This is a genomic window from Gracilibacillus orientalis, from assembly GCF_900114645.1.
GTDB lineage: Bacteria > Bacillota > Bacilli > Bacillales > Amphibacillaceae > Gracilibacillus > Gracilibacillus orientalis.
The window spans coordinates 403,698-519,040 of the sequence record NZ_FOTR01000002.1; the positions used below are offsets into that span (position 1 = coordinate 403,698).

Consider the following 115,343-nt stretch of genomic DNA (forward strand, 5'->3'; position numbering starts at 1 on the left):
GAAACAGGCTTTGCTCCCCCTTTTCTATTCTCTCTGGGACAAAGAGCGTACATAGTTAATTTTAACAAAAGAAATATACCTAAATAACCCGCAGCGACTACTACGGGTTATGGATAAGCGGTTCCCCAGAGGGATCGGCATCATCGCGATATACAAAGATAAATCTCTATAATCGATATTTTCTTATAAGGTAGGTTGGTGTACAACTCCATGCATGGCAATAACTATTGATTAGATGGCTTCCATATGGCGAATAATTTTTGTCACTAAGATTATACAGTTCCCAGAATGTATCTGCACCATCTTTAATCATACCTCCCCAATATTGTTTGATAACAGATACTGCTTTTTGTTTGTTTCCTACTTGTAGTAAAGCTTCTACTAAATGGTGGTACATATATGGAGTATTCATCACAATATTAGGTTTTTTCTCAAATAGTTTATCCATGATTTCGCGGTTCTTTTCTGAATCAAAGACTCCTGCAATGACCATCCATACTTGGCTTGCCCATGAAACTTGACGATTTGCTCCACTGACAAAAAACTCTAGCTCTTCATCCCATAAATGTTGGGTCGTTGCGTGTGTGACTGCTTGAATTTTTAGTTCTAAATTATGGACCTTGTCTTTATCTTCTAAAATTCTTGCAAGATGCTGAGCTTTTTTCATCGCATATATTAATACAGCTTGAGATGGTGCTTGTTTATTTAAATCATCATTCCAATCAATAAACGACCACCAAGATTCATCATCTTTAACGATCCCCTTTTCATCTAACCTGGCAAGGGCTAGCTCAATTTGTTTATGTGCCATTGGCCAAAGGTCTTCTAATGTTTCGTTATCCTTCGTAGCTTGATAATAATCATGTAAAGTAGTTGTAAAAAATAATGAGTAATCAAATAAATAAGTGTCATCTGGAATAAGTTTAGGTTCTATAAACAAATTAGCAGCAATTTGACCTTTTTCATTTGGTAAAGCAGCAAACAAATATAAGCAACGTTTGACCAAATCATTATTTTGAAATGTTTCGTAATTCGCTAAAGCTTGCAATCTCAGATCACCTAACCATAAACGACGATCTCGTTTCGGCCCATCCTCAAAAACATCCTGCATACAATCTTGTAAAGTTTTAATACTAACCTCATCAATCTTCTCTATTTCTTTATCATCCGTACTAGTTAACGAAACAAGCTTACTAGAATCAGCCGAAGTTACTGTATTACAAATTACATTTTTAAATGAAACATTATATTTAGGAGAAGTATCAAGAATTTCGACCTTGACATACCGAAAACTATACCTTCTCGGCAAATCCACCCTGCTAGGCAATATATCAACATGAAACGTTTCTTCTTGTAGCCATGAACTGCTAATCCAGCCATCATATTCCGAAAACGGCTCGGAAACTTCAATCGGCATTTCTCCTAATGTTAAACGCATATGTAGCGGTGCATCAGGTGGACTGCCAACCGGTTCAATGTCTAAAGAAAGATAACCTACATGATGAGTACCAAAATCAAGGATAAATGACTCACCTTTCTCAAAGCTTTTTGACTTTAATTCTTCAGCTTTTTCATGAAACACACTTTTCCACCCATGAATAGAAGCATTATCCCGAACTGTTTCTATACTGGAAATAGGGTGACTTAATTTTTTATTTAGTTCGGGCTTTAAAGCTTTTGCCTTATGTTTGAAAAATTCATTTTCTATCACAAGTCTATTTTCTGCTTTTTGTATATTCATACTTTCACTCCTACAGAAAAAGAATAAGTGCCAGATCCTATTTCTAGAAATGTACGGTCATTTTCATGTGTATACCCAACAACACCTTCTATCTCTGAAAGTTGCTTCTGTTGTTCACTAATTTGAGCAGGTGACACTCCATGCAAAATGACAGTAGCAGACGTATTGACTGGAATACTCAGATGATATTCAAATGTTGCTTGGTTATCATTCCATGCAGAAGTGATCTTACCATACATCGAATCCACACTAGCAGTTACCCATTCCATTTCAGCGCCTGGACGTGGCTCCAATATAATATGTTTATAACCAGGTTGATTGATAGCGGAGTCAATCCCTCCTAAAGCTTTATATAACCATTCTCCAATTGAACCATAAGCATAATGGTTAAACGAATTCATATCATCACTCCAGAACGAACCATCCTCTTTAATACTATCCCAATGTTCCCAAACAGTCGTTGCACCTTTCGTTACTTGGTAAAGCCATGAGGGATAATCTGTCTGTAGTAATAATTTGCAAGCAATATCGTGATAACCATATTCACTTAAAACAATATTTAAATATGGTGCTCCAATGAACCCAGTCGTTAAGTGATAATTCTCTTTTTCTATTAATTTAGCCAAATCAGTAGCAATTTGTTTGCTCTTTTGTTCATCTGCAAGTTCAAACATTAATGTTAAAACATGAGCAGTTTGTGTTTGGACCGTTAATTTCCCTGTAGCATCTAAAAATAATTGTTGATACGTTTTTTTTATTTTTTTAAGTAAAAGCTGATATGCTCTCATATCTTCCTCATTATTTAGAACTTCTGCAGTTTTCATCAATAACTCAGTAGAATAAGCAAAGTACGCGGTCGCAATTAATGTTTTATCAGTTGCTCCTGTATATGTGTCAGGTTCAGAATCTAACCCTAACCAATCTCCCAATTGAAAACCAGTATCCCATAATGCTTCCTTTGTTCCTTGATTGCGAAGATATTCTACCCATTTTTTCATACTTTCATATTGCTCTTCCAAAATTCGTTTATCACCGTAACAGACATACATCGACCATGGAATAATGACAGAAGCATCTCCCCATGCTGCTACAGAATGCGTCACACCACCTAAATTCCCACTCGTTTTTTGAATAATATTTGGTATGACATAAGGTACCCCACCATTATCTAATTGATCTGCTTCTAAGTCTTTTAGCCATTTTGTGAAAAATGGTGCAACATTCTTTAAATATGCTGCTGTTCTAAAGAACATCTGTGCATCACCTGTCCACCCAAGCCTCTCATCGCGTTGTGGACAGTCGGTTGGAACATCTAGAAAATTACCCTTTAACCCCCAGTTAATATTATGATGTAATTGATTAACTAAAGGATTGGAGCATTCGAATTCACCTGTCGACTCCATGTCTGAATGTAACACTACACCTGTAAAATCTTCTAGTACAACCTCATTCAATAAGCCTGATAATTTTACATAGCGAAAGCCTTGAAAAGTGAAATGAGGTTCAAAATATTCTCCTAAAGGATCACCTTTTAGTATGTAAGTAGTTTTTTGTGTAGCTTTTCTTAAATTACCTACATAGAAATTGCCATCTTTATCTAATATTTCCGCATGTTCTAATGACACTTCTTGACCTTTATTACCATTCACACGAAAATGCATCCAGCCAACCATATTTTGTCCCATATCCAAGACAGTGTCACCTTCTGGGGTATGAATGATTTTTTCTGGTTTTATATATTCTATTTTTCTGACTGCTTCATTTTGCTGATAGGTGATGTTTTCCTTGGGGTAATCCACTCGCTCTGTTTCTTTCCATTGTTGATCATCAAACCCCTTCTTCGACCAACCTGCTAATTCTGCACGTGCGTCATATACTTCACCAAAGTATATTTCAGACATCTTGATTGGTCCCTTCGATGCTTTCCAGCTATGATCAGTTACAATAATTTCTGTCTCATTATTTTCGTATGTTACATGTATTTCAGCAATGCCTGCTTTTCGGTCTCCATAAATATTCGTTCTACCTTCAAAACCAAAATACCCTTTATACCAACCGTTACCTAAAATCATTCCAACTGCATTTTCACCTTTTGTTACTAACTCTGTGATATCGTATGTTTGGTATTGAACTCGCTCTTGATAACTAGTCCAACCAGGAGTGAAGTAACTGTCCCCCACACGATCACCATTAACATGAAGCTCGTATATTCCTAACGAGCTCGCATAAGCTCTTGCAGATTTGACATTCTTTGATAAGTGAAATGGTTTTCTTATATAGTCACAAGCTTCTGATTCACTCTCGTTAGAAGCAGTTATCCAGTCCGCACTCCAATTGTTTGAATGTAACATTCCTGTTTCCCAAGTTGCGACCTCTGACCAATCAGATACATTCTCAAAGTTATCCCATACTTTGACCCGATAGAAATACGTTGTAAAAGGTTCTATCTTAACTTGATTCAATTGAATATGCACACTTTGGTCAGATACAACTTTATGTGAGTCCCATAATAGATTACTAAATTGTCCATTTAGTGCTACTTGAATTTGATACGCCATTTGCTTTGCAGCTCTATGTGTCGATGATAATCTCCAATTAATTCTTGGTTTTTCCACATCTAAACCCAAAGGATTATTTAAATACTCGCATCTTAAAGAATGTACCTGTATCATTATGTCACTCCTATTTCGATTTAAAGATTATATTTTCGTTTTACATTAATAATTACACTGTAGCAATTCTGCTATTTTCTTATCCTTTGACAGCTCCACTTGTCATACCTTTCATTACAGCTCGATTTAAGAATAGATATAGGAACAATGTTGGTAATACAGCCATGGAGATCGAAGCAAATGTTGGCCCCCATGCTCTTTGACCATACTGTCCTGCAAAACTCATTAAACCTGTTTGGATTGTTCTTAAATCAGAATCACTTACAAATGTCATGGCGAATATTAAATCGTTCCATACAAAGAAGAACTGAACAAGTGCGACTGTAACGACAGCGTTTAATATCATAGGAAGTCCTATTGAAAAGAAAATACGATAAATACTTGCTCCATCCATAACTGCGGATTCTATCAATTCATTTGGTACAGCTTTAAAATAACTCGTAAATAAAAAGATGGTTAACGGTAAACCAAAAGCAATATATACTAAGATTAAGCCAAATAAATTATTCAATAAACCTGTATGGAAGTACATCGTAAAGATAGGAAGTAAAACAATTGGAATCGGAACCATAATACCTGAGATAAAAAGTAACAAGATCACTTTTTTCATTTTCCATTGCATCTTTTCAATCGCAAATGCTGATGCTGCTCCAATTAATATAATAAAAAGCAATGCTGGAAACGTAGCAATAATACTATTTTTAAAATATGTTCCCATATTGCCAGTGTTCCAAGCTTCTACATAATTTTGAAAGTAGAATCCTTCTGGTAGTGCGTACATTGGTGATGCACTGAATTCTCCTGGTGCTTTTAATGAAGACATTAACAACCAAAATACCGGATAGACAGCGATCACCACTATGGTAAAAATCAGTAATTTTCCTAGCAAATTAAAGATCGTATGTTTAAAATTAAACGGTTTCTTCTGTTTAGCTGTTGCTAATCCCATAGAAAATCCCCTCCTTATTTAGTTGCATCCTTCCATGAAACTCTATATACAACTAGCGTAATAACTAAAGTAAGGAATAGTAAAACTAATGCAATCGTACTACCATATCCATAGTTACCACTTGTAAATGCTTGCTGATACATATAAACAGATAATGTGGTTGTCGACTTACCTGGCCCTCCATTTGTAAGTGCGACAACTTGCTCAAAGACTTTTAACGTCCCACTCAAACTAAAAATAACAGAAGAGATAAGAATAGGCTTGATTAATGGTAAAACAATAAACTGTGTTAATTTCCAGCCTTTCGCTCCATCGATTTTAGCAGCTTCTAAGACATCTTCTGGCACATCCATAAGACCCGCATATAAAATAACGGCATAAAAACCCATTGCTTTCCAAATCTCCATAATACACAAAATCCAAAATGCTGTACTTGTCTGTCCCAACCATGGTTCAATATATTGTTCCATATTAAGAACTTCCAATAAACTATTGATTAAACCGTAATTTGGTGCAATCTCAAATAGTTTAGAGAATAGTTGCGCAATAGCTACTGTAGGTAAAACAACCGGAAAAAATACTAGTGTTCGAATTAAAAATGAAGCTTTTTTAATATAAAAAACGAACAATAAAGAAAGCATTAAACCTAAAAATACTTGTCCTGTTGTCACTACTAACGTAAATTTAATGGTAGTCCATAGACTATTATAAAAATCTGGATCACTAAATATCGCAAAATAATTACTAAGCCCAGCAAAATCAAAACCTTTAATTAATGATCCTTCAAAAAACGTATATACACTTGACCAAATGATGGGAACAAGCAACAATACCAAAAATATCAACAACGCCGGAGCAATAAATAGAAAAATTGCTTTTCGATCACCTAATACCTTATGCATCTTTATCACCTCAAATATCCGATTGGATCTTTTACTTAGAAAGGAAGATTGGTATATCCACGCAGGCGCCATAAACTAGGCAATTACCCAATCAGCGCTCTGCGCTTTTCTATTATTTTTTAAGTTCTTCGTCTAGTAATTCTAAGTATTCTTCAGGAGAAATATCTCCATTCACTAATAATTGTGCATTTTGCTCTGCTACTAGTTTCTGGTCTGCATTAAACCTACCTTCAAACCATAGGGCGGCATTTTCAGCACTATCGATCGTATCTAATGTTAGCTCTGTTAATGGACTAACATCTTCTGGCATATTTTCGACAGTGAATCCTGAAACCATCCCCATTTCTTTCATCGCTTTATCTCCATATCCAGTAAATGCTTCTTTCACCCAATCTGCCATTTGTTCATCATATTTATCCGCTGATAGACTTAAAGTTAAACCGGCATTCATGGACCAATCTGAAAGTTTACCTTCTCCACCTTCTACTAATGGAGTATTGAATAATCCAATATTATCTATGCCTATTTGATTTCTATCCTCATTATTGAAATTGGCTACATCCCAACTACCACTGTAATACATTGCTGCTTGACCTTGTAAAAATGTATCTAATGCCGTGTCAGAATCTATTGTATTCACACCTTGACCGAAATAACCATCCTGACCCATATTTTGAACAGTTGTTGCCGCTTCCACAAATCCTTGATCCGTAATACTTAAATCGCCATTACTTACATCTTCCATCGCATTTGCTCCATAGTATCGGATAACATAACCATTGATTAACCTAGTGATTGGCCATCTTTCCTTACCTGCTACTGCAAATGGTTGAACCCCCGCTTCCAATAACTTATCACTCGCTGTTAATAAATCAGCCCATGTTTCTGGAACTTCTAATCCATTCTCATCAAAAATTTCTTTGTTATACCAAAATCCTTCAATATTCAATTCTACTGGTAACGCATATAAACCACGACCACTACTTAATTGTTCTAGTAAATCAACAGCAGCCGGATTTAGCTCTTCATAGATTCCTAAATCGTTAAATGCTTCCTCAATATTTAATACAGAACCATTATCAATCAAGTCACCCAGTTGATTTGATTCATATTTAAATAATTCTGGTAAATCATTACTTGCAGCAAGAAGCGATATTTGTTGTAGTATATTATTTTGTTCAATCGTTTCTATTTGCAAATCTGTATCTGATTGTTCTGCATCAAAATCTGATAAAATTTTTGCCTCTTGCACTTCTGGTGTGTCCTCTGAAATAAAGTTGATTTCTCTTTGATCACTAGAACTTCTTTCACTTTCATTATTCTCATTTGCTTCATCGTTTGAACTACATCCAACAATAATTAATAACATAAGTGCAAATGTAAGCGTAAGAACAGCCTTTAATTTCATTGCCAAAACCCCTTTTTTATATAAATTTTGATTACAATTTAATTGTAAGCGCAAACATTTTTAAATGTAATCGCTTTATTTTTCAGTAAAATGTCTGTTTTCTTAAGGTTCTTTTTCAAAAAAAGAAGATATATCCACTATTTAGATATACCTTCCTTATATTTTCCAGGGGAGACATCTGTATGTTTTTTAAAAGTATCTGAAAAATGCCTATATGTTGCGTATCCTATATTTTGGCTTACTTCCGCTACTGTATCACCATGTCTTAACATAAGCTTAGCCATTTCGATACGCAAATGAGTCAAATATTTTATATATGTCATACCCATGACCTCTTTAAACAATGCACTAAAATAATTTGGGTTTAAACCGACTTCTTCCGCAATTTCTTGCAAGGATATATTCTGGTTATAATGACGATGAATGTATTTGCATGCTCTTTCCACTAAATAATGCTGTTTAGAACGTTGATATTCTTGAGATGAACTAATAATCCAATTAATATTGGAAGAAATCCATTTTTTTAATTCATCTTTTGACTTTACATTTTGTAATTCCGTTTGCGACAGAAATGTATTCGTATTGTTTATAGTGTATTGAAACTCCTCCACTGTTTCAAAACAGAGATAAAATAACTTTAATAGTTTTTCCTCCTGTAAACTTCTATCAGAGGTTTCTTGTTCTAATTTTTGGAAATAATTATTTAGTGATTCATAAACTAAATCTTGATCACCTAAAATAATATGATATAAAATCTCTTTCTCTTCTATTGAAATAAATTTTGATATTTTTGAACTTCTATTTATTTCTTCGAATACTATCATTCCTTTTAATTGTCGAAATATTGCATGTTTATAGGCTTTTAATGCTTCTTCATAGCTGTTTCGTAATTCAGCTGCGTCCGTTCGCATATTTCCTATACCAACAATCTGATTCTCGTTCGTGACACCCGCTAGATCTTTTAAAATGATGGATGTATCAGATGTATACATGTAAATAACAACAATATTATTTAATCCTGTACTTATAGCGATGGGAAAATAATGCTCTGAACGTTGTTGTAATGGAAGTGATGTAGCATCATGGATAATTACCATAAAACCAACTATGTTCTTCTCACTCTCATCGGCCATTTCGGTTTGCCAATTTTCAAAACTGTTAGGGTTATGAAGCAATAGGTCCATCGTTATTTTTTCGATTTTTATTTGTTCTGTTTGATTTGCATTCTCTTTCAATGCCACTAATTCTTGTTGTTTTTTCACATGCTCCAAAATCTTTTCAATTGTTTCCTTTATTGTTGGAATAGTTATCGGCTTCTCTAAGTAATCTATTACGCCCAATTTAAGTGCACTACGAACGTATTCAAACTCATTGAATCCGCTGAACACGACACACAATGTATCTGGCGATTTTTGTAATATTTCTTTTACTAACGTTAGTCCATCTTTACCTGGCATACGAATATCGGTAAAGACAATATTCGGTTTATGTTCATTAAATAATCTTATCCCATCTTCCCCATTATCTGCTGTTCCAACTATCTCGATCCCATAACTAGACCAATCAATCATTTTTTTCATACCTTCTAGTACAATAAATTCATCATCTATTATAATCGCTTTCATTTATATAAACTCCTTTAGCATTAGGATTGTAGCTAATCTTAACTACCGTTCCTTTACCTATCATGCTTTTCATTTTGAAAGAGCTAGATCTACCATAATATAATTCCAATCTTTCTTTTATATTATTTAAACCATATCCCTGATTAGTGGCTTTTTTATCTTTCATACCCACACCATTATCAGCTATCACAAATTCGATCATTTCATTATACTGTCTGCCTTTAATTATAATCTTACCAGGCCCTATTTTCTTTTCTAATCCGTGATAAATAGAGTTTTCTACTATTGGTTGTAACATCAATTTTAATATGAGTATTTCGTTTATATTAGGATCAATTTCTGTGATATATTCAAATCGATTGTTATAGCGAATGTTTTGAATCGTCATATAATGATCAATATGTTTTATTTCTTCTAGTATTGGAATTTCTGTTTTTCCTTTACTCAACGTAATTTTAAAACTCTCGGATAATGCAACAGACATTTTTTCTATTTCACTTTGCTGATTCATGACCGCCATCCAATAGATAGAATCTAATGTATTATATAAAAAATGCGGATTAATATGTGCCTGTAATACTCTAAGTTCAGCTTCACGTTCTTTTACTTCATGTTGTTTCACATTTTCCATCAGTTCTTTATTATCAATCGCCATTTTTTTAAAAGTTTCACCAATTTGGCCTACCTCATCATTTTTAAATTTTTCTGTGAAACCAAACTCACCTTTTGACCACCTGATCATCATCACTTTTAATTTCTCAAGTGGATTTGTAATCGTTTTCGATAACATAATCGATAACATAATGGCAATAACAGATATAATAGAAGCGATTACCAATGTGATATTGCGAATAGAATGTAATTCTTTTAGTAATGCATCTTCAGGGATAATATGCACAAAATTCCATCCTGTGGTCTTATTTTGAAATTGACTCTGTATAAACCCATCTTCTTCTATCACTTTAGTAACATCACTCATATCATCGTTTTCTCTAAAAATTTGCTCCATCTTATCATCACTAGAATAGACAATATCCTTTTCATCATCTATCTCATTTGTTACCATGAAATCCTGTTCATTTTCCACAGCTTTATTTTGTTGAAACAAGGATTTATTAATATTAATTATTAAGAAACCCATCTCTTCAAATTCCATATCTCTAGGATCTAACAACCATTTAACGGTAGATATAGAATGATCATCATTAGGATTTAATACATTATAGGTAAAAAAAACTTCTCTTCCTCTCGCAGAAACAGCTCTTTCAAACCACTCAGATTGTTGTACTACTAAAGCTTTATCATCTCCTTCGTATACACCTAGATTATCTGATTTACCATTACAAATTGCACGGTATTGATTATCAACCAAACATACGGAATCTATATATTCTCGCTCTACTATGTAATTTGAAATAATGGTTTGAAGTTGAAATGCTGCAACTTGCTCATTTTCGTCTAATCCGATGCTTGTTAATTGGTTTTGCAGCTCTGAATTTGAAAGAATATAGCGATTCATCTTAATAATACTGTTAAAAACATAATCGATCCGATCATTAAATGTTTTTAACTGTTCATGATAATAATTCGTATAGTTTTCCTTAATCGAATTAGCTGAGATATTATATGCAATAATGCCTACTAAAAAAATAGGTGGTATAGATAATATAATTAACACCAAAAGAAAACGCTCTCTTAATTTCCGAATCTGTAATTTTTCTATTAGCATACGTTTTAATTTTTTCATGTCAATTAAGCTCCTATAGCTGGAAGATTTTATAATGGGTTAGTTGCAGTGGATATATTGGAAGTATGGTATTTATTTCGTTTGTTGTCAATTCCTTTTGGTGGACTGATAGGTATAAAGTTTTATTTGTACAGCTAAAGCAATATCCTTTACTGTGGTTGTGTTTCTTTTTCTCTTTTATGGAGATTTTGAGGATAAGGAGGTTATGCTCATGATTGTTAGGGCACAATTTGTGGAACTCTAGATTATTGCCAATGAAATGTACCATCCTTGACATAGTTTTCTCCACGGAATGACAGACTATCTACCACTTTATACCTTCCGGATGATCAAAGTTAAAAACCTTAGTTTTTGGAATCAGCAATGTTATACTTGTTGTATAAATTTGAGTGATTCTCAATAAGAGCATTCTTCTGTAAACGGGCCCTATCGTGGAACAAAGAGATGCTATATTGTTGATGATTAGGAGGCGCGAATCATGACAAAGCTATATCCTGTACATAATTTTAGTGAATTATATCCAATTACATTAGAGAAAATGTCATATAGTGATGTACTGCCCTATGATTCTGGAATGTTAGATGTCGGAGATGGACATCACATTTATTGGGAGACTTGTGGAAATCCGAACGGAAAGCCTGTTTTGGTTGTGCATGGTGGACCAGGATCCGGAGCAACTCCCTATTGGAGACAATTTTTTAATCCGAATTTGTATCATATTATTTTATTTGATCAAAGAGGATGTGGCAGAAGTTACCCAAATGCTGGGGATACAGGGTCTGCTCTGATTGCTAATACCACAGAACATCTTATTTCAGATATGGAAAAAATTAGAACAAAGATGAAAGTCGATAAATGGATGTTGTTTGCTGGTTCGTGGGGCACAACTCTTTCTTTGGCGTATGCAGTAACTTATCCAAACCGTGTTACAGAATTAATACTCTGGGGTGTTGGTACCACACAAAAACAAGAGATTGACTGGCTAACATGGGAAATGAGGCACATCTTTCCAAAAGAATTTGATGATTTGTTATATCCCATAAAAGACATAATGGGAGATCGAAATATTCCGCTGGCATACAATGAACTTCTAATATCTTCTGACCCTGCAATATGTATGCCTGCTTCGTGGGCTTGGTGTACATGGGAAGACCGTATTGTAAGTTTAGGAAATCATGTAAGTCCAAGTGAAAGATATTTTGATGATCGTTTCAGACTTTGTTTTGCAAGGCTTGTAACACATTATTTTGGGAATTATGCATTTTTAGATAATAATTATATCGTAGGTAATATTCAAAACATTAAAGACATCCCTCTAATTATGGTGAAAGGTCGATTGGATATAAGTTCACAGTTAAGTATTACCTGGGCGATGCATAAACAACATCCATTATCTGATCTGTATTTAATTGATAACTCAGGTCACGGCGGTTCTGAATATATGCATCGAGTATTGATTGGTGCAACTGAATATTTTGTAACACAATAATCTTGATCCTGACTTTTATTTGATCTTTTTTATGATAAAAGCTCCCATCCACAGTTGCATTACACATATTAAAAAAGGGGGAATTTCGGCTTCTAGTTCTTTTGGTTTCTAGATATTTATGTGTTTTGGATTTGTTAAGTACATATTCTTAAGTAAAATACCATGAAATATTACAACAATATGGCGCATTTATGGAACATCAAAAACCTAATTTCTCACTAAAGGTACGGAGAAATTAGGCTTTTAAATTTTTTGAAATTGTCAATAAGTAGACCGGTTTATCTTCAAATCCCATTATATATGCTTTCCATAAATCATTTTGTTGTGCGGCGTTGGCATTAAAGCCAATTTGCCCATCCTCAATATTTAGTGTTACTCCATCTGCACTTGGAGTACAATTCGTATAATTTACCGGATCCTGGCTTCCGAAGTTTCATAAGGCTCAGGGTAAGCACTATTCGGTGCAGGTCCTAAATCTGTAATAGAAGTAGGAACGATATATGGAGTTTCATCTCTTGTTCCTTCCAGTAAATCAGCTAATACTTTTGCTTGTGGTGTTGCTGGATCATCATTAACTACAGCTTTCGCACCATCAATGAACATTTTAGCAAAATGATCAACACCAGCATCATTTGGATGAGTTCCATCTACTTTTCCACCTCGTACTCCCCTAAAATAGTAATCTGTACTCGTAGCATCTCTACCCAAAATTTCACAAAGCTCTGAATACCATGCAAGTGAAGGTGCATTAAGATCTACAAAGGCAATATCTGTGGCACCTGCCGTAACTTTTTCTTCAACATATTGTTTTCCTATCTCAGGAAAACCTTCTAAAGTGGAAGACCATGTGTTTGTTGCTGCATCGTATTGATAAGCCCTATGCCGATCTATTGGGCCTACAATAATGAAATTAGCTCCCTTTTGATGAACATAATCATAATAATTGGAAATACCCTCATAGTAACCTTCTGGACCGTCCGTTTTATGATTATGTCCAAACTCAAAGAATACAGTATCACCAGGCTTAATCCGTTCTTTAAACTGATCAAAATGAGGTATACTGCTGTAGGCATTCAGTCCGCTCTCAGCATGATTAGATACCGCTACTTCTTGGCCTATATATTTGGATAGCGCTTGCCCAACGCCGGAATAGTTTTGAAGCCTAAAATAAGGAAGTGGCGCTAATTGATCATTAACTGTTGAGTCACCAAGTACCCAAAGCGTTTTACCTTGTTTCTTCTGTTGAATCTTGGCAGAAGAAATTGCTGCATTTTCACCACTTACTGCGATATTTAGCATAGTATCTTCGTATGTCCCTGTTACTTTGGAGTAAACGTCTTGTATATTGACATTAAATTCATAAGTCATACTAGTGCCAGCAGGAATGGCCTTTTCTGTTAAATGAAAATGTCTTTTTTCAGAAAATAAATTGACGATTGCATCTTTGCTTTGATCTGCACCTGTTAAAGTAACTTTTACTTTGTAATAAGTATTTGGAGTAACATTTAATGCAAAACGGATTGGCATACCTGGATCCGTTACAGCTACAGCATCATGTTTCGCATTTTTGGGCTTAGGCTTGGAAACATTTTGTAGTTTAATTTCCTGCCCTTCCTGCATGACAAAACCATCACTTCTATTATCTTCTTTATAACCATCAGGACCCAATCCCAAAAAACCGTACCCTTTTTCCTTTGTGTATGCTAAATCGGAGGGTACGCTTGAATAACCATTTGCCACATCTTCAGAGGAACCAAAGTCGAACTTCCACATTTTGGATTCCTTGTTGAGCTGGTCAGCATGGTAACCTTGACCCTCCTTGTAACTTTTAGTTTCTGTAGCTCCTTCTACACGAATAGCGTTTGTCATACACGTCGCTGTAAGTATACAACCAAACATAAACAAAATTCCTAACTTTTTCACAAAACATTTCTCCCTTCGTCAATTGATAGATTCAAACTGATATGCCCCTGTTTTATACGTTTCATCGATTCCACTGCTAACAAGCTGAATAGGCAGCAATCGAATATGGATAAATTCACCTCCTCTAAGAATCTGTCATTCTTCCAACCCTTCTCGTATTCATGCAGTGTCTTATTCCAATAACATTGGTTTTCTTACTTAATCGTCTGATCAAGATCTGTAATCTTCATCCGGGCCATTGATGTGAATATAATGGATACATCCCTACGCCCTATAAGTTGTTCATGTCTTTTATGAAATGGAATTCCGAAAATACAAATAAATGTTAGCGGTTACATTACTATTCATTATAATGCGAACATTAAGTTATTTCATTGACTGGTAATGTCATATTTTTTTAAAAATTTATCTGAGAGATCTTTGTGGTCAGGTTCCTTTCCCATCGATTTATTATTGGGGATTTTCAGATTTTTCAGCCCTTAAGCCACAAACTTAGTGAATGTGAGTTTTCTACCTTTTGAAAAGCAGGACCACTTTTAACTTCTGTTACATCACCATCCCCCTTAAAGACTTCCTTCACATGCCAATAGTTAGATCCCTCTTTCTTATTAATTTACTTATCTTCTACTTCAATCAAATAATATTTTTGATCAAATCCCCCTCTATCTAAAAACTTCCTTTGTCTTACAGCTAATAATTCCTCTTTCGTTGTTCCGTGTATTTCTGCCATAGCGAAGATCACTTCCAATAAATCTGCTAACTCCTCAACAGCTTCCTCATTATTCGCTGTCTGTTGATATTCCCTCCATTCTTCTTGAAATTTTTCATGTAACGCTGTATTGAATTGACTTTTGTCTAAATGTTTCAATCGATATGCTAAGTTTTTCTTCTCTAGAATTTCTGGTATTTTATCACGTACTAACTTATTATAAGTTGGCATGGTATCATCCTTTATTTAATTAAGTATTGGAATCACTTCTTATGAAACGCTCCAGATTACAATTCACAAATTCTCGGAGATTATGCTAAAAACGAGAAATGCATATACTAATAACCCACAGCTACTACTGCGGGTTATAGATCAGCGGTTCCTCCAGAGGAATTGGCTATCGTTGTTTTGACAGACCTCTCCTAGTTACTTGTTGGGCAAATAGGTACTATTGGTTAAAGAAACTATCAATGCGAGCACTGCAACCAAGAAGGTACCCGAATAAAACAGTATCATAAAACTCTCATACATACTCATGGGCATCACACCCTTTCTATAAGGAGATTAACCGACCTAACCCTAAAAGAACGTTATCCACCTGAATTACATCACATGTCAAACAAAACATTTGATAGTTTTATTGCAGCTGTTTTTCCTTTTTAAAGTTTCTGTTTGAATGATCTAGTCATTTCTCCCATCACCCAATTAGTTCGCGCACCATTCAGTCCCGTACTTGGACTTACGGCGCTTTCGTCTGTTAATTCTGCCATGATTGTCTCAATAAGAGGCTGATGTGCATGTTGAGGTGGTTCAAAACTCCATTGCTCTTCTCCACTTGCCTTTGTCAAAACAACCGGGGCATTACCAAAAGTTGAGAATGTAATCTTCCCTTTACTTCCGATGATTTCATTTACATCAACCTCATCATATGCCGAAAAACACCAACTTCCAACACCATGAATACCTGATTCAAATCGATAGCTACCCGTCACAATATCTTCCACATGATAATTACCTGCCTGATTGGAAGCAAAACCATGCACTTCCTTAATTGGCCCTAGTAAAAAATCTAATATATCCAGGGTATGACTGGCTAAGTCAAAAAACAGCCCTCCTCCTGATATTTCGGGCTGAAGACGCCAAGGAAGATTCACTGAACTTTTGTGACCTCATCCGCTACTTGTTGATACTGTGTGGTGGATACAAAACGAATATCGCCAATTTCGTTATTTTCCAATAACTTTTTGATTTTAACAAATTTAGACTGTGCTCTGCGGTAGTACGCAATAAATAAAGGCACATAAGCTTGATGACAAGCTTTAATCATTTCGGTGCATTCTGCCCAATTGAGTGCCATAGGCTTTTCCACATAAACAGGTTTGCCTGCCTTCGCTACTTTCAATGTATATTCCATATGTAATCCAGGAGGTGTAGCAATATATACTGCATCGACATCCGGATCATTGATAAGTGCATCTGCATTATCATACCATTTTGGAACTCCGTGTCTTTCCGCATAGTCTTTCGCCAATGCACCAGTTCTTCGCATAACCGCAACTAACTCTGCGTTTTCTACCTTTTGAAAAGCAGGACCACTTTTAACTTCTGTTACATCACCACAGCCAATAATGCCCCAGCGGACTTTTTTGAAGTTCATGGGAATTTTCCTCCTCTATTTTCACAAGAATTTTAGTCTTTTATTGATTTTATTATCTCTAGTTTAGCATTAGTTGCAGCTGATGTTGAAAGTTAACCTATCACATTATGAAAATCTTAATCTAATCATTAAAAAAGTCCTGTCACTACCCCAAAATCCATCTTAGAAGTAGTAACAGGACCTTATTCCAAAATTTAGATATTAATGTTCTTTTTCTGCCCACTCAAACTGATTTTATTCTCATCAAAATTACCAATAATGGACTTCCTTTCATGAGCAGACTAGTAAATCGCTATAATTATTTCCAAGGTTTGTTCCTCCACCATTACACCTATAACAAGCTTTATCTATATTAAGTCTCCGTATCATCTACATGATCATCATCCAATTTACGAATTCCAAACCCACCAGTAATTGGAGCAAGGAATCCATATAATGCTGAGAATACAAATCCACCAAGGTTGAAAATTGCCCATGGTAAGAATTCGAAGTTATCGACCCCTAAAGTAGTTGCCATAAAAACCCCTGAAACAGTCCAAGGCATCAATGCCTCCGTAATAGTAATTGAATCCTCCATGTTTCGAGATAAGTTTACAGGGTGCAAATTCTTTTTCTTGTATACCTTTCCATAAATATCTTGAATAAGGAAATACGAAACAAGGGCATTGGACGTACAGTTGATCACAGCAAAACCAGTAACTAGTGCAGATAATGTGATACTTCCGATTGTTTTCATATGCGCCATAATACTTTCCAAAATAGTGTTTAATGCCTGGGATACTTCTAATGCTGATGCAAAGAAAAAAGCTACAAAAACAAAGAATGTTGCGTTGTACATAGAATAAAGACCGCCACGATTTAACAATGACTGTAAATCTTCACTAATGACGTTTGCTTCCGTTCCCAGCATTTCCACATTAAACCCAGAAACAGCAGATGCAAATATATTAGCAAAAGAAGAACCCTGGAATACTAATCCAATAATCATTGCAATAACAGATGAAGTGAATAACACAATTAGTGGTGGTTTTTTCATCAATGAGCCACCAATGACAACAACTGCAGGTAATAAAAGTACTACGTTCAGGTTAAATAGTTGGTCAAGTCCTGCGGTCATTTCCTGAATACTCGCCAATTGTGTTGAGTCCGTTTCAATACCAAAACCTACAACCGTGAAAACGATGATTGCAAGTATAGAAGATGGAATCGCCGAATAGAGCATATGTCTAATGTGTTCATACAAATTCGATCCTGCCGCAATGGAACTCATATTGGTCGTATCCGATAGAGGAGATAATTTATCACCAAAATAAGCACCTGATACAACGGCACCAGCTGTTATCGCCAACGATAAATCCATTGTTTGGGCGATACTCATAATTGCTACACCAATAGTTCCCGCTGCTCCCCATGAAGTACCAACACAGGTTGATACGATAGCCGTTACTAAGAAAGCAATTAAATATAGATAATTCGGATTAATCATCTCTAGTCCATAATAAACAAAAAGAGGAATGGTACCTGCAATCATCCATGTTCCAATTAATAAGCCAATAGAAAATAAAATTAAAATGGCTGGAAGTGCCTTTTTGATTTTAGACCCCATTGTTTCAATGATCCTTTCCCAATTATGACCATGCAACACGGCAAAAATCGTAAACACAATCCCACCAAATAATAGCATCAGTTCAGCTGGATATTCTAATATACCAATACCTACAATAAAAATGGCTAATGAAATAACTATTGGAATTAATGCGGTACCAATAGAAGGACTTTTAATGTTTTTTGCACTCATAAATAAGCTCTCCCTTAAAAACAAATTTTTTATAACTGTCGATATGCTTTTTCTAAATCGTTGATCTGCAATTCTGCACCTTCTAGCCCGATCGATAAACGAATTAGTCCTGGAGATATACCTTCTTCTATTAGCTGCTGTTCGTTATTATCTTTCACTGGAGATGTTACTAAGCTTTCAAACCCTCCCCAGCTGACACCGATTTTAAATATTGATAAGGCATCAATAAATTTAGAAACACTAGCAAAGTTAGCGTCTTTGAGCTCAAAACTTAGTAAACCTGAAAACCCCTTCATTTGTTTTTCTAAGAAAGGAAATTGACTCTTTTCTAGACTTGGGTGATGAATTTTAACAATTTCATGTTTCGTACGTAAATAATCGATAACCTTTAAAGCATTCTCTTGGTGTTGTTTGAGACGGATTGGTAAGGTACGTAATCCTCGATTAATTAAATACGCATCATGTGCTCCAAGTACAGCACCATTCAGCTGATATCCATACTGAAAAATATCGTCAACTAAAGCCTGATCACCTATAACAGCTCCACCAACTACATCACTATGACCACCTATATACTTCGTAAGCGAATGGATCGACAAATTGAATCCTAGGGTTAACGGTTTTTGAAAAATTGGGGTAGACCATGTATTATCAATCGCTGTAATTATTCCCTTAGATTTGGCCAATTGTGCTATCGCTTGAAGATCAACCACTTTCATTAACATTGTTCCTGGGCTTTCTACGTAAATCAATTTGGTATTGTCTTGGATCGCTTCATGAATATTGGTTAACTGATGATCTACAAAACTATACGATATGTTGAACTTTGATAGATACTTAATCAACTGTGTAGTTGCCCCATAAATATTATTGATCAATACAACATGATCTCCGCTTTTTAGAAGCGTAAAAAACATTGCACTGATTGCTCCCATTCCTGAACTAAAGCATTTACATTGCTCCCCCTTTTCAAGAGCTGCTAATTTCCTCTCTAGAATATTAACAGTAGGATTAACCCCTCTAGAATACACATAGTTTTCTCTTTCTAGTTTTTGTGCTTCTGTAAACTCCTTAAAACTTCTAAAGGCAAAAAGACTCGTCTGATAGATAGGAGGTGTAACTGCACCATTATGTTTATGGGGATCCTCCCCAAACTGAGTGCAGATTTCTTCATCAGTGTACGTCATAAATTACTCAACCTTCTTTCTAAAGATATGCTTGAACATTAAATTGATTTTTGAATATTCTATCATACTTTCAACCTGTATGATAGGTCAGAATATTCTGATGTTTATCTTTTTGTATAATTGGATAAATAAGCGATGATATTATACACTTAAAACATGATCTTTTAGAGGTGAATAGCATGAAAATATTAAAAAAACAACGACTTTCGGAAATAGTCGCGGATGAAATAAAAAATTATATAAAAACGCAAAAACTCAATGAAGGAGACAAACTCCCGCCCATTACTTCACTCATCGAGACCTTGGGCATTGGCAGATCTTCACTAAGAGAGGCGCTGCAGTTGTTAGAAACACAAGGATATGTAGAAATCTTAAACGGAAAAGGTACCTACGTGAAACATAATAAACCTTTTCATATTCAGACTGCCTTCGAAATTGAAAATGAACGGCAATTTTTATTAGAAGTTTTAGAAGTCAGGGTTGCTTTAGAAGGGAAAGCTGTAGATTTAGCCGCAAGAAAAGCGACGCAAGCTGATATTGAGAAGATGGAATACCACTTAAAGGAATATATTAGGTGTATCAACAATAATGAAAGAGAAAAAGCAAATCTTTCTGACTCGTTATTCCATCAAACTATTTACGAAGCGGCAAAAAACGGGATGTTGAAAAGTATTATTGATTCTGTTTGGGATACCTTTCATCAATTTTGGAACGAACCATTTGGCATTGAAGATATATTTGATAAAAGCTATCCTTATCATGAAGATATGCTACAAGCTATAAAAGATCAGGATCCTGAAAAGGCTAATGATGCTTTTTTGAAAATCATGGATTCGGTTAGAACTTCGATTAAAGATATTTAAATAAGACCATACTGAGAAAAAACGGAAGAAAGCAACCCTTATGGTGATAAAGGTTGCTTTCTTTCTGTTAATAATTTGAAGTTCATGATATAATATTGTTTACATTAGTTGGAACAGTTTTGATTTTTCGATCACGATATCTTTTATTCTATTATTGGCAGGTAATAGAAGTTTTCTTAAAGAAGTTAATGGCGTTGCTGAAGAGAATGTTTTATTAACTTCTTCAATATAAGATTTGTTCAATTCTGTTCCAACATTTACTTTTTTCATTCCTTGAGAAACACATTTTCTCATGTCTTCATCCGATACACCGGTACCTCCATGAAGTACTAATCCAACAGCTTCCATGTTGGTAGAAAGCTCAGCTAATAATTCAAAATTAATTTTTGCTTTTGATTTATACTGACCATGTGTCGTTCCTATCGCCACAGCTATTGCATCTACTCCCGTTTCTCTGACAAATTTATAAGCATCTTCAGGGTGAGTATAAATGGCGTCTTCTTCGGATACCACCATACCATCTTCAGCTCCGCCGATTGTTCCGACTTCACCTTCTACTGAAGCATTTCTAGATTTGGCATAATCTGTCACTATTTTTGTGTTTTTAATATTTTCATCAATGTCTAAACTGGAACCGTCATACATAACGGAAGTGTATCCTGCATCCATCGCTTTTTTTAGAAAATCAATAGATTTACAATGATCCATGTGTAGGCAAACATTTATCTCTAATCTGTTCGATAACGTTTCAATACTAGATACCAATAAATCCAGTCCTATATATTCAGCTGTTCCGGGAGATGTTTGAATAATAATCGGTGCGTTGAGTTCCTTTGCACCTTCTAACATGGCAGGTAACATTTCCAGACAGTGAACATTAAAGGAGCCTATAGCCCGCTTTCCTTCGTTCTCTTCAAATAATTGATCCAAACTTTTCAACATATTTTATCCCCTCTCTACATGTTTCCCCTTATGGTGTCTTTCGTTAGTTTCATAAGGTCATCAGATTTTTGTAAATATACTTGTACTGCTTCACGATCTCCTTCTTTTGTAGCTTCTTTTCTTTTAATATTGTAGAGCTTAATCAAATCCGTAAATACTTTTCCTAAAGTCTTGTTTTGATCAATACTTTTCTCATAATACTTAATAGCATTATCATGATCTTCCATTTCAAAATATAAACTGCCTAACATATTGAAAATGTGTATTTGATCTTCACTTTCGGTACTTTCCAATTTTGTTAAATATTCTTCAATTTGTTCTGAGAGATGTTCTTTTTTTACCTCCTGCTGCTGTACTGTTTTTGTCTCGTTTTCTTTCTTTTTCTTTTTAAAAAATGGCATCGTCTCCCTCCTTTATGCAAATAAATTCATTATCGGCTGGATAAACCATTCAAATAATAAACCAGCAGTTACTGTATCAACATCTGTTGCTGTTGTATTAACAAATCCGAGACTATTCAAATGTGGTACTAGTAGAGCTGGAAGTAAGGTAATAAAGAATCCATGTGCTATACCGCCGATTAGTACGCCTCTTTTTCCTCCGACTGCATTCATAAATATACCTGCTGTTCCTCCTGCAAAGAAGTTAGTTAGCATACCAGGCAAAATCATAGCTAATCCAAACCATGGAAGCACAAACATTGCGATAACTGTACCAATCGTTGTCGTAATGAATCCTGCTGTCACTGCATTCGGTGCATATGGGAATAATACTGGACAATCTAATGCTGGCTTTGCATCAGGTACAACTTTTAGTGCAATACCTCTAAATGCTGGCACAATTTCAGCTAATAATAATCGAACACCAGAAAGTAGAACATATACACCTACAACGAATTGAACAGCTTGTAAGAAAGCATAGACGATATAATTCACATCGCCGGATAGCTCTGATCCAAATTCACCTCCTGCAAAGATGGAGGTAATGACATATAGCGGTACCATCACCATAGCTACGGACAGGTACGTATCAGATAGAAATCCTAACCCTTTTGGAAATTTAATATTTTCGGTAGAGTCTGAATTTTTACCAACGACTTTGGAAATTCCAGCTGCAAACATATAGCCAATAGTACAAAAATGCCCTAACGCTATATCATCTGTTCCCGTAATTTTCTTTACAATCGGTTGTGCAATGGCAGGCATTGCTACGGCAAAAACACCACCGACTAAACCACCGACAAGAATTAATCCTATACCGGATAAGCCCGCCGCACTGCCAAATACAGTTGTCATTGTAGCCATCCATAATATTGCCTGACCTGTTAAGAAAATATATTTCCATCTGGTGAATCTAGCCAAAATAATGTTAAAGATAAATATAGCCAGAAATGTTAATGCTATTTGATTTGCTAATCCTAAGTCATTCATTGCTTGCCCATTAATGGCCTCAATAGATGGTACGATACCTTCCATTCCAAAGCCTTCTGAGAAAATATCGCCAAAATATAGTAGTGAACCAACAATGATCGAAGAACCCGCAGATAGAACCAAAAATCCTAACATTGTCTTAAAACTGCCAGACATTACTTCACCAAAGGGCTTTCGCTGCAGTAATAGTCCAGCAAACGCAATTAATGCGATGGTGATAGAAGCCTGTGTTAAGATACTATTTATAATAAAGTCAATGACTACCATCATGATAACCCCCTTTATTTATAACGCTCCTTTTGACTTTAAAACGGGAACTAGTTTTTCTTCAATTTCCTTCTTGTCTACTAGACGATCCAAAAAAATTAGATCCATTGATAAATCGTATCTTCTAAATTGCGATTCGAAATTTTTACCTGAAATAATAATGTCAGCTCTTGTCCCTGCGGCAGATGAAATATCTGAATGATCTACAGATGCTTTCACTCCAATATCTTGCAGGACACTTTCCACACTCATTTGGCAAGCAAAGCTACTACCTAAACCCGCTCCACATACGACTAATATTTGTAACATGTTCTCACCTCCTTTTAATAGATTATCTTTTGATATTGTTTAGCAATTTCAACTGTTTGAGGGTGAAGACCACTAAATTGTTTCCTTATTTGATTAAATGGAAATGTTTGTATTTGATCATTGCTTACACCAACCATCACACCGAAATGATTATCGATAATGCATTGTGCCACTTTTGCACCTATCTTCGCGGCAAACGATGCATCCTTAAATGAGGGTCTACCAGCTCTAATATAATAGCCTACTATTGATTTTCTTACTCTTATCCCGGTACCTTCTTTGATAGATGCAGCAATCTCAAAAGAAACGCCTTGATTTCCGGATTGATAATTGTTATCTTCGTAAGCAGATTCTGAGCAAATTATAATTAAAGATTTCTTTTGTTGTAATTTTTTCTTTATCATCATTGTTATCGCACTCTTTTTTGTAGAGTATTCTGGAACAATTGCTAGATCGCCAGCACCGGCGATAGCACTTTCTAATGCTAGATTTCCAGAATTACCTCCTAAAACTTCAACCATAAATATCCTTCCTGGCATATTGGCAGCCGTATCATGAAGTCCGTATAAAAGATCGATCAATTTATTTAAAGCCGTATCGAAGCCTATGCTGTAATCGCTACCAATTATATCGTTATCTACTGTCATTGGTACGAATATGGTGTTAGTCCCTTCATCATGAAGTAATTGTGCTGCTTTTTGTGAACCATTGCCACCACATACGATTAGGCAGTCAAAACCATCTGACTTCAGTTTTCTGTGCAATTTGTCCCTACCCACTTGCGTATAAGGTAGATCGCTTCTACCTGTTTGAACATAGTGAATCCCATCAAGTACTTTATTTTCCCCGTACTGCGGTGTTAAATGAATTGGATCGTTTGTGAGAATACCGTTGTATCCACCATGAAAACCATATAGATCAATATTATGATTGTTCGAAATCATGTCAATCGTGGAATTAATACCCGCTCCATCTCCACCACTTGTAATAAGAGCGACTTTTTTCATGAAATACCATCCCCTATCAAATTATTTAAATCGGCTAATGAAGTCATAGTGGATATTTTATCTATTAAGCCGTTTTCCACGATTTTCACAATCATTTTAATAATTTCTAAATGCTGCTCATTGTCTGTCGCTGAAAAGCTAATCATAATTTTGACTGGTGATGACGTATCTTTAAAATATACTGGCGTTTTTAACGTTACTAAACTCACCCCTACCTTTAATGCTCCGTTTTCTGGTCTGGTATGCGGGATTGCAATACCAGGATATATAACTATATATGGTCCATATTTCTTTACATTGTTGATTACTTCTGTTGCATAATCATCTGTAACAAATCCATTTTTTCTTAACAAAGCAACACTTTTATATATTGCATCCTTCCAATCATTTACCTCAACATTAAATTGAACATTATCTTTGGTGAAATAAGTTTCTGTCATAAGCTTTTCTCCTTGTACTTACTTAAATTTCTTATAAAATCATCATAGTCATAAGTGGATATTAATTTGGTGATTCCAAATTCTTCTATTAAGAAAAAGTAAAGTTGTTTAAATATAACTTCCCAAGTCTTTTGTTTATCCTTAGGAACGCTTAATATGATGATTACCTGCACCTTCTCTCTATCCCAAATAATCGGTTTATTCAGAATACAAACAGCGATAGTTGTTTCTTGCATGTTATTGTCTAGTGGGTGTGGAATAGCTAGTAAATTACTGAGTTCTGTCGATGCCATTCTTTCTCTTTCGTATATCGATTGTTTTGTATACTGATCAATGTACTGCTTCGAATGCATTAGGTTTGTGATGAAATGCAGGACTTCTTCTTTAGATGGCAGATCTATATTTTTGATAAATAGGTCACTTTTGAATATATTACTAAAATGTATTACATCTGTTTCATGCCTATCTTCCATGACTTTGCGCTTAATCAGTGATAAGTCATTATTACTTAAAATAGGATTAACTGTGAAGATTTTATCGGATTCTATATCAATCGGAACGGTTGAGACCACTATATCTACCTGTTCAAGCAAGGACTCATTAAATTCTATTAAGCTTATCGTTTCTACCACACTTACCTGATGGCCATAATAATTTAATATTTTTTCCCTGATTAATGAAGCGGTAGCAAGACCTGAACCACAAACTATCATAATTTTTTTGACATCCTGATTATTCAATCCTTTTTTCTCAAGAGCTACCCCGAAGTGGATAGCTAAAAATCCTATTTCGTTTTCATCAATGTGTAAATTAGTAAGCTCATAGATTTTGTTACTTGCAATAGCAGCAAGCTGAAATGCCAGCGGATAATTATTCTTGATGCTGTTAAGCACTTCATTTCTAATATTCATTTGATATTCAATTCTTTTTAAAGCAACACTAAGGTGAATGATTAATCCATCAACCAACTTCCGATCACCACTGAAATTAATCGATGTTTTCTCTTTAATTTCATGGAGTACCTTATCTAACATGTCTTCCATTTTTTTGTATTCTTTAAAATCGATATCTTTTCTATATAACCTGCTACTTGCAAGAAGATGCTGTGTGATATAAAAAATCTCAGGTTCGATATTAATTTTTAATTTCGTATTTATTTCTTGAATAATTTCATTGGCAACCTTGTATTCTTTTGTAGCTTTTAAAGTTTCCGTGATGTTCACTTGATAATCTAATAGTCTATTGTTTAGGTAACGCCTGATAGTTATTTCGATATGGATAATTAAGTTTTCAAGAGCGACATCTGTTAATTTCAAATGGTTACTTAACAATACTTGCAAAGTAATATCTTTTAATCGCTTAATTTCGTTATCAGGAAATAGATCATTATATACACCAATACTTTGATGATTGAATAAATGTTGGGAAATACAAAACCTTATTTTATCTTCATTTCCCTTCACTTTAATCCCATTAAATCTATCTGTTATTAGCTCTAATCCATATTTTGAGATTTTCGTTTTGACTAATGAAATATAGCTTTTTAAAGCGGAAAGACTAATAAACAATTCTTCAGCTAATTCTTCTTGATAAACACTCGTGTTTGTAAGGCAATTCATTAATATTTTTCTAATAATTTGTTCTTCTAAATCATCCCCTTCTGACCTGTGAATGTTTATAGTTGAATTGTTCTGGATTATGGTGATGTAATCTGAATATAACTTTTGAAAAGCATCATCCTCTCTAATTTCAAGTTCATACCCTTTTCCTTTGTGTGACACAATCTCCGCACCATGTTTCGACATGGTTTCATTCAATTTTTTAATATCATTTCTGATTGTTCTTGTTGTAACCTCTAACAGCAAGGAAAGACTTTTACCCGTCTGAACCCCCTTACTGTTACGTAACAAATGAAGAATTTCTACCTCTCTTTTATTTAGTAGCTTCATTTTCATTTGCCCCTTTCTGCTTTCAGTATAAGTAAGTGCTTACATTTTATTAAGTTATACTTTTTCCTCTTTAGCGGAAAACTTCCTATATAATATTATACGCTATTCAAGTATCGTTTTTTAACCACGCAAAAAGGAGCATTTCCCAAACGAGAATGCCCTAGCCCTATGTTTACGACCAATGATTTAGAAAATCCACTAACTGTAACCGAATCCAACCTTTAGTAGAGCTTGCTGTTAATCCTTCTATGATGAGTTCTTGCAAGTATACGAATTCCAGACAACAAGAACCACAATAGCAACTGATGTAGCATTAAACGAATAACGATGGAATGAGACCACGCATTTGTATGTTAAGGGTCAGTTTAGCACGACTTGCTAAAACTGACCCTTTATTTAATTAGAATCGTTACGATTTTGATGAAGCTGTTGTTGCCCCATCTTGACTAATTCCTGGACCATATTACCGCCTATATTCCCACCTATTTTTCCAGCATCTTTAGCTTTAATATTCCCATTATACCCTTGTTCAAGTGATACATGCTGTTCTGCTGCTACTTCGTATTTTGCTTTTTGAGGATCATTTGTATTAGTGATTTTTGCTTTTAATTTATCCAATCCTTCTCTAGCTTCTGGAACAAGTATTTTATTCTTATTTGCCATTTTATTTACGTCCTTTTCTTGGAATGTTTTCACCATCATGATTTGTTCATTCATCATTTTTAATAATACTATTCACTTAATCCTGAACATCATACATTCTTAAAACTAATTTCATTGGTTTTACGTTACTCTTTGCACACCTCCTCTTATTATTATGTTTTACGTTCAACTAGAATTTATAAGCAATAATTGGCTGAAACGAATAAACGACTTGATGAAATGAATCACCAAGTCGAACTACAACCATTTGATTGAAAAACATGTTATAGACAAAGGCCCACTCTAATAGGGAAATTTATGATTACATGACTAAAGGATACCAATCATCCGGTAGCCTTTCCATTATACTAATTTAACGAGCATTCTCCCTCTCACTTGCCCTTTCAATAACGTAGGAAGAACCTCAGGAAGCTGTTCCAAACTAACCTCTTGCGAAACAAACTCCTCCAAATTAGCCGGTTTAATATCTGTTGCTAAACGCTCCCATGTTTTCACCCTTGTTTTCATCGGACAATACACCGAATCAATTCCAAGCAAATTAACACCTCTCAAGATGAATGGAAAAACAGTAGATGGCAAGTTTGTTCCCGCTGTTAATCCACTAACTGCAACCGAACCTCCGTATTGAATTTGGCTTAAGACAGAGGCAAGAGGTTCACCACCTACTGGATCCACAGCAGCTGCCCACTTTTGTTTCCCTATTACTCTGATTTTTCCATCATATACCTCATCACGAGAAATAATGGTATCGGCTCCAAGCCCTCGCAAATAATCATGCTCAGATTCTTTACCTGTACTTGCTTCCACCTGATAACCGAGAGAAGCAAGGATGGATACAGCAAAACTACCTACACCACCAGTTGCACCTGTGATTAGCACCTTTCCATTTTCAGGAGACAGATTATTTTCTTCTAGACGTTGAACGGATAATGCTGCAGTAAAGCCAGCTGTTCCGATAATCATTGCTTCTTTTAGTGAAAGTCCTTTTGGAAGTGGAACAAGCCACTCGGCCTTAATACGTGCAAGCTCACTGTATCCTCCAAAACGGGAAACACCGATCTCATAGCTAGTCGCAATGACCTCGTCTCCCTCCTTAAAGCTTGGATCATCAGATGAAACAACAACACCCGCTAGATCTATTCCAGGTACAAACGGATACTCTTGGACAATATTGCCATTCGGAATAGCAGCGAGACTATCTTTATAGTTTATCCCGGAATAGTGGACACGAATTAACACTTCTCCTTCTGGTAAATCTTGAATGGTTAGTTCCTTAACTCCAACAGAAAATTCTTCGTTTTGTTTATTTACTACTAGTGCATTAAATTTATCTGACATTATTAGTCCTCCTTCATAATAAACGAACATCCATATTAACCAAAGCATATCATTCGTTGTTAATACCATCAATCATACGGTTCGTTAGTACTGCAGTCCATATAATATCTGCTTGTCACACTTTTGCACAATGGTCGATAGCCACAACTTCAACTTTATAAACCTCGAGATTACATTTTTAAGTTAAGTATTATTTAATTTTTATTAAATGATGTCGAATTTCAAAAAAATATGTTAAAGTATAATATGATATAACAAATAAGGTAATATATGGATACTGGAGAACCGGAAGAATTTAGAGGGGGAGAATGTATTATGGTACATATTTTATGGCGCGAATTTACTGATTCATTTAAAAGTATAAGATCGATTCTAATCATCTTATTTTTAACGTTCATTTCCTATCAATCTGCTAGTTTCTTTGAAAATAATCCAGGTTTAGTGGAGGAATTTTTTTCTACTGGAGGGGCAGAAAGTTCTATCTATACTGCTGCCATTTCACTTATTGTTTTAATGTTTGGCTTTTTGTTTGTTTTCGCTATTTCACATGATATCATCAATAAAGAAATTGAAATGCGAACCATACGATTACTCGTTACCAAGATCCCGCGTTGGCAAATTGTCATCGGAAAATTTATTGGAATATTGCTGTTTTGGGTTGTAACGATTTTAATTTCTTATGTTATCTTAACAGTTATTTCAGGTACTTGGCATTTCCTAGATTACCTACAAACTATACTATTTTTATTTTATGCGATCAGCTTTGTCCTCTTCATTTCAACGATTGTACTGAAATCAAAGTTAACCATGTTCCTAGGAATTATACTAGGTATTTCGCTTCCTATTGTCGGACTAGTTAGCGTTTTCTCTGATAAATGGTATATGATCCCATTTAAATATCTTTTGCCATATAATTATATGGAAAATGCATCGTTTAGTATGCTGATACTACTGATTATTGGAATTGCCTATCTATTAATAAGTGTCGTAATAATGAGACGGAGGGATTTGTAAATGAAGAACATTATTAACGTAGCACAACTGGCAAAACGTTTCGGTACAACAGATGTCTTAAATGGGATAGATTTAACAATTCAAGAGGGTGAAGTATTTGGCTTTATCGGACATAACGGAGCTGGTAAATCAACTTTTATCAATATGTTAACAGGCATTATCAATAAAAGTAGCGGGTCATTTGAGATAATAGGAACTTCTGATCAGCAGCTTGATGACGTAAAGGCTAAAATTGGCGTAATGCCGGATATTTCGAACTTATATGATCACATGAAGGGTATTCAATTCTTAAGATATATGGGTAAACTGGCTGGTGATACACGTACCAAACAGGATTATATAGCATTGATGAAAGACATTGGTCTAGAAGGTGCCGAAAAGAAAAAGATAAAAGCCTATTCATTTGGTATGAAAAAGAAAATTAGTATTGCACAAGCGTTATTAGGTAATCCAAGTTTAATTATCCTTGATGAACCAACATCAGGATTAGACCCTGAGTCAGCGATTAACATTAGAAAATTAATTGTTGATTTACAACAACAAGGTAAAACGATTCTATTAACATCTCACAATTTAGACGAAATTGATAAAATCAGTGATCGTGTTGGTATTCTAAGTGACGGGAAAGTTAAAAAACTTGGTACACCTGATGAGTTAAAAAATAATACATCAAGTGAATTAAGTGTAGCGATACGAACAAATCCTACGTTAACATCGCAAAAATTAGCTGAGTTATCAGCAAATTGGGATTTCAATGTTCAATTTGTTACAACGAAAAAGAAATATGTTGTTGTCAATGTTCCTCATGATAATGATATTGCAAAATTATCAAAAGAATTAATTCATTCTGGTTTTCAATTATTTGAATTAAGAATGGAACAACAGTCATTAGAAGATGTTTTTATTAATAGTAAATAGTAATAAGGAGTGCCAGATACCGGGTTCAAACCGGCACTGGCAATCCTTACTGAATATATTTGAGACAAAAAAAGACTTATCCAAGAATCGAATAAGCCCTTACAATAGTAATAACATTATTTATCTTCTATCATCTGCCGCACACTATCATAAATAATTTGGTGTGCAACTTCAGAAATTTCCCCTTTCTCTTTCTGCTTATCTAAATGCTTAAGCATATCTCCTAAATGTTTTGTCGACTGTTCAACTTTCCCTTTCTCTTGATGGTGTTGTGCTTGCTTTAGTTTATTTTGAAGCAACTCATAGAAAGAATCCTCGATGTCACCATCATCATGGTACTTCTCCACTAATTTTTTTGTTGAGTCATAGTCTGGGTATGGTCTGACCAGGAAGTTATCATACTTTGTATCACTATAGAAAGTACGAACTCCTACTTTTCCATGGGTGAATGCAGTTACACTATGGTCAGTGTAATCAATTTTAGGTTCATCCATGTCGCCCACGTAAACCTTGATGTTGGTTCCATTGACATCAACTTTGATATGCTGCCATTCATCAATCGGTTCATCCAAACTGGCACCCTCTAAATAGTTCCAATCATAATTAAGCTTGCCTAGATGCACGCCATCATTATTGATATATGCTACATAGCCCTGCAGCATATCAGGACTGTTATGGTTGAGCTCTGTACCATGTCCTGGATTATTAGTCCTAAACAAGATGCCACCATCACCTTCACCATTTACAACTTGCATATCTGCTTCGACAATATAGTTACTCCAATTACTATCACCAGTTACAGATTTACCAAAGGTACCTGCTCCTGAACGATAAACACCTTCTTTTTCCACCATTTCAAACTCATCACTATGGTGAAAAGTGAAACTGTGAAAATCAAATTCACCATTGACTGTTTCTACTTTAATCGTATGTTGACCCGCAGGTAACGAAATATTCTCTTGTATAACGCTTGTCCAGTTATCCATTCCACCAGTTTGTGGAATATCGATGATACCCGTGAGATCTACTTCATCATCTAACCAAACTCTTACTTGACTACCTTGGACAACATTAGTAACACTTAAATCTAATACGTATTCACCAGCTTCTGCGATATCTACATTGTACTTATACCATTCCTCTGCTTGATTCCAACTAATATTAAACGTACCATCCGGATGGTTACGTATATCTACACCATCATATCGGTATTCTCCACCTATATTTTCAGGATTGCTATCATGATAGGATTCACCTTCTCCCCCTGTCATATAATCAACAGCCATTACTTTTCCTGGTAATGTGTGAGGTTGATCAAATGTATGGAAGATCATTTTTGATAAGGAAAGCTCTCCAGAAACAACCTCTATTTTCAAAGTGTGTTTTCCTTCAGGTAATGCAAGGTCTGTAATAGGTACTTGCGTCCATGTATCTGTTTCCGTAACAGGAATTTCAACCTCACCGGTTAAATCTGTTTGATCATTTAATAGCACTTTTATTTGTGTATTTTCACTCGCATTATTGGCAATCAAGTCAAGATTATATTCACCTGCTTCACCAACGTTGACATCGTAATTAATCCATTCACCTTCCTCAAAGCTGTCGACAGCAAATTCACCTGCAGAATCTTGTTTGATATCTACCCCATCATCTCTAAATTCTCCGCCAGTATTTGTTTCTGTCTTATCATGATAGGCAACTCCTTCGCCACCTAAATTATAATCGACCGCTTCGATCATTCCTGGTAAGGCTTTGTGTACATCAAACGATCTGAAGTTAAGTGTGGACATGTCAAATTCTCCAGTAACAATTTCTAATTTCAAGGTATGCTCACCCTTTGGAAGCTCTATGTCTTCGATCGTTAGTGTCTCCCAATTATTCCAATCACCCGTACTAGGGACGTCTACAACACCTGTTAGGTCAGTGTCATCGTCCAACCATAGTCTAACTTCTGCATCGGTAAATGTTGTTGCCAATTCGATTTCAAGATTGTATAGTCCACTTTCTTGGACATCTACATTATACTTCAACCATTCATCGGTTTGATTCCAGCCGACAGCATAACCACCATTTGGCTTTTTTCTAATATCGACTGAATCTGTTCTTAGTTCTCCACCAATATTTTCTGTCGTTCGATCATGATATCCTACTCCTTCACCACCAGTAATATAATGACCTGCTTCGATTGATCCAGGAATTGGTTTATGTTCATCAAACGTGCTAGTCGCCTCTGTATTGGTATCCACTTTCCATTGACCTTCATACCGGTCCCATCCTGTATCTAAACCATCATTAAAATCATCGAACAAAACAGATACAGGTTGATGTTTGTTTACATCAAAGCTGGCAAAATTTACTTCTCCTTCGATGACTTCTACCTTAATGGTATGTTCTCCTTGAGGTAGTGAGGCTTTATCAATCGAAATATTCTGCCACTGATCCCAACCACCTGTATTTGGCATATCAACAATACCAGTTAAATCAACTTCACCGTCTAACCATAACCTCACTTTTGTATTATCTTCAGGTGTCGCCATTCTCATATTAAAGTCGTAGGTAGCCTCTTCTTCGATATTGACATTATAGTTTAGCCATTCTTCTTGTTGGAGGGAATTCACACTTAATCCACCTTCAGGATTAGGACCGATGTTAACGTGATCTTTGCGGTAGGTATCCATTACTTCATCTTTTGTGGAATGGTATCCTTTTCCTTCTCCATCGGAATTATAATGAACAGCCTCGATGGTACCTGGTAAAGGCTTGTACTCATCAAATATGTTACTTCCATTCACTTGATTACTAGTTGCGATATAACCAAACGAAGCATGAACATCCATGGTGGTGTATCCAATTTTTCCACCCGCTATGTCCTCAATCTTCCTTGTTTGTTTATGCATGCCATCAACATAAAACTTGAACTCTGTATTTTCTTTTTCCACCCTGATTTGGTGCAATGCTGTATAATCAAAGTCTTCTGGTAGTGATGATGTTTCCCATTCTAAATCTTCACCATCAACACGGAAAAAGGTTTCCAGTTTATTGTTTTCAGGGCTTAATACAGCTAATCCATAATTATCTTCATCTTGATAGGAAAATACGGCGCCCAAACGAGGGTTAGAGCTATCTCCTTTTTCAATCATATCGGCATTGAATTCTGCTGTATAATTCGCATCTGTCTCATGTGCAGTTACCTGTCGATACCATGAATCGTCAGCTATTGTAGCTTGTTCCATTGCATAGGAGTCATCATGGCTTACAATCGACCATTCTCCACCATTAACAGTAGACCATTCTGAACCAACTTCCTCTCGTTTGAAACGGTCACTAAAATCCGGTAATAGTGGATCAGGCTGTTCAGATGTAGTTGGTCCGAGTACGACCATTTTGTCACCATTCCAGCCAATCCGATCGATATTCATAAACCTCCCCGGTTTTGCATGACTATGATAGACCATAAACTCTGAATCAAGATCAGGACCTCTTATTATTGAATTATGGCCTAACCCAACATTTGATCCTTCCGAGTTAATTAAGATCGGATTTTGCGTGCTCCCTTCAAAATTACCGGTTGGTGAGTCACTTGTAGCATAGTCAATTCGATAGGCATTGCTCCAAACATGATTACCAGTATACGTCATATAATACTGTCCATGCCTTTTAAATACAGTCGCACCTTCTGTCCAACCATTCATTTCCGCACCAGTGTTTATTTCTGGGCCGAATGTGTAAGGGTCTTCCATTTCGAATGCACTGATATAATCCTGACCGGTACCATAAAAGTACCACTTGCCGTCATCATCAATAAATATATGCCCATCAATTCCCATGCCGAGGTTTTCTGTCTGCAACTCAAAAGGCCCTAGTGGACTGGTACTTTTATAAACATAATGTCCATTACCACCAGGTGAAGTATACATATAAAATGCTCCATTCCAATAGGTGACTTCAGGAGCATAGGCCGCTAATGTACTTGGTTCTTCTGTTACAAGACCAGCATACTCCCAATTGACCAGATCTTCTGAGGTCCACGCCTTTACACCGCTTTTATCGTCCACTGTACTTGCATACAAATAATACGTCCCATTGTGGTTTAAAATATAGGGATCACCTTCCCCATAAAATTCACCACTATCCCATTCCCACGATTTAGGTAAATCATCAAATGGATTACTATAGGCAAACGACATACTTGGTAACGCCAAAATTCCAACAAAGAAAAGAAGTATTCGCAATAACTTCAAAGTAATATGCTCCTTTTTATATTATTTGATAGTACTGCCAACTAACCCTAAAGGCTAGATGGCAAATAAATTATTGTGTTAATTGCATATAATCTAAAGTTAATTCTCCTGTGGTTTGTGATAAATGAATAGTCTGTACCCCCGCTTCTAACTCTACTGGGATCGAAACACTATCCAATTTATCACCAGTTGGTGGAAACACTATTTCGCCCATTTCATTGTTGTTAATAACTACTTTCTGTCTACTCATACCATTGGTTTCGTTACTATAGGTTAGATCTAAGTTGTATGTTCCTGCTTCTTCTACATTTATTCGATACTCTAAAACACTTTCATTGCTAGTAAAGTTCACTTTTTGCTTATTGGATGCAGCAAACGTGTTGATGATCGTTGCGTTAGTTAATTGTGCGTGTTCTGCTTCATATTTAAATTCTGACTGACTTGGAACTAGTTCAATAAAATCGAGCTCTGCAAATTGATTTCCTTTTGTTAATCTGATTTTATTTTCTTGGTCATCCAGGCTGATCTCTTTCTCAGTGAAATACCAGCTATCCCAGCCATAACTATTATAATTAACCTCACCGATTGAAGTATCGTTAACAGATACATGATGGGAGGCCGGCTCTCCCATGCCATTTGCATACCTAACTTTCAACGTATAATCTCCTGCTGGAAGATCCACATCAAATTCTACAAAACTATCATCAAAATCAATATGGCCTACCTTTGCTTGATTAGAAGCCGATGTATTGGATACTATGCTGGCACGGTTAATAGTAGCATCCTCTGCTTCAAACTTGTAACCTACCGGAAGTTTAGGGGTTAACGTCCCTGCCTGCTCTCCCGACGGAACTTCTAGTAAAGTTCCAGTTGCGACAGGTTTGCCAAAGTTTGGTGTTCCATCTTCATTCCATGTGAATTTTTGCATCCTGATATTCCGGTCCCAACCTGATCCCTGAAATTTAGCTCCATGGTAAATGATCCAATCCTCAGTTCCATCTGGTGACTTAAAGAAACCATTATGTCCAGGACCATACACACCAACTTCTGGGTCCTTTTCAAATACTGGTTCCGAACTCTTTTCCCATGCATCAGGATCAAGTGGATCTGATCCAGTAAAAGTTAACATCCCTAATTTATAATCATCTGTCCAACTACCACTAGCTGAATAAATCAGAAAAAGCTCTCCATCATCATTTCTTAAAAATTGTGGACCTTCATTGATAAGTGGTTCCCCAATTTTTTCCCAATCATATTCTGGCCTTGATAATTCTACCCTGTCTCCGCTTATCGTCCAGGGATTGGTCATTGGTGCAATATAAATATCCTGACGCACATTGACGTCACCTTCCCAACCAGACCATGCAAAGTAGTACTCGCCATCCATTTCTAAAATCGTTCCATCAATGGCCCATTTGTCAGAAGGTGTCGTTATCTTGCCATAGGTAGTTCCTTCCGGATAAGAATAATCACCAAATGGATCAGATGTTTCTGATTCAAGTACATGCATACGTTGTTTTTCCATGTCACCACCAGATGCGGCAAAGTAGATATACCATTTTCCATCAATGAAATGAATTTCTGGTGCCCAGATGTGTGCACTATTAGGGGCGCCTTGTTCTGGTGTCCAAACGACTTTACTTTCTGCATTTTGTAAGCCTGAAATTGTTTTCGATTTCCAAATGGTTACGTTATTCCCTGTTGTATTTGTATAGTAATAATAGCCATCTGTATGTCTAACAATCCACGGGTCTGCTCCATCTCCAATCACAGGATTTTCAAAAAGTTGTGCTGGTTCTTCCTCGTAGTAAAATGTGACATGACCTATGTCTGCTTGTTGTCCACCGTTATTTTTTGGAGCATTTAATTCATTATCCATGGTATCCTCCTGATTATAACTATAAAGATTACCTGCATTACCACCTTTAACAAATACATACTTGATGCCAATATCTGACTGCCAATCTAACGTTTTATTATCCTGAAAGTCGATATGAATGGTTCCATCATGATATGACCCGCTTTCTTGCGAGTTATCATCCAGTTCCAACTTAAATTGCTTTAGTTCCTTTAATTCCTCTGGTAATTGCTCATTTTTGGAATTGTCATTCCCGTCTATTCGGATAGGATCCGCTGAAGCTAGAATACTAGAATCTTTACTTACAACAATCAGAGGTACCACTAAAACAGCAATAAACAACAAACCTAACATTCGTTTCAATTAAGCCACTCCTTTTCCATTAAATATTCGTTTAGCGATTTTTAACTTGAGCTTTGCCGAATCAATCACCCCCTTTAGTTAGAGGCATACTAGTAATATTGTTAGATTTTCGTCATCTTTTTGTCAGACTGATCTGGTTCAGCCTTTATTCTCATCATCTTTAATGGTGCATTGTTTCTTGGAACTCTACTCGTTAACTTAATGAAATACGTAATCACTAATAGGAGCATGAGACTAAAGAAAAATCCCTGCCAAGGCCCGACAAAAATTAAATTTAATGCGTTATCCAACGAGAAAATAAAAATATTACTGAATAGTAAATAAACAAGTACGTTTTCACCCATCAACCTTAATAATCCTAATCCCTTTTGCCAGTGATCTAATACTATTGAAAAAAGGTAATAGATATAAAGAATCAAAGTTGGTCCAATAATCCAATATATACTTGGCGGAAATCTATCAGGTAACTGCATATCCCTTGTTAGGAGATAAATAGAATCGTACCAACTAAAGAAATCAAGAAATATTTCCATTGGAAATCGATTCGGTATTTCGCAAAATAGATACCAATTAAATAAAATGGCAAATACTGTACAACCGGAAAGGTTACTACGTCTGTTGACCCTACCAATAAGCCTAGTTGTGCTATAGTGATCGAACTATAATCAATCCAAGTCGTTACTAAAAGTAGAGAGCATAACATCCAAAATAGCGTCGGTCGATTAGAAATCCATATAAAACTATGAAATAATACTAGTCCCAAAAAGATGATCAAAGAAAAGGAAACTAAAAATTCAGACCAACCCGGAATAACTTGCAAGACCAAGATTGGCATAATCGTATCGATAGTTAGCGGTTGATTGCCTACATATATTTGAAATGCTATACCAGATAGATAAAATGCCAACAGTGTCTTTATTCCTGTTATAAGCATTTTCATATAAACAGATCGAAAGGGCTTACAAAAATAAGCTAGTTGACAGACATATCCAAAACAAAATACAAAACCTGAAAAGGTAATTAAATTAAAAAATTGTGTAATATAGGGAATCGATATAAAAATAGATTCATCACTGAAAAATTGAAGCACGTGCGTATAGACCATACCAATAACTAAAAGACCTTTAAAATAATCAACAGAGTGGTCGCGACCATTTATGACAATCACTTCCCGCAAATTTAATATTTTTAAAATAGGGATTGTTCTGTTGCTTAGAACAATCCCTAGAGTTTTAATCATTGATTTTTTTTATTTTCTCTAGTGCAATTTTTGGAGTTCGGTCTTCTTTTAATAAACCATTAATTTCTTGTTGAACATCTGTTATTTGTGTATAACAATAACCTGATATATATGGAATTTCTTTAATGGCATTCGTGATACTTTGGTAGCGGCTTAAAAATTGTTCCTCTGTTTCGACTTGATTACCATAACCCCAACCACTTCCTTCATCAAAAGCAATACCACCATATTCAGAAATTATGATCGGTTGGCCTTTATACTCATAACCATTAGCAAATGGATACTTATCATTATTATGGGCTATTTCATTATTTACAATGGCGTCTTTATCTTGATAACGCTCTGAAAATCTCTCACCAAACTCCTCATAATCATGCAGGCAAATAATATCTGAAATGGTATGTTCCCAACCATCATTGACAATAACAGGTCGCTCAGAATCAATGGATTTCGTTAAATAGTATATCGATTCTGTGAAAGCTTGTTCTTTTTTATTGGTTGCGATATGAGGTACGCCCCAAGATTCATTAAACGGTACCCAAGTGATGATCGATGGATGATTATAATGTTGTTGGATAATGTCTAACCACTCTTTGGTAAAGTTCTCAACAGCTTGATCGGAATACTCATATGTTGCAGCCATCTCAGACCAAACCAATAACCCTTTGCGATCACACCAATACAAAAAGCGTTCATCTTCTAATTTTTGGTGTTTTCGCACACCATTAAAGCCCATTTCTAGTGTTTTCTCGATGTCTTCTATCATCGCTTCATCAGACGGTGGTGTCAGCATCGTGTCTAGCCAATATCCTTGGTCTAATAAAAACTTTTGATAGATAGGCTGATTGTTCAGCAATACTTTTCCATCTTTTATCGATACTTTTCGCATACCAAAGTAGGAATGAACTTCATCTAGCAATCTATCATTTTCATATAAACCAAATGTCACGTCATATAAATTGGGATGTTCAGGTGTCCAGTGCATCACCTTCCATTCATGTATTTCAGCTAATAGATCTACTTCAAAATGCATCGAAGAACGATTTGGCGTGAAAGCAAATTGTTTCACTTTTTCCCCTTTAAAATGAATCGTTGTTTCAACTCTAAGCTGTTCATCCATGTTTCCTGCTAGTGAATAATCAAAAGCTACTGAATTTGTATCGATATTCGGTGTCATCTTTACATGTTCGATACTTCTATTTTCAAGAAATTCTAACCAAACCGTTTGCCAAATCCCAGTTGTCTGTACATACCAACAACCGAAATTCTCCTCTACCCATCTTTGTTTGCCTCTTGGTTGATAACAACTGTTGCTATCCTCTACTTTCACAACTAGTTTATTTTTGGCGTTGGTTGTAACAGCGTTAGAAATATCAAAGGAAAACGCAGCACTTCCGCCTGCATGACTACCAATATATTCGTCATTCACCCATACTTTGGTTAGATAATCTGATGCTTGAAATCGTAGCATCACTTTTTTACCAATTTGATCAACTGGTATCTCAAATGATCTTTGATACCATACATAAGGGTGGAAATTTTCATCCCTGATTCCACTTGCTTTTGTTTCATACGTGAATGGAACTTGTATATCCATTGCTTCCGTCAAGTTCTGATGCCACCTGTCACTTTCCCCGATATTTTGATCATCAAATGCGAACTTCCATGTTCCATTCAAGTTTATCCAACTATCTCGCTGAAATTGCGGTCGTGGGTATTCTGTTCTTTGATATGTGATTGTATTTTCCATTGTGTCAATTCTCCTTTGTTATCCTTTTATTCCTGTAAAGCTAATACCTTTTACAATTTGTTTTTCAAAAATTAAGAATGCGATGATTACTGGGATAGATGCAATCGCATTTGCTGTCATTGGTTGAACATACGCTTGTGAATAAGTAGCATTAAATACCGGTAAACCTACTGGTAGAGTGTACAACGTCTCAGACAATACCGATAAATATGGCCATAAAAAGTTATTCCATGAACCGATAAAAGTAAAAATACCTATCGCTGATAAAGCTGGTTTCGCTAATGGTAAAACTATCTTGTAAAATAGTTTAAAATAGGAACATCCATCGATAATCGCACTTTCGACCACTTCTTTTGGTACATTGTCAAAAAAGCTTTTCAATATAATCACACCTAATGGTGATGCTATCATCGGTAAGATTAATCCCGCATACGTATCAATTAACCCGAAGCTCTTTGCCACCTCATAAAGTGGGATAATGGTTGCTTCTCCAGGAATCATTAATCCTAGTAAAAAGAAAATAAAGATAAAGTTTTTGAAGCGAAATTTCATTTGTGAAATGGCAAACGCCGCTAGTGACGTTATAATCAATGTTAAAATGGTTGTAATTACCGCTACAAATAAACTATTAAACAACCAACGAAAGATTAAACTTCCGAACATAATATCTACATAGTTATAGAACGTATATGGTGGCAAAAACCATTCGAATGGTTCTGTTGTTGAAAAACCATTCGGCTTAATCGAAACAAACAACATCCAAATGATAGGTAAAATAAAGATTAACGCTATGATAAATCCCAACGTTACCTTCAATCCTAATTTAGGATCACGATTTCGTTGTAATACCGTATTTTTACTTTTTTTAACTTCGATAGTTGCCTCATTACTAAATCGTCGATTACTCATTTAGTTCTCCCCCGATCTTTGACTCTTTAATTGAATAATAGAGAGAATTAATAAAATAAAGAATAACGCATAAGACATCGTTGCGGCATAACCTAAGTTATTTTGATTAAACCCAACTTCATAAATATATTGTATTAACGGCCTAGTTGCCCCACCAGGTCCACCGCCTGTAATTAAGAGAATCTGAGCAAACACTTTATATGACGCAAGTACTTGTAACAGAAGAATGACGCGCCCAATCGGAATAAGCTGTGGTAATGTAATATACTTAAACATATCCCAGCGAGAAGCACCATCTATTTCACTTGCTTCATATAACGAGTGAGGGATATCCTGTAAGCCGGCTAAGAATAAAATCATATTGAAACCAACCGTCCACCATAAAGTAACGACTACAATGGTCACCCATGCTAATCCTTGATCTGCCATCCACTTCGGCTCTGCGTCAATGCCGATCATTTGAATGATATTATTTACCAATCCGTTATATGGCTGAAGCATAAAGATCATCAGAAAAGATATAACAGAAACAGATAATATACTTGGTATAAAAAAGGAACTACGGAAAAATGTTTTAAACTTCGTGTTTAGGTTGGATAATAGCGCCAAACCTAATGCCAATAAGACCATCGTTGGTGTTGTCAAAATTACAAAAAACGTTGTGTTCCATAACGTTCGCCAAAAATGTCGATCTGTAAACATTTTTGTGTAATTTTCCAACCCAACAAACTCTATTTTACGAACTAATGTCCAATCATACAGACTCATCTCTAAACCTTTGAAAATTGGAAATATCGTAAAGATCATATAAGCAATAAAGAATGGCAATAAAAAAGGAATTGCTCTAAAATCTTGGATCCATTGTTTCTTCATCATTTGACCTCCTATTATAAGGATGTAGCACATGTTAAGCGAAATACAGTCTGATCCTAGTCATTCGATATCATCGTATTATCATTGATAAATGATGAATTTCCAGGATCAGGCTGCTAAGTTATCTGTTAACTTCACTAATTATTCTGCTATGAGATCCGTTACTTCCTGCTCAATCATGGAGAAGACTTCTTCAGCAGCAGCATCTCCTGCCCAATACTTGTCTAGATTACGTACAACAATATCTTGAATTCCACGCGCATGAACAGTACGATCCACATATTTCACATAATTAGCAACTTCAGCGTACTCACTACGATATGGCATATCCTTAAATTCATCTGATTCTAAAACGGTATCTTTAGCCGGAATATGTCCAGCTCTAGCCCAATCAGCACCATTATCAGTAGCAAATTTCATAAATTCAACTGCACCTTTTTGTGCGTCTTCATCTGCATCATCATAATATGGCAGTACGAAAGTATGGGAGCTTGCCCATGCAGCATCTTGACCAAATATATTAGGGAAAGGCATTGGTGTAAAATCAAGGTCCTCCGTTGTTTCCCAAATCCCTGTTGCCCAAACTCCAGTAGTTATTAGAGCTGCATTTCCAGATTGAAAATCGCTGTAAAAGTCCGCTAAATCTAAAGGTATAGCTTCATGTGTATGGTATAAGTCATAAAGATACTTCGCTGCTTTAGTCGCTTTCTCATGATCTAAAGCGTATGTTGGATTTTCCATATCACCGGAAACTATGTTTTCCCCTCCCATCTGGTTATATAATGCCCACCAGATTCGGTATGGATCTTCACCTACACTTGAGAACGCAAAGGGCATTTTATCTTCTGGCAATGATTCTTTAAGAGAAGTTAAGAATTCAACAAATCCTTCTGGTGTTTTTTCAAAGTCGGGTGTACCGTCATCATTAAGAAGACCTGCTTCATCAACAAGGTTGTTGTTAATAAACATAATTTCTGGATGAGTATCAATTGGTACTGCATAATTATTTCCATCATAGACCGTGACATCTAAGACATTTTGGTTAAACTCATCCCAGTTAAGCCCTGCATCTTCAGCATAATCATTAATATTGGTTACAAGTCCTTGGGTAACTAATTCAGGTAATACATGACTGTGAGCTATTGCCAGATCTGGCCCTTTTCCCGATCCAACACTTGTCAGTAATTTTGTGTAATATTCTTCATATTCTTGCTGGACATTATTAACAAAATACTCTTCTTGACTGTCATTAAACTCAGTAACAATGTCATTCATGTATTCTGCATCTCCACCACTAAACAAATTCCACATAACCACTTCGGTTGCGCCTTCTGGAATTTCCACATCATTTCCTGCTGAATCAGAATTGCCGGAACATGCGGCCAATATCAACGCAACAAAAACCACACCAATAAAAACACTAAAACCCTTCCTCATATTGACTCCTCCTTTTATAAGATATCTCTAAGTTACAAATAAAATGTTTAATTACAGTTTTTCTGTAACTTTAGATATAGAATACGCTTTCATTTCATAAAAGTCAATACTAATTCAAATTATATAGTTAACTTTTATATATATCTTTTTTTGATCATATAGTTAATAAATACGGTTAATTGAATCAATTCATTATGCTAACTCTGCTTTTCACCTATGGTTACAACCTTTTTAAGCTAATTCTTTGAAACTATTACTATGTTCTATATAGATTGTTATTATGTTTATATACATATTTTTTGTATTAATTACATTTTTCGACCTTTTTAGGTAGTTTTCGTTGTTAGTTCACGGTAACAAGCAAATTCAATCCACAGGTCAATTCTTTCGTTAAAATTGGTTTAATTGTGATGAGAAGTTGGTTCAAGAAGTGGGATGGATCATACAAAGAATATCAAAAGCTATGTATCTGAAGACATAATTTATCAACTTAAAGAAAGTAATATATAATGAAAATTATAATAAGATTAATAGAAGGAAAGAGGTATAAAATGAGAAAACTCTCTCAAAAATTACTAGAAGTGTGGATTAAAATTCCACGTTCAGTGAGAATTTTTGTATTAAATATTATAACTATATTCTTTTTTCTTCATTTATTAATTGCAGGATTAAAATCACTATTCGAATTATCTATAGAGTTACCAGTTCTTTTAATTGCGATCATTGTTTCATTTCTGGTTATGATGATTATCAGTAAAAATAATTAACTAAACTTTCGCACCCTGAAATAAGCAGTTATGGCTTGATATCGTTGGGCAAGTCGCTATCTATTGTTGTAGTTGCCTTTTGATTATTTTTTGTTACTCTTTTTCAAGGAATCATCAAGAAGCCAAAATAATTATTGTAGAACCATAGCCCAATTGATGTCACTGATCACTTAAAGCATGCCGTCCAGTGTTCGTTGATCGTTACTACTTTGGCTTTGCAGATAGAGGATATTTATGCAGAATTAGGCATTGATTTAATTTTCGTTATTAGTTCACGGTTCCAATCAAATTCAATCTTAAAATAAAAAAACGTTAGAGTGTTGATATCTCAACACTCTAACGACTTATTATTCTATTCATTTCTCTTTAAAAATCATATAAGTTTACTCTTTTCAAATGGTTGATCAGAAATTTGAATGGACTCTGTCGGACAGTTTTCATATGCATCCTCTAGTTGCTCCCACAATTCGTCTGGTACTGACTTATTACCATTATTATTATCTAAAGTCACATATGCAATTCCTTCATCATCATAATCAAATATATCTGGAGCTTCTTCACCACATTGTCCACATGCGATACACGTTTCTCGATTTACTTTTGCAAACTTCACATTAATCCTCCTCCAATAATAGTAATCTCAATAACTGACTTATCATTCATCTAATTACCTCTTTTAATTTACTGTTACATTGCATGAAATGTAAATGATCCTATTGCTAAAAAGAAACTGGTAAAGATGAAAGACCTTGCGCAGCTAGCTTAAATTGCCATTTGACTTCCTTTCGTGGGATATTTAATTTTAAGTTTGGCATACGCTTTAACAATGTGGTAAACGCGATATCTCCTTCTATTCGAGCAAGAGGTGCTCCTAAACACATATGAATACCTTGTCCAAATGCGACATGTCGTTTAATATCACGTGTTACATCCACGTCTTCTGAATTGATGAATACATTTTCATCTCGGTTTGCTGACTTCAACAGAGGAAAAAGTACGTCACCTTTATTAATTTGCTGTCCTCCTAGTTCCAAATCTTCCTTAGCATAACGTGGACCAGCTGTGGTAGAAGGACCATGAAAACGCAATAATTCTTCAACAGCTGATGGAATAATACTTTGGTCATTCTTAAGAATTTCCAACTGATCAGGATGATCTAGCAAAATCAAAGTACCGGTGGAAATCAGGTTGGAAGTTGTCTCATGTCCAGCAAAAATCAACAGCTGCACCATGGACAAAAGTTCTTTTTCAGTAAGCTTATCTCCCTCTTCCTCAATGGTGATCAATTCACTGATTAAATCATCACTAGGTTGCTGACGCTTTTTTTCAATAAGTTGTGTAAAATAATTACTAAAGGCTTCCAGACTTTCCGAAACTTCATTGTCGATTCTTCCTACACCAAGACCATTAGCGATAGCCTCTGACCACTCATAGATTTGTTCACGATCTGATTTAGGTACGCCTATCATATCTGAAATAACATTAATCGGTAATTTGTAGGCATAGTCCAAAACAATGTCCATTTCACCTTTATCTTGCACCTGATCAAGTAAATCATCTGCTATCTCTTGGACACGAGGACGTAAACTCTCCATATATCTCGGTGTAAACGCTTTGGATACTAACCTGCGTAACCGTCGATGATCAGGTTCATCAAGTGCATTTAAAGAACTAGCAAGAAATAAATTTGAACTATCTTCTTCAGAGCTATTAGTTAAAAATTGTTTGGTATCACTGTTCTTATTAATAGTAGTAGGATCAACACAAAAATTTGTTTGATCTTTAAGAACTTTTTTTACATCTTCCATATGTGTGACAATCCATGTTTGGTTGTCAGAATCCCCCATTGGCATTGGGATGGGTCTAACGGATCCCTTTTCCCTTAGGTCTGCAAATACTAAGAAAGGATCTTTTTCAGTTCTACCTCCTAAGACATTTAAAACTTCTTGCTCTGGCGTTATTTGCCCTGATTGATTCATAGAAAAAACTTCCTCCCTTTTATTAGAATCCTAGATTTTTAGCCTTTACTTATAAACTTTCATTGGTAAAGAAGTTAAAGACTGTCCCGGAGCAGAAGCAATTAAATTCCGTTCTAAATCAAATCCTTCAACTGGTTCGATATGTGAAAATTTTTGTAAAAATACTTCAAGAGCAGTTTTTATTTCCAATCGTGCTAATGGAGCGCCTAAACAGAAATGAGGACCACTACCGAATGTTAAATGCCTTTTACTGTTTGCACGATGAATGTCAATCGAGAAAGGATCGTCAAACTTATTTTCATCCATATTACTTGCACTCATCCAGGCAATGACGACATCTCCTTTTTTCAAATCAACACCTAATAAATTATTATCTTGCTTAACCGTACGATCTCTTTTTGAAATATGAAAACGATAACGTAGAAATTCTTCAACTGCATTCGGTACCAAATCCAAATTATTACGAAGTTCACCATATAAGGAGTCATCATCATAGAGCAATGAGTAAAATGCATTCGCTAGTGCATGACTAGTTGTTTCAACTCCTGCACCTAAAAGCAGCATGGTCATTTGTACAATTTGTTCATCTGTAAACCGTTCTCCGTCTACTTCTACTTGGATTAAGTCAGAAATAATATCATCAGAAAGATTGGATCGTTTTTGAACAACAATTGGATAGAGATATTCGAAATATTCTTTTGCAGCTTTTTGTTTTTCTAACTCAATGTCATCCAACCTTGTTTTATCGTAAGGTTGAAAAAGAGTATCTACCCATGCCTTGAACTGATATCTGTCTTGAATAGGAACACCAAATAAATCTGCGATGACTAAACTAGGTAAAGAAGCAGCCATTTTATCCACGATATCAATAATCGAGTTGTCTTCTATCTGTTCCACAAGTTCAGTTGCTATCTTTTGAATACGAGGTTCCCAGTTCTTCAAACTACGGGGAGTGAAGGCTGCTGCTAACAGAGAGCGACCCTTTCGATGTTGAGGCGGATCCATAAGTGTAAAGTGAGTGTGAGGATTTTTTTCTCCATCATTATTAGCTCCTACAAAAATTCCTGATCTATGCCCTTCACTTGAAAAGAACTCATAGTTGCTTAACACCTGTTTGACATGTTCATGTGTAAAAACATTCCAAGTGTTTGTTTTCTCATGATAATAGACAGGATGATGTTCAAGCATTTCCTTGTACCATTCAGCAGGAAAAAATTCTTCTGAACGTGATTGAAAATTGGGAATTTCGTTGACAGGAATTATTTCTTTCGGCATCGCTTTCATTCATATTCCTCCTTAATTGTTATTGAAGATCGAAACATTAACTTTACATCTCTACTCTTTTTATATTACTCTAATCAGAGTATTACAAAAAGAGTAGAAAGTTGTGTTTTCGTTCAAATTATAATAGTTCAGACTTCCTAACACGAAATAGAAATTATAATGGTAAGTTAAAATGGAGCGCGATGTAAGAGGACTAAAAGAGTAGGGTGTTTTCAGTGCGCCGATGAATTTAGTTTACATAAATGATTAAACGGCCTATCCCAAAGTATGGTAAACGACCGTTTGCAATTCCAAGTATATTTAATTATCAACACTCTTTAAAAAAGTTAAAAGTTTTTCCATCCAATAAATATTATGTTCTATTTGGCTAAATGCATGTTCACTAATAAACTCTACTGCCTTAAGTTGTTCATCATCTAGTGATTGAATTTGCTTTAAAATCTCTTTGTTTTCTTTCTTCTTTTTATACTCTGTTAGACGTTGCTTTTCTTGTTTAATAGTATCTTCCAGTATAAAGGCCATCTTCGTTGAATCAATATACTTCAAGAGAAAAATGGAAATATATATATCTTCAAATCTTGAAACATTTTTAAAACTATCGTAAATCTCTTGTTCAAGAAAATCTCTTCCATCTTGAGTGATTCTGTACAATGTTTTGTTCGGGCGATTTTCTATTTGGATGATTTCAACAGGTTCAATAAACCCTTTTTTCTTCAAGGAATCAAAATTATAGTAAAATTTACCTTCACTCAATTTTTCTAGAGGTATTGTATTTAGTAATATTTTCTTTAAACTATATGGATGATTTTCTTTGTCAGCAAGGCTTCCTAATATAAATAATGGAATAGACAAAAGGATTCTCCTTTCTATAATTCGGGCTAAACCTCATTAGCATATCATATTATTCCTTTTGTCAAAACTTAATGCTGATTTGTACTAACTCCACGTGTCTTTCCCAATATGAGATTTCCTCCCTTTTCAAATTACATGAACTTCCATTCTTTTGATTATGTGTTGTGCTTTTATTTTCTATGTCTTACTGGCGACTTTTTGATTTTACTGGCAACTTTGGGGACTTTACTGGCAACTTTTTAATTTTACTGGCAACCTCGGGGACTTTACTGGCAACTTTGGCTATTTTACTGGCAACCTCGAGGACTCTACTGGCAACTTTGCCTATTTTACTGGCAACCTCGAGGACTCTACTGGCAACTTTGCCTGTTTTACTGGCAACCTCGAGGACTTTACTGGCAACTTTGCCTGTTTTACTGGCAACCTCGAGGACTTTACTGGCAACTTTGGCTATTTTACTGGCAACTCACTCACTTGATGAATGGTGATTACAAAAAAGCGTCATATCCGCATATAAAAATGTAGATATGACGCATAGTAGTTTCCGCTTCCTATTATTCCTCTTCATCTTCTTGTTCATTACCATTCTTATAATCATAATAAGCTTTTATTGCTCTTTTTCCAATCGAATGGTGGATTGGGTATTGTCCGTTCCCTGTACCATTTTTAGGAACTACAACCGCAAATGCTACCTCTGGCTTCTCAACTGGACTGTATCCGACAAGAGTAAGGTTATGTGTAGGTATATCATTGGATTGTGGATTCTGAGCAGTACCAGTCTTTCCTGCAACTTCATATGGAAAGTCACCCCACTCACCATTTGCAGTACCTTTAGGGTAATTAAAAACTCTCCAAAAGCCTTCTTGTACACGATCAATGTATTTGTCATCCATTTTTAATTTATTCAACACTTCCGGAGCAAACGATTCTATGACTTTACCTAGGTCATGATTTTCGTTTCCTGGTTCTCTAATTTCTTTTACTAGACGCGGCCGCATGCGGTATCCATCATTCGCAATCGTAGAGACATACTGTGCTAATTGCAACGTCGTGTATGTATCATATTGCCCAAAAGAAAGATCAAGATATACTCCACCGTCTTTCGGATCTCCAGTAACACCAGTCGCTTCATAAGGGAAGTCTATTCCTGTTTTAGCCCCAAGACCGAATTGACTGTAATAGTTTCTTAACGTATCGAACGAATCATAATTAAAATTGTATAAAATTTCATTATGTCGATACGTTGCACCACTGATCCTTAATGCAATCCTCATCATGTATGCGTTGGAAGACCTTTTAATAGCTTGAATGTCATTAAGGCTACTACCTAAGTTTGCATAGGAAGACTTTTCCTCTGACCCCTGAATCTTAATAGGCGATTCATCTAAATATGTTCCTATGTCAATGGCACCTTCTTGATATCCAGCTAATACTGTCGCACCTTTAATAGAGGAACCTGGTGCATGTGCATCATATATCGTTCGGTATGCATTATTCTTATATTCTTGATTTTCCCGATCATACCTGATGGCAGATAAGGTAATAATCTCACCTGTTTGAGGATTCATTAAAACTGCCAGCGCATCTTCTAAATAGCCATTATTGTTAACAGGATGATTAATTCCTTTTCTTAATTCATCTTCCACAATTTCGTCCATTTTTTCCTGTAATTCCATATTTACGGTTAAAATAAGATCTTTCCCTCTTTCACCTTCAACCACTACTTCAGAACTAATCACTTCTTGACTGGAATTCGTTTTATATTGAATTTTTTCTTTTCTTCCTCTTAGAACATGTTCATATTGTTGTTCTAAACCACTTGTACCAACACGGTCATTCCATGTATAGCCATTAGCTAAATAGAATTCACTATTTTCACGAGGAATCCCCTCTTCAGAAGATGTTATATTTCCAACAAAAGAACTAAGTGTATCTCCATACAACCGTTCACGTTCCCAGTCAATAAACGCATTAATGCCTGAAAGATCATGTAAATGCTCTGACACCTGTGCATATTCTTCATCAGTTAACCCTTCGTTTACTACGATATGTGGAGAAAGTTCATATGCTGCATCAAGCTCTTTCTTGATAGCTACAATATTAAGTAGATCTAATGTCCAATCAATTTCATTTAAATCGTCTTCAGTGATCGTATCCAATTCAGCCTGATATTTGTCACTACTGTCCAGATTTTTTTGTTTCTCTGTTAAGCGCTTTGCTACTTCTTCACGATTTTCTATATACCAATATTCTTTTTTATCTCGTTCCACTATTTCATCTTTTAAATCGTCCTCATCTTTTATAATAGTAATATATTGGGCTAGTTTTTCTGCTAATTTCATACGATCTTCTGCTGATTCGCCATTTTTAGTTGGTGTATATGTTATCGCTTTCCTCGGACTGTTATCTAAGATGATATTGTGATTTTTGTCATACATTTTACCTCTTGGTACTGCTTTTTCACTGGGTGTATTTTCTGTTTGATCTATTTCTTGTTGTGCTTCTTTCCCATTTAGAATTTGTACAACCCCTATCTGAACGATCAGCAAAGAAAATAAAAGAAAAATAAAGACAAATAATAGATTTAAACGAAGAGATAATTGAGTTATTTTCTTATTTCCCTTCTTTTTTAAACTAGATTGCTGATTCATTTGTCTCCCTCCTACAGTCACTATTTTCTCAATTGTAACATGATGAGTAAAATATTTTTCTAATTTTTACAAAAAATTGATATTTGTACTTTTCACCTACACTATAGGAGTTTTGTGCCTTACAATTCGTTTCTTTCGAGTGATATTATTCCTAATGGTTACCTCAAAGTAACCTCCGAATATAAAAGTGCGTTCTTCACAAATCGAGCTATGTTCGATACCATGAAAATAGAAACAACGAAAGGAGTAGATAGAATGTCAAAACGAATTGCAGTAATAGTTACCGACATGGTAGAGGAAATAGAACTAACAGATCCTGTTAAAGCTTATAAAGATGCTGGTCATACAGTTGACATTATTAGTGATGAGGCTGATAAAACAATTAAGGGTAAAAATGGAGATGAACTAAAAGCAGATAAAGGGATAGAAGATGCAAGTGCAAGCGACTATGATGCATTATTAGTTCCTGGAGGTTTCTCTCCTGATTTACTCCGTATTAACCCAAAAAATGGAGAATTCGCAAAAGAATTTATGGAAGCTGAAAAGCCTGTATTTGCAATCTGTCACGGCCCTCAATTTTTAGTGGAAACCGACTTATTAAAAGGCAAAGAACTTACCGGCTTTGTCTCTATCAAAAAAGACCTTGAAAATGCTGGAGCAATTGTAAAAGATGAAGAGGTTGTTGTGGATGGTAATCTTGTTACAAGTAGAACGCCAGATGACCTACCCGCTTTCAATCGCGAATCATTAAAATTACTTAAATAATCTGCTAGCTAGCGCAATAAGACGGTATCTGTTATGAACAGATACCGTCTATTCTTTATATCATCTAATTCCTAACTACCAATTAGCCCTTCTTCTTTCAATTGAGAAATTCGCTGTTTTCCCCAAGTGTACATCATTTCCACAATGGGGACTAAGGTTTGTCCAAGTTCTGTTACAGAGTACTCTACCTTTGGTGGCATTTCTGGGTAAACCTTTCGACTTACTATCCCATCATCCATTAATTCTTTTAATTGATTCGATATTGTCTTATGAGATACATTGTCGAACAAGCGCTCCAAATCACTGAATCGATGTGGCCCTTCTACACCAAGATGCCAAAGAATCACTACTTTGTACTTTCCACTGATGATGGACAACGTTAATTCTTTTTCACAGTAATAATCGTCATTCTCCAATTTCTTCTTTACACTTTCTCTTAACGTTTCACACATAAGTTCGCAACGTCCCCCTAACAGTCTGTATCTTAATATCTTTACTTTAAACAAGATATATTGTCAAGTAAAGCCATCTATCTAGTTCTTCAGCTTATAAATCTATCGTCTATCTAAGAGCCTCTCCCATTTTTTATCAGTGGCTAACTTAAACGCCCCTAGGGTTTGATCTACTTACTTTTGACTTGCGACAATATTCACAAAATTCCTTACAATCTTTTTATAGTCTATTAATTAGCGCTTCATATTCTCCATTTATAATAGAGTTATCAAATGTAAGGGAGTGGTAATTGTATGAAGCGTTTCTTTTCTATTTTCTTTATTATGAGTATTCTAACGACCAGTTTCGCAGTTCCAACATATGCGAATGAGAAAGATGACTCAATCACCAAGCAAGGGCAGCAACAGATGATTAATGTGGCCCACCGCGGAGCATCCGCACATGCACCGGAAAATACCATGGCAGCATTCCAAAAAGGTGTGGACATGAAGTCAGATTACATTGAAATTGATGTACAAATGACGAAAGATGGAGAATTAGTGGTTATTCACGACACCACAGTAGACCGCACAACCAACGGCACTGGTCCAGTTGGTGATTTAACACTAGAAGAAATCAGAAGGTTGGATGCCGGTAGCTGGTTTAGTGAAGAGTTTACTGGAGAAAAAATTCCCGCGTTTGAAGAAGTACTGGATGCCTTTCGTGGAAAAGTAGGCATTTTAATCGAACTAAAATCACCAGAGCTTTATCCTGGTATCGAAGAACAAGTTGCAGAAGCATTAAAGGAACGTAATATGAATCTACCTAATAACGAAAAGATTATTATCCAATCCTTTAATCACGACTCTATGAAACGATCCAAAGCGTTTTTACAAGCAATTCCTCATGGTGTATTAGCTGGTATGAGTTGGAGTGACGTGACTGATGAGCAATTAGCAGCTTTCGCAACGTATGCGGATTATTTCAATCCTAATCAGAACATTGTAACACCAGACTTAATCGATCGCGTTCATGCAGTAGATATGCAGATCATGCCATATACATCTAGATCACAAGAACAAGCTGATCGCCTGTTTCATTTAGGTGTAGATGGAATTATTACGGACTATCCAGAGCATGTGTATGATCATCCGGTAAAAAAAGGAGCATAAATCATGTTTAATTCTAAAAAAGCGATTCTTGCTAAATTAACTGGTTTTGTAGTCACTGTTGGATTTGCCGCGACACTGATTTCCATCTTTCCAACAGCATCCGTATATGCCAATGGAAAGGAACAGCCAAAATTGGAGTTTGGAGTTGTACCGGATGTACAGTATTGTGATTGTGAAGTAAATGGTACTCGCTATTATCGTAATTCTGTAACAAAGTTGATTGAAGCATCCCAAACATTAAATCAAGAGAATGTCGATTTTACTGTACAGCTTGGTGACCTTATTGACCGAGATGTAGAAAGTATCTCTACAATTCTACCTATTTTCAACATGATAGAAGGTCCGAAACATCATGTACTTGGTAACCACGATTTTGCTGTAAAGACGGACGAAGTGATTGATATTCTTGGAATGAAGAACCAATATTATGATTTTAAATACAAGAATTGGCGCTTCGTTGTCCTTGATACCAATGACCTAAGTTTCTACGCAAATTCAAAAGACTCTGAGAAATACGTAGAAGCTGAGGAAATGTATAATGATTTAGTAGAAAGTGGAGCCATCCAAGCACAAACATACAATGGTGGCATAAGTGTCGAACAGTTAACTTGGCTTCATGATGTATTAGATAAAGCAGCGAAACGAAATGAAAAAGTCGTTGTTTTTGGACATATGCCAGTCTATCCGGAAAATCCCCACAATGTCTGGAATGCAGAAGAAGTGAAAGAGGCATTGGAGGCTAATGACAATGTCGTTGCCTATTTTAACGGACATAACCATGCTGGCAACTATGGTGTACAAAATGGCACACACTATGTCAACCTTCAAGGTATGGTAGAAACCGAGGAAGACACTGCCTACTCTATCATTCGCATCTATAAAGATCGCTTAGAAATCGATGGGTATGGCCGCGAAGCAGATCGTGTTTTGGAAATTCAATAAATGTAAAGAGGTAAAGGGGTTAACCCCTTTACCTTATATAACATGAACTAAATGTAAAATCACAACTCTCTTTCTATTCCAGCAACTCCGAATCCTCCTGGCCCAGCATGAGTGGAAATCATCGCACCTGCTTGCATCCACTTGATATTTTTAAAACCATTTTCTTTAGCAATATCTGTCATCTTCTCCTTGATCTTTTCATCCAAACCAATCGAATATATTAGAAATAATTGTCCTTTATCAAGGTTATATTGATTGAAATACTCTTGTATAAGTTTTTCTGTAACGACGCTCATTTTGCCACGATATTTCTTGGTAGAAACAAGTTTTCCATCAATTAATTCAATGCAAGGCTTTATTTTTAACAATGCCCCTCCAAGGTAGGCAAGATTACTAACTCTTCCACCCGCTTTTAAAAATTCTAAACTGCCGGGAACAAAAGCTAATCTGGATTTTGGTACAATGTATTGGATTTTTTCTACTAGTATTTCCGGTTCAATCGTGGGTTCTTGTTCTAATAAGTCTATCGCATACATCACAATGGCTGCTAATCCTCCGGTAACATTTAACGCATCAATTAGAAAAATATCATCCATTTCTTCCGTCGCGATGATAGCATTTTGGAATGAAGACGATGCTTTAGACGTATATCCAATATGGACAATAACACAATCCGGATATTTTGTTTTGATCTCCTTAAAAAACTGCTCGTATTCATGGACATTAGTCGCAGTGGTGGAAGGTATTTTTTTCGTTTGCTCGTAAAAATCATAAATATCCTCTACAGGCAACGAACCATCTAAATAATCTTTTCCATCCATAATAATGTGCATTGGGACGACTTGAACTGTATATCGATCAGCGACATCTTGTGGTAAATCCGCTCCGCTTTCTGTCGTTAAAATAATTCTTCTCAATATTATGGCTCCTTTCCTGCCCCATATTCCCTTACATCTTTATTATCCCTATTTTAACTATACATTAATATTGTTATCATTTCACAAATTTATTTATTTTTCTGAGATGAGTTAAACAACTTTACAATTACAATAGAGATAATACCTCTAAGTCAAGTTCATTATATTTGGCTCGCTTTTCACAAAAAAGAAACTAGAGAAAACCTTTTCTAGTTTCAGATCATTTCCATATATAATCAGGCCTTCACGTAAAATCTCTACTACACATTCATTTCTTTACTATTTATTTTTCTCCTATCGGTGTTGGTATGCATATAAAGAAAGGCACTAAGTCCAAACAAAATACCTCCTAACAAGAAAAAAGGTTCAATAATATATAGTAACGGGGCAGGTTCTACTAGTTTCATGCTTTGTATAATGCCCACGCCACCACGCAAACCTAATACTACACACGCTATCCATGCTGCAGTTAGCAAGAACCAAGATGGAATTCTTTGTCCCCATGCTTGAACAAGTGCAAGGGCAATAAAAGCAGCAAGAAAACATAGGAAAATTGCAGCTAAATTAATCATAAATAACACTTCACTCATTGTTCTTCCATCAAATCCTAAAGTACCTCCTACAGCCCAGTAAATATGAAGTAAGCCAAATAGGATCGACCAAGCAAACGCTGCATAGCCAATAAAATACAACCATTGCTTTGATTTGTTTAATGGATGGCTATCATTATTCTTTTTGATTGTAATAACTCCTTTCATAAAATCTAATTTCCTTTCTTTTCCCCACCTTCTCACTTCAAAGGTGCAAATAAAAAAAGAATAAAACACAACTAACAATTAAGCTTTATTCTTCACTTTCTTCTGATGAATTTCTGTTTTTGGGTTTATATAATACCATAGCCATTAATATAATAATGATTATAAGCCCTGGTAAACCAGAAAATAAAATTTTTATTTCATCGTAATAAAACCAATGCAAAATACCTGTAATAACAACTAATATTACGCCAATTATGTTAATGAATTTACTAATTCTCACATTCATTTGATCTCATCTACCTCTTACATACAGTTAGGTTCTATAGTTAATTTAACCGCTCCGGTTTCTTCTTCTAAAAGCATTATATCTAAACCACATCATCTTCATAAAATAATAGTAGATGCACTAACAGAAGGTGCGAATAATATGACCATAACAATATTGCCAAAAATACAGAATTTTTTTCGAATGCATAAAAGTTTCTACTTTCAGTTTATTATTATTCTATAAATATATTATAACATTTTATTGAAATAATTTAAATAATTACCAACAATAAACAATTAGTTTTCTTTACTTCTAGAAAGCCTCAATAACTCAACCATTAGTATTATTTTTAATTGATATGTGGTTCATACGGCATGTTATCTCGTAGTATGGAGAAGAGCTATTTGGGGTGCCGCCTTTTCAGCTAGCCAGAGTGATCCAGCATTATCGCAGTTTTACAATAAATTAACAGCTTAACTGCACTTACAAACTCTATTTCTGACTGACTCGTGGCTGCTTGAATTTGTAAAACATTATTCATATTCTCTTTCCACTGAAACTTTAAATTCACCGCTTTATCACTAGCATCAATCTCTTCCTAAAAATTTTGGATAAAACCCACTGATTTTCCTACTATATACAAATACTAATATGCTATACTTTTATAGATGAGATGAAATAATAATAAAGGTGTGATGTTGCATGACTACATATGCGGTGGAAGCAACCGATTTAGTGAAAATTTTCGGTAAGCACCGTGCTGTTGATGGGATTAGCCTTAAAGTACCCAAGGGCATTGTCTATGGATTTCTTGGGCCGAATGGGGCGGGCAAGACAACAATGATTCGCATGCTGGCGACCTTGTTGAAACCAAATGAAGGGCATGCCAAAGTAATGGGGTATGATCTTGGAAAAGAAGCTGATAAAGTAAGGCATTCTATTAGTTTAACCGGACAATTTGCATCAGTTGATGAGGAACTGTCAGGTAGAGAAAATCTTATTTTTATCAGTAGATTAGTAGGTTATAGCAGAAAACAAGCAAAACTAAGAGCAGACGAATTACTACATGCCTTTCAGTTAGAAGATGTAGCCAAACGCCAAGTGAAAAAATACTCCGGCGGCATGCGCAGACGTATCGACATTGCAGCAAGTATTGTTACTTCCCCAGAATTACTTTTTCTTGATGAACCTACCACAGGACTAGACCCAAGAAGCAGAAACCAAGTATGGGACATCGTCAAAGCACTCGTCAAAAATGGAACTACCGTCTTTTTAACCACACAGTATTTAGAAGAAGCAGATCAATTAGCAGATTTAATTGGTGTAATCGACCGTGGAAAGCTGATTGCAGAAGGTACAAGTAAAGAATTAAAATCCTCTATTGGTGCTGGTAGCTTAACCGTTCATTTTGATGATAGCGAAGAATTGAAGAAAGCACAGAACATTTTCATTTCACAATTTGAACAGGAGCCTGACATAAACGAACAAGATATTTCCTTAACTGTTATGATTAAGGAACATGCAAAGGCAGCCAAGGCAATTGGTGAATTAGCGAATACTAATGTGCAAATCAAAGACTTTTCCATGAGTCAGCCGAGCCTTGATGAAGTGTTTTTAACCTTAACTGGTAATGTACAAGATCAAGAAGGAGGCGACTCTACGAATGAATAAGCCATCTGCAATCGAGGAAATATTAACAAATCGAACCCGACCAAAAAGTCCACCAGCAATCCAAGCATCTGCTACCTTCGCATGGAGAGCATTATTACGAATTCGTTATGTTCCTGAACAGCTTTTTGACGTCACTGTCTTTCCGATTATCTTTTTATTAATGTTTACTTATTTGTTTGGTGGGGCAATTTCCGGTTCTACGGGAGAATATTTGAATTTCGTTTTGCCAGGTATTTTAGTAATGACCGTTTCCATGATTACGATGTACACGGGACTTGATTTAAATAAAGATATCGAAAAAGGCGTATTTGATCGTTTTCGCTCCTTACCAATATGGCAACCATCAGTATTGGTTGGTGCATTACTCGTAGACACGTTAAGATATTTAATTGCCTCGACGATTATGGTAACTCTAGGATATATATTAGGATTTAGACCAGAAGCCGGATTTAGCGGCGTCATTATGGGGGTTGTCATTCTACTCTTGTTCTCATTTAGTTTATCCTGGATTTGGACGATGCTAGGTATTATCGTCCGTTCCGAAAAGGCACTGATGGGAATTAGTATGATGTTTTTATTCCCGCTCACTTTTTTAAGTAGTGTATTTGTTGACCCTTCGACAATGCCTAACTGGTTACAAAAGTTTGTTGATATTAATCCGATAACATTTGTAGTCGATGCCGTTCGTACACTTATCCACGGCACAGGAACGAATGGCGATGTCATGATTGTCATCTATATATCGATTGCTTTAATTGCGATATTTGGTCCTCTTACGATGTACTTTTTTAAAAATAAATAATGTGAGCCTGAAGCTTATGTAAAAAGTAAAACCGCATGAACATATATTTCATGCGGTTCATTTAATTGAAGCCAGTTTGATTTATACTTTTGCATCTGAAACTACAAAACCTCCGCCTTCTGTTGTATTACTTTTAACCTTTGACGAGGTTTGTTTCTCTTTTAGTTGATCTGAATGTCCTCTGTTTACAGGCTCGTTAGTTAAAGTAATCAAACCATTACCTTCCACCCTTTTACTATATCCTAATGGGGACGTTGATTTTATAAGTTGCGCATACACTTCTGGTTCTGTTAATGTTCTTTCAAACTCCTGCTCCATTTGTTCAATCAGAATCGCAGCAGCTCCGGACACATGTGGGGTTGCCATGGACGTTCCTGACAACTTCGCATATTTCCCATTTAAATAGGTGGACATCACATTGACACCAGGTGCCACTAGATCAATCTCATCATTTGTATTCGTGAATTCAGCCATATTGTCTTCATTATCTACGGCACCTACTTGCACTACTTCTTTATAATATCCAGGATAATTTCGTTCTGCTGTTCGTGCATCTCCATCTCCTTCATTTCCAGCAGCACACACAACTAAAATGTCATTAGCTACGGCTTTTCGAATCACTTGATGAAGCTCTGGTACATCCGATTTTGCACCGAAGGACATGGAGATAATTCGAACTTTTTCCCCATTTCTACCACGCCATTTTATAGCATGTTGAATCGCTTGTATAATGCCATTATAGTCTCCAGAACCTTTGGCATCAAAAGCTTTTAATATTAATAATTTGGCTTCAGGAGCTACTCCGACTACACCTCGACCATTGAGCACAGCCGCAATCGTTCCAGCAACATGTGTACCATGTCCGTTTTGATCGGAAAAATTTCGGGGATTGCTATTATTTTCAGTAGTAAAATTTCTACCATCCATAATCCGGTTTCTTAAATCTGGATGGTGTCGATCACACCCTGTATCAATTACAGCAACCACAACGTCGCTACCTTTATAACCTTTTTCCCACTTTTTAGGTGCTTGCATCATTTCGATACCAGCAGGAATTTCACTCGTGTCGTCAATCTGTTGTTCCATTTTAAATGGGATTAAACGTACTCGTGCCATTGTTCTCCTCCTTGCAACATACATTTATTACTAGTTAATTCAACAAGAAGGAAAAGTGTACTAGACGTTTATCATGTTCGTTTAGATTATCTAAAAAATCATCTAATAAATTAGTAATTGTTACATTTTCTCCTAATAGGACTCTTTCTATGATTAATCTCCATTCACCAAAGTATACAATAGCCGTTTTTACCACCACTTCCAATACTTATATCTAGATGTTATAATAAATGTGAGTAATGCATATAATAAATAACCCACAGCATTCACTGTGGGTTATGGATAAGTGGTCCCCCAGAGGGATCGGCCATCGTTTTTTTGCGATAGACCTCACCTACTTACTTTTGCGGGTTAATAGGGAGGTCTATTTTTTATTGATCATCGAAACGATCAAAGCAAGTAATGCAATCAAGAATGTGCCGAACGAAAATAGAACGACAAAACTTTCATACATACTCATAGGCATCACCCCTTTCATGAGGGGATTAGCCGACCTCTCCCTAAAAGAACATTATCCTACTAAATTATACCATAATTCCACATATACTAGAACATACATTCTATAATTATTTCTATCTCCTTTATTTTAGTGATTGATACTTCTATCGTATTATGCTATACAATGCATCAGAGGAATTTAATAAAGTGAGACTATGACCAATCGGGATCTTACAGACAGTTAGCACTGTGACAAATAATTAAGCAATTTTTCTCTCATCATCGTCCTCATTCAACTTACATAAATGTTGTCTTTTCACATCACAGTAGTAAATCCGAGGTAGACCTGATAACAACCAATATTCATGCAATAATGTCGAGCTAACAAACCATATCATCGTCCAATCTAATAGTCTCAAAAGAATCTCTCCCTTCGTAACTAATTTATGGCAAAGGGAAGTTGTCTAAGAACGTTTTCATTCAAAGGATACCATTTTAGTACCAAAATGATAATTTTCCGTTTGATTTTGGTACTAAAACCAACTTTAAGTACCATTTTTACTTGTTCGCTTTCCATTTTAGTACTTAATCGGCTCATTGTTTCAAAAGGCACCAAAGAAATGGTGCCTTTTGTTCATGTGTATCCGTTTACATTTTCTTTGGCGTTACGTGTTAAAAAACATATTATTTTTCTTTCTCTTCTTCAACTAGCAATCGGCGCAAGGTTTTTCCTATTAATGATTTTGGGAGACTTTCACGGAATTCGTATATTCGCGGTATTTTGTATGCGGCAATCCTTTCTCGACAAAACGCCTCAAGTTCCTTTTCGTCTGTTGAAGCACCTTCCTTTAAAACGATGTAAGCCTTCACCGTTTCACCTCGGTATTCATCAGGAACTCCCACGGCAGCTGCATCCATTATTGCTGGGTGTTCAAACAAGACCTCCTCAATTTCTCGAGGGTAAATATTAAATCCGCCCGCAATGATGAGGTCTTTTTTACGATCGATAATGTAAAAGAAGCCGTCATCATCTATTTTCGCCATATCACCTGTATAAAGCCATCCGTCCTTTAAAGCGTCACTCGTTTCCTCCAGTCTTTTCCAGTACCCTTTCATAACCTGTGGTCCTTGAATGATCAGCTCACCCACTTCACCGTTTTCAAGTTCTTCACCAGTATCCGGATCGACAACCTTTGCGAGAGTATCTGGAAAAGGAATTCCAATCGATCCGAGTTTTCGTTTTTCCCATATATTATTCGCATGGGTTACAGGAGAAGCTTCGGTTAAACCGTAGCCTTCAATCAGCTTACCCCCGGTTAACTTCTCGAACGTTTCCTGGACTTCGCCGGGCAGCGGGGCCGCACCACTAATACATATATTAATGGACGATAAATCATAACTTTTTATTTTTGCATGATTGATTATTGCCATATACATCGTTGGCGCTCCAGGAAATGTAGTCGGCTTCATTTTGTCAATTAGCTTCAACGTCATGTCTACATCAAACTTAGGGAGAAGAATGAGCGTACCTCCTAATTGCATGGAAAGATTCATGAGCGTGGTCATTCCAAACACATGAAAAAATGGGAGCGTCGCCAAGTATCGTTCTTTCGCCTCCTCACTTCGATATACCCAAGCTCTCGTCTGCAAAGTATTGGCGACAAGATTATAGTGGGTAAGCATGACACCTTTAGAAACGCCAGTTGTACCACCTGTATACTGAAGCAGAGCCAAATCTTCTTCCACATCCATTTTGACGTTAATCGGCCTAGCTGATTCTATAGATAGAAGTTTCTTAAACGAATGCGTATTCTGATCGTAGATGACCTCCATTGATAAACCATCTTTTTTGGCCTTTATCGGGTACAGTATATTTTTTGGAAATGGCAAGTAGTCCTTCATTGAGGTGAAAATCGTATGTCTTACTTCTATTTTAGGCAATACGTTTTTGACACGCTTAAATAAATGATCCAAGGCGATAAGGACACTTGCTCCAGAATCATTCAGCTGATGCTCCAACTCTCTTTCCACATAAAGTGGATTTGTTTGAACGACAATTGCACCAATCATTAATGCTCCGTAGTAAGAGATGACTGATTGAGGACAATTCGGGAGCATAATCGCTACCCGATCGCCCTTCTTAATCCCTAACCCTTTTAAGACATTTGCAAACCGGTATGTTTCCTTTAATAACTGCTCATATGTGATCTTTTTTCCATAGAAAAACAGCGCTGTATGTTGAGGATGTTTTTTTGCTGTGTCTATCATGAATTGAGCCAAATTTTGCTTTGGATATTCGTATGACGATGCGACTTCTTCGGGGTAATACTCTAACCATACTTTCTCAGACATATCCAACTCTCCTTTTTGGCTGTAGCATTCAATTGTTAAACGACATACTTCTCAGCAGAAATGACACGCTCTGCAATTTGTCTTTTCAGTACAACCGTATTGATTGGCGTTCGGCGAGCCAGCTTTTTTAATACAGATAGCTGAGCCTTGAGCATATCACCGGACTCCATCGCAGCTAATGAATCCTTCGCGAGAGATTCGATTGTTTCAAAGGATTCGTGAACAAATATTTGTGTCATCGCGATCGCATTAGCCACTTTCTCTTCGCCTTGCTTAGCGATCAGCTTCTTTGTTCTAAGAAACGCACTTTCAGCTGCATACACTTGGATCATGATGTCAGCTAAGTGACTTAGGATTTCTTGTTCTGTTTCAAGCTCTTCTTGGTATTTTTGTACGGCGATACCTCCAATCATGAGGAACATTTTCTTCGCCATTTTAATCATATACTGTTCTTGCTCCAAGAGCCCTTCAAACGTCCGTTGCGGAATAAATGTAAGCAACTCTTCTTGCAACTTTTGTGCTTTCTGCATCAGAGGGAGGTCGCCCTTCATTGCTCGCTTAAAAAGAGTGCCTGGTATGAGCAAACGGTTGATTTCATTCGTTCCTTCAAAAATTCGATTGATTCTCGAGTCACGATAGAGGCGCTCAATTTTGTATTCATTTATAAACCCATAGCCACCATGAATTTGAACGCCCTCATCTGCAAGAAAATCTAATGTCTCAGAGCCAAATACTTTATTGATCGAGCATTCTAATGCATACTCAGCAATCGCTTTGGCCGACGCCACCCCTGCATCAGAACTGTTGAAATCAATATCTTTCATACTCGAATCTATTAATCCAGCCGTCCGATAGACCATACTGTCAAGAACATAAGCTCTAATATTCATTTCTGCTAATTTTTTTCGAACGAGAGCAAAGGATGAGATTGGCTGCTTAAATTGAACTCTTTCATTCGCATAGGCCGAAGCCAATTCAATCGTATCCTTTGATGCACCGAGACAACCAGCTGCAAGCTTAAATCTTCCGATGTTCAAAATGTTAAAGGCAATAAGATGACCTTTTCCAACCTCCCACAATAGATTCTCTGTAGGAACCTTCACATCTTCCAAAATAAGTGGACACGTTGAGGAGCCTTTGATACCCATTTTCTTTTCTTCCGGTCCAATACTGACACCTTCCATCGTTCTCTCAATAATAAATGTACTAAAATCCGTTCCATTTACTTTCGCATAAACAATGAAAATATCAGCAAAGGCTGCATTCGTAATAAACTGCTTCGTCCCATTTAAAATATAGTGCTTACCATCCTCAGATAACGTGGCGGTTGTTTTCGCACCAAGCGCATCTGAACCAGAAGATGGTTCTGTCAGGCAATAGGCAGCAATTTTTCGACCACTAGCTAATGGAGGCAGGTATTTTTTCTTTTGCTCTTCTGTTCCAAAGTAAACGATCGGTAAGGTACCAATACCGACATGTGCACCAACGGATAGACCAAAAGACGATGCCTTAGAGAAGCGTTCACTGATTAAAGTCGAGCTTACTTTATCTAGACCAAGACCTTCATATTGCTCTGGCACATCTGCACTAAGAAGACCCAATTCTCCAGCCTTTTGCAGGAGATTTACCGTAAGATCATAATTTAAGCTTTCAATCGCTTCATCCTGTGGCAGAATCTCTCCGTCTATAAAATCCTTTGTTGTTTCGGCAATCATTCGCTGCTCTTGTGTAAAATCATCAGGTGTTACAACCGAGTCATAATCGACATCGTCAATAATAAAGCTTCCACCAACTTTTTTTTCATCCATCATTGAATTCCCCTTTCTATCATGGTGCTGGTATGGTGATTCAGTGATTCAAGCATCATTTTACCCCGGATGGATGCACTTCAAAAACGCTAGCTGCACCCATGCCACCGCCGATACACATGGAAACGACTCCGTACCCGCCGCCTCGCCGTTTCAGCTCATAAAGTAAGGTTGAGGTTAACTTGGCTCCTGTACATCCAAGAGGATGGCCCAGTGCAATCGCTCCTCCATTCACGTTTACTTTCTCCTCATCGATATTCAGTTCGCGAATGACTGGCAGGCATTGTGCTGCAAATGCTTCGTTTATTTCAAAAAGCTTGATGTCATCCTGACTAACCCCTGCCATGTCGAGAGCTTTTGGAATCGCCTTGATCGGACCAACACCCATAATCTCAGGCTCAACTCCAGCAACTGCAAAGGATTTAAAAGTAGCTAATGGTTTTAGGCCAAGTGCTTCCGCCCTCTCTTTACTCATCACAACGCACGCTGCTGCACCATCGCTCATTTGCGATGAGTTTCCGGCAGTTACGGTCCCGCCCTGCTTGAATGCTGGCTTTAGACTTGCCAGCACATCAACACTTGTATCCGAACGAACCCCTTCGTCCGTGTCAACAACGCTTGGTTCTTCCCAGCGGTTGCCGTTCTCATCGACTCCTGTACGCACTGTTTGTACCGGGACGATTTCTTCCTTAAAATTCCCTGCCCGGACTGCTACTTCTGCTTTCTGGTGGCTCGCTGCGGCAAAGCAATCTTGATCCTTTCGTGAAACACCAAATCGTTCTGCCACTTCTTCAGCCGTAAAACCCATACCCATATAGATTTCCGGCATTTCCTCAACAATTTGCGGATGCGGGGACATCTTAAACCCCGACATCGGAACATGACTCATACTTTCTACTCCTCCGCCGATGACAACATCTGCATGACCAAGCATGACACGCTCTGCGGCAAACGCAATCGACTGCAAGCCGGATGAGCAAAAACGATTAATCGTAATAGCTGGAGTGGCAGCTGGAAAACCAGCATAAAGGGAGATAATTCTTGCAACATTTAGTCCCTGCTCCCCTTCAGGCATGGCACAGCCTATAATGATATCCTCCACGTCCTCTTTCTTTAATCCGTGAGCTCGCTCCATGACTGCATTTAAAACCGTACTTCCTAGGTCCTCTATTCGTGTTTGTGCAAATCCGCCTTTCTTTGCCTTTCCCACCGGTGTGCGTGCAATTGATACAATCACTGCTTCTCTCACAAAGTTCACCTCATTTTTAATTTAGTTACGTAATGGTTTCCCTTTGCTTAACATGTACTGCATGCGCTGTTGAGTTTTCGGCTCACCGCACAAGCTTAAGAAGGCTTCCCGTTCGAGATCGAGCATGTATTGTTCACTCACTCGTGTCCCCGCAGGAACATCTCCACCAGCTAATACGTGAGCCAGTTTATTGGCAATTAATTGGTCATGATCACTGATATAACCCGCCAACCTCATTTGATAAGCACCTAGCTTCAACAGCGCCTTCCCTTCGCTTCCGACGACGCGAATGTCCACCTTTGGCTTTGGCGCATATTCCTGCTGAACCAACCGCAGTGCAGCTTGCTTTGCTTCATAAATAAGGTGATCCTGATGGACAACAACGGTATCATTATTACGCAAATAGCCAAGTTTTTTCGCATCTAGAGCACTTGTCGATACCTTTGCCATGCCGATCGTTTCAAAAATTTTGTTGACATATGGTTGTATATCAGCCTCCGGATTCGTAACGGAGTTGCTAAGACGACAGATGAGTTCCTTACACCCTCCGCCTGCTGGAATTAACCCAACACCAACTTCGACCAATCCGTAGTATGTTTCTGCTGAGGCGACAACCTGATCGGCCGGCAGACAAACCTCAACACCACCACCTAAAGTCATCCGATGCGGAGCTGCAATGACAGGCTTTTCAAACTGCTTTAAGTGATACATTGTATTCTGGAACATGCGGATAATATGCTCTACTTCATCCCACTCTTCATCCTGCGCTTCCATTAAGAGCATCATTAAGTTGGCACCGACGCAGAAATTCCGTCCTTGATTGGCGATGACAAGCCCATCGTAATTGCTACGGACTTCTTCCATGCTTTGTTCAATCATCATTAAAATATCCGCACCGATCGCATTGTTAGGGGAATGAAATTCAAGACATGCGATTCCATCACCAAGATCAATCAGGCTGGCTCCGCTGTTAGCTTTTACAACCTTCTTTTGCTCTTTAAGCGTACGTAGTGAAATCACTTCAGGCTTTGGCTCTAGTTGTTTGTAGGCACCGTCTGAAACGAAAAACGTCGTACCTTCTTGCTTCTTGTAAAAGGATTTGTTCCCGGCTTCAATCCAATCCTTCACCCACTGTGGAACGCTCGATCCTTCTGCTTCCATCCGCTTTACCGATGTTTCCAATCCAATCGCATCCCACGTTTCAAATGGACCAAGTTCCCAATTAAAGCCCCATTTCATTGCTTCATCAATTTCCAGAATCGAATCCGCAATTTCTCCGACTTTTTCCGCTGAATAGATGAGTACTTTCTTTAGCGTATTCCAAGCTAATTCCGAGTAGCGATCCTGCAAACTTAGAAGCGATTTTAGCTTTTGCTTTGTTCCTTTTGCCATTTTGGCAGCCTCCAAAGATGCACCAACTGCTTTCTTTTGTGGCTCGTATTCCATCGTCTGAACGTTAAGGGAGAGAATCTTCTTCCCCTTTTCGTTTTTCACCTTTTTATAAAAGCCCTGCCCTGCCTTCTCACCAATCCAGCCTTTTTCGACCAGATTCTGTAAAATATCAGGAACCTTAAATACCTGTTTTTCCGCTTCATCGGTTACTTTTTCGTACATATTATTAGCAATATGTACAAACGTATCGAGTCCCACTAAGTCCAATGTACGAAATGTCGCACTTTTCGGACGCCCGATTGCCGGGCCGGTACATGCATCTATTTCCTCGACTGTATAACCTTTATCAAGCATTTCGTTTAGTGTGACGTGCATACTGTATGCTCCGATCCGATTAGCGATAAAATTCGGGGTATCCTTCGCAATCACGACCCCTTTACCGAGCTTTTTCTCACAAAATCGATTCATCACATCTACGATTTCCGGTAGTGTTTGCTTGCCTGGAATAATTTCTAATAGCTTCATATAGCGAGGCGGATTAAAAAAATGTGTGCCTAGAAAATGCTTCTTAAATTCCTCACTAAGCCCGTCAACCATTGCATTGATGGAAATGCCTGACGTGTTCGAGCTGACAATGGTTCCCTTCTCCCATACTTTTTCAACGCGCTTAAAAAGCTGCTTCTTAATGTCAAGCTTTTCAACAATCACTTCAACTACCCAATCCACTTCCTTTATTCGCCCCAGATCATCCTCAATATTGCCAGGAGTTATAAATGACGCCAAATCCCCATCATACAGCGGTGCTGGCTTTGTTTTCTTAAGTCTCTTGATTGCATTTACAGCTAAACGATTACGGACTTCCTTACTATCTAGTTTCAGTCCTTTTCTTTTCTCATCTTCTGTCAATTGACCAGGGACAATATCGAGCAAGAGACAAGGGATCCCCACGTTTGCTAAGTGGGCAGCGATACTTGCTCCCATAACGCCCGAACCGATTACAGCTGCACGTCGAATGTGTCTTTCCATACGATAAAACCTCCTGTTCTAGATCATCCTGTAAGTTTGCTAGACTCGCCAAAGATAGCTTGCTCTAAGATCTCCGCAATATCTTTTGCCTGTACACGCTCCTCTACTTCTATTGCTTTCGTGCCATCATCAAGCATCGTGAGACAATACGGGCATGCACTGCTAATCACCGTTGGATTCACGTCAAGCGCCTGCTCCGTACGAGCAAGATTTACCCGCTTTCCAGCGGTTTCTTCCATCCACATCATACCTCCACCTGCACCGCAGCACATTCCATTCTCACGATTACGCTCCATCTCAAGCAATTCCACACCTTTAATCGAACGGAGGATATCTCGAGGCTGCTCATATACATTGTTATAGCGCCCAAGATAACAAGAATCATGATACGTAATCCGTTCATCCAATTCATACGTTGGTGTCAACCGGCCGTCTTTCACTAGCTGATTGAGAAGCTCGGTATGATGAAGGACCTCAACCCCATCTAAACCAAACTCTGGGTATTCATTTTTGAGCGTATTAAAAGTATGCGGGCAGGCTGTAACAATTTTTTTCACGTTGTATTTCTGCAATGTTGCGATGTTTTCCATACACAACTCTTGGAAAAGTAATTCATTGCCCATTCTTCTTGGCGTATCACCGGAGTTTTTCTCTTCATTACCAAGAATCGCAAAGTTGACGCCTGCTTCATTAAGCAATCTTACAAACGCTCGGGACACTTTGCGGCTGCGATTATCGTATGATCCCATCGAACCAACAAAGTAAAGAATATCAAAATCAGGATTTTCCTTTACTGTCGGAACCGGAATCCCGTCAATGTCTTCCACCCACTTCGCACGATCTCTTCGATTGATTCCCCACGGATTCCCTTGGCGCTCAATATTCTGCATCGCACGTTGGCCTTCATGAGGAACACTGCCTTCCATGAGAAGCAAATGTCGGCGCAAGTCTACGATTTTATCCACATGTTCATTCCCGACTGGACATTGATCCTCGCAGTTCCGACATGTCGTACATGCCCAAATCTCCTCCTCGGTCATCACATCGCCTACGAGATTTAGCTCCTCTACATTTTTATCACTTGTCGACCACATCTCTTGCTGAAACATCATCGTCGGTTGAATCGTCGTCCCTTGCCCCCACTCGCCCTGCTCTCTATCAACATCTAGGACACTGTGTATACCATAATTAGACTTCGGTACCCAAGGTGATTTCGATGTGATAGCTGCTCCTTTTTCAGTCAGGTGGTCTCGCAGCTTTACAATGAGATGCATCGGCGAAAGAACCTTGCCCGTATTGGAAGCTGGACACACATCCGTGCAACGACCACATTCAACACAAGAATAGAAATCGAGCATTTGCTGCTGCGAGAAATCTTCAATTTTTCCAACACCAAATGATTCCGCATGTTCATCCTCAAGATCAAGGCTTCTCAATTGGCCAACCGGCTCTGTTCGTCTAAAAAAAATGTTGATCGGAGCAACCATGAGATGAAAATGCTTTGACTGCGGAACATACACTAAAAAAGCCAGCAAAATCAATAAATGCGCCCACCAAAACGTGTAAAAGAGAATATGTGCTGTGATCTCATTAACCGACGCAAAAGCTGTTGCAATCACAGAGGAAATCGGAGCATACCAAGAAAAGGCAAGATCATGAACGACCCGCTCAAATCCAAGTGTTAATAAAACCGAAAACATTAAGGAAAAAATGAAATAAATAACGATACTAGGCTTCTTCCCTCTTTTTAAGCGCGACAGCTTCTCCCCGTAACGGCGATAGGCAGCATAGCCAACTGCAAGAAAAATGAGAAAGACTGTCATTTCCTGAAAGAGGTTAAAGACGTGATAGCCAGGAATCGGAAGTCCATCTGCCCCTAGGCCTTTGACTATGATATCCAAGGCACCAAACTGTAAAATGATAAAGCCATAGAAAATAATCACATGCATGACTCCACTTTTTTTGTCCTTCAACAATTTCGTTTGACCGAATACTTGAGAGACGAACGTCCTAAAGCGCTCATCCAGCTTTCTTTCGATTTCCACCCGCTTTCCTAGTTTCAAATATAAGTATCGATGATAGACGACTTTTCCAAATAAATACAAGCCGTAACCACTTACTAAGAGAAATGCTAGAAATTGAAGCCATTGCCAAGCCACAATGATCGCTCCCTTCCTGATATAGTAGGTTTACAGAAGCTTTTGGACCGTCTTTTCCCTGCAAGAAACACACATGAAAAAGTAAGGGCTCTCATACATATAAAGATATGTACCTGTTTATTAGAAAATACCTACCGTTTATGTTTGAAAGGAGAATGATAAATGGATATTTATGTCGTCATGAAACAGACCTTCGACACCGAAGAAAAAATTATCTTTGAAGATGGCAAAGTTTCCGAGGATGGAGTTCAATATGTCATCAACCCATATGATGAATATGCCGTAGAAGAAGCAATTCAGAAAAAAGATGAACTAGGAGGAAGCGTTTACGTTATTGCTGTAGGTCCAGACCGGACATCCGAAGCCCTACGAACAACATTGGCAATGGGAGCCGATGAAGCCGTATTAATATCCGATGAGAGAATTGGCTCAGATGAAAACACAATTTCAAAGGTATTAGCTTCATACTTAGGCAGCAAAAAGTTTGATTTGATTCTTGGCGGTTACTTCTCGGTCGATAACGGTGCTGGTCAAGTGGCCATTCGATTAGCACAGCTCTTAGACATTCCACATGTCGGCTCGATTACAAAGCTCGATATTAGTGATGGCAAGGCGAATGCAGATCGAGATGCAGAAGGAGACCTCGAACAGGTTGAGGTTACACTTCCTGCTGTTTTCACTGCACAACAAGGGCTAAATGAACCACGTTACCCAAGCCTCCCAGGAATTATGAAGGCCAAAAGAAAACCTCTTAAACAATTAAACTTAGATGATCTCGATATAGAGGAAACCGAGCTATCCCCAAAAACAGCTAGAACAGCACTTTCTCTCCCGCCTCAAAAAGAAGCAGGACAATTTATTAAGGGCGAGACTGCAGAGCAAGTGAAAGAGCTTGTTGAAAAACTGCGTTATGATGAAAAAGTATTATAATAAGGAGGCATTCATATGGTTAAAATTATTCTAGTCGTTGCTGAGCACCGCGACGGAGCATTGCGCCAGGTCACCTATGAGGCAATTCAAGCAGCAACATTGTCCTCAGCCGAAAACGACCAGCTCCATGTCGCCGTGATTGGTCATCAATTAGAAAGCTTGACAGAGCCCCTTTCCAGTATTGATGCTGAAAAAGTTTATCTTATCGATCACCCGGATCTACAGCAATACAATCCAGAAGCGTATGCTGCTGCTTTAAAGCAAGTGATTGATGCCTCAAATCCAGACGGAATCATATTGGGACATACGGCTATTGGTCGCGATCTAGCGCCGATGATTTCAGCAAAGATCGATGCCGGACAAATTTCGGATGTAACAAACATTGAGAACATCGACGATCAAGTTGTGTTCACACGACCAATTTATGCGGGAAAAGCATTTGAAAAAAAGATTTTCCGAAGCTCTCCATGGGTTGTCACCATTAGACCAAATAATATTTCAATAGCTGAACCAAGCGATGGCAAAGCTGAAGTTGAAAATATCGATTATGCTAAGCCAGCTTCTTTACGAACCGTTATTCAAAACGTCGTACGGAATACATCTGGTAAAGTCGATTTATCAGAAGCTAAAATTGTTGTATCAGGCGGGCGCGGAGTCAAAAGTGCAGACGGTTTTAAACCTCTGCAAGAGCTAGCCGATGTCCTCGGCGGAGCAGTCGGTGCCTCTAGAGGTGCTTGCGATGCAGATTACTGTGACTATTCACTGCAAATCGGGCAAACCGGTAAAGTTGTCACACCAGAGGTCTACATTGCCTGTGGGATCAGTGGTGCGATTCAGCACGTCGCCGGAATGAGTCAGTCGAAGATAATTGTCGCAATTAACAAAGATTCTGAAGCGCCAATTTTCAAGATCGCTGATTATGGTATCGTCGGGGACTTGTTTGAAGTCGTGCCTTTACTTACGGAAGAATTTAAAAAGGTTTTAGGTTAGAAAAAGCTATGATGAGGGCCTCTTCTTGCTCGCTCGAGGCCTCATTTCATTCAAAATAGTGGCATCTATGTTCACCTTTTTTCTCATAATATTGTTGTAATATTCGAAAGACTCTTCTTCTGGATACCATCTTATCTCCCCAATGAAAAATAGAGGTTGATGTTAGTTTTCGTTCAGGGAACAAAAACTGATATTCCTTACAGATACGCATAATAGCCTCATTTCCCTTTTCCATATGACCACATAAACGACATTCGATGCCTTGTTTTATAGGATATGTTGACATTTCACCACAACGATAACAAGGAATTCCTTTTTCTAACTCATCATATTGATATTCTGGAAACTGTTTAAATGGAGGATTTTCGATATGATTTACTTTAATGTTTTCTGAAGTTTGTTTGTCTTGTGAGGTAATTTTAGCGGTGATAGGAAAATGCTTGATAAAGCGATTGATTTGCGTAGGTAAGATAATATGTTTGTCTTGTGGAGCTTGAAAGATGGTACACTCGGGGTTAACAAATACCAAGTAGGAAATCAAAGGGAGCCTTATTTCTAACGATTGGAGCAAGCGCCGAAGTATGGAATGAGCTCGATCGCGTTGAGCTATCGGATTATCGATTTCTACTTGATTCATCATAAATAATTTATCATCATGCCAATAAAATTCACCGTTGAAGTTTTTTATTTCAAATAAGAAAATAGTTCCGTTTTTCAATAAAATAGTATCCATTTGACAGTATTTATAATGATATATCAATAAATCTTTTAGTATGATATGCTCTCCTTCTAGTTTATCTAGGTATGTATCAAACATAACCTCCCCTTCAAAACCTTTAGCTAAACTCCGGTACCGTTTATTTTCTTCTTCGCTCAATTGCTTGCGTTTAGATAATAGCTCATATGCGATTAATTCGCCAGTTTTTTTTCTTTGTTTTTCTATCATGGAATTCCTCCCTTTTTTACATATTATAACATATTTATCTTAATCAGTTTCAATTCTGGTACTTACTCACAATTTTAGTTCCAAATTAATGATCATGAGGGTTCATTTTGGTACTTAAACCTGTTTTAGTACCATATTGGTCCTTATGATCCCTAATTTTGGTACTTAATCGTCTTTTTAGTACTATTTTGAATTTGTGCGTCTATATTTTGGCACTTATCTAAAAGCCAGGAAAAGTGATTAACTACTATGTTGGTGGTAACACAGCGAAGGAATTCTACGACGCCCCAAAAAAAAAGAAAGCAGGATCTTAACATAGATCCCTGCTTTTCCTTAGATTACATCTAAATTAGCTGCATTTTAGATATGTTCTTTAACTCAACTCACATTGTACTAATGTCAATCACGAAACGATACTTCACATCTGAAGCTAATACTCGTTCATAAGCTTCGTCAATTTGATCCGCAGAAATTATTTCAATTTTAGGTGCAATGTCATGTTCTGCACAGAAATCCAACATTTCCTGCGTCTCACGTATGCCTCCAATCATGGAGCCTGCAAATGAACGACGATGACCGATTAGAGAGAATGCATTTACTCCCAACGGCTCTGCAGGTGCACCAACATTTACAAGAGTACCATCAAGTGTTAACAGGGAAAGGTAAGCATTTATGTCGATTTTTGCACTTACCGTGTTAATGATCAGGTCAAACGTGCCAGCAAGTTTCTCGAACGTCTCTTGGTCACTTGTGGCATAGTATTCTTTCGCACCAAATTGTAAGCCGTCTTCCTTTTTATTCAATGTTTGTGACAACACTGTAACTTCTGCACCCATGGCGTGTGCAATTTTAACACCCACGTGACCAAGACCACCCATTCCAACAACAGCTACCTTCTTCCCGGGACCAGCATTCCAATGATTTAATGGAGAATATGTCGTAATACCCGCGCAAAGTAATGGTGCTGCGACATCAAGCCCAATATTATCTGGCACTCTAACGACAAAGTCCTCTGTCACAACAATATGAGTAGAATAACCTCCTTGAGTTGGTTCGCCATATTTATCGACACCTGCGTAGGTAGGAACATTTCCTTTTAAGCAATATTGTTCCTCTCCTTCACGACAATTCTCGCATTCACCACAGGAGTCAACCATACATCCTACACCTACACGATCTCCGATATTGTATTTTGTTACCTCTGATCCAACAGCTGTAACAACACCTGCAATCTCATGGCCAGGTACAAGAGGATAATTTACTTCCCCCCATTCGCCATGTGCAGTGTGAATGTCCGAGTGACAAATACCTGCATATTTAATTTCAATCTGAACATCATGTAAATCAAGATCACGTCGTTGAATTTCAGCAGCTTGAAAAGGTTTGTCTGGTCCATCGACAGCTCGTGCTTTAGCAGTTATCATCAATATAACCTCCTATAATTCTACTTTTTAAAAAGAGATGACTTGTTTATCTCTTGCAAAACTAGAATAATCCCTATAGTTAACTCTAGGTCAAGTGATTGCTTTATATTTTTATTGATAGATTTCTGCGGCCATTCATGTTTCATATTCTAGGTTATAGATCTCTATATGTGAGTTAATGTTCACTTTCCTTTGATCTTCAGGAAATATCGTGATAGAATTACCAACAACCTAAAGTTAACTCGAGATCTATATTATGAAAGAATAGGAGATTATATGATGAAGACATATTCTATCAGCGAAGTTGCTAAAGAATTGAATCTTACAGTTTATACCTTGCGCTACTACGATAAGGAGGGACTTATGCCTTTTGTAGAACGGACAGCAAGCGGAACACGATTATTTAAACAATCTGATATCGACGCTTTAAAAGTAATTGAATGTTTGAAATCCACTGGGATGCCTATTAAGGAAATTAAAAGCTTTATTGATTGGTGTTCTGATGGGGATTCCACATTGCAACAAAGATATGACATGTTTATAGAAAGAAAAGCTTGTGTGAATGCACAGATGGAAGAACTAAAAAAAACAATGGAAGTCATAGAGCATAAATGCTTATATTACAAGACTGCATTGGAAGCCGGAACAGAAGATATTCATAAAAAGAATAAAATAGAGATTCCCATTACTGAATAATGAAATATAGGTGGGCTGTTTGTATATTGACTGTTCTATCTCTTCAGGATTCTCCTTGTTATTTTGCGGATTGCTTTTTCTTTAGTTAAATTAAAAAGGAATACAGCACTAAGAATAGCAAAAGACTACACTTATTGTTCCTGTTGAAATAGGAACAATAAGTGTAGTCTTATAGTAAAGTGCATTATTCGTATGCTAGGTATGCTGTTAACATCCATACATATTTTTCATACCTACCTTGTAAAGCAATTAATAAATCAGCTGAAGGTTCATCGTTATTCTCATTTGCTAGAGGTAATCCATCATTACGAATTTCAGAAATAATTTGCTTATAATCATCCATTAGTTGTTGAATAATCTCATTCTCTTTATCATCAGCATTCGCTTCCACTAATGTAGTTTCTTCTAAATACTTTGACATGACTGCCAAAGGCTTTCCATCAATTGCTAAAATTCTTTCTGCCACTTCATCTAAATCTTCGGCTATTTGATTGTACATTTCTTCAAAGGTAGCATGTAGCTGAAAGAAATGCCTCCCTTGAACACACCAGTGATAGCGATGTAACTTAACATATAACACAAAATGATTTGATAATAATTGGTTCAAAAAATTAATGAATCTTTGATTATCCATATAAACCCACCTTTTCACTCGTTTTTATAAATGCTTTTTTCTTATTTTTGCTAAATGTTATGGCTTTATACATATGTTGATAAGAATCAAATTTAGTGTAAGCCCGTTTGTAGGTTATTTATAAAGGGAAAAGTATGGTTATTAATTGTTTTGATCTATTTTAATCCCAATAAATTTCATTTCGGTCATGTCTTCAATGGCATATTTTACGCCCTCTCTACCAACACCACTTTGTTTCACACCACCATACGGATGATTATCCTGCCTATACGTTGAGATTTCATTAATCCAGACGCCACCCATTTCTAATCGATCAGCAACGCGCAGTGCTCGGTTAATATCTTTTGTAAAAACACCAGCTTGCAGTCCATATATGGAATCATTGGAATATTGGATTACTTCCTCTTCCGTATTAAATGGAATGACAGATACAATGGGAGCAAATACCTCTTGAGCAATGATTTTCATGTTTTTATCTACATCGGTCATGATGGTAGGTGATAAAATTGGACCATTTCGTTCACCGCCAACCGCAACCACCGCACCCTTGTCTACCGCATCATCAATCCACTGCTTAGCCCGTTTAGCTTCTTCTTCATTAATCATCGGACCAATGTCCGTTTCTTCACTGATTGGATCACCTATTTGTAATGCTTCTGTTTTTTTGGAATATGACTCAAGGAATTCATCATAAATTTCTCTATGCACATAAATACGTTGTGCTGAAATACAGACTTGACCAGAGAATGCAAAAGCCCCTTTTACCAGTTCTGTTGTAGCATAATCAATATTGGCATCCTCAAATAATAGGTTTGGTGAATTGGAACCAAGCTCTAAAGTAACTTTCTTAAATCCTGCTGTTTCCCTGATTTTCTTACCTACTGGAAGGCTACCAGTAAAGCTAATTTTATGGACTTTGTCATGCGTCACAAGGGGCGAACCAACTTCTTCACCAGTCCCGATCAGTAAATTGATGACACCGTTTGGCAATCCAGCTTCTTGAAACAACTCTACAAGCATATGGGCTGAAATTGGTGTTTTTTCTGCTGGCTTAAAAACGACTGTGTTCCCCGCGGCAAGGGCCGGTGCAAGTTTATGAAGGGAAAGGTTTAATGGGAAGTTAAACGGTGTGATAGCTCCCACTACCCCCAGTGGTTCCCGCTTGACTAGACCCATTCGATGTTCACCACCAATAGCTGCATCCATTGGTAATACTTCACCGGTAATATTTTTGGCTAATTCAGACGCAAATCGAAGAACTTGGATCGACCGTCCAACTTCACCACGGCTATACTTAATTGGTTTACCTGCCTCTTTGCTAATGATGGTTGCAAAATCCTCGGTTTTTTCTACTAACAAATCCGCTGTTTTTCGTAAAATATCAGCACGTTCATGGGCTGGCATAGCCTTCATTTCGGAATGAAACTTTTCAAAGCTAATGGTTACAGCGTCTTCAAGATCTTTCTCAGTAGCAAGTTTTAATTCTGCAACTTTTTCGTTATCAAAAGGATTATGCACAGCTGTTGTTTCTCGATTATCTTCTATTCGTTCTTGACCGTCGATAATGGAACCGATTTTTATCATAATATGACCTCCGTTAACAAATAATATTTCCTAGTTTTTCTGTAAGCTTCATATTTTCACGATAATCAACTGGGCAATCAATTAGTACGGGTTTGTTCAACGATAATGCTTTTTCTATTATTGATTTTAGTTCTTCTGTCTTGTCAACCTTCAGTGCCTCAAAGCCATAGGACATTGCTAACTGTTCAAAATCTGGATTGCCAAATTTAATATGTGATGAACGGTCAAAAGCTTTCAATTGATGCCATTCAATTAAACCGTAACCTTCATCACGCCATAAAAGAATCACAATCGGTAAGTTTAAGCGTTTGGCAGTCTCTAACTCTGCACTCGTCATTTGAAATGATCCATCACCACATACAGCAACTACCTGACGTTCTGGGTGAACTAATTTTGCAGCGATGGCACTAGGAACTGCAACACCCATTGATGCTAAACCATTAGAAATTAAGCACGTATTCGGTTGATAACAATGATACATTCTGGCCATCCACATTTTATGGGCACCTACATCAGAGATAACAATGCTGTCTTCCTCTAATACAGAGCGTAAATCAGATATAATCTTTTGTGGTTTCACAGGAAATTCCATGTCGTCTTTAAACGATGCTAGTTCACTAAATGCTTTGTTGCGAACTTGTGACACCCAAGTTATATCTCTTTCTTTTGCTGTAAGTGCCTTTTTCACATTTTTTATATTCTCTTTTATATTACCCACAACATTTAACTGAACAGGATAACACGCATCGATTTCTGCTTCTTGTGTATCAATATGCAGGATAGGGGTTTTGCCCTTAGGATTCCAGCTTTTTGGTGAATACTCAGCCATATCAAAACCAATAGCAATAATTAAGTCAGACTCACCAAATCCACACGCAATATAATCATTACCGCCGATCCCTGCAGTTAGTAAACTATGTTCATCAGTCCAAGCTACTGCACCCTTGCCCATAAAGGTATGAACAACTGGAAGATTTGCTATCTTTACTAAAGATCTTAACTCTTCAGAGGCTTCTCCTCGTGTTACCCCATTCCCAACTAAAATTAGTGGGTACTTCGCTTGATCTATCATCTTGGCCGCCTCGTTAATCACTGGTTCATCCGCTTCTGAAAGATGGTGAGGAACAATGTTTAGAGGTGAACTGTCAACCTCCATTCCCGCAACATCCTCTGGAAGTTCAATATGAGTTGCTCCGGTCTTTTCTTGCGTAGCGACTTGCAAGGCTTTCCGTACAACTTCAGGAACGATATCGGGTGTTTTTATCTGGGTATTCCATTTAGTTACTTCATCATAAACAGATACCATATCGTAATGTTGATGAGAAATCTTATGCTGACGACCTAGACCAGCTTGTGCTGTGATCGCCACGATCGGACAGAGATCCATGTTAGCATTGGCAACACCGGTCAATAAATTGGTTGCACCTGGTCCAAGTGTTGCCAAACATACGCCTGGTTTCCCTGTCAATTTTCCGTATGTTCCCGCCATAAATGCTGCACTCGTTTCGTGACGTGTTACAATAAATTGAATCGTGGAGTCATGAAGGGCGTCCATTACATCAATATTTTCTTCACCTGGTACCCCAAAAATATATTCGACTCCTTCATGTTCTAAACATTTTATCAATAGTTCTGCTACTTTCATTTATTGCACCTTCTTCCTTTAATATATATTAAGAAATATCATCTATACTTTTCGGCTGTACCATTGCTTGATAAATTTCCTCTAATGACCATGTCCTACCCTTATCATCTCGATAAATGATGTGTTCTCTTGTGAATTTGGTCGGTGAATCTAATCCCGCCGCAGCAGCTAGCCGGAATAATCCTTTTCGCATATTAATTAAATAATTTGCTGTACGCCATTTTTTTTCTTCAATGACGAGACCTTTCTGTAGATTAGGATCTGTCGTTGCAACTCCGACCGGACATGAATTGGATTGACACTGCAGTGCTTGGATACAACCCACTGTTATCATAAAACCTCTAGCGATATTCACAAGATCTGCGCCCATAGCTAGTGCAATTGCAATCCGATCAGGTGAAAATAACTTCCCTGATGCGATAATTTTCAAGTTGTCTCGCACACCGTATTTACGAAGAGCATTATCAACTAATGGTAACGCCGACCGAATCGGTAATCCCACACTGTCTGCTAATTCTTGGTAGGATGCTCCTGTTCCCCCTTCACCACCATCTACTGTGATGAAGTCTGGCCCCATACCGGTTTCCTTAATCGCTTTAGCAAGTTCATCTGCCTCATGATTACTTCCAATAACAACCTTCATGCCTATAGGCTTCCCAGTATGTTCACGAACCTTTTCTAAAAATTCAAATAAAGAAGGCAAGTCACTGAATTCACGAAAACGATTGGGACTGTCAATCGACTTAAATGGTTCTACCATTCTTATTCTGGCAATTTCTTCGGTAACTTTCTCCGCGTCAATATGTCCACCTCGTGTTTTTGCACCTTGCGCTAATTTGATCTCGAACGCTTTCACTTCTGAAATATTGCTTTGTTCTAGTAATGCATCCCAACTAAAGTTTCCTTCCATATCTCTTACCCCAAATAAGCCGGGGCCGATTTGCATGATAATATCTACACCACCCTTTAGATGGTAATCAGATATCCCACCCTCACCGGTATTCATCCACGTTCCTTTAGCAATTCCTAAGCCTTCTGAGAGGGCTGTAATAGCTTTCTCACCTAAGGATCCGTAACTCATCGCAGACATACCAATCTGCCCTTTAACCTTGAACGGATGCCTCGCTTGTTCTCCGATCATAATTGCCTCATCATCTTCCAATAAATAAACAGGGGATTCATCCTTATCTAATCGCTCTACTCTTTGAGCAAATAAAGGTTCATTAATCAACAGGTAGCGTTCCGTAGTAGCTTTCGTTTGACGATCCATTTTTAACTCCTCTGTTAACTTAGGGAACAGAGAATTACGAATGTAATATCCAGGCTCATCAAAATTACGTTGTGATCCATATCCAACAACATCACGTTTGTATTTAGCATTTTTAACTATATGTTGATAGTCATTTCGTGAAAAAGGCTTACCCTCACTGTTGTTATCAAATAAATATTGACGTAACTCTGGTCCAATGCTTTCTAAGAAATATCGAACTCTCCCAATTAACGGATAATTACGAAGAATAGGGTGTTGTTTTTGCTTTTTATCCACACCTAATAAATAGAGGCCAACAACTAAGAGTATAAGAATTACAATTGTACACACCACAAAACCAACGATTGTGAAGATATTTGCAATATTCACATACCATTCCTCCCATAACATTGCTAACGTTAGTTTGACCTTTTGTATGATTATTATGAATAGTCGAAACTTAGGTAGAGGATTTTGCTTGCTTATAACGAGTAATTTATCGGTTGGAGGGGAATTTCGATGAATAATATTTTGGAAGATTGATATCTAATAATCATAAAACCCATATTTACAAGCTTAAGCTTGCAAATATGGGTTTACAGTTTAAAGTAAGGTAATATTTACGTCCTCACCATTTTGTTATTTTTTATTAATGATATTTTGTTCTTTTGCCATTTTCTTCGCTATTTTTGGTGCATCCCAAAGCGATGGGAGAAGGAGTAACGATACTGGCGCTGCTGTTACGACTATAAAGTTTTGCAGCATACCGACCGTTTCCTCGCCAATTGCTAGCAATGATACAGCAACAATTCCAAACAGCAGTGCCCAAAAGACACGAGTTAAACGATTAGGTTCATCCGTACCACTTAAAGTGACCGCGACAGTATACGACATCGAGTCAGCCGTTGTCGAGACAAAAACAACCGATACTATAATAAATCCAATCGCCAGTACGATTCCAAATGGGATTTGGTTCATGATTGCCATCACAGTTGCTGGCATACCACTTTCATTCAGTGCGGTTGAAACAGAACCTGGGTTTTCCATTTCATAAAAAATACCCGAACCTCCAACAACAGTGAACCAAAAGTTACTGACAATCGGAGCAATAATCGAAACGGCAATAATCAATTCTCTTATTGTTCTTCCTCGAGATATTTTGCTAATAAACATAGCCATCATTGGACCATAGCCAATAAACCAACCCCAGAAGAAAATGGTCCACGGCCCTAACCAATCCTGGTCTGCCCGATATAAACTCATACTCAAAAAATTTTCTAGATAAAAGGCTTCTGAACCGATAAATAAGTCGATGATATACAAAGTCGGTCCAAGAATTAACATGGTTACCATTAATATAACGACCATACTAACATTTACTCGACTGAGCCATTGGATACCACGTTCAACACCAGTTGCCGCCGAAATCGAAGCAATGACAACTAAAAAGATAATAATCAAAGCCTGTGTGATAAAAGTATTTGAAATGCCAAATACTGCTTCCAATCCATAACCAACTTGAAGGCCTAAAAAGCCAATTGGTCCAATTGTTCCCGCTGCTGTCGCTAGAATGGAAACAATATCAGCCAATGAGCCAATAAAACTATTTTTAAATATTTTCTTTCCAAACATGGGATATAAAAAGGTTCGTGGCTTAAGTGGATGCCCTTTATGATAATGGGCATACATAAGCACAATCGTTGTTAAGGTACCCAAACTTGCCCAAGCTGAGAAGCCCCAGTGCAGATAACTTTGTGCCATTGCCGGAAACGCTGCAGTCATCGTACCTTCTTCGATACCTGTAAATAACGGAGGTGTTGTCAGAAAATGATACATGGGGCCTGCCGCAGCCCAAAAAACGCCCCCACTAGCTAAAAGTGTACACAAAATCATGGAAATCCAACGAAAATTGCCATTTTCCGGGCGCTCCATTTTGCCCAGTCGTACTTTTCCGTATTTGCTAAAAGCTAATATTAATCCAATGACAAACATTACTAGCAATAAAACTTGCCAATACGCTCCAAAATACTTTGCTGTAAAAGAGAATGAATCACTGATCCACTGCCCTACTAATTTTTCTTTGAAAATAGCGGCGATGACGAATAGAACAAGAAGTCCTCCACTTACAATAAACGTCATCCAATCCATCTTTTTCTTGTTGCCTGTATGGTCATCCATTGTTTTCCTCCCACATAACTTTCTATGTCATTTATTATTCATGTCCTTTATCCATAAACTTATTAATTCAAAATAGTTGAACTTCACAATTTATTACAGATAAAGTGAGACTATGATCAGGGAGGGTTTGACTCCCACGGATCATTAGCGAAACTATCAAGGTGTTAGCGTCTGTTGTCCCCCACTTAGCCTCCTTGTGTTACTTGAAGCTAAGTGGGGGTCTTACAGACGGTTAGCACTGTGATAAATTTTGCGTATTTGCGCGCAGACAACCAATTATATGTTAGCGAGGATATTTAGTCAAAACATTCTTGTGTTCCTATCCAAATTGGTAGTGATGCAATACCTGTCACTTATGATAGAAAACAAACTTTATTTGGCCATAAAAAAAACCCGAAAGTTAGGTTTTCTACTCTAACTTTCAGGGGGCGGTACCACACCTGTCTTTTCTCTGTAACATTCTTTATCGTATTCACTGCATTTTCATCCCTCTATTTAGAATGGATGGTCTTTTTCAAGTGCTTGGCCATTCAGAACACGATAGGTGGACTCACCAATATGAAGGGGAATGTCAAGTTTAGCTAAGTTGGGAAAACCTTTGTCTAAGAACATATCTTGATCCTGATAACGCTGTAACACTTCTCCGACTATCCATTCCTGATCTCCTACCGTAGTGATACTTTTCACTTCACATTCATAAGCAAAGTAAGCACTATTCAATATAGGTATATCTGCTTTTAGTCCATTCTCATAGTGAATATTATACTCTTGGAACTTATCAACATTCGATCCGCTGAAAGTACCAACTGCTTGAATAAGTTCAGAACATTTTGCCGGTAAAAAATGCACACCAAACACACCACTACTCTCAATCAAATGGTATGTGTATGCATTTTTTTGTACGGAAATACCATACATGCCAGGATTAGATCCTAGATAAGTATGCCATCCAGAGGCCATGATATTCTGTTTTCCCTTATAGCGAGCTGTTATGACGGCAACCATTCCCGGATAGGAATACCAGGTCGCTTCTTTTATAGGTGTTATCATACTCAAAAATCTCTCCTTTTTATTATTGATTTTACACTAAGCTTTTTTATTCTTTCTAATAACGAATTGTAGACCCTATAGTAGCTATAGGGTCAAGCGCTCGTTTATTTTTTTACCAAACGAATTAAGTAGCAAGTTTTTTTACTCTTAATTCTGTTACAAAGCAATCTTCTTTAGATGCACTATAATTCAAGGGTATAGAAACTTCATACACTTTTCCTTCTGTCCGGATATTGTTTACCTTAATGTAATCATATAATTTTTGGTAATAACTGAGGTAGTGTTGAAGAGACCAATCAAAAGCAATACAGATATATTCCCCAGAAGCGATCACACCCCATTCAATTTCCCTATCTTCCCCGCTTAATTCGACAGTTGAATGTGGCAGCGTTGAATACACGTACTCGTAATATATCTGATTAGTAGTTTGGTAGGCTTTCAAGTCATAGATATAACCACACTGGTTATCAATCATGGAACTGTTACCTTCTAAAATCTCCGCTAACTTACGAGTGAGTATATTTGGTTCAGTATTTGGGTTCCCGTCGGTAATAGCCATTTTCAATACTTTTTGCTCTTCAATATCCCGTGAGTAAATAACGTTATCTTCACTTCTTTTACTAATTTCAAATTGCTCAGCTAATTGACGTTTTCTTTTGTAGAGTAACTGCTCAGCTTGGAGAAGTCTCTCCTTTTCTTTTTCAATAGCTTTTTCTTGATTGTGTAAAAAAAGTAGCATGTTTTCCGGAGAATATTCGATAATCCTTTTGATATCTTCTAGGGGCGTTTGTAAGTATTTAAGTGATTTTATAATATCCAGATAAAAAAATTGCCTGCTATCATAAAACCGATATCCGTTATTCCTATCGACATGAGCTGGCTGGAATAGACCTAATCTATCGTAATAGCGAAGAGTCTGCACGGATATGTTATTTAATTTAGCTGTTTCACCGATCGTATAATAGTCTTGCATTATTTTGCCTCCTATCCCCGAATAAAAAAATCATAGCAGACATTTTCGTTGCTGTTATGATGTCTTCATATTGATCGAATAAATTTTATAATCCATCCATATAAGGCATACGTGCCTCTGTATTTATCTGTCCTCTTACTCGCTTAATCCAACTATTACGTCCTTGTAGCCATTCGCCAAACTGAAAAGTAGTTGGCACACGATTAGGTCCTAATCCAATTCCGACCTCCAATGAATTCACATCATATATTGTCGTGTGCAATGTTCCCGCTGACTGTAAATATTTTTCCGAGAAAACTTCATTTTCATTATTATTCAGTACTTGATATGCTTCGGCTTTAGATAGTGACTGTTTTTGATTTCGTAAAATAGCTAATCGTCGTTGAGAGTCCGCTAGATGATAACGATTTGCTTCAGGAAGTAGATCAAAATGGTTCGTGCTTACTGTATCTTCTTTGACACGTACAGCTTGTGAAGTAGCTTCCACGACATGTCTATTACCCAATCGATCTGCCAATACATAATTAAACGCTACACGATGTGGGACTTCTTTTAACAAGGCAATCGCTTCTTCATTGTTTTGGCATTGCTCTAAAATCATTCGTGTAATAATGGTTGGGATAAAGCCATCGCCAGAACCTCGGCGATTCACAAAATTATATCCTGTCATCAATCCTTTTTCGTTCATACCATCCGCTCTGCCTACAATGCGTTGAGAAGAACCAATCGTTGCAAACCCTTGTTTAGGCTGATATAATACGAACCTTCCTTCATATGTTTTCGGATGATAATCGTAATTACGTACTAGAAAATGGTCACCGGTTAGAATAGAACACCCAGATCGAACCCATTCCTGCTGATAGCCACTGAAATGCATAATTGCTTGATCTAGGGGTAATTTCAAGGATTCTGCTAACCCTTTAAGTTCTTCTAAAAACTGTGGAAACAGCGCATTAATCCATTGAATCGCTTCAGCACGATCAACAGAAAAACGTAGCTTCTTCGCCATATTTGGATTCGTATAAATGGGATGCAATGGAGATTGTTTTAACCATTCCCCTTGCTGAAAACCGAACGATCTATAATCGCCTCTATATTGAATGATATCTACGTGATAATTTTTCATCTTATTTTCCTTTACTATAGTGATCAAGACATTTGATTATTTTTCTGCCCAACAGTCTTGCAAACACAAACATAGCACGTATCATCTCAATCCCAAAGAAAATTGCCTATCAGCATGTTTATCACTTGGATACGAGGGGAAAATTATATATGAATCAATTGCAATAGAAAGGATGAGCACTATGTCCAAAAAAACACAGTATCAACCTTTAGGAGGAAATAGGGATGAACCATCAGACGCTCAGGAAGTTATTTATGCAAAAGAATTTAAACAAGCAGATATTGCTGGTGGATATCGAAAGCCTAAAGTAAATGAAGCTAAAAAGGAAAATCCTAACATATAAGGACCGGTCATCTTAAAGCAGCTTTCTTAGCTGCTTTTTTCTTTAACTTTCCCCCATAGAAGGAGTTGTCAATGAGGGACCTCCTTTTTTCTCTACTGTTCGGTACAGAAAGATTCTTCCCTAATCCAGACGTCTCCAGCTAACGTTTCACAACTGTTTCAGCTACAGTAAAGATCATTTTGGATTTTTCCAAATTTTTATCTAATAGTTAATTCAAATTTCCCCATCGAGTTAAGATGCGGTTTATTACTTGTTAAAACCATCCATTCACCACATTTTTCTCTTCTAAATTCTTAAACGATTAAATAAACTGAATAATTTCTCCACAAAGGAAAAAGGTATCAGGTCCCATCAGTGGACAGTTTGTCCATCATAAACAGTACCTGATACCTTCTCCCTATTAGATTACCTTCTAAGCTTATGCTCTTGTACGGTAGTTTAGATTATGATCCTTTAACATTTTATCTTTCCCGAATAAGAAGTGCTTCTCCATATCCGGCGAATATTTAGAGTTAATGGTTTTGTTTCCTGTCGCTTCTGCTACTGCCCTTATCATAGCAGGTGATGCTCCACAACAAAGACCAATATAATTAACACCAATATTTTGTGCTTCTTTCGCCCAATCCGCTAATTCATACCGATTATGGTAAAGAGGATCTAACGATGTTGGGAAAGTTGTTTCAGTTGGCAGGGAACAACTGCATCCTCCATCAGGTAAATTAAAGAATGTTGGGTGCTCTTCAGTAGTTCGATATGGAATTGGTAATCCACCGACAAAACCTTCTACCTCTTCTCTAATTCTCTTTAGGTATGGCTGCATTGTATCTGGGCCACGGAAACAGTTCATCCCTACAACTAACGCTCCTTTTTCTGAGAGAATTTTACAGGATTCTTCTACCGTATAACCCTCTCGCAATATATTCTCGCCCATCAGCCCTAATGTAACAACTGCTGGCAAGTCTTGTTTTTGAATTTCTTCTAACGCAATAACAGCCTCTTCGTGATAATAAAAAGTTTCTGCATTTATAAAATCTACGCCTTCTTCTTTACACCACTTTACCATTTCCGCAAACATACTTCTTACTTTTTCCTTAGATTCAGGATCTTGAGGATCAAAAATGTTCGTATTTGAAATGTTACCTGCCACTAATGCTTCCTCTATAGGATGTTCTTTTGCTACTTCCTTCGCCAAATGGATTGCACTTCGATTTAATGGCTCAAGTAAATGTTCTTTACCTATAATTCTCATTTTTTCACGGTGGGCATTATATGTGAAAGCTAAAACTACATCTGAACCAGCATTCATGTAATCTCGATATGTTTGTTTTAAAACCTCTGGGTGTTCCAAAGCTACTTCCGGTACGAAAGATCCTGCTTGTAAATATCCTCTGCGTTCCATTTCAAACAAATACCCTTCTCCTACAATGACGGTGCCTTCTTTTAACCTTTGTTCTAAATTTCTTTTGCCCACTACCATCTAACCCTCTCCCTTTTTTAAATCTAAGGTTAGTGTAGCATTGAAATAATAATATGGCATAACACCTAAAGTCTATCGATTGCCATAGTTTTAAACTATAACACAGTTAACTCGTCAGCAATCGTTTCTTTTAAATAGTTAATATACATCGTTGCTAACGGGCTGTTTGTGACATTCTTATGTGTAATATAGCCAACTGCGATTCGCTCATCCACCTTTAGTGGAAGCGCCACAATATCATCATCGTTGATATCATAACAAATTACCCCTGTTGAAATCGTATATCCGTTCAACCCTTTTAGTAAGTTAAATAAAGTAGCTCGGTCACTCACGCGAATGTTTTTTGGTCTCGAAACCGTGCTGAGTATCTCCTCAGAAAAATAAAATGAGTTATAATCCCCTTGTTCAAAAGATAGATACGGATAAGGATTTAAATCATCTAAGGACACAGATTCCTGAATCGCAAGTGGATTGGTAGAACTTATAAACACGTGTGGCTTTGCTTCAAATAGGTCATGAAATATTAAATTTCCCTCTCTTAAAAATTTACAAATCACCTGTCGATTAAAATCATTCAAGTATAAAATTCCAATCTCACTACGAAGTTTTTTTACATCATCAATGATTTCATACGTTCTTGTTTCTCGTAACGTAAATTCATATTCATCACGGTTATAGTCTCTTAAAAGTTTTACAAATGCACTGACTGCAAAGGCATAATGTTGTGCCGATACAGAAAAATGCTGCTGTGGTGATTGTGTCGCATTGGTATAGCGATTTTTAAGCAAGTCTGTCTGCTCCATCACCTGTCTTGCGTAACCTAAAAACTCCGACCCCTCTGGAGTAATGACAATCCCCTTATTCGTACGTGAAAAAATCGTAATTCCCAATTCATTCTCCAATTCTTTGATTGCATTGGATAGACTCGGTTGACTAATAAACAACTGCTGTGCTGCTTTACTAATCGATCGACTCCTTGCCACTTCGATTACATATCTTAATTGTTGTAATGTCATCTACTCTTCCTCCTCACTCCCATTACATAGTTTTATTGTAGCATAGATAGCTTGGGAAGAATTTTAAACACAACTAGGCACTATCTGTGGACGGTTCTCCATAAACAGTACCGGGGAACATTAACCAAGCACCTCGTACTGCATAATGAAAAGAGGGCAAGATCAATGACTTCGTTTCAAATTTCAAAAGGAAAAATGGCATTCTAACACTTATGTGTTCTAGATTTGATGAAAAAGTTGCATGTTTCGTTTAGTGGAAACCACTTTCATTGAAAAAATGAGTACTTGTCATGGAAAAATAGAACCACCTTAACGGAGCATAGAGCAAAGATACAGCGATATTAATTAGATCAATCTAATTTCATTCCACAAAGGGTGTCTGTTATAGTTCCTTTACCGAACAATACTTTTTCCTGATCACCTAGAACCATGCTCGTATTCCGGTTATTCACGTTCATGAGGATGGTCGTAATCTCTGGGTGAGCCTTCCTGAGAGCTTTCACAAAATTATTCTTACCTTTTTAAAAAGGAAAATCTGAACTATTACTAGCTTCAGACGTTGCTGCAAAAGGCTTGGATATCCCTGATTTAACTCATGTTATTGATTTGGATTTGCCTAAAGAGACGACATAGTTTGTTCATCGCTCTTTGGAAGAACTGGGCGGTTGGGGTCTGACTCAGGAACCGTTGTTGCCATTGTCACAGAGAGTGAGGAGCGACAACTGCAGAAGGTTGGTCGCCAGTTACATCTGACTTTTTTAAAGAAATTCTATTCAAAGGGAAATTAGTTAATTCAAAATAATTCACTTTCCCTATTGTCCTTTTTAAACACATATCTATGGTACCTATTACATGTTTCATTAGTTGAAACTTCTTCCTTCACGGGCGGTTCAGCACATAAAAGTTTTTACCTGTTGAAGTTAAGCCGCCGTACATAGAAATCAAATCTTATCTTTTTTATTTTCAAGCATACCTTTCTCTTCACAGGCTATATTGCTCGCTTGACGGGATAAGTCATTATTTCTCGCCAAGCGGAGTAGGTATCCCGTAAAGCGAAGACAATATCCAGCGAAAAATTCTTTACTCTGGGAATGCTCCATTTTAAATAACAACACCCTGTCATCTGCAACCCTTTATCCACAGCATTTCTTGTATTTTTTCCCACTTCCACATGGGCATGGCTCATTTCTTCCAACTTTATATTCATTCACTACTGTACCTTGCACTTCCTCATCTGAATTTATGGCCGTATAGTTCTGTAGATAGTATTCTGGAAGTTTATCTAACTTTTCACAATATCGTTTTTCATTATATACTTCATTATTTTTCATAACATCATTCATTTCTTCTACTAAAACCGTTGCAATCATTTCCTTCGATTCAATCTCTGAGTAACCAAGATCTATTAATCGATGGAATGTTTTTTTTGTGGTTTTAGGATCATTATCACGTAATTGATTGTCTACTACTTCAAGCAGTTGGGCCTTTAGTTTATAATTAACCATTATCAATTCTCCTATCTGCCGATTTATGGATATATCTTACCTTTATACACCCGGATTAGGTTGACTCATCTTTTCGAAAGCCTTCAATAGGTTAGTGTATGAAAAGAGTAAAACGTTACAAATTTTGGTAAAATCAAATCAAACTATTATATTTTTGCTTTTATATTGTAACAAGTATCCAATTCTTTATTCAAGAACAACCACCTGTTCATTCTATGAGATAAGTATTTTCAGGGGTCTGTAAGCGTACCCCTGCCAAGTAGACACTTAAAGCTTGGGGTCACACTACTCCCTATTACATCGTTAAGGGATATTACAAGTTCACGGTGTGACATTGCGTTGTATTGGCTATTTTGGTTAAAGCATACATTCCACATTCGATTCGTCGGTAATCATCATAGACTGCTTCCACAAATCTCTCCCTTTTATTATAAAAAAAGAGTTGCGCCATCAATCACGCAACTCTTTAATCGTCATTTACTCTTCAATCTCTGTATAAATTTGAAAGGTCACGCCAAACTTGTCCGTTACATCGCCAAATCCCGGGCTGAAGGGTTCTTCTTTAAACGGCATATTGACTTGACCGTCTTGCCTCAAGGTTTCATAGATTTGTTTCGATTTTTCTACTTCGTTTGTTGTAATGCAAATAGTTACCCGTTTCCCGTTTTCAATAGTCGAATCGCCTGGGGCATCAGATAACATGAGTTCCGTTTCACCAACTTTTAATTTGGCATGCGCCACAAGACTCTTTAGCTCGTCCGTGAACGTATTAGGCATGTCTGGCATTTCTCCGTAAGTAAAAATGGAGATAATTTCTGCACCAAGGGTTTCTTCATATAACTGGATGGCTTCCTTTGCGCGGCCCTCCAAAGTAATATAGGGGGTTAGTTTTACCATCATAGATTGTTCCTCCTCGAGTTTGGATTGAATGAAAATTGATCATTCATAAGTATAGACGTTCCTACCACTGTAAAATCATCGGTTTTTCGTGAAATTCTTATTCACAGCCAAATCTGTCGGTAATCCAAATCGAACAAATAAATCGGAGTCTATGAAATGATGGATATGAGCGATCTTTCCATGGCTCATATCGAGGATATGTATTGCCCATGGAGTTAGCAACCCTTCTCGTCCACTTGGTACATATTGAGCATAAGCGGGACTATTTCCATTAGCTTGGATTGGTAGCAACCGGGAACCCAAACAATGGCTACGTGTTAGGTGATAGAATTCAGACAGATTCGAGTTGCCGCGAACCCACATCGTAAATGGCGGCATTGACAAGCTGCCGTTCTCGTTGAATAGCGCTAATAACGCGTCAATATCGTACTTCTCAAACGCTTCTACATAACGAGCAAGCAACTGTTGGTCTGCTTCGAAAACTCCATCCTGCCATTCATTGGACTGCAGATTCGATTGGGCGATCGTCCTTCGCGCTCGTTGCAAAGCACTGTTGACAGCTGCCGTGGTCATCCCCAACGCATTCGCCGTTTCACTCGCTGACCATCGGAAAACATCATACAAGATCAATACTGCACGTTGCCGAGGTGGCAATATTTGCAGGATCGCAATAAACGATAATCGAATCGTTTCTCTACTAACTACGATATCCAGCGGATCGCCAACTGTATCCGGTGTTGGCCATATCCAGGAAGCTCGAGGTAATTGGTCCCTAGGCTCTGTTACACTAGGGACCGGCTCTGAAATATCCATTGGGAGCGCCCGTCTCTTTGCATTCCTTAGCTTATCTAAACAAACATTCGTGACGATACGATACACCCAAGCTCTACGTGAAGAATGCTCCCGAACCTGATCCCAGTTCTGCCAGACGCGGACCATGGCCTCCTGTACCGCGTCTTCCGCCTCAAAAATCGATCCCATCATCCGATAACAGTATCCGGTTAATTCAGGACGCAGCTCCTCCATCATGTCTATTTTTCCATGCTTTTGGCACATTTAACATTCTCCTTTTTGACCCTCAAAACTCACCTTGATAACAAGGATTACATTCTTCCTTTACAAAAAAGGCATAACACCTTCTAATGATGTTATGCCTCTAGTTGCGATTGATTAAGTTTTATAATGTATTTTACCAAGTCCCACCAATTGCCTAGCCACTTGCTTATTAGGAACAGAGCATGCTCTATCCTGTTTCTTCAATTTCTGCCACATTTCCCGTTTCACGTCTATTTTTTCTACCCAATCTATAACAGTATTGTCTTTAATAATATCTGTAATTGTTTCGGTTAGATCTTTTAAGCTTTCTTTTTCCATCTCCTTCATTTCTTCTCACATTGCATGGTATTCTTTCAATAGTTCTTCAATCTTTAATTGACGTGCCTTATAAACCAAATTGAACGGAAAGAAAACTATTGCGACCGTCCCACGTACCAGTTATACATTATAATTCTTACTTTTCAGGCATAGTGTAAGTCACAAAAGCACCGCTACTGTCTTCCATCTTTGTAAAAATTTCATTAAGAATTTCTAATGCTCTTTCATTAGATTCATATTTACCAAGGATTTTATTCCATTGATCCAAAAAACTATTTTCAATAAAACCTGTTATGTTTTTACCTTTTACCGTAACATCTTTTACATGCATTAAGCTCTGTTTATTTTGTGTCCTTATCCATAACATTAAAAAAGTCATCCTCATAAAAAGTATTGAACTAACTTTCATCAAATCCACATACAATATAAATAATCCCTCAAGCACTAAGTTAAAAACACTTCTATCTCAATTCATCATCCAATGGTATAATCACTTGATCCAATGCCATCCTCCACTGACGCTTCATTCCTGGTCCGTATTTCAACGGTTTAGCATCAGGGTTTACAGCTTTATATTTATCAAAATCCCTGCTGTTAAGGATGTCACTGATATTTGGAATAGGATCCATTCCAATTACATATTGAATGGCAGATAATTGCAGTGTATCTTTTTCTACAAACCATGTATGTGCAAAGTCTTCTATTGCAGCATTTTTTTCATTCGTAAAGAATGTTCTTTTTACGATAAAAATATCTTCATCTTCATCTACTTCTTTATTATCTATTGCATCTAAAATGGCGCGATACACATCCTTAACGATTTCTGCTTTTTCTAGCTTTTGAAGTGCATTTTCAATATCGTCGCGGATATTCTCATTATTAGCTGAGTACGTTTCTAATAATTTATTTATATAGGTTGCATCGATATCGTAAATCTTAGCAGCATTTTCACCATGGAATTCAATATCTGAGAAATCAACTTCTGGTTCACCTGATTCCTCATCATCCATTAATGATCCTTTCACCGTGTTATATACGCCTACAGATTCCTCTATCATCATAACTTGATCTTTAAGCGTATTTTCATCGTTGTATTCATTATACGTTACGAGCGCTTCATAAGAATTATTTAATTCCTGAAATGCCTTTACAAATTCAACACGCGTTTCAATTGGGGTGTGTTCATTTATATTTTCAATATTAGTTGTAATCGTCAGTAATTCTTTATGCGCCTTTTTGAAACGTTTCTTTGAATCCTCGTACGTTGGATAGATCAACGTAGATTCTGTGCTTTCATCTGAATAGACCTTAGTTGCTTCTTGCACATTTTGCTCCATGGTGTATGGTTTTCTAAAGGTAACGATTAAGCCCTTTGTCTTTTCCGGGTATGTTCGATTGGTTCGGGAAAAGGCCTGAATCAGATTAGCATAACTTAAATTCCGATCAACAAAAAGTGTTTGAACAGTCGGTGCATCAAAGCCTGTTAATAAACGTTCCACAACAATGACAAGATCAATTTGTTTACCAAACTCTTTAAATTCTGCTTTCTTTTGAGCCAATCGGTTATTAATATCGCCATTATAACGTTCCATACTTTCCAAGGACCAAGCTGTATTATAATAATCATTATAGTCCTTCATAATTTGTTTCATTTCGGCTTGATTCTCTGTCGCATGACCTTCATTTTCTTCTAATGAATACGTGATCGCAATTCGAGGAAAATTCGGATCCTCAATGGAACGACCTTTTCTCATCGGGTGATTAGGAAATTCACCCCGCAGCCAATCTGGATCTTTTGTCATTTCTTTAATAGCATGGTAATAACGCTTCGCCATATCAATCGAACTCGTTGTAAGAATAACAGATTTTTGTGGCCGACCATTTTGAAAATCGAATTTCATATAAGCGTTATCTGGACGGAATATTTTACGAATCACTTTTTGAATATGATCATCTCTTTCAAAAGAAGCATTGTCGATATACTTTTCCTTCTCGATGCCATTCATTTGATCAATCACATCATTTACTTTTATATCTGTTGCATTCGCATACTTTTCACTTTGACGGAGTTGATCATAAATATGATTATTTAAGGATGTCGGTCCAATGGTATCCTCGTGCTCTACTTGGAAGCCTAAAACCGCATGGTCTTCTAGCGCATTTTTAATGGTATAGGTATGTAAAACATCTCCATATTGGTCACGAGTCGTACGTGCTAATTGCCCTTGCGCCTGCTTTTTATTAACATTAAAAATGGGTGTTCCTGTAAAGCCAAACCAAGTGGAATTTGGAAAGAAATCTTTCATCCTCTCCATTCCTTCTGCACTTAAAGCACGGTGACATTCATCCACGATAAAAACGATATGTTGTCCTAGTAGCTTTTTAAAGCGCTGTGTACCTTTATTCTCTTCTGCCTTTTGTGCGTAACGTAATGCAGAGTCTAACTTTTGACGCGTCGTAATGATGACTGCATTTGTATTGGCATCAGATAGTAACGTACTACTTAACTCTTTTGCGCTTCCAGTACCAACTATTAAACTGTTAGATCTTGCGTTACCAGAAGTTATACCGGTATTATATTCCGAAGCAAACTTGGTAAATTCTGAGGTCGTTTGGTTATCCAAGTCTTTACGGTCGATAAGCATAATCGTCCGATCGATACCTGGTTTTTGAGCTAATAATTTGGTAGATACAAAACTCGTTAATGTTTTCCCAGAGCCAGTTGCATGCCAAACAAACCCAGACTTATGCTGCATCGCAGATTTATATAAGGATTGGATGGCATGTATCTGGTAAGGTTGCAAAACCATTAAAGTTTTATTATCCTGGTCTTCACTCACAATGGTATAATCAGCAATTAACCGATGAGCATCCGGAATATTTAAGACCTGTTTCACAAATTCATAGAGATTTTCTACTTTTTGATTGTCTGTCGTTCGCCAACTAAATAGAAATTTTCGATGCATATTTTTCGGCATCGCATTTGCAAAATAGCGTGTCGTCTGTTCATTAGAAACAACGAATAGTTGTAACGTTGAAAAGATGTTCCCACGATACATCCCTTCTTCTGCATATTTCTTAATCTGATTAAATGCTTGAAAGACACCATCTTTGGCACTTGCTTGTTTTAACTCAATTTGAACGATTGGTAAACCGTTAATTAAGAGCGTCACATCAAAACGGCGATCCCTATCATCCACATTTGTTTTTTGCTTTGATATTTGGTGAACGACTTCATATGTAGAGATCCCGCCCCCAATGTCACGATTTGAATATAACATCAATGACATCGGTCCTAATGACGTGTTTTCTCTTTCAATGGTAATACGAGCAATGCCATTTTCCCCCTTGAGCCATTTAGCAGCATCAAAGGGGGTTTTTGTTTTCAGCAATAGTTCAGTTTTAATCGTATCAAACTCTTTATCTGTAATCGGATGTTCGCCAATTTCAGAAAGATTGTTTTGGGTTAGTTTTTGACGCAAGTTATTCCAGAGGTCCTCTTCCGACTTTAAGTCCGGGCGATAATTCCATTGATTATACCCGTCCCCCAATACTTCTATGAGCCGACGTTCGACTTCAGCTTCATTGTTATGGGATAGCTTTGTCATGGTCTCCTCCTTTCTATTGCTTAGACAAACATTTTTTGTAAGAAAGCTTTTTTGGTTTGTTTTAGAGTGTCTAGTTCTTGTTCGTGTAAAGCAATTGTATCGTCTAGTTGTTTGAAAAAGTTACCGATTTTGGTTTGTTCAGACAATTCCGGAATATTTATTGTTAATTTTTCTAAGTCCCCAAGATATACTCCGGCTTGTGCAGACATAGATGCTGACTGCACCAGTTGTTTTTGAACATAACATGAATCGATTGTTGACTTTAGGAAATTCTGGTTTATATCTTCATTCCCACGAATAATTGCAACTGAGCGCTGAAAGGCTATTTTAGAAGTGAATTCCGTATACAAAGCTGTTTGGCCAATAGTCCCAACAATTGTAATTAATAGATCTTCATTCATCAACTTATAATTTTTAAAAATTGAATTGTAATCATCAGCTGATATTTTTCTATCAACCAATTCATCGATAATTATCTGTCCATTCTTAATATTTTTTGCACTGAGTAAGAATGCACCTTTCCCATTTTTATGTGTTCCATGTGTTCCATCTTTTAGTAAATCAACAATATCTTTCAACTTATGCTCTTCCCAATTTCCAGTAAATGACGGAAAACGGATCTCAGGCACGGACTCTCCTTCTTTTGGAAACATTTTTTGCAAGAATCCCTGTTTTGTTTGTTTAAGAGTGTCTAATTCTTGCTGATGAAGAGCGATGGTGTTATCAAGTTGATTTAGAAGCTCTCCAATTTTCTTTTGTTCTTCTAATGATTGAGGGACTTTTACTTTTAATTGAGAGAGTGATTTTTGACTGACTCCTTTAGCAGTACCTCCACTTGATAGAGAAGATAATTCATTAAACACTTTGGGTGAACGAAGTAACACGCTAAGAAAGTCATCAATTATTTTGTTCTCATCGACATTAAATGCTATAGTTCTTTGACTAAGAATATATCCCTTATTATCAGGTACTTGAGCTACATTTCCCATAGGTGCTTCTGTCGTAAATAATACTTGACCTTGTTTTAATTCCTTCCTCCCCATCCATTTTTGATATAATTCTTCATCACCATAATGAGCATCTGCGGAAGGATCTATGTAACCATCCTTTACATTTAGGGCAGATAGAGCTAAATAACCACTGTCACTCCATTCTAGCCCGAGCTTTTTCGGAGTTCTACCTCTAAAATCTACGATACTTTTTATGTTATCGAAGAACTTACGTTGTTCCCAATCTCCACTAAAGTCAGAAAACCTAAGGTCTGGTGTTTGCTTATTTTTCACTATTAAACACCTCTAATGCACCTTTAATCCATTCTTCATTTTCTTTATCATATTGTAAAGAAGAAATAGTTTCATATAAGCTAGATTCGAGTTCTGCTTTATCTTTTTTTATGTCTTGAATGGATGAACCAAGTGCTGCCATATCCACTGGCTCTTCTTCTTCAAACGTATCAATATAGCGTGAGATATTCAAATTAAAATCATTTTCTTTGATTTCCTCGAAAGAGGCTAAGTGAGCATATTTCTCCAAATTTTCTCGTTTTTTATACGTTTCGACAACCTTATCAATATTTTCTTTCGTAAGTTTATTTTGTTTCTTTCCTTTTTCAAATTCTTTACTAGCATCAATAAAAAACACATCACGATTATTACGGTTTTTCTTTAGAATAATAACAGTGGTTGGAATGGATGTTCCAAAGAATAAGTTGCCTGGCACACCAATAACTGCATCAATACTTCCGTCTTCCAGTAATTTTTTACGAATTACACCTTCTGCAGCCCCGCGGAACAATACACCATGTGGTAAGACAATTGCCATTGTGCCCGAATCTTTCAAATGATAGAAACCATGTAACAGAAAGGAAAAATCTGCTTTTGATTTCGGAGCCAACTTACCGTAACGATTAAAACGGGAATCGTCTAAAAACGTTTGATCTGCTGACCATTTTGCTGAATAAGGTGGATTCATCAATACGGAATCAAACGTATAAGGCTCGTCCGTTGGCCAATCTTTATTCAATGTATCCCCATTACGCACACGCATATCTTCTTTTCTTACACCATGCAAGATTAAGTTCATTTTTGCTAAGTTATATGTAGTTGTATTCAGTTCCTGTCCGTGATACTTTATACTTTCTGGATGGTTATTATAGTTTCGTACATTCAGCATCAAAGAACCTGATCCCATCGTTGGATCATAAACACTAAATAACTTTCTATCCTCTTGGCCAATTGCCACAATTTGAGCCATCATGTCTGACACTTTACTTGGCGTATAGAATTCACCAGCTTTTTTTCCAGCTTCAGAAGCGAATTCTCCTATTAAATATTCATAAGCATCGCCGATCACATCACCATCATGTTCGATAACATCAATCTCACTTAACTTCTTTAGAACGTCGGAGATGGTAATGTTTCGTTGTTGATCGTCTGAACCGAGTTTTTTGGAAGTCAAATCTACATCATCAAACAAGCCACTAAATTGATCGTATTTCGTGGACAAATCAATAAATGCTTTATTTAAATCATTCAATTGAAAGGTATTTTGTTTCGCTTGATCAGCTAATACATTAAATAAGTAATCAGGCTCCATATGATGTCCTAATGTATCGACTAATGTTTCAATCAAGTCATGTTTTACATCTTCATCTGCTAATAAATCCCGATATAAGTGAGTTTGTTTTTCTTGTGTGTTGTATTCTTCTGGTGATTCATCTGCTAGTTCCACCACTTTCACTAATAACTTATCCGATAAATACTTATAGAAAATCAATCCTAGTAAATAATCTTTGTATTCTGATGCATCCATTTTACTGCGCAAGCTATCTGCGGCACTAAATAGTTTTGCATTTAAATTCGACATAATATTTCCGCACCTTTCTATTGTTGTTCTCGTTGCATATGTAATAAATATATCAAATTTAGGGTGAAATAGATATTATTGAGGATGAAAATAAGACATGGTCCCCTTGAAATTATAAAAATTATGTTAATCTCCATCTTACGTTGTGTATGAAAACATTCAAATAAGGAGTCATAGAAATGGTACCTGCCACTACCGAAATATGTCGAAACTGACAAAATTCGAATAGTGACAAGCGCTAGAGGTTTTTGAACAGTATCGTTGTTCTGTTCACCAAAAAAAAGACAGGAACAATATCAATAGTGAATAGTTAATACAGAAAAACTACATATCTTGCTGTTCAGCTTAATAGAAAAACCTCACTTAATTATGATACGGTTGTGTATCATAATTAAGTGGTATCTGATTTAATCATTGAAGCGAGTTCTATTCAACTAATCAGTAATTTGACGATTATCACCACCATGAGACTCTCCTTTGCTACCAAACAAATGAGGGTAATCAAACGAATTATATCATGCAATTTATTTCTTTCAATTTTTCTTTACAACACATTCTCAATGTAATATTAATATCAGTCATCTAAACTCTGGTTTATCATTTTATTGATTTCGATGAAATCATTTTGGAGCATTGTTGAGAAGTCTTGTCCCATAGTTTTATTCAAGAAATCCAAAAATTCACCGACCCCATCAGATATTTTTCCGATCCGCCGAATAGCCCCATTTAGTTCCAATGTAGAGGTATAATGAGCTTGTAGTTCGTTCAAACGTTCAATGTAATCTTCTAGTTTGCTTGTCCAATATTTAATATAGTCAAACCTTTGTGCACCATATATTTTCGGAACTAAATTATCTCTAGCTGGCTGATTATGAAATAGTTTTAAATCACATTCACTTGAAATTATAAAAGCAAGCCTTTGATGGTATTCTGGATCTCTCATAAGTTCAATTATTTCGTACATACAAGCTTCAGATTTAAGGTAACTATCCGATATTAACGATATAATCACATCATTTTCTTTTATAGTTTCCATGAATTTGTCAATATTATCCCTGTATTGTAATTGAGTATCTCTGCTAATCAGAACTTTCGGACCGTAAGTTTTATTGATATTTTCTTCAACAATATCAGCCAATTCTGAGACTAGATGATTATAAGAAATGAATATTTTAACTGGCTTAATCTCTTGCATTCTATTATGATACTCGCTATAGAATGTATATAAAATATTATGGCATTTTACTCCTAATACCTTTTGCTGCACGTCAATCTGTAAAATTGATTTATCTTTTACTTTCGTTTCCATGATATTAAATCGGTCAAAACCATTAAGTATCTTTACTAAATCTTGCATTTTGGGAATATCAAACGCATTTCCTTTCACATGTAATTTACAACCATCATCGTAAATGCCAAAAAGAAGCGTGCCACCCGCTGAATTTGCTAACGCCGAAATCATCTTTGCAATTGTATCTTTATCCTCTCCTGGGTGTATATAACGTATATTTCCTCTTTGAGGATTTTCTAATAATTCATCGAAATCAATACTCATTATTATTCTCCTAATATATATTTTTCAAAGGAATTACTGAAATATTCGTCGTTTTCAGTATATCTCCAAGAGTTATTTGTTTTACGACTGAACCGTTATCTGTCCACAACTCATAAAAATTACTATCTAAAACACTCAATTCTTTATCTTCATGAAAAATAATTTTATCGTCATCACTTGGGCGTATTACGATGAAGATTTCATTTTCATTTTTCTTTGCTTTAAAAACTGTCGGTGATAATTTTTTTGTTTCCCATTCCTGTAAAGTCTCAGGTATATCATAATTAGGATTGTCATGTAATTGCTGAAAAACATTTCTAGTTGATCGATTAATTAGCTCGTCTATTTTTTGTTTGCTATAAAAGGAATGCTTATAGATGTGATGAAGTTGCTGCTTTACTTCGTCAGAAAGCTCTTCAGAAGATTTTTGAAGCTCTCTCATTAAGTTTTCGTTTGAGAAAATAGCGTTTATACTATCTACAGATACATTTCTTTCTGAAATTATATCTCCAAGTTGATTCAAATCATCAACAAATTTTTTCGATCTCAGTTTTGCTCTTTCTTCATATAGATTCGGAAATAATTTTTCACACTCCGTTGGCAACTTAGCAAATAGACTCAGAAGACTAGCAAACAGGCTTTCTGTTTCAGTCGTTCGATTATCCGCCTTCTCTTTAGATAATAAAGAGTGTGTATAGCTGGAGATTATTTCTGCAATATCTTTATTTGAGAATTTCGGTATAAAAGTTTCTATTTTTTCAGGAACAGTTATCCCAGGATAAACAAACCTTGTTTCTATTGAATAATCTACCATAGCTAGTATTTTCCTCAAATCTGGTAAAATATTGTCACCCAGAATTAATTCTCTTGGCTGACAAAAAGTCCCTTCAGTATTAGGTACAACTACTTTATCAAAATCTTTATTATACATATCACACAGTAACTGATAATACTCATTAAGCCATTCGATTGTTTTTGTTCCACCAAACCATTCTTTAAAATCATCAAGCGATTTATCTATGAGCTGTTTCTTTATAACATCATCTAAATCAATATCATTATTGATTACATCCCTCCAACCATCAGCAGATAGAAATGTTGGTATGGTCAAATTAGGAATTTCGGAAAAAAGAGTCCAAACTTCCTTCTTAAACTCTTCTCTTTGTGTTCTAGGAACAAAGATCTGGACATTTCCTTTAGAATCATTAATTGGAAGAAGAGTTCCTTGATTCGTCTCGACCATATTTTTGCTCATGATAATCGTATCTAATTGTTTTTTTAAATTAATCCTGTACTCAGACATTTGTTTTCGATCAAACTTACACAGATAATAATTATTCATTTGTGGTTGATTTGAAAAATGTTCCAGTACGACATTAAATTGATTTATTGCCTTTTGAATTATAGCAATATTTGATGGATCAGCTTCAAAAATTCCATTTCGATCGATCGCAACATTAAACTTATCTGAGTTTAAAACAACAGGAAAAGGATAATCCTCAGAACCGATTAATGGAAAGTCACAGTACAATCTAGTAACAGTTTCTGGAATTTCATCAAAATTCCAGAAACCATCATTAACAAGTAAAGGAAACGCGATTGAACCGCCCTCAAAATTCGAGTTAAATATAAAAGTCTGATCTCCTGTATGTACTTCCCTAATCGTTACGATATTAGAATTTGGGATATTTGGATACGGTACTCGTTTGCATACTTCAAGTATTTTTCCATTGTAAGTAATAGATTTAATTTTTCCATTAAAATTCATCAGATAATAAAGATGCGCTCCTAGGCTTTCAATTCCTTTGTTAATTGAATCAATAGAATTACCTTGTTCCGGCGAACTAGTCAAATCATAAGTAAAAGTTGTAATATTTCTTTCTTCACAAGAAGTATCTGTTTTACTAATAACATTTTCAATAAGTTGAATATTACTTTCGACTGATTGCCTAATTTCTTCCCTTGTTTGCCCCGAGCGATCCAAGTTAAGCACAAAAGGATTTCCATTATCTTCCATAAAGCTAGCGATACTAATCTGAGGTGCAAGTAATGTAGTTGTTATAAATCCAGTCCCAAATTGACCGGTAGTACTATCGTCAGATTGTTTACTAGAGATTTGCGTCACCATACTCCATAAATTCTCCTCATTGAATCCCTTACCGTTGTGTGAAAAGGTTAGAATAGATTTACCATTAAAGGTAATCGTTATATCAACCTGTTCACCATCTCTACAACAATCACAAGCATTTTGGATTAATTCCCAAACCCATCTTCGTCGTAATCTATTTTGGTCTTCTTTACTAGATTTCTTGAGCTTTTCAAGTTCATTGAAAATTGTCCCTGCAGCTGAATTCTTGAGCATATTATCTTTGATTATTTGGCTCTGCATTTTCTTAATCGTCTCCAATACATATACTTTTCTTTATTCTATCAGAGTATTGTTCTTTAAATAGCTATAAAATCAAAAAATAATGGAAGCACTAGCAGAAGCTTCGCTTATTCATTCTGATACAATTCATTTTAAAATGTTCGGATTCTTAAATAATAAATTCATGACTTAAACTCATTAGTTACCATAGATATTATAGAATTAGTCAAACAAGCACCAGAAAGATACGTTTACTATGCACCACTTATTGAAGCGGTAAAAAACTCCTTAACCATATTTGCTTTACTTCGGTAAGTTTAACCAGGAATGAATATGTCTCTATAACTCAATCTTCTTGAATGTGCTATTAAAGAAGATATAAATTTAAACAGTTATCATACATTTAAAAATACGATTTGATAATTTTTCGATAATACAATGTTGGCACTCAAGTGGCCACTGAAATAAGTTTATGTAACAACCACACTTGATATAATCCCCATGATAGCAGTAACTAGAATTCGCCGTTTCACAAGTTCTTACTTACCAATTAATAAATGGTGCCTGTCACTACACGAAATATGTCGAAATTGACAAAAACCGGGTAGTGACAGGCCCAGAAGTTATTGAGGCTGGATATTAGAGCCACCAACATAAAACTTGTTTAAATACATTTTCTAGGTCACCATTGTGTCTGAAATCTCTCCACATCACCAATTAAAAACTCAGATTGTTCTGCATTAATAAAGTTTTCTGTTCTTGTTTGAAATCTTTTAGAGCTAGATGTCAAGAATAAAGCCTTTTTTGCCCGTGTAACACCTACATAGTGTAAATTTAATGAGTCAACATATGCTTCTAAATCTTCTTTCACAATCCAGTCATACACGGGTAAAATGAACTGATACAAATCTAAATGAACTACAACATCAAACTCCATTCCTTTCGACTTATGAAGATTCATTAACTGAACTTCTTCGTCTTTTGCAGGAATAAAATCATTTAATAAACTCTTATTCTTTAATAAATATTCAAGGTTCTCTATTGCGCTTTGATTACTCAAATCGGGATAAATATAAGCTGTAATTTCACTAAATAAATACAGTAATCTATTCATTTCAGTTATTGCTTCGCTTCTGAATTTATTCAGTTTCCTTTTAAATTGATTAACTAATTTTGAAACCTCTTTGATGATAAAACGGTGACTACTAATCTCTCTGTCAAAGTAATCGTTTATAAAGTTATAAACTGTATGCTTTTTGTCAAATGCAACTTCTAGTAATTTAGATAAGAGTGCGTTACATGGTGATTTGTCTTGGTCTAATATAGATTTTTTATAAAACTTATGCGGAATATCGATATGTTCCAAAAACTTTGCCAATGTTATATCCTTTGTTGCAAGAATTCCAATGGAAGAATTCTTCTCTATACCAAACATTTGCTTAATCTCTTCCATTTGGTGTTCAAACCAACGTCCAATATCACATTCTGTTCCATCAACAAATAATTTGTAAACTCTGTTTTCACTACCAATCGGCTTTTCATCATACCCTAATAACTTCCTGCTATACAAATCAATAGAAGGATGACAACGATGATTTATATCCATTGGGAAATTGATAAAGTTGGCATTAGTTAATAATTCTTTTAGAAACTCTGAACTTTTACTAGCAAATCTAAAGATAGATTGGTTTATATCGCCAATTCCCCAACATTTAACCCCAATTTCTGATATACGTAAAAACAAATAATATTGGTCTTTTCCTGAGTCCTGAAATTCATCAATAAATAAATACTTGAATCGAGATTTAAAGTATTTTCTACACGCTTTTGAACTCAAAAAAATAATATTGGAAATAGAGCTTATCAGTCTTATATCAAATATACCTTCTTTAAATTTTCTAGAAATAAAATCAAAATGGTTCCTATCAATTTCATTAATTGGAATAATATTATCTTTGTCTAATTTTTCAACCGAAACACTTTTATAACGTTCCACTACTTTATTAACATCACTTATTATCCTATTTACATAAGTATCATTACTACTATCTAATTTATCAATCACAATATTTTGTTGCTGCAATCCAAAAAATCGTTTACCAAAAGGAATAATAATGTTTCCAATATAAAAAGAGTCAATTGTTCCAAAAAATGAGTTATTAACCTTTAGACCAAGATTATAAGTTTTTTGTTTAAGCTCGTTACTTGCTTTGTTTGTATAAGAGATAGCAGCTATTCCCTCAAACCAGCGTAATCCTTCAGAAACACTACGAATTTTGTGAGCAATTGTTGAGGTTTTTCCACTTCCCGGACCAGCAATTACAACACAGTTTTCGTCGCAATCCAGAATATCTTGTTGTTGTATTGTCGGCTTATACATGGCGTAATTCCTCAATTGTTTCTTTACATTTGAATAGAGGTTCGGCAAGCTCATTATCCCTAATATTAGACAAACCTTCTATATATTCTTGTACAAAGTGGAACATAAAGGTTGACTTCTTCTTTTTCATGGCTTCAAGAACTTCTTCATCTTCATAATCATCATCTAACGGCATATTAAAATATCCCCTTATTTTTTCAGTTATTATTTCAGATGAGAAGTACAAGTCTTCTTCCAAACCTCTTTCGGCAATAAAAATATTATGATTTTTTAATTCTTCATAGTAACTGTCATACATCTTGATACGGTGTTCGTCATCTGCTGAAGGAATCTCCTTTAACTGTCCTGTATTCTGCATTATTTGTTCTAATTGACTCATATCAATTTCTGGATTTAAGTCTTTTCTAAGCACCGCAAAATCAAGTGCTCTTTGAATTCCAGCAAGTCTATATACTTCTTTTGGTTCTTGTTTCTTCCTGGTAACTTTAAAATAATCGTTGTCAGTTCTTACAAACCAATGGATATCTAATATTTCAAATAGTTCTATGTAGCGTTTGAACCCAACACCTTCTACAGAAAGAATGCTTATGTTTAACCTATCTAAATCAATTACCAGTTGCTTAGCTAGTGCTTTATAAAAAATCACTTCAGAAGAGCCTTCAACTAATAATACACAATCGCTAAAATAAACTTCTGAAGAAATTACATTTAACCTAAACTCCAAATTCTTTACTTTCTCAGCTATTTCGCCAGAAGTCCCTCCTTTTGCTGCTATTGTTGATTTATCTTTAGATGTGTATAGCCTGACAATAGAGGTGGGGTTAAAATCTGTTGCGATTGATGGAGCATGAGTTGTCAATATCACTTGGGTTTTTAAATGATGAACTAAATACTCAGAAAGCTTTCTTTGTTGATGTGGATGTAGGTGCGCTTCTGGTTCTTCTATACAAAAAATTGAGACTTCTTCAACCTGGTCTTCATCACTTTGTAATTCATTCATTGCTGCCCACAATGCAATAAATGCTTGATTTTTCCTCCCATCCCCGCCAACTTGTATAGACTGTTCGTTAATATATGATAATAGTTGTACCTTTTTAAATAAATCTTTACTTTTAGGAGTATCAATACCAAGCTTTATTTCTTGGGAGATATGGTGCTCTGCAAGGTTATTTAATTCCTTGCTCAAACGTGTTCCTGCAGATTGAATATAAGATAAACTACCTATTTCATTTTGAACATCATTCATTAAGTCCACTACTTTGTCCAAATTTTTATCGTCTGTAGATATTTGCTCTTTAGTTCTGTTACTTTTTAATGCTTCTAGCAACCTATTTTTTTCACTTCTTAAAAAGTTATTTACATTGCGACTAGCTCCAACATATTTAAGGTTCAATACTTTTAGGTAGTGCCTTCCATGAAGTTCTTCAAGTAAATCCAAGGAAGGTCCAGCCTTAATGGTGTAATCCTTGGCTCCCCCTTCAATATTCCTAGTTGCAAAATAGCCCAGATACATACTATTGTTTTCATCATCAATGTATTGTCCTAACTTTGCATTTATACAGTCTTCAGCAATATCATTAAAATACAACAACACTTCAAATGAGTCACAATCAGAAAATGCACAGAAATCTTCATCAGCAGGTTCAATATCATTGTCTGATAAGCTTTTATCTAGTAATATTCTTATTGCATCGATTAGATTAGTTTTCCCTACATCATTTGCACCGATAATAAGAGATTTTTGGTTTAGTGTTATCTCGGCTTCAGTATAGTTTCGGAAATTTTTTAAGATGACTTTTTCTAAATTCACAGGTATTCTCCTCTCTTCAAATACATTCCCAGTTTCTATTTAAAATTCTACCAAAATATTTGAATTTTTTTATGTGGATACAATAATTTTCAAATAAATTTGTATGACTAATATTATTATACTACAGTTTTATTTAAATTTTGTTATTACTGTAGTAATATAGAATGTAGAAATACTAGGACGATGAGGAGGTATAAAATGGTTAAACATTTACTACTTGATAACATACATATTTATGAAAAGAAAAGCGACAAATTTGAAGGAACGGAAGGTTCCTTTTATTCTAGTAAAAGAGGTTTTTGGTTAGAGAAAGTTTCGACTAATCCACTTGTACAAGATCCAAGAAGGCCACTTCCTTCATCAAAAAAACATGATGTTGAAAGAGGGGAAGATAAGAAGTGATACTTGTAGATGTACTTGTAGTTTCAGATAAGTATGACTTCACAACTGATTTTATATGTATTGAATTAGAAAAAAGAGAAATGAATTACCTTCGTCTTAATCGAGATGAATTTCATCAATATAAAATTCATCTCGACACAAGAAATTTTGATATCCATATCACAATAAGCGGAAGAGAATATATCGTTACAAAAGAATATCTTAAAAGTATTTATTATAGAGCACCTATTTTTTTAAGAGGAACTGAAAAAAGTATTGAGGACCAATTGTATAGTGAACAGTGGATGGCTTTTGTAAGAAATCTACTAATTTTTGAAGAGGTTACATGGATAAATAACCCTGAAAAGACCTATAAAGCTGAAAACAAAATTGTACAATTGAAATATGCAAAAAAGACTGGCTTCAATATCCCTCATACAATTGTTACGAATACCTCTCCTGCATTATCAAAAGATAACTATGTTGTTAAATCGTTAGATACGGCCTTTTTCCATATTGAAGAAAATGAAGGGTTTATTTATTCAAATATCTTTGAAAAAGATAAGATACAAAAGGCTAATCTTGAATGGGCTCCTGTAACAATACAAGACTATGTTTTCCCTAAAATTGATATCCGCGTAACAGTTATTGAGGATGATGTTTTTGCTACCAGTATTACAAGCAACGGTAGAGGAGTAAAAAATGATTGGAGAAAAGCAAAAGATGAAGTAGCGTTCAAAACCTTCTCTCTACCCAAAGATATTGAAAATAAATGCATTCGTTTAGTAAAAGAACTCGACCTTAAATTCGGAGCTATTGACCTTTTGAAAACTGAAGACGGAAACTTTATTTTTTTAGAAGTTAATCCCACTGGCGAATGGGCATGGCTAGTTCATACAACTGGTCAAACTATCCCTCAATCTATAACTGATAAGCTGGTGAACTTTTAATGAGTATCATCAAAGAAATTCTATATGCTATTCTACCAATGATTGATTGTAATTCAGCTAATAAAGATGTAAGTAATGAACAAAGCAGTACGTGGAATAAACTTCTACAACGTGAGTCACTTCCAGATGTTGAAAAATTTGCTGTCATGGATAAAAAAGATGCAGAATATTTAATTAATAGTATTCGAGATAACATTAGCTCTTTACAAGATAAAGCAAAAGTAACAGCAGTTGCTGTTACACTAGCATTTTCAATGGTAGGCGGTATCTCCAGTTACATGCTAAATTTAAAAGAAAAGCTTTATGCAAATGAGTTTTTAACAGGAATCCTGGTTTTATTCGTTATCGCAAGTTGTTTTTATTTAATCGTTTCGGGATACTATTCATTACTCACTCTTAATTCAAAACCAAAATATGATTTCGGACGGGATGACTTTGAATATATTTCCAAACTTTCAACCGAAGAAAAAAAGAAGAAACAGAGGTTAATTATGATGGGCGAACATTATAAAATGACAACCTTTCAAAACACGACCCTTAACAATTATGTTGATTGTAGCAATAATAATTTAAGAAATGCCTTAATAGCACTAGGAATATTCTTTTCCCTTATATGCATAAGTTTTGCTTTGGCGGATGATAAACCCATGAAACAAGAAATACAAATCAAAGTTATGCATGAGCAACAAGCCCAACTAATAAAAGATGTTAAGACAGAAATTAACACTTTACAAAACCAACTGAATGAAATCAGGATTACCCTCAAAAAGGACAAAATAGATATAAATTCATTTATTAAGGAATTAGATACAAAAATAGATAAAATTATAAATGCAAATTTACAACAGAATGAACAATTAGATTAGACACAATAATAAACTTTTTGGTGAACTGTCCTTATTACACACTAGGGCAATAGGAGTTGCTATAGCTACAACTCCTATTGCCTATAAATTATTGGGGTAATTGTTTTTTAGTATTCCATATCCAAGAGTTTTTCAGATAAAGGACTTCTTGTTGGTTGCTTTTCATAATTTATTGAAGATGATAACAATTAATAGTATTTCACAATTTATAACTGTAAATTGAATCTCTCATGAACAGCCAAGGGGAAATGGGAATGATTACAAATACAAAATACACAAAATTAATCATAAACTCAAATAAATGAAATAGACGAAAGCAATCGTGCTAAATCATAGTATATAGTAACGACTTCTTTTCATATTTATCTTCTTTTGCACCGTTCAAAAGCTTACTAAAAGCTTGGAGATTAACTAATTCCAGCATCTTAATGATTTCTACTATATTAAAGTTATCGTAGTTTTTCATCTTGAAGACTAATTAACGGGGGTGGTCACCATCGTTAATAAGGATTAAAAAACTGAAGTTTACCCTTACTTCACGATAATCTAGTATATGAAGTTATCCTTATATTCATTAAGCTTATTATTTACCCATTTCACAAAATCTGTTATTTAAAATTTTCTAGTTGCAAGAAATTTCCTTAACATTTCTGAAATATCACCCACTGTAGTTCCTATATCAATTATAATTGGTCACTACCCGATATGTGTCGAAATTGACAAAATTCGGGTAGTGATAGGCACCAGTGGTAAAGAAAGATACGATTACTTTTGGGGTAATCGTATCATAATGGTTGTGTATAGCTAGTATAGTTGCACTGCGTAGCAATTGGATCTGTTGGTTTACCATCTACTTATTTAACATTTATGCCTAATTGCGGAAATTTATAAAAATTATATATTTTTATAAATTACCCACTATTTTAAACAAATAAAACTTAGTGCTTTTTCTAAATATGTCTATCAAAAGATGAACGCTACATCCATATTGCTTGGCCTACAATGCTACGAATTCTCCTTAACCAAGTATATCCTATATCCTCTATCCTTAATATATCCTCATCACTTGCTTCTGCCAAATCTCCTACAGTTTTAAAATTTCCTTTTTGTAGTTTTTCCAGCCTATACTCTGTTAAGCCATAAGGATAAGCATTAGACTTTAATAGTAATGAGATTTTTTTTTCAAGGATTCCTAAGTTCTTAGGGAGTTCAGAGTCAGTTTCAGGAAATTCTATTTTATCTAAGATACCTCTTCTATGAATTTGTACATACTCTCTCTCTATTGTATTCCATTTCTTAAATAGTTCATTTGATAACCTGTTGCCAGGCATAATCTCTAGTAAATTACATAAATTTAAAATGTATCTTGTTCCTCTCCCCCCATTTTTCATTGCTCTTGATGATTCTCGCTTTACCACAAACCCCGCATATTCCATTATTTCAAATAATTTCCTTAATCTTTCCACAACTTCACGGTGAATTAAGCATGAAGGACCGTATTCCGGTCTATCTACTAAGTGACTTACATCCTTATAAAGAATTTCTGCAAGTTCTCTTGCAGGCTCTATTAATGGTTCATATCTACCTAATTTTGGTTCCAATTCTTCTAGCAAAGGCCAATAGTAATCAGTAGCAAGAAACTTTAAAGTTTTTTCTATTTCCAACAACCCAATAGATTCATCTTCTGATATTTCAATGATATGATTAATTGCATATATATAAGCTCTAACATTTCCAGTAACAGATCTTCCTAAAAATTTAGCAAAATCCTCTAGTGGCAATTTTAATTTTTCTTGACTTATAGACTCAGGGTAACGAACATTTATAATATCTTTAAAGAAGGTCGCAAAGGAAGGATTTTCTTCATTTCTTGAGATATCTATTACATTAGCGTCATTTAATAAATCAAAACGAGAACCAAACTCAGTTACACCTGGATATATTGCTGCTTTACATGAAACCGTATTACTTGAGAGAGTTCTAAAGATATCGAAAAATTCCTTTAAAGAAGTTTCACGTCCAATATGTGCAGCATCATCAAAAAATAATATAATTCGCTTCTTAAGCTTAGCTGAGAGTTCAATAAGTCCAGACTGTAATTCACCAATTTCAGGTGCTGGTTCAAATGGTGAGTGCTCGTACTCACTCTCTGACGGGGTTCCTTCTAAAACTCTACTGATGTTATCAATCACTAATCGACAGAAAAAATGTTCATAGTCTCTGCCTTCTGAACGTAGTAGTGGAAGGTGCCTCAAACTAATATAAATACCTAAAACATTTTCATTAATTGGGCTTTTATTAGCTCTAAATGCAGCTTCTTTTAAGAGTGCACTTTTTCCACTGCCTCTTCCCCCTCTTATTAAAACAGGAGCGTGCGCTATTAATTTTCTTATAATTTTATTTTCATACTTTGAGAATGTATGATGCTTTTCAAACTCTTCATCTGGAAAATCTTCAGCAGCTAATATTAATTCACTATCAAAAGGCTCAAACATCATAGTTTTCACTCCATTCATATAGGTTCTCGTAATACTGAAATGCATTGTCAAAAGGTAACCTGCATGTTGCACAATCAATCCGATGACTTACAATACCTATTATAGAACTAAGTTTAATAACATTAACAATTAATTCCCCTACTGTTGTTTTATCATATATAATTTCAGGCTCTATTATTAATTCACTATGAACACCCTTGGATAATGAAGAGTATAATTTTGATGCTTCTTGTCGAATGTATTTAGTGAACTTTTCAGGACCATCAATAGCTGTTAAATAATAATTTAAGGAATGATGATCTGCAAAATCAGAATCATCGATTAAATTCTTATAAGCCGGATTCCAAAATATCTCTCCATATGGGTCACCAAATAATCCTCGTCCAACTTTGGAAAAGTCCTTTTCAGAGTTCCAAATGTTGTTAATATTTTCTCCTGGTTGAAATATATCACCAAACCAACTAATTGCACTTTTAGCTTTTTTTCCAATTGAGAAACTATCTAAAGATTGAACTTTTTGTAAATATATTAATCTAAAAGGATCTAAACGTCCTACTAATGCTGTACAAACAGATTCTAGCAGACTTCTCGCATAATACGGGCCCAATATAGTGATGTCTTCATCAGTAATATTTACTAATTTTCTTTCCATAATACTAATATTATGGAAGATTACTTCATATATACTTTCAATATAACTATGCTGTCTATAATCTCCGCAGATGAGATTAGCCAAATTATCTGTTGACACTTATAATCCCCCCCATATAAAACTCTCTAAAAACACCAATTATTAAACATTTATGACATTGGGGCCAGACCCCTTAAAACGTGTTTGCAAAGAGGTTATATGTTAATTGCTATACCTTTCATGGAACTCATCCACCATTTTATTTACGGAATATCCCATATCCTCTTCTTGATCAGACCTCATTTTCATATATATAAATTCAGGTATTAAGGTATTGGTCTTTCTATTTTCAAATATTTCGTTTTGAAGTTCTCTAGCTATATCGTATAACTCAGAATCAGACTTAATATTTACAAAAATATCTTCCCAGACCTCTTCAACCTTCTCTTTTAAATACTTTTTACTAATTATTGCTTGTGAATTCTGGTTAACTCTTCTTATCACTAATATTAACGCAGGTAAAAATGGCATCAAAACATTAATAAGAAAAGAATTAAAAGTTAACCCCACTAAAGAAGTTACACTTAACAAAAATAATAACAGAAAAATAGCTGATATAATGACAATTTGTCTATATTTCAAACGTAAAGTTACGTCCCACCAAAAATTGGATCTTTGACAAATTATTCTTCCATATTCTAAAGGAACATTTTCTACGTCTTTTGAATACCAATCCTGTAATAAATTTATGTCACCTTTGTTTGATATAAACTTCTTATAAAGACTGTTAATACTCTCGTAGTCAGGTAAAACTCCTGTTTTTATTGAATTATGATCAATACCTAGAACATAACAGTCGAAAAGCTCTTGTAATTTAGCTGCTTTTTCTTTCCTTTTGCTTATGTTCGGATTTAGCACAGCTTCAGAGACTACTAATGCGATTGAAACCACAAATGCATTAAAGATATTTAGTTCAGTTAGATACCCTTCCGCAAAATTTTGAATTACCAAAGATAACAAATTAAAAAAGACAACCAACACTACACTTATAAAAAATTCAGATGTTTGCAGCTTTTTTCCTTGAGTATAAGTTAACCTTTGAGCAGCTAATATTTCTATACTTTTTTGTTCATTTTGTTTTATCACTATACTATTCAAAGAATCACCTTTTTGAATTATTTAGACATTAACTGTAAAACGCGAGCCAAAAATCTTCTCCCATTTTCTTATAGACTCTTCATGTTTATTTACTGATTCTAAGCTTCGTGCCTCTAATGCTATTTGGTAATCAGCATTGGCTTTTTCACCTATTTTTGTCCGGTCTTCAGAATTAAGTTCATTAATATTGCCTTGTATATTCTTGGGGTCCTGTACAGCAAAATGTATAGAATCACTAATATAACTAAGAATATTTGGTATATTTAAATCAACTAATTCGCTAGCCTTATTAAAATTACTGGAATAGTAGTTTAAAATTATTGTTTCCAATAGATAAGAAGAGATAGTAGGCATTTTAGCGTGCTTATTCCAGTACTTCATGATTCTTATTGTATTTAATACATTGCCATCATTAGATTGATTAATACTCTTTGTTCTTTCTCGATCTATTCTAGGATCAGTGAACTTCCAATTCCCTTCTCCGTTAGGTATCAGATAATAATTCTTATCGCTCGTATCCTTTGCTGTAATAAAACAAGGGACTATATCAAAATTCCATTCATAACTAGATAACTTTAAATTTGCTGCTTCTTTATTTCTTTTCATCTCTGCTTTTTTATAGTTTTCAATATTCTTCAAGTTCCCTATATACTTATTAATTACTTTCCTAGAATTTAGTGCATTTGTGTCGTCAAAACAAAGGGAACTTAAATTATTCGTGTTGTCATCAACAATGATTTCAACATAATCATTATGAGCGACATAGTGCGCCCCTTCTCCACTTAGACCAATCATTAAATCTATGTCGTCCAACTCCCTTATCTTAGTCCTTCTAGCGAATGAACCAAAAAAGATGTTTATTTCAGAATAACCTTTTGGGAAGGAAGTGTCTTCGCTAGGAAATTTCGAAATTCTATTTATAAGCCAATCCCTACTCTTTCTGGCAGTAGTCGTTTTATCGTGATCAAGGTTTACTTCATTTTTCAAAAAATAATTAAATGCTGCATTTACAGATACCACATAACCTCTCCTTTATTAGAATATAAGTTGTGAACTAATAAATTTAATTTTATTCTATTATACCCGCCCTCACCTTCCAATTAATGTAATGACTTGCAGTGGTACGAACAGAGGATTTTTTTAAGACCCTAATTATCTTGAACTCTTTTAAAAAATAACAAATGGTTGTTCTATTTTACACAAAAATGATAATCATTGCTGCGCAATAAGAGTCTACTATGCAATATAAAATCTTCATGAACTGGCACTATGCACTGCAATACTCTTCACATTCCTTCATAACTTAATGTTAATAAGCCTGTATACCAAACTTCAATAACTTCTTAGGTAATATATCATCTAAGTTCTGAATATCAGCATCTTTTAACTGAATCAGATTAAAATCATACTTTTCATAAATTTTTAATTTTTCTTGTTTTCTTGCCTGATATTTCGGATTATCTTCTAGTCCCCAATACTCTATATACACTCTACCCACTGGTAAATAAAAATCAGTATAGACATCCTCTTCAATGGGTAATTTTCGCTCATAAGCATGTACAATTCCAGACATATATAACCAATTATCAATTAACATTTCAGCTCTGGACCTTACATAGTGACCATCTGCAGCTCTGTGTTTAGCTTCATACTTTTGCCTGAAATCAACAGAACTCTTTGTTTCTTCCTCTTCTCTTGGTTCTGTATCTTTTCCAGCTATTTCATTCATCGTTTCTACTAGTCTCTTATTCTGTAAAATACTTTTAGACCAATTTACATACGGGATTCCCGTTCTTTCATATTCACATTGTTTCC

Annotated in this window: 95 protein-coding genes and 1 pseudogene (1 of these 96 only partly in view); 19 read left to right on the forward strand and 77 right to left on the reverse strand. The window is 36.2% G+C overall.

The genetic code is table 11. The annotated features are described in order from the left end of the window. Nucleotides 1–166: 166 nt before the first annotated feature. The 7 genes from BM121_RS05400 to BM121_RS05430 form a co-directional block, all read right to left on the reverse strand. Nucleotides 167–1,741 carry an alpha-L-rhamnosidase-related protein gene (locus BM121_RS05400; protein WP_091482165.1) on the reverse strand — a complete coding sequence of 525 codons (1,575 nt, stop codon included), beginning with the start codon at nt 1,739–1,741 and terminating at the stop codon, nt 167–169. Continuing rightward, nucleotides 1,738–4,413 (reverse strand): alpha-L-rhamnosidase, encoded by a 2,676-nt coding sequence (locus BM121_RS05405; protein ID WP_091482167.1) that lies wholly within the window; start codon nt 4,411–4,413, stop codon nt 1,738–1,740. Before BM121_RS05405 ends, BM121_RS05400 begins: the two co-directional genes overlap by 4 nt. 79 nt (nt 4,414–4,492) lie before the next feature. Next, on the reverse strand, nt 4,493–5,362 hold the full coding sequence (locus BM121_RS05410; protein WP_091482168.1) for a carbohydrate ABC transporter permease: 870 nt from the start codon (nt 5,360–5,362) through the stop codon (nt 4,493–4,495). A gap of 14 nt (nt 5,363–5,376) precedes the next feature. Continuing rightward, the gene (locus BM121_RS05415; RefSeq protein WP_091482170.1) at nt 5,377–6,264 is read right to left on the reverse strand and encodes a carbohydrate ABC transporter permease; all 888 of its coding nucleotides are present in this window, start codon (nt 6,262–6,264) and stop codon (nt 5,377–5,379) included. A gap of 112 nt (nt 6,265–6,376) precedes the next feature. After that, the gene (locus BM121_RS05420; RefSeq protein ID WP_091482173.1) at nt 6,377–7,672 is read right to left on the reverse strand and encodes an ABC transporter substrate-binding protein; all 1,296 of its coding nucleotides are present in this window, start codon (nt 7,670–7,672) and stop codon (nt 6,377–6,379) included. Nucleotides 7,673–7,809: 137 nt separating this feature from the next. Continuing rightward, entirely contained in the window at nt 7,810–9,297 is a 1,488-nt protein-coding gene (locus BM121_RS05425) for a response regulator (protein ID WP_091482175.1), read from the reverse strand. Further along, entirely contained in the window at nt 9,275–11,044 is a 1,770-nt protein-coding gene (locus tag BM121_RS05430) for a cache domain-containing sensor histidine kinase (protein WP_091482177.1), read from the reverse strand. The genes BM121_RS05425 and BM121_RS05430 overlap by 23 nt, the downstream gene beginning before the upstream one ends. Before the next feature lie 478 nt (nt 11,045–11,522). On the opposite strand from BM121_RS05430, the gene pip reads away from it, so the two are divergent. Next, entirely contained in the window at nt 11,523–12,533 is a 1,011-nt protein-coding gene (gene pip / locus BM121_RS05435) for a prolyl aminopeptidase (protein WP_091482180.1), read from the forward strand. A gap of 408 nt (nt 12,534–12,941) precedes the next feature. Here pip and BM121_RS05440 read toward each other — a convergent pair whose 3' ends face one another. The 6 genes from BM121_RS05440 to BM121_RS05460 form a co-directional block, all read right to left on the reverse strand. Then, nucleotides 12,942–14,456: an SGNH/GDSL hydrolase family protein gene (locus BM121_RS05440; RefSeq protein ID WP_245780740.1), complete on the reverse strand. Its 1,515-nt coding sequence runs from the start codon at nt 14,454–14,456 to the stop codon at nt 12,942–12,944. A 613-nt stretch (nt 14,457–15,069) separates the two neighbouring features. Continuing rightward, the gene (locus tag BM121_RS05445) at nt 15,070–15,396 is read right to left on the reverse strand and encodes a nucleoside triphosphate pyrophosphohydrolase (protein ID WP_091482182.1); all 327 of its coding nucleotides are present in this window, start codon (nt 15,394–15,396) and stop codon (nt 15,070–15,072) included. 428 nt (nt 15,397–15,824) lie between these two features. Beyond that, nucleotides 15,825–16,319 (reverse strand): Gfo/Idh/MocA family protein, encoded by a 495-nt coding sequence (locus BM121_RS22580; protein ID WP_342714396.1) that lies wholly within the window; start codon nt 16,317–16,319, stop codon nt 15,825–15,827. Next, nucleotides 16,316–16,822: a Gfo/Idh/MocA family protein gene (locus tag BM121_RS22585; RefSeq protein ID WP_342714397.1), complete on the reverse strand. Its 507-nt coding sequence runs from the start codon at nt 16,820–16,822 to the stop codon at nt 16,316–16,318. Before BM121_RS22585 ends, BM121_RS22580 begins: the two co-directional genes overlap by 4 nt. A gap of 352 nt (nt 16,823–17,174) precedes the next feature. Further along, the gene (nhaC, locus tag BM121_RS05455; RefSeq protein ID WP_091482184.1) at nt 17,175–18,620 is read right to left on the reverse strand and encodes a Na+/H+ antiporter NhaC; all 1,446 of its coding nucleotides are present in this window, start codon (nt 18,618–18,620) and stop codon (nt 17,175–17,177) included. Nucleotides 18,621–18,649: 29 nt separating this feature from the next. Beyond that, nucleotides 18,650–19,807 carry a trans-sulfuration enzyme family protein gene (locus tag BM121_RS05460; RefSeq protein ID WP_091482186.1) on the reverse strand — a complete coding sequence of 386 codons (1,158 nt, stop codon included), beginning with the start codon at nt 19,805–19,807 and terminating at the stop codon, nt 18,650–18,652. Between the two features lie 179 nt (nt 19,808–19,986). Between BM121_RS05460 and BM121_RS05465 the strand changes: the two genes are divergently transcribed. Continuing rightward, on the forward strand, nt 19,987–20,670 hold the full coding sequence (locus BM121_RS05465; RefSeq protein ID WP_091482187.1) for a FadR/GntR family transcriptional regulator: 684 nt from the start codon (nt 19,987–19,989) through the stop codon (nt 20,668–20,670). Between the two features lie 99 nt (nt 20,671–20,769). Here the strand turns inward: BM121_RS05465 and BM121_RS05470 are convergent, their stop codons facing one another. From BM121_RS05470 to BM121_RS05510, 9 genes are all read right to left on the reverse strand, one after another. Next, nucleotides 20,770–21,612 (reverse strand): class II fructose-bisphosphate aldolase, encoded by an 843-nt coding sequence (locus tag BM121_RS05470; protein WP_091482188.1) that lies wholly within the window; start codon nt 21,610–21,612, stop codon nt 20,770–20,772. 14 nt (nt 21,613–21,626) lie between these two features. After that, on the reverse strand, nt 21,627–22,013 hold the full coding sequence (locus BM121_RS05475) for a tetratricopeptide repeat protein (RefSeq protein WP_091482190.1): 387 nt from the start codon (nt 22,011–22,013) through the stop codon (nt 21,627–21,629). Nucleotides 22,014–22,025: 12 nt separating this feature from the next. Continuing rightward, nucleotides 22,026–23,312, reverse strand: a complete 1,287-nt coding sequence (locus BM121_RS05480) for a PTS sugar transporter subunit IIC (protein WP_245780741.1) — start codon at nt 23,310–23,312, stop codon at nt 22,026–22,028. 15 nt (nt 23,313–23,327) lie between these two features. Then, nucleotides 23,328–23,618, reverse strand: a complete 291-nt coding sequence (locus tag BM121_RS05485) for a PTS sugar transporter subunit IIB (protein WP_091482194.1) — start codon at nt 23,616–23,618, stop codon at nt 23,328–23,330. A 14-nt stretch (nt 23,619–23,632) separates the two neighbouring features. Beyond that, nucleotides 23,633–24,625, reverse strand: a complete 993-nt coding sequence (locus BM121_RS05490; protein WP_091482196.1) for a 6-phosphofructokinase — start codon at nt 24,623–24,625, stop codon at nt 23,633–23,635. Continuing rightward, nucleotides 24,622–25,065, reverse strand: coding sequence for a PTS sugar transporter subunit IIA (locus BM121_RS05495; protein ID WP_091482198.1), 444 nt, complete (start codon nt 25,063–25,065; stop codon nt 24,622–24,624). The genes BM121_RS05490 and BM121_RS05495 overlap by 4 nt, the downstream gene beginning before the upstream one ends. After that, nucleotides 25,062–27,014: a BglG family transcription antiterminator gene (locus BM121_RS05500; protein WP_175495331.1), complete on the reverse strand. Its 1,953-nt coding sequence runs from the start codon at nt 27,012–27,014 to the stop codon at nt 25,062–25,064. The genes BM121_RS05495 and BM121_RS05500 overlap by 4 nt, the downstream gene beginning before the upstream one ends. Before the next feature lie 396 nt (nt 27,015–27,410). Further along, nucleotides 27,411–27,677 carry a small, acid-soluble spore protein, alpha/beta type gene (locus tag BM121_RS05505; RefSeq protein ID WP_091482412.1) on the reverse strand — a complete coding sequence of 89 codons (267 nt, stop codon included), beginning with the start codon at nt 27,675–27,677 and terminating at the stop codon, nt 27,411–27,413. Nucleotides 27,678–28,019: 342 nt separating this feature from the next. Continuing rightward, on the reverse strand, nt 28,020–29,015 hold the full coding sequence (locus tag BM121_RS05510; RefSeq protein ID WP_091482202.1) for an NADPH:quinone oxidoreductase family protein: 996 nt from the start codon (nt 29,013–29,015) through the stop codon (nt 28,020–28,022). Between the two features lie 315 nt (nt 29,016–29,330). Between BM121_RS05510 and BM121_RS05515 the strand changes: the two genes are divergently transcribed. Both BM121_RS05515 and BM121_RS05520 read left to right on the forward strand, forming a co-directional pair. Beyond that, nucleotides 29,331–30,029: an ABC transporter permease gene (locus tag BM121_RS05515; protein ID WP_091482204.1), complete on the forward strand. Its 699-nt coding sequence runs from the start codon at nt 29,331–29,333 to the stop codon at nt 30,027–30,029. After that, complete coding sequence (locus BM121_RS05520) at nt 30,030–30,947, forward strand: ABC transporter ATP-binding protein (RefSeq protein WP_091482206.1); 918 nt, start codon at nt 30,030–30,032, stop codon at nt 30,945–30,947. Nucleotides 30,948–31,063: 116 nt separating this feature from the next. On the opposite strand, the gene BM121_RS05525 is transcribed toward BM121_RS05520, so the two are convergent. The 8 genes from BM121_RS05525 to BM121_RS05560 form a co-directional block, all read right to left on the reverse strand. Continuing rightward, a complete protein-coding gene (locus tag BM121_RS05525) occupies nt 31,064–35,188 on the reverse strand; it encodes a carbohydrate-binding protein (protein ID WP_245780742.1) in 4,125 nt (1,374 codons plus the stop codon). A 70-nt stretch (nt 35,189–35,258) separates the two neighbouring features. Continuing rightward, nucleotides 35,259–37,400: a family 43 glycosylhydrolase gene (locus BM121_RS05530; protein ID WP_245780750.1), complete on the reverse strand. Its 2,142-nt coding sequence runs from the start codon at nt 37,398–37,400 to the stop codon at nt 35,259–35,261. A gap of 110 nt (nt 37,401–37,510) precedes the next feature. Beyond that, the gene (locus tag BM121_RS05535) at nt 37,511–37,753 is read right to left on the reverse strand and encodes a hypothetical protein (RefSeq protein WP_091482210.1); all 243 of its coding nucleotides are present in this window, start codon (nt 37,751–37,753) and stop codon (nt 37,511–37,513) included. Nucleotides 37,754–37,890: 137 nt separating this feature from the next. Beyond that, nucleotides 37,891–38,649, reverse strand: a complete 759-nt coding sequence (locus BM121_RS05540) for a hypothetical protein (RefSeq protein WP_091482212.1) — start codon at nt 38,647–38,649, stop codon at nt 37,891–37,893. Next, nucleotides 38,642–40,399, reverse strand: coding sequence for a glycoside hydrolase family 2 protein (locus BM121_RS05545; protein ID WP_091482214.1), 1,758 nt, complete (start codon nt 40,397–40,399; stop codon nt 38,642–38,644). The genes BM121_RS05540 and BM121_RS05545 overlap by 8 nt, the downstream gene beginning before the upstream one ends. A gap of 18 nt (nt 40,400–40,417) precedes the next feature. Next, nucleotides 40,418–41,308: a carbohydrate ABC transporter permease gene (locus BM121_RS05550; RefSeq protein ID WP_091482216.1), complete on the reverse strand. Its 891-nt coding sequence runs from the start codon at nt 41,306–41,308 to the stop codon at nt 40,418–40,420. After that, nucleotides 41,309–42,184, reverse strand: a complete 876-nt coding sequence (locus BM121_RS05555) for a carbohydrate ABC transporter permease (protein ID WP_091482218.1) — start codon at nt 42,182–42,184, stop codon at nt 41,309–41,311. A 138-nt stretch (nt 42,185–42,322) separates the two neighbouring features. Beyond that, the gene (locus BM121_RS05560; protein WP_091482220.1) at nt 42,323–43,618 is read right to left on the reverse strand and encodes an extracellular solute-binding protein; all 1,296 of its coding nucleotides are present in this window, start codon (nt 43,616–43,618) and stop codon (nt 42,323–42,325) included. A 551-nt stretch (nt 43,619–44,169) separates the two neighbouring features. Here BM121_RS05560 and BM121_RS05565 point away from each other — a divergent pair. Then, nucleotides 44,170–44,385 (forward strand): hypothetical protein, encoded by a 216-nt coding sequence (locus BM121_RS05565; RefSeq protein ID WP_091482222.1) that lies wholly within the window; start codon nt 44,170–44,172, stop codon nt 44,383–44,385. A gap of 373 nt (nt 44,386–44,758) precedes the next feature. Here the strand turns inward: BM121_RS05565 and BM121_RS05570 are convergent, their stop codons facing one another. The 4 genes from BM121_RS05570 to BM121_RS05585 form a co-directional block, all read right to left on the reverse strand. Beyond that, nucleotides 44,759–44,998, reverse strand: a complete 240-nt coding sequence (locus tag BM121_RS05570) for a ferredoxin (RefSeq protein WP_091482225.1) — start codon at nt 44,996–44,998, stop codon at nt 44,759–44,761. Between the two features lie 106 nt (nt 44,999–45,104). Then, complete coding sequence (locus BM121_RS05575) at nt 45,105–46,364, reverse strand: cytochrome P450 family protein (protein ID WP_091482227.1); 1,260 nt, start codon at nt 46,362–46,364, stop codon at nt 45,105–45,107. Between the two features lie 45 nt (nt 46,365–46,409). Beyond that, nucleotides 46,410–47,639, reverse strand: a complete 1,230-nt coding sequence (locus BM121_RS05580) for a cytochrome P450 (protein WP_091482416.1) — start codon at nt 47,637–47,639, stop codon at nt 46,410–46,412. A 309-nt stretch (nt 47,640–47,948) separates the two neighbouring features. Then, nucleotides 47,949–48,500 (reverse strand): PadR family transcriptional regulator, encoded by a 552-nt coding sequence (locus tag BM121_RS05585; RefSeq protein ID WP_175495332.1) that lies wholly within the window; start codon nt 48,498–48,500, stop codon nt 47,949–47,951. 179 nt (nt 48,501–48,679) lie between these two features. Between BM121_RS05585 and BM121_RS21745 the strand changes: the two genes are divergently transcribed. Continuing rightward, nucleotides 48,680–48,988, forward strand: coding sequence for a hypothetical protein (locus tag BM121_RS21745; RefSeq protein ID WP_139220250.1), 309 nt, complete (start codon nt 48,680–48,682; stop codon nt 48,986–48,988). 66 nt (nt 48,989–49,054) lie between these two features. On the opposite strand, the gene BM121_RS05590 is transcribed toward BM121_RS21745, so the two are convergent. Continuing rightward, nucleotides 49,055–51,151: a peptidoglycan D,D-transpeptidase FtsI family protein gene (locus BM121_RS05590; protein WP_091482230.1), complete on the reverse strand. Its 2,097-nt coding sequence runs from the start codon at nt 51,149–51,151 to the stop codon at nt 49,055–49,057. A 255-nt stretch (nt 51,152–51,406) separates the two neighbouring features. Between BM121_RS05590 and BM121_RS05595 the strand changes: the two genes are divergently transcribed. Then, nucleotides 51,407–51,916, forward strand: a complete 510-nt coding sequence (locus tag BM121_RS05595; protein WP_091482232.1) for a type 1 glutamine amidotransferase domain-containing protein — start codon at nt 51,407–51,409, stop codon at nt 51,914–51,916. Nucleotides 51,917–51,987: 71 nt separating this feature from the next. Here BM121_RS05595 and BM121_RS05600 read toward each other — a convergent pair whose 3' ends face one another. Continuing rightward, a complete protein-coding gene (locus tag BM121_RS05600) occupies nt 51,988–52,368 on the reverse strand; it encodes a winged helix-turn-helix transcriptional regulator (RefSeq protein WP_091482233.1) in 381 nt (126 codons plus the stop codon). A 294-nt stretch (nt 52,369–52,662) separates the two neighbouring features. Here BM121_RS05600 and BM121_RS05605 point away from each other — a divergent pair, with 294 nt between their 5' ends. Then, nucleotides 52,663–53,520 (forward strand): glycerophosphodiester phosphodiesterase, encoded by an 858-nt coding sequence (locus BM121_RS05605; protein WP_091482235.1) that lies wholly within the window; start codon nt 52,663–52,665, stop codon nt 53,518–53,520. A gap of 3 nt (nt 53,521–53,523) precedes the next feature. Then, on the forward strand, nt 53,524–54,462 hold the full coding sequence (locus BM121_RS05610; protein ID WP_091482237.1) for a metallophosphoesterase: 939 nt from the start codon (nt 53,524–53,526) through the stop codon (nt 54,460–54,462). A gap of 59 nt (nt 54,463–54,521) precedes the next feature. Here BM121_RS05610 and BM121_RS05615 read toward each other — a convergent pair whose 3' ends face one another. The 3 genes from BM121_RS05615 to BM121_RS05625 all read right to left on the reverse strand — a co-directional run bounded on the left by BM121_RS05615 (nt 54,522) and on the right by BM121_RS05625 (nt 56,423). After that, a complete protein-coding gene (locus BM121_RS05615) occupies nt 54,522–55,379 on the reverse strand; it encodes a DegV family protein (RefSeq protein WP_091482239.1) in 858 nt (285 codons plus the stop codon). 260 nt (nt 55,380–55,639) lie between these two features. Beyond that, complete coding sequence (locus tag BM121_RS05620; RefSeq protein WP_091482241.1) at nt 55,640–56,137, reverse strand: DUF3995 domain-containing protein; 498 nt, start codon at nt 56,135–56,137, stop codon at nt 55,640–55,642. Nucleotides 56,138–56,222: 85 nt separating this feature from the next. Beyond that, on the reverse strand, nt 56,223–56,423 hold the full coding sequence (locus BM121_RS05625; protein ID WP_091482244.1) for a hypothetical protein: 201 nt from the start codon (nt 56,421–56,423) through the stop codon (nt 56,223–56,225). Between the two features lie 684 nt (nt 56,424–57,107). Between BM121_RS05625 and BM121_RS05630 the strand changes: the two genes are divergently transcribed. Further along, nucleotides 57,108–58,076 (forward strand): ATP-binding cassette domain-containing protein, encoded by a 969-nt coding sequence (locus tag BM121_RS05630; protein WP_091482246.1) that lies wholly within the window; start codon nt 57,108–57,110, stop codon nt 58,074–58,076. After that, on the forward strand, nt 58,069–58,878 hold the full coding sequence (locus BM121_RS05635; RefSeq protein ID WP_091482247.1) for an ABC transporter permease: 810 nt from the start codon (nt 58,069–58,071) through the stop codon (nt 58,876–58,878). Before BM121_RS05630 ends, BM121_RS05635 begins: the two co-directional genes overlap by 8 nt. An 81-nt stretch (nt 58,879–58,959) precedes the next feature. Here BM121_RS05635 and BM121_RS05640 read toward each other — a convergent pair whose 3' ends face one another. The 9 genes from BM121_RS05640 to BM121_RS05670 all read right to left on the reverse strand — a co-directional run bounded on the left by BM121_RS05640 (nt 58,960) and on the right by BM121_RS05670 (nt 70,418). Then, nucleotides 58,960–59,994: a S8 family peptidase gene (locus BM121_RS05640; RefSeq protein ID WP_091482248.1), complete on the reverse strand. Its 1,035-nt coding sequence runs from the start codon at nt 59,992–59,994 to the stop codon at nt 58,960–58,962. A gap of 34 nt (nt 59,995–60,028) precedes the next feature. Then, complete coding sequence (locus tag BM121_RS22260; RefSeq protein ID WP_217649302.1) at nt 60,029–60,193, reverse strand: hypothetical protein; 165 nt, start codon at nt 60,191–60,193, stop codon at nt 60,029–60,031. 165 nt (nt 60,194–60,358) lie between these two features. After that, nucleotides 60,359–60,454: a putative holin-like toxin gene (locus BM121_RS05645; protein ID WP_091482249.1), complete on the reverse strand. Its 96-nt coding sequence runs from the start codon at nt 60,452–60,454 to the stop codon at nt 60,359–60,361. 238 nt (nt 60,455–60,692) lie between these two features. Beyond that, on the reverse strand, nt 60,693–60,851 hold the full coding sequence (locus BM121_RS21980; RefSeq protein WP_175495333.1) for a hypothetical protein: 159 nt from the start codon (nt 60,849–60,851) through the stop codon (nt 60,693–60,695). Nucleotides 60,852–61,116: 265 nt separating this feature from the next. Then, nucleotides 61,117–62,784: a long-chain-fatty-acid--CoA ligase gene (locus tag BM121_RS05650; protein ID WP_175495344.1), complete on the reverse strand. Its 1,668-nt coding sequence runs from the start codon at nt 62,782–62,784 to the stop codon at nt 61,117–61,119. Nucleotides 62,785–62,819: 35 nt separating this feature from the next. Further along, a complete protein-coding gene (locus BM121_RS05655; protein ID WP_425432210.1) occupies nt 62,820–64,595 on the reverse strand; it encodes an acyl-CoA dehydrogenase family protein in 1,776 nt (591 codons plus the stop codon). Between the two features lie 52 nt (nt 64,596–64,647). Next, nucleotides 64,648–65,841, reverse strand: coding sequence for an acetyl-CoA C-acyltransferase (locus BM121_RS05660; protein WP_091482255.1), 1,194 nt, complete (start codon nt 65,839–65,841; stop codon nt 64,648–64,650). 21 nt (nt 65,842–65,862) lie between these two features. Then, complete coding sequence (locus BM121_RS05665; protein ID WP_091482257.1) at nt 65,863–68,259, reverse strand: 3-hydroxyacyl-CoA dehydrogenase/enoyl-CoA hydratase family protein; 2,397 nt, start codon at nt 68,257–68,259, stop codon at nt 65,863–65,865. Nucleotides 68,260–68,282: 23 nt separating this feature from the next. Further along, complete coding sequence (locus BM121_RS05670; RefSeq protein ID WP_091482259.1) at nt 68,283–70,418, reverse strand: (Fe-S)-binding protein; 2,136 nt, start codon at nt 70,416–70,418, stop codon at nt 68,283–68,285. 162 nt (nt 70,419–70,580) lie between these two features. On the opposite strand from BM121_RS05670, the gene BM121_RS05675 reads away from it, so the two are divergent. Together BM121_RS05675 and BM121_RS05680 are read left to right on the forward strand one after the other, a co-directional pair. After that, nucleotides 70,581–71,348 carry an electron transfer flavoprotein subunit beta/FixA family protein gene (locus tag BM121_RS05675; protein WP_091482261.1) on the forward strand — a complete coding sequence of 256 codons (768 nt, stop codon included), beginning with the start codon at nt 70,581–70,583 and terminating at the stop codon, nt 71,346–71,348. A 15-nt stretch (nt 71,349–71,363) separates the two neighbouring features. Continuing rightward, on the forward strand, nt 71,364–72,338 hold the full coding sequence (locus BM121_RS05680; RefSeq protein ID WP_091482263.1) for an electron transfer flavoprotein subunit alpha/FixB family protein: 975 nt from the start codon (nt 71,364–71,366) through the stop codon (nt 72,336–72,338). A gap of 46 nt (nt 72,339–72,384) precedes the next feature. Here BM121_RS05680 and BM121_RS05685 read toward each other — a convergent pair whose 3' ends face one another. Both BM121_RS05685 and BM121_RS05690 read right to left on the reverse strand, forming a co-directional pair. Next, a complete protein-coding gene (locus tag BM121_RS05685; protein WP_091482265.1) occupies nt 72,385–73,284 on the reverse strand; it encodes a nuclease-related domain-containing protein in 900 nt (299 codons plus the stop codon). Between the two features lie 383 nt (nt 73,285–73,667). After that, entirely contained in the window at nt 73,668–74,708 is a 1,041-nt protein-coding gene (locus BM121_RS05690) for an NAD(P)-dependent alcohol dehydrogenase (RefSeq protein ID WP_091482267.1), read from the reverse strand. Nucleotides 74,709–74,987: 279 nt separating this feature from the next. Between BM121_RS05690 and BM121_RS05695 the strand changes: the two genes are divergently transcribed. Then, nucleotides 74,988–75,404 carry a MerR family transcriptional regulator gene (locus BM121_RS05695; protein ID WP_091482269.1) on the forward strand — a complete coding sequence of 139 codons (417 nt, stop codon included), beginning with the start codon at nt 74,988–74,990 and terminating at the stop codon, nt 75,402–75,404. A 184-nt stretch (nt 75,405–75,588) separates the two neighbouring features. On the opposite strand, the gene BM121_RS05700 is transcribed toward BM121_RS05695, so the two are convergent. The 8 genes from BM121_RS05700 to BM121_RS05735 form a co-directional block, all read right to left on the reverse strand. Next, nucleotides 75,589–76,038, reverse strand: a complete 450-nt coding sequence (locus tag BM121_RS05700) for a Dps family protein (RefSeq protein WP_091482271.1) — start codon at nt 76,036–76,038, stop codon at nt 75,589–75,591. A gap of 141 nt (nt 76,039–76,179) precedes the next feature. Continuing rightward, on the reverse strand, nt 76,180–77,622 hold the full coding sequence (locus BM121_RS05705; RefSeq protein ID WP_091482273.1) for an aldehyde dehydrogenase family protein: 1,443 nt from the start codon (nt 77,620–77,622) through the stop codon (nt 76,180–76,182). 13 nt (nt 77,623–77,635) lie between these two features. Next, nucleotides 77,636–79,267 carry an acetolactate synthase large subunit gene (locus tag BM121_RS05710; RefSeq protein WP_091482275.1) on the reverse strand — a complete coding sequence of 544 codons (1,632 nt, stop codon included), beginning with the start codon at nt 79,265–79,267 and terminating at the stop codon, nt 77,636–77,638. Between the two features lie 28 nt (nt 79,268–79,295). Then, the gene (locus BM121_RS05715; RefSeq protein WP_175495334.1) at nt 79,296–80,906 is read right to left on the reverse strand and encodes an FMN-binding glutamate synthase family protein; all 1,611 of its coding nucleotides are present in this window, start codon (nt 80,904–80,906) and stop codon (nt 79,296–79,298) included. Nucleotides 80,907–81,155: 249 nt separating this feature from the next. Further along, a complete protein-coding gene (locus tag BM121_RS05720) occupies nt 81,156–82,694 on the reverse strand; it encodes a BCCT family transporter (protein WP_091482279.1) in 1,539 nt (512 codons plus the stop codon). Nucleotides 82,695–83,189: 495 nt separating this feature from the next. Next, complete coding sequence (locus tag BM121_RS05725; RefSeq protein WP_091482281.1) at nt 83,190–83,744, reverse strand: flavin reductase family protein; 555 nt, start codon at nt 83,742–83,744, stop codon at nt 83,190–83,192. 124 nt (nt 83,745–83,868) lie between these two features. Continuing rightward, nucleotides 83,869–84,717: a MerR family transcriptional regulator gene (locus BM121_RS05730; RefSeq protein WP_091482282.1), complete on the reverse strand. Its 849-nt coding sequence runs from the start codon at nt 84,715–84,717 to the stop codon at nt 83,869–83,871. Nucleotides 84,718–84,802: 85 nt separating this feature from the next. Then, the gene (locus BM121_RS05735) at nt 84,803–85,843 is read right to left on the reverse strand and encodes a C45 family autoproteolytic acyltransferase/hydrolase (protein ID WP_091482284.1); all 1,041 of its coding nucleotides are present in this window, start codon (nt 85,841–85,843) and stop codon (nt 84,803–84,805) included. Nucleotides 85,844–86,024: 181 nt separating this feature from the next. Here BM121_RS05735 and BM121_RS05740 point away from each other — a divergent pair, with 181 nt between their 5' ends. Then, the gene (locus BM121_RS05740; RefSeq protein ID WP_091482286.1) at nt 86,025–86,186 is read left to right on the forward strand and encodes a YfhE family protein; all 162 of its coding nucleotides are present in this window, start codon (nt 86,025–86,027) and stop codon (nt 86,184–86,186) included. 418 nt (nt 86,187–86,604) lie between these two features. Here BM121_RS05740 and BM121_RS05745 read toward each other — a convergent pair whose 3' ends face one another. Further along, complete coding sequence (locus BM121_RS05745; RefSeq protein ID WP_175495335.1) at nt 86,605–87,663, reverse strand: homocysteine S-methyltransferase family protein; 1,059 nt, start codon at nt 87,661–87,663, stop codon at nt 86,605–86,607. A 95-nt stretch (nt 87,664–87,758) separates the two neighbouring features. Continuing rightward, nucleotides 87,759–88,679 carry a LysR family transcriptional regulator gene (locus BM121_RS05750; RefSeq protein ID WP_091482288.1) on the reverse strand — a complete coding sequence of 307 codons (921 nt, stop codon included), beginning with the start codon at nt 88,677–88,679 and terminating at the stop codon, nt 87,759–87,761. A 570-nt stretch (nt 88,680–89,249) separates the two neighbouring features. Between BM121_RS05750 and BM121_RS22380 the strand changes: the two are divergent. Then, nucleotides 89,250–89,312 (forward strand): annotated as a pseudogene (locus BM121_RS22380) (hypothetical protein); the annotation flags it as partial. 500 nt (nt 89,313–89,812) lie between these two features. Here the strand turns inward: BM121_RS22380 and BM121_RS22385 are convergent. The 12 genes from BM121_RS22385 to BM121_RS05820 all read right to left on the reverse strand — a co-directional run bounded on the left by BM121_RS22385 (nt 89,813) and on the right by BM121_RS05820 (nt 107,044). Beyond that, nucleotides 89,813–90,184 carry an SEC-C metal-binding domain-containing protein gene (locus tag BM121_RS22385; protein ID WP_245780743.1) on the reverse strand — a complete coding sequence of 124 codons (372 nt, stop codon included), beginning with the start codon at nt 90,182–90,184 and terminating at the stop codon, nt 89,813–89,815. Between the two features lie 477 nt (nt 90,185–90,661). Then, nucleotides 90,662–91,084 (reverse strand): VOC family protein, encoded by a 423-nt coding sequence (locus tag BM121_RS05770; RefSeq protein ID WP_091482290.1) that lies wholly within the window; start codon nt 91,082–91,084, stop codon nt 90,662–90,664. Between the two features lie 75 nt (nt 91,085–91,159). Next, entirely contained in the window at nt 91,160–92,140 is a 981-nt protein-coding gene (locus tag BM121_RS05775) for a sigma-70 family RNA polymerase sigma factor (protein WP_091482292.1), read from the reverse strand. Between the two features lie 114 nt (nt 92,141–92,254). Next, the gene (locus BM121_RS05780) at nt 92,255–92,467 is read right to left on the reverse strand and encodes a hypothetical protein (protein ID WP_175495336.1); all 213 of its coding nucleotides are present in this window, start codon (nt 92,465–92,467) and stop codon (nt 92,255–92,257) included. Between the two features lie 127 nt (nt 92,468–92,594). After that, nucleotides 92,595–92,825, reverse strand: a complete 231-nt coding sequence (locus tag BM121_RS05785) for a hypothetical protein (protein ID WP_091482294.1) — start codon at nt 92,823–92,825, stop codon at nt 92,595–92,597. A 94-nt stretch (nt 92,826–92,919) separates the two neighbouring features. Further along, nucleotides 92,920–96,066: a type I restriction endonuclease subunit R gene (locus tag BM121_RS05790; RefSeq protein ID WP_091482296.1), complete on the reverse strand. Its 3,147-nt coding sequence runs from the start codon at nt 96,064–96,066 to the stop codon at nt 92,920–92,922. Between the two features lie 20 nt (nt 96,067–96,086). Then, complete coding sequence (locus tag BM121_RS05795) at nt 96,087–97,349, reverse strand: restriction endonuclease subunit S (protein ID WP_091482299.1); 1,263 nt, start codon at nt 97,347–97,349, stop codon at nt 96,087–96,089. Next, on the reverse strand, nt 97,339–98,931 hold the full coding sequence (locus BM121_RS05800) for a type I restriction-modification system subunit M (protein WP_091482301.1): 1,593 nt from the start codon (nt 98,929–98,931) through the stop codon (nt 97,339–97,341). Before BM121_RS05800 ends, BM121_RS05795 begins: the two co-directional genes overlap by 11 nt. A 574-nt stretch (nt 98,932–99,505) precedes the next feature. After that, on the reverse strand, nt 99,506–100,486 hold the full coding sequence (locus tag BM121_RS05805) for an RNA-binding domain-containing protein (protein ID WP_091482303.1): 981 nt from the start codon (nt 100,484–100,486) through the stop codon (nt 99,506–99,508). A gap of 10 nt (nt 100,487–100,496) precedes the next feature. Further along, nucleotides 100,497–102,875, reverse strand: coding sequence for an ATP-binding protein (locus BM121_RS05810; protein ID WP_091482305.1), 2,379 nt, complete (start codon nt 102,873–102,875; stop codon nt 100,497–100,499). A 661-nt stretch (nt 102,876–103,536) separates the two neighbouring features. After that, the gene (locus BM121_RS05815; RefSeq protein ID WP_175495337.1) at nt 103,537–105,234 is read right to left on the reverse strand and encodes a UvrD-helicase domain-containing protein; all 1,698 of its coding nucleotides are present in this window, start codon (nt 105,232–105,234) and stop codon (nt 103,537–103,539) included. Further along, on the reverse strand, nt 105,227–107,044 hold the full coding sequence (locus BM121_RS05820; RefSeq protein ID WP_175495338.1) for an ATP-dependent nuclease: 1,818 nt from the start codon (nt 107,042–107,044) through the stop codon (nt 105,227–105,229). The genes BM121_RS05815 and BM121_RS05820 overlap by 8 nt, the downstream gene beginning before the upstream one ends. Nucleotides 107,045–107,242: 198 nt before the next feature. Here BM121_RS05820 and BM121_RS05825 point away from each other — a divergent pair, with 198 nt between their 5' ends. Genes BM121_RS05825 through BM121_RS05835 form a run of 3 tightly spaced genes read left to right on the forward strand, consistent with a single transcriptional unit; the run spans nt 107,243 to nt 109,241 of the window. Next, nucleotides 107,243–107,446: a hypothetical protein gene (locus BM121_RS05825; RefSeq protein ID WP_091482311.1), complete on the forward strand. Its 204-nt coding sequence runs from the start codon at nt 107,243–107,245 to the stop codon at nt 107,444–107,446. Continuing rightward, nucleotides 107,443–108,375, forward strand: coding sequence for a hypothetical protein (locus BM121_RS05830; RefSeq protein ID WP_091482313.1), 933 nt, complete (start codon nt 107,443–107,445; stop codon nt 108,373–108,375). The genes BM121_RS05825 and BM121_RS05830 overlap by 4 nt, the downstream gene beginning before the upstream one ends. Next, nucleotides 108,375–109,241, forward strand: a complete 867-nt coding sequence (locus BM121_RS05835) for a hypothetical protein (protein WP_091482315.1) — start codon at nt 108,375–108,377, stop codon at nt 109,239–109,241. The genes BM121_RS05830 and BM121_RS05835 overlap by 1 nt, the downstream gene beginning before the upstream one ends. Nucleotides 109,242–110,218: 977 nt before the next feature. On the opposite strand, the gene BM121_RS05840 is transcribed toward BM121_RS05835, so the two are convergent. The 5 genes from BM121_RS05840 to BM121_RS05860 form a co-directional block, all read right to left on the reverse strand. Beyond that, nucleotides 110,219–111,739: an ATP-binding protein gene (locus BM121_RS05840; RefSeq protein ID WP_091482317.1), complete on the reverse strand. Its 1,521-nt coding sequence runs from the start codon at nt 111,737–111,739 to the stop codon at nt 110,219–110,221. Further along, on the reverse strand, nt 111,729–112,490 hold the full coding sequence (locus BM121_RS05845) for a hypothetical protein (RefSeq protein WP_091482319.1): 762 nt from the start codon (nt 112,488–112,490) through the stop codon (nt 111,729–111,731). Before BM121_RS05845 ends, BM121_RS05840 begins: the two co-directional genes overlap by 11 nt. A gap of 102 nt (nt 112,491–112,592) precedes the next feature. Further along, nucleotides 112,593–113,528: an S-4TM family putative pore-forming effector gene (locus tag BM121_RS05850; RefSeq protein ID WP_091482321.1), complete on the reverse strand. Its 936-nt coding sequence runs from the start codon at nt 113,526–113,528 to the stop codon at nt 112,593–112,595. Between the two features lie 21 nt (nt 113,529–113,549). Beyond that, a complete protein-coding gene (locus BM121_RS05855; RefSeq protein ID WP_091482323.1) occupies nt 113,550–114,548 on the reverse strand; it encodes an SMODS domain-containing nucleotidyltransferase in 999 nt (332 codons plus the stop codon). Between the two features lie 289 nt (nt 114,549–114,837). Further along, on the reverse strand, nt 114,838–115,343 hold the 3' portion of the coding sequence (locus BM121_RS05860) for a glycerol kinase (protein ID WP_091482325.1). 391 nt of this gene lie beyond the right edge of the window; 506 of the gene's 897 nt are visible here — the last part of the coding sequence; its start codon lies beyond the right edge, outside the window; its stop codon occupies nt 114,838–114,840.

Excerpts from the sequence above, each read along its gene's own strand:
- BM121_RS05400 (WP_091482165.1), bottom strand. The coding sequence starts at position 1,741 with ATGAATATACAAAAAGCAGAAAATAGACTTGTGATAGAAAATGAATTT.
- BM121_RS05405 (WP_091482167.1), bottom strand. The coding sequence starts at position 4,413 with ATGATACAGGTACATTCTTTAAGATGCGAGTATTTAAATAATCCTTTG.
- BM121_RS05410 (WP_091482168.1), bottom strand. The coding sequence starts at position 5,362 with ATGGGATTAGCAACAGCTAAACAGAAGAAACCGTTTAATTTTAAACAT.
- BM121_RS05415 (WP_091482170.1), bottom strand. The coding sequence starts at position 6,264 with ATGCATAAGGTATTAGGTGATCGAAAAGCAATTTTTCTATTTATTGCT.
- BM121_RS05420 (WP_091482173.1), bottom strand. The coding sequence starts at position 7,672 with ATGAAATTAAAGGCTGTTCTTACGCTTACATTTGCACTTATGTTATTA.
- BM121_RS05425 (WP_091482175.1), bottom strand. The coding sequence starts at position 9,297 with ATGAAAGCGATTATAATAGATGATGAATTTATTGTACTAGAAGGTATG.
- BM121_RS05430 (WP_091482177.1), bottom strand. The coding sequence starts at position 11,044 with ATGAAAAAATTAAAACGTATGCTAATAGAAAAATTACAGATTCGGAAA.
- pip (WP_091482180.1), top strand. The coding sequence starts at position 11,523 with ATGACAAAGCTATATCCTGTACATAATTTTAGTGAATTATATCCAATT.
- BM121_RS05445 (WP_091482182.1), bottom strand. The coding sequence starts at position 15,396 with ATGCCAACTTATAATAAGTTAGTACGTGATAAAATACCAGAAATTCTA.
- BM121_RS22585 (WP_342714397.1), bottom strand. The coding sequence starts at position 16,822 with ATGAACTTCAAAAAAGTCCGCTGGGGCATTATTGGCTGTGGTGATGTA.
- nhaC (WP_091482184.1), bottom strand. The coding sequence starts at position 18,620 with ATGAGTGCAAAAAACATTAAAAGTCCTTCTATTGGTACCGCATTAATT.
- BM121_RS05460 (WP_091482186.1), bottom strand. The coding sequence starts at position 19,807 with ATGACGTACACTGATGAAGAAATCTGCACTCAGTTTGGGGAGGATCCC.
- BM121_RS05465 (WP_091482187.1), top strand. The coding sequence starts at position 19,987 with ATGAAAATATTAAAAAAACAACGACTTTCGGAAATAGTCGCGGATGAA.
- BM121_RS05470 (WP_091482188.1), bottom strand. The coding sequence starts at position 21,612 with ATGTTGAAAAGTTTGGATCAATTATTTGAAGAGAACGAAGGAAAGCGG.
- BM121_RS05475 (WP_091482190.1), bottom strand. The coding sequence starts at position 22,013 with ATGCCATTTTTTAAAAAGAAAAAGAAAGAAAACGAGACAAAAACAGTA.
- BM121_RS05480 (WP_245780741.1), bottom strand. The coding sequence starts at position 23,312 with ATGATGGTAGTCATTGACTTTATTATAAATAGTATCTTAACACAGGCT.
- BM121_RS05485 (WP_091482194.1), bottom strand. The coding sequence starts at position 23,618 with ATGTTACAAATATTAGTCGTATGTGGAGCGGGTTTAGGTAGTAGCTTT.
- BM121_RS05490 (WP_091482196.1), bottom strand. The coding sequence starts at position 24,625 with ATGAAAAAAGTCGCTCTTATTACAAGTGGTGGAGATGGAGCGGGTATT.
- BM121_RS05495 (WP_091482198.1), bottom strand. The coding sequence starts at position 25,065 with ATGACAGAAACTTATTTCACCAAAGATAATGTTCAATTTAATGTTGAG.
- BM121_RS05500 (WP_175495331.1), bottom strand. The coding sequence starts at position 27,014 with ATGAAGCTACTAAATAAAAGAGAGGTAGAAATTCTTCATTTGTTACGT.
- BM121_RS05505 (WP_091482412.1), bottom strand. The coding sequence starts at position 27,677 with ATGGCAAATAAGAATAAAATACTTGTTCCAGAAGCTAGAGAAGGATTG.
- BM121_RS05510 (WP_091482202.1), bottom strand. The coding sequence starts at position 29,015 with ATGTCAGATAAATTTAATGCACTAGTAGTAAATAAACAAAACGAAGAA.
- BM121_RS05515 (WP_091482204.1), top strand. The coding sequence starts at position 29,331 with ATGGTACATATTTTATGGCGCGAATTTACTGATTCATTTAAAAGTATA.
- BM121_RS05520 (WP_091482206.1), top strand. The coding sequence starts at position 30,030 with ATGAAGAACATTATTAACGTAGCACAACTGGCAAAACGTTTCGGTACA.
- BM121_RS05530 (WP_245780750.1), bottom strand. The coding sequence starts at position 37,400 with ATGTTAGGTTTGTTGTTTATTGCTGTTTTAGTGGTACCTCTGATTGTT.
- BM121_RS05535 (WP_091482210.1), bottom strand. The coding sequence starts at position 37,753 with ATGGGTGAAAACGTACTTGTTTATTTACTATTCAGTAATATTTTTATT.
- BM121_RS05540 (WP_091482212.1), bottom strand. The coding sequence starts at position 38,649 with ATGATTAAAACTCTAGGGATTGTTCTAAGCAACAGAACAATCCCTATT.
- BM121_RS05545 (WP_091482214.1), bottom strand. The coding sequence starts at position 40,399 with ATGGAAAATACAATCACATATCAAAGAACAGAATACCCACGACCGCAA.
- BM121_RS05550 (WP_091482216.1), bottom strand. The coding sequence starts at position 41,308 with ATGAGTAATCGACGATTTAGTAATGAGGCAACTATCGAAGTTAAAAAA.
- BM121_RS05555 (WP_091482218.1), bottom strand. The coding sequence starts at position 42,184 with ATGATGAAGAAACAATGGATCCAAGATTTTAGAGCAATTCCTTTTTTA.
- BM121_RS05560 (WP_091482220.1), bottom strand. The coding sequence starts at position 43,618 with ATGAGGAAGGGTTTTAGTGTTTTTATTGGTGTGGTTTTTGTTGCGTTG.
- BM121_RS05565 (WP_091482222.1), top strand. The coding sequence starts at position 44,170 with ATGAGAAAACTCTCTCAAAAATTACTAGAAGTGTGGATTAAAATTCCA.
- BM121_RS05575 (WP_091482227.1), bottom strand. The coding sequence starts at position 46,364 with ATGAATCAATCAGGGCAAATAACGCCAGAGCAAGAAGTTTTAAATGTC.
- BM121_RS05580 (WP_091482416.1), bottom strand. The coding sequence starts at position 47,639 with ATGCCGAAAGAAATAATTCCTGTCAACGAAATTCCCAATTTTCAATCA.
- BM121_RS21745 (WP_139220250.1), top strand. The coding sequence starts at position 48,680 with ATGTCTTACTGGCGACTTTTTGATTTTACTGGCAACTTTGGGGACTTT.
- BM121_RS05590 (WP_091482230.1), bottom strand. The coding sequence starts at position 51,151 with ATGAATCAGCAATCTAGTTTAAAAAAGAAGGGAAATAAGAAAATAACT.
- BM121_RS05595 (WP_091482232.1), top strand. The coding sequence starts at position 51,407 with ATGTCAAAACGAATTGCAGTAATAGTTACCGACATGGTAGAGGAAATA.
- BM121_RS05600 (WP_091482233.1), bottom strand. The coding sequence starts at position 52,368 with ATGTGTGAAACGTTAAGAGAAAGTGTAAAGAAGAAATTGGAGAATGAC.
- BM121_RS05605 (WP_091482235.1), top strand. The coding sequence starts at position 52,663 with ATGAAGCGTTTCTTTTCTATTTTCTTTATTATGAGTATTCTAACGACC.
- BM121_RS05610 (WP_091482237.1), top strand. The coding sequence starts at position 53,524 with ATGTTTAATTCTAAAAAAGCGATTCTTGCTAAATTAACTGGTTTTGTA.
- BM121_RS05620 (WP_091482241.1), bottom strand. The coding sequence starts at position 56,137 with ATGAAAGGAGTTATTACAATCAAAAAGAATAATGATAGCCATCCATTA.
- BM121_RS05625 (WP_091482244.1), bottom strand. The coding sequence starts at position 56,423 with ATGAATGTGAGAATTAGTAAATTCATTAACATAATTGGCGTAATATTA.
- BM121_RS05630 (WP_091482246.1), top strand. The coding sequence starts at position 57,108 with ATGACTACATATGCGGTGGAAGCAACCGATTTAGTGAAAATTTTCGGT.
- BM121_RS05635 (WP_091482247.1), top strand. The coding sequence starts at position 58,069 with ATGAATAAGCCATCTGCAATCGAGGAAATATTAACAAATCGAACCCGA.
- BM121_RS05640 (WP_091482248.1), bottom strand. The coding sequence starts at position 59,994 with ATGGCACGAGTACGTTTAATCCCATTTAAAATGGAACAACAGATTGAC.
- BM121_RS05645 (WP_091482249.1), bottom strand. The coding sequence starts at position 60,454 with ATGAGTATGTATGAAAGTTTTGTCGTTCTATTTTCGTTCGGCACATTC.
- BM121_RS05650 (WP_175495344.1), bottom strand. The coding sequence starts at position 62,784 with ATGTCTGAGAAAGTATGGTTAGAGTATTACCCCGAAGAAGTCGCATCG.
- BM121_RS05655 (WP_425432210.1), bottom strand. The coding sequence starts at position 64,595 with ATGATGGATGAAAAAAAAGTTGGTGGAAGCTTTATTATTGACGATGTC.
- BM121_RS05665 (WP_091482257.1), bottom strand. The coding sequence starts at position 68,259 with ATGGAAAGACACATTCGACGTGCAGCTGTAATCGGTTCGGGCGTTATG.
- BM121_RS05675 (WP_091482261.1), top strand. The coding sequence starts at position 70,581 with ATGGATATTTATGTCGTCATGAAACAGACCTTCGACACCGAAGAAAAA.
- BM121_RS05680 (WP_091482263.1), top strand. The coding sequence starts at position 71,364 with ATGGTTAAAATTATTCTAGTCGTTGCTGAGCACCGCGACGGAGCATTG.
- BM121_RS05685 (WP_091482265.1), bottom strand. The coding sequence starts at position 73,284 with ATGATAGAAAAACAAAGAAAAAAAACTGGCGAATTAATCGCATATGAG.
- BM121_RS05690 (WP_091482267.1), bottom strand. The coding sequence starts at position 74,708 with ATGATAACTGCTAAAGCACGAGCTGTCGATGGACCAGACAAACCTTTT.
- BM121_RS05695 (WP_091482269.1), top strand. The coding sequence starts at position 74,988 with ATGAAGACATATTCTATCAGCGAAGTTGCTAAAGAATTGAATCTTACA.
- BM121_RS05700 (WP_091482271.1), bottom strand. The coding sequence starts at position 76,038 with ATGGATAATCAAAGATTCATTAATTTTTTGAACCAATTATTATCAAAT.
- BM121_RS05705 (WP_091482273.1), bottom strand. The coding sequence starts at position 77,622 with ATGATAAAAATCGGTTCCATTATCGACGGTCAAGAACGAATAGAAGAT.
- BM121_RS05710 (WP_091482275.1), bottom strand. The coding sequence starts at position 79,267 with ATGAAAGTAGCAGAACTATTGATAAAATGTTTAGAACATGAAGGAGTC.
- BM121_RS05720 (WP_091482279.1), bottom strand. The coding sequence starts at position 82,694 with ATGGATGACCATACAGGCAACAAGAAAAAGATGGATTGGATGACGTTT.
- BM121_RS05725 (WP_091482281.1), bottom strand. The coding sequence starts at position 83,744 with ATGATAACACCTATAAAAGAAGCGACCTGGTATTCCTATCCGGGAATG.
- BM121_RS05730 (WP_091482282.1), bottom strand. The coding sequence starts at position 84,717 with ATGCAAGACTATTATACGATCGGTGAAACAGCTAAATTAAATAACATA.
- BM121_RS05735 (WP_091482284.1), bottom strand. The coding sequence starts at position 85,843 with ATGAAAAATTATCACGTAGATATCATTCAATATAGAGGCGATTATAGA.
- BM121_RS05740 (WP_091482286.1), top strand. The coding sequence starts at position 86,025 with ATGTCCAAAAAAACACAGTATCAACCTTTAGGAGGAAATAGGGATGAA.
- BM121_RS05745 (WP_175495335.1), bottom strand. The coding sequence starts at position 87,663 with ATGGTAGTGGGCAAAAGAAATTTAGAACAAAGGTTAAAAGAAGGCACC.
- BM121_RS05750 (WP_091482288.1), bottom strand. The coding sequence starts at position 88,679 with ATGACATTACAACAATTAAGATATGTAATCGAAGTGGCAAGGAGTCGA.
- BM121_RS22385 (WP_245780743.1), bottom strand. The coding sequence starts at position 90,184 with ATGGTTAATTATAAACTAAAGGCCCAACTGCTTGAAGTAGTAGACAAT.
- BM121_RS05770 (WP_091482290.1), bottom strand. The coding sequence starts at position 91,084 with ATGATGGTAAAACTAACCCCCTATATTACTTTGGAGGGCCGCGCAAAG.
- BM121_RS05775 (WP_091482292.1), bottom strand. The coding sequence starts at position 92,140 with ATGTGCCAAAAGCATGGAAAAATAGACATGATGGAGGAGCTGCGTCCT.
- BM121_RS05780 (WP_175495336.1), bottom strand. The coding sequence starts at position 92,467 with ATGAAGGAGATGGAAAAAGAAAGCTTAAAAGATCTAACCGAAACAATT.
- BM121_RS05785 (WP_091482294.1), bottom strand. The coding sequence starts at position 92,825 with ATGTTATGGATAAGGACACAAAATAAACAGAGCTTAATGCATGTAAAA.
- BM121_RS05790 (WP_091482296.1), bottom strand. The coding sequence starts at position 96,066 with ATGACAAAGCTATCCCATAACAATGAAGCTGAAGTCGAACGTCGGCTC.
- BM121_RS05800 (WP_091482301.1), bottom strand. The coding sequence starts at position 98,931 with ATGTCGAATTTAAATGCAAAACTATTTAGTGCCGCAGATAGCTTGCGC.
- BM121_RS05805 (WP_091482303.1), bottom strand. The coding sequence starts at position 100,486 with ATGAGTATTGATTTCGATGAATTATTAGAAAATCCTCAAAGAGGAAAT.
- BM121_RS05810 (WP_091482305.1), bottom strand. The coding sequence starts at position 102,875 with ATGCAGAGCCAAATAATCAAAGATAATATGCTCAAGAATTCAGCTGCA.
- BM121_RS05815 (WP_175495337.1), bottom strand. The coding sequence starts at position 105,234 with ATGTATAAGCCGACAATACAACAACAAGATATTCTGGATTGCGACGAA.
- BM121_RS05825 (WP_091482311.1), top strand. The coding sequence starts at position 107,243 with ATGGTTAAACATTTACTACTTGATAACATACATATTTATGAAAAGAAA.
- BM121_RS05835 (WP_091482315.1), top strand. The coding sequence starts at position 108,375 with ATGAGTATCATCAAAGAAATTCTATATGCTATTCTACCAATGATTGAT.
- BM121_RS05840 (WP_091482317.1), bottom strand. The coding sequence starts at position 111,739 with ATGATGTTTGAGCCTTTTGATAGTGAATTAATATTAGCTGCTGAAGAT.